We start from the raw sequence: 99448 nt of genomic DNA on the forward strand, positions 1-99448 counted from the left end.
CCAAGGGGGGCCACCATCCCCCAACGGGGCACCCCCGAAATCGACGCTACCGCCCCCACCCGACAGAAACCCGGCCCCGAACCCCTCCCACCCCGAACCTGTCCACAACACCCGTCGCCTGTGGACAACCCGCCCCGCCCGCCCCCGGCGGTCCCGGCTTTCGGGTAAAGATGGACACGTGGACGTGGATCTGGTCGTGCCGATGAAACACCCCCGCGACGGCAAGTCGCGGCTGCGTGGTGCCGTCGAGGCGCGCCGTCACCCCGGGCTGGTGCTGGCCCTCGCCGCCGACACGCTCGCCGCCGTCGTCTCGAGTGCGCAGGTCAGGCGCGTCCTGCTCGTCGCCGCCGAACCCGGTGCGGTCGCCGAGCTGGGCGAGCTCGGTGTCGAGATCGTCGCCGAACCCGCCGAACAGACCCTCAACGCCGCCTTCCGCCACGGCGAAGCCCTGCTCAAAGCCGACGATCCGGGCGCCGTCGTCGGCGCGCTCCAAGCCGATCTCCCCGCCCTGCGCGCCGGCGATCTCACCACCGCCCTCGCCGAAGCCGCCGGCCGCCGGGCCTTCGTCGCCGACCGCCAGGGCACCGGCACCACCCTGCTGCTGGCCGCGCCCGGCGAGCCCCTCGATCCCCGCTTCGGGCCGGGCTCGGCGCGGCACCACGCGGCGTCCGGGGCCGTCGCCCTCGCGCAGGCGCTGCCCACCCTGCGCAGCGACGTCGACACCCCGGATGATCTCGCCCACGTGCGCGCCCTCGGTGTCGGAAAACACACCGCCGCCCACCTCGGCGAACCGTGCGCCGTGCCGCGCTGAGCTGTTCATCCGACCTTCACCGAGGCCTGCGCATTTCCGCGTCACGTAGTGAAGAATGGGGGCCGTGAGCACAGACGACGGCGGCACGCCCGCACCCCGGAGGCGACGGAACCCGGCCAACGGATCTTCGGAGGCGGCGAAGAAGGCGACCACCGCCAAGAAGACCCCGTCGAAGTCCACCGCGCGCGACACCGCCGCCCGTGCCACCGCCGGCAAGGCCAGAACCCGCAAGACCACGGCCGCGGCGGCCACCCCGCCGACGACGCGGCGCCGCAGCTCCACGCAGGGCAACGCGCGCGCCGCCGAAGAGTTCCGGGCCGTTCCGTCGGCGCCCCCCGCGGTCACCACCGCGCCGACCGCCGTCGAGACGCTGCCCGACGACCGCTACTTCAACCGCGAGCTGTCGTGGCAGGACTTCAACGCCCGTGTGCTCGCGCTGGCCGAGGACGAGTCGCAGCCGCTGCTCGAGCGGGCGAAGTTCCTCGCCATCTTCGCGTCCAATCTGGACGAGTTCTACATGGTGCGCGTCGCCGGCCTCAAGCGCCGCGACGAGACCGGCCTGCTGGTGCGCAGCGCGGACGGGCTCACCCCGCGTGAGCAGCTCGGCTACATCGCCAAGCGCAACCAGGACCTCGTCGAGCGGCAGACCGGCGCCTTCGAGAAGCACCTGCGCCCGCAGCTGGCCGAGCAGGACATCCACATCGTCGGCTGGGCCGACCTCACCGGCTCCGACCAGCTCCGGCTGTCGAGCTACTTCTCGGAGCAGATCTTCCCGGTCCTGACGCCGCTGGCAGTCGACCCGGCGCACCCGTTCCCCTACATTTCGGGCCTTTCGCTCAACCTCGCGGTGACGGTCCGCGACCCGGAGGGCGGCACCGAGCGCTTCGCGCGGGTGAAGGTGCCGAGCAACGTGCCGCGCCTGATGCGCGTCGAGACCGAGCGCACCAGCCGGACGGCGACGTTCCTCCCGCTCGAAGAGCTCATCGCCGCGCACCTGGGCGAGCTGTTCACCGGCATGGACGTCACCGAGCACCACGTCTTCCGCGTCACCCGCAACGCCGACTTCGAGGTCGACGAGGACCGTGACGAAGACCTCCTGCAGGCGCTCGAGCGCGAGCTGGCGCAGCGCCGGTTCGGCCCGCCGGTGCGCCTCGAGGTCGCGCAGGACATGAGCGAGCACATGCTCGAGCTGCTGCTGCGCGAGCTGGACGTCGACCCGGCGGACGTGGTCGAGGTGCCCGGGCTGCTCGACCTGACCTGCCTGCACCAGCTGTCCGCTGTGGACCGCAAGGAGCTGAAGGACCGGCCGTTCGTGCCGGCGACGCACCCGGCGTTCGGCGAGCGCGAGACGCCGAAGAGCGTTTTCGCGACGCTGCGCGAGGGCGACGTGCTGGTGCACCACCCGTACGACTCGTTCTCGACGAGCGTGCAGCGCTTCATCGAGCAGGCGGCGGCCGACTCGAAGGTCCTCGCGATCAAGCAGACGCTGTACCGGACGTCCGGTGACTCCCCGATCGTCGACGCGCTGATCGACGCCGCGGAAGCGGGCAAGCAGGTCGTCGCGCTCGTGGAGATCAAGGCCCGCTTCGACGAGCAGGCGAACATCACCTGGGCGCGGACGCTGGAGCGCGCGGGCGTGCACGTCGTGTACGGCCTGGTCGGGCTGAAGACGCACTGCAAGGTGTCGATGATCGTGCGCCAGGAGGGCTCGACGATCCGGCGCTACTGCCACATCGGCACCGGGAACTACAACCCGAAGACAGCGCGGCTCTACGAGGACATCGGCCTGTTCACCGCCGACCCGAGCATCGGCGCGGACGTCACGGACCTGTTCAACGTACTGACCGGCTACTCGCGGCAGGACACCTACCGGACGATCCTGACGTCGCCGCACGGCATCCGGCGCGGCATCGTGCGCGCGATCGGCGAGGAGATCGAGCTCGCGCGGGCCGGGCAGCAGGCCGGCATCCGGATCAAGTGCAACTCGCTGGTCGACGAGCAGGTGATCGACGCGCTGTACCACGCCTCGCAGGCCGGGGTGCCGGTCGAGATCGTCGTGCGCGGGATCTGCACACTCAAGCCGGGCGTCGAAGGGTTGTCGGAGAACATCCACGTCCGGTCGATCCTCGGCCGGTTCCTGGAGCACTCGCGAATCTTCAACTTCCGCGCGGGCGGGACGCACTGGATCGGCAGCGCGGACATGATGCACCGCAACCTGGACCGGCGGATCGAGGCGCTGGTGCGCGTCAAGGACCCGAAGCTCACCGCGCAGCTCGACAACATCTTCGATTCGGCGCTGGACCCGGCGACGCGCTGCTGGGTGCTGACCGCGAGCGGCGAATGGTCGCCGTTCCCGGCCGAGGGCTCGCGCGTGCGCGACCACCAGCTGGAGCTGGCGAAGCTGCACGGGGCCGCCGGATGACCCAGGAGGTACGGGCGGCCGGCGCGGTGCTGTGGCGCGTCGCCGGGGGCGCGACGGAGGTCGCGCTGGTGCACCGCCCGCGGTACGACGACTGGTCGTTGCCGAAGGGCAAGCTCGACCCCGGCGAAACGACCGCCGAGGCCGCGGTCCGGGAAGTGCGGGAGGAGACCGGGTTCACCGCGGTCCTGGGCCGCTACCTGGCCCGGACGGCGTACCCGGTGCCGTCGCGCACCGGCACCGGCACGGTGCCGAAGACGGTCGACTACTTCGCGGCGGAGGCGGTGTCCGGCGAGTTTTCGGCGAACGACGAAGTCGACGAGCTGCGCTGGCTGGACCCGACGGCGGCGGAAAAGCTGCTGACCCGGCCGGAGGACGTCCGGGTGCTGCGGGCGTTCTGCGAGCTCCCGGTGGGCTTGACGACGCTGCTGCTGGTGCGCCACGCCAAGGCGGGCAAGCGCGACGAGTGGTCGGGCGACGACGACCTCCGGCCGCTGTCGGAGGCGGGCCGCCGCCAGGCGGCGGCGCTGCGCCGGGTGCTGCGGTTGTTCGGCCCGGACAGGGTGTTGTCGGCGCCGCGGCTGCGCTGCGTGCAGACGGTCCACGGCGTGGCGGAGGACATCGCGGCCGAGGTCCGGCACGAGCCGTTGTTCTCGGAGGAGGGCTACTGGCCGGACCCGGTCCTGGGCCTGGCGCGCCTCTTGGCGGTGGCCGGGGACGGCGGGACATCGGTGGTGTCCAGCCAGGGCGGCGTGATCCCGGACCTGGTGAGCGCGTTGGCGGACCGCGACGGGGTGGAGCTTTCGGCCGCGCGCGGCGGGGTGGTCCCGAGCAAGAAGGGGTCATTCTGGGTGTTGTCGTTCCGCCCGCCGACGGCCACGGAGGGCCCGCTGCTCCTGGCGGCGGACTACCACTCGAGCGCCCTCCCGGCCCCCTCCCCCAGCCACTCCTGAGCCGGCTGTCCACATCCGAACCGGCGGCTGGCGGCAGCTGAGCCGGATGGCTGCATCTGAACCGGCTGTCCGCGTCGGAATCGGCGTCCGCGTCCAAACCGGCTACCCACGTCTGAATTCGGCGTCCGCCCGCCACCCTCTCCGACAGGGGGTCGGCAAAGTCGCCGGCACGGCTCGGCGGGTCGGGGGCAGCAGTGTTGCAACCACCCTTGAATCCCGCCCACCCCGCGACCCACCCTCCCAAGGGGGACGTCCCCAGGTCCAGTCTATCGGCCCCTGCCGTCAAAATCGGCGGATCGGCCACCGCAGGCCGGAGCTGTCCACAGCGCCTCCCGGATGTGGACAGCCGGTTCGGATGAGGGCAGCCGGTGGTTCCCGTCCATGAACGCCGCTGTCGCCGCGAGACAGCGCCGTGACAGTCGATCTTGGTGTACTTGTTCCGGGTCCCGCTGGGCTGCGCCGGGCTAGGGGTACGGCGCATCCCCGGGCGAGGGGGCTTCTGCCGGCACCGTGGCCAGCAGGGCTTGGACCTCGGCGACACGGGGGTCGCCGAGGCGCTGGCTGACCGTCAGCGCCTCGGCCCAGTGGCCGCCCGCCTCGCGCGCGCGGCCCCTGCGGTGCTTCAGCCTGCCGAGGGTGATCTGGACGTCGATCGTGCCGTAGTCGGCGTTCAGCTCCTTCAGTTCGGTGAGCGCGTCGAGGCCGGCCCGCTCCGCTTCGTCGTACCTGCCCGCGCCCGCGAGGGCCTCGGCGACGTTCCCCAGCGCGAGCGCCGCGTGGTACCGGTCGCCGAGTTCGGCGAAGGCTTCGTGCGCCGCCTGGGCGGCTTCGGCCGCGTGGTCGTAGTCGCGGAGGCCGATGCGGCTGGCACTCACGTTGAGGAGCGCGTGCGGCACGAACGTGCGCTGGCCGTGGTCGCGCGCGAGGTGGACGGCTTGGAGCGCGTGGCGTTCGGCCTCGGCGTACTCGGCGCGGACGTAGTAGGCGCCGGCGAGGTTGGACAGGATCGCCACCGTCAGCGCGGTGCCGTCGCCGCTCTCGGACGCCGCCCGCGCTTCCTCCAGCGCCTCGAGCGCTTTGTCCGGCTGGAGGGTGCGCAGGTACGCCGAGCCGAGGTTGTTGGCGCTGTACTGGAGACCGGTGCTGTCGCCGGCGTCGCGGGTGGCGGCGACGGCCGTGCGCGCGGTGGTGATCCAGTCGTCGCGGTCGTGGCGCTCGGCGAAGAACCCGCGCAGCAGCCACGCGAGCTTCCAGGCGTGCGCGGTCCAGCCGTGGCCGGCGGCGATGCCGACGAGCGCCGTGAGGGCCTGACGTTCGGTGTTGTACCAGGCGATCGTCTGCTCGTGCTGTGCGAAGCGGACGGCAGGCAGCGGCGGCGGGTCGAGCGTGATGTCCTCGGTGAGCAGGTCGGGCCGGACCAGCTTGTTCGCTTCGGCGACGCTGGCGAGGTACCAGTCCACGAGCCGGCGCAGCGCCGCCGCCCGCTCGGCCTCCGTCGTTTCGGTTTCGACGAGCTCGCCCGCGTAGACGCGCAGCAGGTCGTGGAACTGGTAGCGGTCGGTGCCGGGCTGGTTGAGCAGGTGGGCCGCGGCGAGCTGGTCGGCGAGTTCACGCGCTTCGCGCAGCTCGGCACCGGCGAGCGCGGCGGCCGAGGACAGGCTGAAACCGTGGCCGGGATGCAGGCCGAGCAGCCGGAAGAAGCGCGCCGCGGCCGGGCGCAGTGCCTTGTACGACCAGGAGAACGCGGCGCGGAGATCGGTGCCGGCGTCCTGCGGGTCGCGGAGGGTGTCGAGCCGCAGCCGCTGGTCGCGGAGCTCTTCGACGATTCCGGCGAGCGAGACGCCCGAGAACCGGGAAGCGCGTTCCCCGGCCAGCGCCAGTGCCAGCGGCAGGCGGCCGCAGAGCTGGACGAGCTCGGCGACGGCGTCGGGTTCGGCGGCGAGGCGCTGCGACCCGACACTGCCGGCGAGCAGCGCGGTCGCGTCGCGGTCGTCGAACGAGCGCAGGGCGATGCGGCGCGCGCCGTCGCGGGCGACGAGGCCGCGCAGCTGGTTGCGGCTGGTCACCACGACGAGGTTGCCGGGCCCGGGCAGGAGCGGGCGGACCTGGTCGGCGTCGCGGGCGTTGTCGAGGAGCATGAGGGTGCGGCTGCCCGCCAGCCTGCTGCGCAGCAGCGCCGAACGTTCCTCCACAGTGGAAGGCAGCGTCTCGGCCGGGACGCCGAGGGCGCGCAGGAAGCCGGCCAGCGCGGCGCCGGGCGTGACCGGGGTGTCCGCGGAGTGGCCGCGCAGGTCGAGGAACAGCTGCCCGCCGGGGAAGCGGTCGCGGACGCGGTGGGACCAGTGCACGGCCAGCGACGTCTTCCCGACGCCGGCGGTGCCCTCGATGACGACGATGCCGGACGCGCCCCCGGGCGGCAGCCGGTCGAGTTCGGCGAGCTCGGAGCCGCGCCCGGTGAAGCCGGCGACGTCGAAGGGCAGCTGCCGCGGCACGGTGTGGACGGCCGGATCGGCATCGGCGGCGAGCAGTTCGGCGTGCAGGCGCCGGAGGTCTTCGCCCGGCTCGACGCCCAGTTCGTCGGCCAGCAACGCCCGCAGCCCGGCGTACCGGGCGAGCGCTTCGGCGCGGCGCCCGGACCGGGCGAGGGCGCGCACCAGCCGTTCCCACAACGACTCCCGCAGCGGGTGCTGCGCGACGAGGTCGGTGAGTTCGGCGACGAGCCGCGCGTCGGGGACGAGCCCGGCGTCGAGGTCGATCCGCTGCTCCACGGCGAAGAGGTACCGCTCGGTCAGCAGCGGCCCCCATTCGGCGGCCAGCGCGGGAGATCCGACGCCTTCGAGAGGAACACCGCCCCAGCCGTCGAGGGCGGCGGTGAGCAGTTCTCTCCGACGCGCGGGTTCCGTCGCGGCGGCGGCCTGGTCGAGGGTCCGGAGGAAGCGCAGCGCGTCCACCCGGGACGGGTCGACGACCAGCCGGTACCCGTCCGGTTCGGTGACGACGACGTCTTCGCCGCAGAGCCGGCGCAGGCGCATCACGTAGGTTTGCAGGCTGCCGCGGATGTGCGCGGGCGGAGTGTCGTCCCAGACCCCGCGGGCGAGGGCATCGATCGACACGAGACGGCCGGCGGCGAGCGCGAGCGTGGCGAGCAGCGCGCGCTGGCGGGAACTGGTCAGCACGACCGGCGAACCGTCGACGAGCACCTGGAACGGGCCGAGCAGCCGGATGTCGATGGTGGTCGCCCCCAGGTTCGCCTCGCGCACGCCCGGCCCCGCCGGACGCGGGCCCCGAGGAACGCAGCGTGGCATCACTCGGCCGGGCGCTCAAGCAACTTTGCGAAATTGGGCGGAACCGGTCCCGGCCGGGTGGTTGGGCTGGGCGGGTGACCCGAGGTGCCGGTTCGGTGCACCGATGCTGGCAGTGGGTGACTTCCCGTCCAAACGGTTCGGCAAGCGTCGGTCGGCGTACCGGGACGGTCGGCTCGCGTACCCGGAGGGTCGGATCGTTTGCGCGGCCGGTCGGTTCGCGAGTCCGTACCCGGATTACCGGCGTGGACAGTCGGTTCGCTTGCGCACCGACTCGATCCCCGCGCCCGACCGCCCAGGTACGGCACCCGACGCATGCGGTGAGCCAATCCGACGCTCCGGGCACGCAACCGACACTTCCAGCACGCAGCCCGACCTTCCCGGCACGCAAGCCGACCACCCAGGCACGCCAACCGCCCCTCCCGGCACGCAAACCGACCACCCAGGCACGCCAGCCGACCCTTCCAGCGCGCGAGCCGACCTTCCAGGCACGCCAACCGACGCTTGCCGCACGCAGCCCGGACCATCCAGGTACGCCGGCCGACACTTCCGGCACGCAAGCCGGACCGGGCCGGGCACTCGAGCCCTTCCTTCGGGCGAGCGGGGCTGCTTCCTCTGCAGGGCCCGGACATGCGGCAGGGCCCCGCGCACGTGGCGCGGGGCCCTGCCGAAAAGCTGCTCGTCGAGTTGGGGGTCGCCCCCTGGGGGTCCCCCGAATTTCACGTTACCGCAGGGGTCCGACAGTTTCGGGCGGGTCAGTCCTTCTTCGCCGCGGCCGAGGTCCGCCTCGCCGGGGCCTTGGCCGCGGTGGTCTTCGCCGCAGTGGTCTTCGCTGCGGTGGTCTTGGCCGCAGTGGTCTTGGCCGCCGTGGTCTTGCGAGCCGTGGTCGTCTTCGCAGCGGTGGTCTTCGCCGCCGTGGCCGTCTTCGCCGCAGCCGTCTTCGGCGCCGTAGTCGTCTTCGCCGCAGCCGGCTTCGCCGCCGTGGTCGTCTTCGCCGCCGTGGTCCTTGCCGCCGCCGGCTTTGCGGCCGTCGTCTTCGGGGCTGCCTTTGCCCGGGTGGTGGCCGGCTTCGGGGTCGTTGTCGTCCTCGTGGCCGCCGGCTTTGCCGCCGTTGTGCGGGTGCGCGTCGTCGTCGAACGCGTTGTCGCCGGCTTCGGCGCCGCGGCCGTGCGGGACGTGGTCGCCGTCGTGCGCCTCGCCGGCGTTGCCTTCGGCAGCTTCTTCGCTCCGGAAATGACGTCCTTGAACGTGGTCCCCGCCCGGAACGCCGGCACGTTGGTCTTCTTGACCCGCACCGCTTCGCCGGTGCGCGGGTTGCGGGCCGTGCGCGCCGCGCGAGCGCGCTTCTCGAACACACCGAAGCCGGTGATGTTGACCTTTTCGCCCTTGTTGACCGTCCGGATGATGATGTCGACCAGACCGTCGACCGCCTCGGAAGCGGCCTTCTTGTCGCCCAGGCGCTCGGTCAGCGCCTCGATCAGCTGGGCCTTGTTGGCCATGTCCAGTCCTCCAGGAAGGCTCCACGGCCGCATCGGCCGACTAGCGACACGGTATTACCAACGCAGCACAAATTCCAAACGGCATGCGGAACTTTCCCTTGCCCCGGGACGGGTTCCGCCTCGTGCGAAAGCCCGGTGAACGAGCTTGCCGAGGGCCGCTCGGTAATCGAAAACACCACCCCGGAATGGGGCGGAATCCCTTGTCACACAAGCGATCCGCCCCGCGAGCGGGCTAGCCGGCGGTCACCGGGGTGGTCGTCGGCTTCCAGGACGGGCGGCTCGCCTCGAAGCTGTCGATCTCACCGGCATGGCGCAACGTGAGCGCGATGTCGTCGAGACCTTCCAGCAGCCGCCAGCGGACGTAGTCGTCGATCTGGAAGGGCGCGGTGAAGTCCTTGGCCCGCACGGTCTTGGTCTCGAGGTCGACCGTGACCTCGGTGCCGGGCTCGTTCTCCAGCAGCTTCCAGAGCAGCTCGACGTCGTGCTGCTCGCACTGGGCGGCCACCAGGCCGCCCTTGCCGGAGTTGCCGCGGAAGATGTCGGCGAACCGGGCCGAGATGACGACCTTGAAGCCGTAGTCCATCAGCGCCCAGACGGCGTGCTCGCGGGAGGAACCGGTTCCGAAGTCCGGCCCCGCGACCAGCACGCTTCCGTTCTTGAACGGCCCCTGGTTGAGGATGAAGTTCTCGTCGCCGCGCCAGGCGGCGAACAGGCCGTCCTCGAAGCCCGTCCGGGTCACCCGCTTGAGGTAGACCGCCGGGATGATCTGGTCGGTGTCCACGTTGGACCGGCGCAGCGGGACGCCGACGCCGGTGTGCTGGGTGAACGGTTCCATCTCAGGTAGCTCCTCGGGTGGTCAGCGGGCGGCGGTCAGCAGGTCTTCGGGCGACGAGAGCGTGCCCCGGACGGCCGTGGCGGCGGCCACGAGCGGCGACACCAGGTGCGTCCGGCCGCCCTTGCCCTGCCGGCCCTCGAAGTTGCGGTTCGACGTCGACGCGCTGCGCTCCCCCGGCTTCAGCTGGTCCGGGTTCATGCCCAGGCACATCGAGCAGCCGGCCTGGCGCCACTCGGCGCCGGCCTCGGTGAAGACCTGGTCGAGCCCCTCGGCCTCGGCGGCCTTGCGGACCCGCATCGAGCCGGGAACCACCAGCATCCGGACCGAGTCCGCCACTTTCCGACCGCGCAGCACCTCGGCCGCGGCCCGCAGGTCCTCGATCCGGCCGTTGGTGCAGGAGCCGAGGAACACGGTGTCGACGGCGATCTCCCGCAGCGGCGTCCCGGGCTTCAAATCCATGTAGGACAGGGCTTTTTCAGCGGCGATGCGGTCGTTCTCGTCCGGGATCTGCTCCGGGTCGGGCACCTCGGCGCCCAGCGGGAGGCCCTGGCCGGGGTTGGTGCCCCAGGTCACGAACGGCGTCAGCTCGCTCGCGTCGAGGTGCACCTCGGCGTCGAACTCGGCGCCGTCGTCGGTGCGCAGCTGCCGCCAGTTCTCGACCGCCGCGTCCCAGTCCGCGCCCTGCGGCGCGTGCGGGCGGCCTTTCAGGTAGGCGAACGTCGTCTCGTCCGGGGCGATCATCCCGGCGCGGGCGCCGGCCTCGATCGACATGTTGCAGACGGTCATCCGGGCCTCCATCGAGAGGGCCTCGATGGCCGAACCGCGGTACTCCAGGATGTAGCCCTGGCCACCGCCGGTGCCGATCTTGGCGATCACCGCGAGGATGATGTCCTTCGCCGTGACGCCCGGGCGCAGCTCGCCCTCGACGGTGATCGCCATCGTCTTGAAAGGACGCAGCGGCAGCGTCTGGGTGGCCATGACGTGCTCGACCTCGGACGTGCCGATGCCGAACGCGATGGCGCCGAACGCGCCGTGCGTCGAGGTGTGGCTGTCGCCGCAGACCACGGTCATGCCGGGCTGGGTCAGGCCGAGCTGCGGGCCGATGACGTGCACGATGCCCTGCTCGGCGTCGCCCATGGGGTGCAGCCGGACACCGAACTCCTTGCAGTTGCGGCGAAGGGTGTCGACCTGGGTGCGCGAGACCGGATCGGCGATGGGGAGCTCGATGTCGACGGTCGGGACGTTGTGGTCCTCGGTCGCGATGGTCAGGTCGGGGCGGCGCAGCTGCCGCCCGGCCAGGCGGAGGCCGTCGAAGGCCTGCGGGCTGGTGACTTCGTGCAGCAGGTGGAGGTCGATGTAGAGCAGGTCCGGTTCGGCGCCTTCGCCTCGGCGCACGAGGTGGCTTTCCCACACCTTCTCCGCCAGCGTGCGGGCCTTGCCGGTCGGGCTGGTCATCTCCGGCTCCTTCCACGGTTCGTCGACGAACTCGGGCGCGCACCTGCGAGATCGGGGTGCGAGCCGCGAAGGAGGGCGCAGCTCGAGTTCAGGGTTTTCCCAGATACTGGACTTCCCAAAGTGCGGGACGCTAGTATCGGTTCGTGGGACAGCATAGCGGTATCGGAGTACTGGACAAAGCAGTGGCCGTCCTGCAGGCGGTCGCGGACGACCCCTGCGGCCTCGCGGAACTGTGCACGCGGACCGGCCTCCCCCGGGCCACCGCGCACCGGCTCGCGGTCGGGCTCGAGGTGCACCGGCTGCTGCGCCGCGGTCCGGACGGGCGCTGGCGCCCCGGTACGGCACTGGCCGAACTGGCGGGCGGTTCGACGGACCCGCTGCTCGACGCGGCGGGCGTGGTCCTGCCGAAGCTGCGCGACGTCACGGGCGAGAGCGTGCAACTGTACCGGCGCGACGGCGTGCAGCGCGTGTGCGTCGCGACGGCGGAGCCACCGAGCGGCCTGCGCGACACGGTGCCGGTGGGGTCGCGGCTGCCGATGACGGCGGGCTCGGGCGCGAAGGTGCTCGCGGCCTGGGCGGACCCGCACACGCAGCGCACGATCCTGGCGGACGCGGTCTTCGGCGAGCGGACGCTCCTGGAGGTCCGGCGGCGGGGCTGGGCGCAGAGCGTGGCGGAGCGCGAGCCGGGGGTGGCGAGCATTTCGGCCCCGGTGCGGGATTCGGCGGGCACGGTCGTGGCGGCGGTCTCGGTGTCGGGGCCGATCGAGCGGATCGGCCGCAAGCCGGGGGCCCGGTGGGCCGCGGACCTCCTCGCCGCGGCGGACGCCCTGCAGGAACGCCTCTGAGGTCTTGCCCGGCTTGCTGCCCGGGCCTGCTTGTCCACATCCGGAGCGGTCTGTGGACAACCGGGCCCGGGCAGCGGCTTTTCCGGCGATCCCGTCGGTAGCGGCCGATACGCTGGAACCGGGGGGCGCCCCCGGGCGGGCGGCACGGCAAAGCAAGGCCACCGCTGTGGGGTTGCGCCGCAAACCGAAGCCACCGCCACAGGGCGGGCCGCACAGCAAACCAAAGCCGCCACGGTGGGGCCGCGCCGCAACCGAAGCCGCCAGGGCAGGACGGGCGGCACGGCAAAGCAAGGCCACCGAGGTGGGGCCGCGCCGCAAACCGAAGCCACCGCCACAGGGCGAGCCGCACAGCAAACCAAGGCCTCCACGGCGGCAGGCATCGCGATGCCTCGACCCACCAGAGCCGAGGCCGCGAAAACGATTGCGCCGGCAGCACGCACCTGGCACCTTGACCCGATGTTGAATCAGGTGGCCGACGGTGTCTGGGTGCGGCAGAGCGACTGGGTCTGGAGCAACACCACCGTCGTGAAAACGGACGACGGCCTCGTCGTCGTCGATCCCGGCATCCACGGCTCCGAACTGACCGCCCTCGCCGATGACCTCGACCGCCTCGGCAGCCCGGTCGTCGCCGGGTTCTCCACCCACCCGCACTGGGACCACCTGCTCTGGCACCCGCGCTTGGGCGACGTCCCCCGCTACGCCACCGCCGCCAACGCCCGCATCGCCGGGGAAGCCCGGGAACGCGCCCAGGCCATGGCGAAGGAAACCGCGCCGGACATTCCCCTTGAACCGATCGCGCTCCTCACCCCGCTGCCCGACGACCAGGGCCCGATTCCCGGGGAACTCATCGAGCACGACGCCCACGCCGTGGGCCACGCCGCCCTCCTGCTCGCCGATCGGGGCGTCCTGATCGCCGGCGACCTGCTCTCCGACGTGCTGATCCCGCTCCTCGACCCCCGCCGTGACGAGCAACCCGACACGTATCAGGCCGTCCTCGACCGGCTCGAAGACGCCGCCCGGCAGGTCGACGTCCTGATACCCGGCCACGGTGCCGTCGCCCGCAAGCAGGAGATCGCCGCCCGGTTCGCCGTCGACCGGGCCTACCTCGACGCGGTGCGGCGGGGCGAGGAACCGGACGACCAGCGCTGGGGGAAGCGCACCTGAGCCGTTCGGGTGACCGTGGGCGAACTCGCGTATTCGGTGACGGCGGACACGTCTCCTCATAGTCGGCACCACAGAGGGGGATGACCACCATGCACACCGAACTGAATCGCCGGGCGATGGCGATGCTGCGGGCCGTCGGGGCCGGGCGGGCCGAAGTCACCTGCAGCTGTGAACCCGACCTGCGGGTCGACGGCCTGCCCTGCTGCGACCAGGCCACCGCCCACCAGCTGGCGCGGGCCGGCCTGATCCGGCCCGTGCGGGCCGTCGCCGTCGGGCAGTGGACGCGAGCCGAACTCACCGCCGAGGGACGCCGGGCCTTGGGCGGAACTCTCGCCGCCGCGTGACGCAACCATCCGGCCCCCTCGCGCGTGTACCCGGCAAACGCGAGGGGGAACGATGAAGATTGCCGCCGCCCTGCTGGGCGCTTGCCTGCTGCTGACCGCGTGCGGGACCACGCCGGCCGCGGCCCCGCCGCCACGGAGCCCGAGCCCGGTCGAAACCGTCACGTCCCGGCCGGAGGCCGATCCGGCCGCCGTGCGGTGGATGGACGGGTTCTGCTCGGCCGTCCACGGCTACCGGGAGCGCACCAACCGGGAAGCCGAGACCAACCAGCCGTCACCCAATTCGGTGGCCGAAGCGCAGAAGGCGCTCAGCGCGACGCTGGGCGGCATCGCGGCCCGCACCGGCGAAACGGCCGACAAGCTGACCGCGCTGCCACCGGCGCCGGTGCCGCTCGGGGACACGGTGCGCCAGGGCTTCGTCGCGAAGTTCGCGAAGGCCCGCGACCGCGCGGCCGAGGCGAAGGCGACGCTCGACCGCGCCAAGCCGGGCAACGAAGCGTCCCAGGGCCCGGCCGCCGATGCCGTGCAGCAGGCGCAGCAGGACGTCGACGGCACCTACGACCCGGTCGGCGCGGTGGCGGCGTCGCCCGAGCTGATGCTCGCCGCGGCCACCGCGCCCGGCTGCAAGGCCTGAGACCTCACCGCCGCACGAGCGCGGCCTGCAACGGCAGCGCCCGGGACGAGCCGCCGACCGACACGGTGAACGCGCCGCGCGCGGGCTGCCACGCGTGGCGCACCGTGTCCCAGACGGAGAACGCCCGCGCGTCCAGCCGGATCGTCACGCGCCGGGACGCCCCCGGCGCCAGCGAGACCCGCTCGAAGCCCTTGAGCTGGCGCGGCGGCTCGCCCGCGGCCGCCGGGAAGCCCAGGTACAGCTGGGCGACCTCGGCGCCCGCGCGGCTTCCGGTGTTCCGCACCGTGAACGTCGCCGTGGCGCCGGCGCCGTCGGTGCGCACCGACAAGCCGGAGTAGGCGAACGTCGTGTACGACAGGCCGTGGCCGAAGGGGAACAGCGGCGCGCGGCCCTGCGCGTCGAACCACCGGTAGCCGACCTGCAGGCCCTCGGAGTACGTCGCGACGCCATCGACGCCGGGGAACCGCGCCGGGGTGTTCGCCGGGGTGTCGGCCTCCGCGGCCGGGAAGGTGATCGGCAGCTTCGCCGACGGGTTGACGTCGCCGAAGAGCACGCCCGCCACCGCCGCACCGTCCTGCTGGCCGGGGTACCACGCCTGGAGGATCGCGGGCACGCGCGAGGCCCACGGCATGAGCACCGGGCCCCCGCTCTTCACCACGACGACCGTGTGCGGGTTGGCCTCGGCGACGGCGGCCACCAGGGCGTCCTGGGTGCCCTCCAGCGCCAGGCTCGGCCGGTCCTTGCCCTCGGTCTCGTTGTCGCCGACCATCACCACGCTGACCTCGGCGGTCCGGGCCAGCGCCGCCGCCCGCGCCACGTCACTGCCGTCGTCCAGGGTCACCACCGCACCCGGGACGCGCTGCTTCAGGCCCGGCAGCGGGTCCACTGTGGACGTCGGGATGACGGCCGAGCTGCCCCCGCCGCCGGTCTTGGCCTTGGTCGCGAACGGCCCGATCAGCGCGATCGACTTCACCGAAGCGTCGAGCGGGAGCTGCGCGTGTTCATTGCGAAGCAGCACCATGCCGCGTTCGGCGAACTCCTTCGCGGCGGCGTCGTGCTGCGCCGTCGGCAACGGCGAAAGAACCGGCGGGTGGTCGAACTGCCCGAAGGCGAACATCGTGCGGAACCGCGGCAGCAGCAGCTCGTCGACCCGCTTCTCGGTCACCTGCCCGGCCAGCACGGCCTGCTTCAGCTTCTCGCCGTACCAGGTGCCGTCGATCATTTCGAGGTTCATGCCGGCGTTCGCCGAGCCGACGGTGCTGTGCGCGGCGCCCCAGTCCGATTGGACGAACCCCCTGAACCCCCAGTCGTCCCGCAGCTTGCCCTGCAGCAGCGCCGGGTTCTCGCACATGAAGACGCCGTTGACCTTGGGGAAGGCGCACATCACCGAGCCCGCGCGGCCTTCGGTGACCGCCCGCTCGAAGTGCGGCAGGTAGATCTCGTTGAGCGTCCGCTCGTCGATGCGCTCGTCGACACCGTGGCGGTTGGTCTCCTGGTTGTTGGCCGCGTAGTGCTTGACCTCGGCGATGGTGCCGTTCTCCTGGATGCCGCGGATGTCGGCCGCGGCCAGCGCGCCGACGAGGAACGGGTCCTCCCCCATGCCTTCGAACGTCCGGCCGTTGCGCGGGACGCGGGCGATGTTGATGTCGGGCGCCTCGGAGACGTGGTGCGCGAGCGCGCGGGTTTCGCTGCCGATCAGCCGGCCGTACCGGCGCGCGAGGCCGGTGTCGAACGTCGACGCCAGCGCCATGGTGGCGGGCAGCGCGGTGGCCGGTTTCTGCGGTTTGTCGTCGGCCGGGCCCATGCCCGCCGGGCCGTTGGCGATGCGGAAGCCCGGCACGCCCAGCCGTGGGATGGGCGGCACGAAGCGCTGGTGCTCGGCGTCGGGCTGCAGGTGCAGCTGGGAGATCTTCTCGTCGAGGGTCATCGCCGCGACGAGCTCGGCGGCCCGGCTGTCGGGTGACCGGCGGGCGTCGCGCCAGGGTTGCGCTTCCGCGACCGCCGGTGCCGCCAGCGACATCCACACAACCACCGCAAGAACCAACCGGCCGGTGCGCATCGAGTCTCCCTCGCCGCTGACGGGACCAACGGCCGACAAGCTAACCCATACGTGACAAGGAAACATAGACTCGATTGCGTTCACGTACTTGAACGTAGGATTGGACTTGACCATTTCCCCGGCTCAAGCGTGGCGGCGCCGTCGGCGGACGGGCCGGGCCCTGGGCGAAGAAAGCCCTGATCGGCCTAACGCCGGAGGTGCCGCCGACCGGGACAGGCCGACCCTCCACAAAGGACGGCCGCCGGGTCAGCGCGCGGCGGCCAGCCGCAGCGCCCGGTACACGAACTGCTGGTCGCCGAGGCGGTGGCGCAGGTCGCGCTCCAGCCCGGCGATCGGGTAGAGGTTCTGCGGCGCCCGCGAGTCCTTGTAGGGGACGGACGCGAACCGGCCCAGCACCGACTGGGTGACGTTCGCCAGCTCGGCGACCTGCTCGCGGCCCAGGTGCGGCGCCGCCTCCACCCGCACCACGCCCGACCACGGCGGCCCGCCCACCGACGGCAGCCGCAGGTACCACGAGTGCCGGACCCACGTCGTGCCCATCAGGAACACCGGCGTGCGCTGGTGCGCGCCGAGCCGGCCGACCAGCGCGTTGAGCTCGCCGGGCAGGTACGTCGTCTGGTGGCTCTTGATGAACCCGACGGCCCGGTCGAGGTGCGCGCGGCCGCGCAGCGGACCGTCCACGACCAGCAGGTCGCCGCGCACGTGGCCGTCGATCGCCGTGCGCGCCCGGATCGCCGTCTCCAGCTCGGTTTCGGCCAGCTGCTCCTGCAGCGCCGACGACAGCACCACCGGCAGCGGCTTGTCCTCCTTCGCCGCCGCCCGGTGCGCGGTGTAGATCCCGGCCGGGGTGGCGATGTCGTCGGCCTGCGGGGCGACGGTGAACAGCCCCCGGCGGACGTCGGTGCCGACGACGTGCGCCTGCCCCTCGCAGCAGCAGACCACCCCCGCCGCGTAGGACGCGCAGATCCCGATGGACGCCGAGTTCGTGCCGGCCGGGTCGTCGATCCAGACGCGCGCGTCGATCCGCCGGACGCCGTCGACGAACAGCACGGCCTCCGGCGGCGACACCGGCGACGGGTCGATCGGCGCCCACTCGGCCTCCGGCACCTCGACGTCGAGCTCGACCTCGGCCTGCGAACGCCCGAGTTCCTCGGCCTCCATCGAGCTGCCGTAGCCCGGGTCCCAGGCGTCGATGCTGAAGTTCATCCCGGCCACCGTGTCGAATTGGTGAACGGTCATGCGCCCTCCCTGGCGATGTGCGAGCCGGTGCCGTCCCGGGTGACCAGGAACCGCACCGGGACGCGCTCGGCGAGCGCCGGCACGTGCGTGATCACCCCGACCATCCGGGAGCCGGACGCGGCGAGGTTCTCCAAAGTGGACGCCACGACGTCGAGGGTGGCTTCGTCCAGCGTCCCGAAGCCCTCGTCGAGGAAGATCGACTCGAGCTTCGTCGCCCCCTCGGCCGCCATGGCCCCCAGCTGCGAAGACAGCGCGAGGGCCAAGGCGAGCGACGCCTGGAACGTCTCGCCGCCGGACAGCGTCTTCACCGGGCGCCGGGCGTCGGCCTCGTTGTGGTCCACCACCAGGAAGTCGCCCTTGTCGTGGGTCAGCTCGAACTGGCCGCCGGACAGTTCCAGCAGCGACGCCGACGCCTCGGCGACCAGCGTGTCGAGCGCCCCAGCGATCAGCCAGCGCGGGAACTTGTCCGACCGCAGCAGATCCGCGAGCAGCCGCGCGACCTGGGCCTCGGACTCCGCCGCCGCGATGTCTTCGTGCAGCCCCGCCACGTGCGCCACCCGCCGCTTCAGATCGGCGTGGTCGGCTTCGGCACGGGCCCGCGCGGCCGCGACGGCGACCGGGACGCGCTCGCGCACCGGCCCCTCCGGCAGGGTGACGCCGAGCGCGGTGACGTCGTCGGCGACCGCGCGTTCGGCCGCCTGCAACGCTTCGGCGGCCGCGCCCTCGGCGGTGGCGGCGACGGCCAGCAGCTCGCGGTGGTCTTTCGCCTGGCCTGCCGCCCAATCCGTGAGCGCGGTCCAGGCGTCGAGGAGGCCTTCTCCGTCGATCGGCGGGGCGCCGAGGCCGACCAGCGGGTCGCGCGCGCGGGACAGCTTCTGCCGTTCGGCGTCGACCTGCTTCGCGATGTCCGCCTGGTTCTCGGCGGCTTGCTTCGCTGCCGCGCGGGCCGTCCTCAACCCGGCGTCCGCCGTCTTCGCCGCCTGCTCGAGTTCCGTGACACGGGCGAGCTGCTCGGCGACCACGCCGGCGGACGGTGCGCCGTCGAGTGACGCGGCCAGCTCTCCCTGCCGTCGCCGGGCGGTCGCCAGTTCGGTGCTCGCCGACTGCTCGGCCAGCCCGGTGTCGACCGCCCGGGTGCGCCGCTGCTCGGCGTCCCGCTCGGCGGTCCGGAAATCCTCCGCCGCGACGACGGCTTCCTTGCCCGCGGCTTCGGCGGCCGCTTCCAGGGCGGCCAGCTCGGCGCGGCGTTCCTCCAGCGCGGAAGCCGCCCAGGCGGTGAGGCGCTGCCACCCCGCCGGGACGTCGTCGCCGTCGAGGGCGGGCGCTCCCAGCTCCACCAGGGGATCCCGCGCCGCCCGCAGGGCCTCGCGCGCCGCCGTGAACGACTTCGCCACGACATCGGCGTCCTGCTGCGCCGCCGCGCGTTCAGCGCGGGCCGCGGCCAGTTCCGCGTCGGCGGCACGCGCGGCTTCGGCGACGCGGGCGCGGCCGTCGATCGTCGCGGAGAGCCACTCGCCGCGTTCGCGGACGGCGGCGACGAGATCGGCGTAGTCCTGCTCGGAGAAAGCGGCCTCGACCGGCCGCCGCAGCACCGCGGACTCGGGCGGACCGGCCACTTCCACCAGCACCGCGCGCAGTTCTTCCGCCTGCGCGGCCGCCGACGCGGCCGAGTCGGCGTCGCGGTCCACGGCCCGTTCGAGCTTGCGCACCACCGATTCGGCCGCCGCGCGGCCGCGTTCGGCGATTTCGACGCGTTCGCGGGCCTCGGCCAGGTGGGCGTGCCCGCCGGCGTCCGGCAGCGTCGCGACCTCCTGCTCGCACACCGGGCACGGGTGCCCGACGGCAAGCCCGGCCCGCAGCACCAGCGCCTGCCCCGTCTGCTCGGCTTCCGCCAGTGCGGTCTTCGCGGCGGCGAGTTCGGCGTCGGCCGCGGCGAGGGCCGCACGCGCCGTTTCGAGCTCGGCCCGGCGGGCGGCCTGCTCCGGCGCGGCCTTGCGCTGCGCGTCGCAGACCGTGTACAGCGTGCGGGCGTCGGACCGGGCGGCCGCGAGCGGAGCGACGTCCGGCTGTGCTTCCAGGGCCCGGCGTGCTTCGCCGTCGGCGGCCTCGGCGGCCTGCAGGCGCGCTTCGGCGGCCGCCGTGCGCTTCGCCACCCGCGCCGATTCCGCCGACAGGTCCCCGAGATCCGCCGGCGGCCGCAGACCGGCGAGGCGGTCTCGGTCCTGCCGGGCACGGGCCGCTTCGGCGGCGGCGTCCTCCGCCGCCCGGGCGGTCCGGTCCCGGTTCTCCCGGGCCACGTCGAGGACGGACACCGCTTCGCTCGCCGCCGTGGCGGCAGCTTCCTTGGCCTGCTTCGCCGCTTTCGCCGCTTCGTCGAGGCGCGGGAGGGCCTGCTCGATGTCGGCGAGTTCGGCGCGCGCGGCCCGGATCCGTTCCAGCTCGCCGCGCGCGGGCGCCGCGGCGAGGGCGGCACGGGCCGCTTCGTCCGCCGTTTCCGCCGTCTCCAACGCGCTCCGGGCGGCGGTGGCCGCGTCCGCCGCCTCGCGACGCCGGGTTTCGAGGTCTTCGACACCGTCCGGGCGTTCCACGGCGTCGAGGACTTCCAGCTCCGCGGTGAGCGTGGCGACGCGTTGGCGGGCTTCTTCGTGCGCGCGGGCGGCTTCGTTCAACGCCGGCAGGGCCGCGTTCACCCGCGCGTCCAGCTCGTCCAGCGCCGTCCTCCGCGCGGCCAGCCCGGCGACGGCCTCTTCGGTGGCGTCGGCGTAGCTGCCGAGCTGTTCGGTGAGGACGGCGGCACGCTGCTTCTGCTGCTCCGCCGTCACGCCGGCCCGGCGGCCGATCCGCTCGTAGACCTCCAGGCCCAGCAGCTTGATGAGGATCTTCTGCCGGTCGGCGGCCTTCGCGTGCAGGAACTCGGCGAAGTCGCCCTGGGGCAGCGCCACGCAGGTGCAGAAGTGCTTGAACGTCAACCCGAGCAGGCGTTCGACCGCCGGGGTGACCTCGGAGTCCGCGGCGACCGGGTCGGCGTCGTCCTCGGGACCGCCGAGCATCGTGGGGTCGACGAGCCGTTCCAGGCGGACGTTCTTGACGCTGACCGTGGGTTTCTTGCCGCCACTGCGCCGGACTTCCCGCACGACGTGGTAGCGCGCGCCGCCGGCGTCGAAGACCAGCCGCACGGTGGCGCGGTTCACCGTCGGGGCGAGCGCGGGCGCGACGAGACCTTCGTGGTCCCAGCGGGCGACCGAGCCGTACAGGGCGAAGGTGAGCGCGTCGATGACCGTGCTCTTGCCCGCGCCGGTCGGCCCGACGAGCGCGAAGTAATCGGTGTCTTCGAAGCTGATCTCGGTCTTCTCGCGGAAGGACGCGAAACCGGTCATCTCCAGCAGCACTGGCCGCACGTCACACCCCGCTCGTCTCTTCGTCGTGCAGCCGCGCGAAAAGCGCCTGCACGCGCTTGTCCTCGATCGTGCGTTCGACGCAGTAGCTCGCGAACAGCTCGCCCGGTGAACGGTCCGCGACCGCGCGGTCGCCGTTCGACGTCGTCACCGGCGCGGCGAACTCCGGGTCGATGCGGATTTCCAGGGCGTTCGGCAGGGCTTCCTGGATCTCCTCGCGCAGCCCGGCCCTGGTCGCTTCGCGGATGTACACGCGGAGGTAGTCCTCGCCGAATTCTTCGGCACGGCCGGTCAGTTCCGCGACCGTGCCGTGGACCGTGCGCAGCTTCCGCCCCGCTTTCAGCGGGATGTCGGTGATCTTCGCCGGCGTCGTGGGACTCACCTCCACCGAGAGCACGACGCTGGTGTTGTCCTGCTCGCCGAAGTCCACGGCGAACGGCGAACCGCTGTAGTGCACCGGGCACGCGGCGGGCAGCGACTGGCGCCGGTGCAGGTGGCCCAGCGCCACGTAGTGCGGGTCGGCGCCGAACGCCGTGGCGGGCACGTGGTACTCGAAGATGGACTGCGCCGCGCGTTCCCCGCCGCCCATCGTCCCGCCGGTCACCGTCAGGTGCGCCATGACGAGGTTCACCGCGCCGGGCGTGAACCCGGTCTTGAGGTGCTCCAGGATGTCGCGCACGCGCTGGTCGTACTCGCCGACGTTGTCCGCCGGCGTCCCCGCGAGCAACTCCGCGGCGCGGACCGCGTAGCGCTGGGAAAGAAAGGGCAGCACGGCGACGTTGACGCGCTCGCCCGTCGAACGCGCGTCGAACGAGACGACGCCACCGTCGTGCACCGGGCGCGGGTCGCCGGTGAGCTGGATGCCCGCGGCCAGCAGCAGCGGCCGGTACGCCTCGAACGTCGCGGCGTGGTCGTGGTTCCCGGCGATGGCGAGCACCTCGGCACCGGTTTCGCGCAGCGCCATCAGCGCCCGCACCACGAGTTCCTGCGCGGCCGCCGACGGCGCCGACGTCTCGTACAGGTCGCCCGCGACGAGGATCGCGTCGAACCGCTCGTCCCGCGCGATCCGGACGATCTCGCCGAGCACGGCCCGCTGCTCGTCGAGGCGGTTGCGCCCCTTGAGCGTCTTGCCGATGTGCCAGTCGGAGGTGTGCAGGAACTTCACACTTCGTCCTTCCGTTCGGGTGGTGGGCGGCGGGCTCAGAACGGCGGCGGGTCGTCGCCGAACGGGTCGCTGCCGCGCGAGGGGAGGCCGGCGAAGGGATCGGATTTCTTCGATGTGGCGGTGGCCGCCGGGATCTGCCCGGCCTCGGAAAGCCGCGTGGCCCAGGCCGGGAACGGGAAGCCGACGGCGATCGGCACCGGGATCTCCGGCTGGCTCACGAACATCGTGCCCGGCGTGGCGAGCGTGGCGCGGACCCGCTGGCTGGCCGGGAGGAAGCCGTACTCGGGCCGCGAAGCCTCGGCGGCGTCGAGGCGGCCGACGATGCGGACCGAGCTGTTGCTGACGATCCGGCGCTCGACCTCGCTGGCCGTCTGCTGCGCGCCGATCAGGATGACGCCGAGGGAACGGCCGCGCTCGGCGATGTCCAGCAGCACCTCCTTGATCGGGCTGCTGCCTTCCCGCGGCGCGTACTTGTTGAGCTCGTCCAGCATGGTGAACAGCAGCCCACCCGGGCCGGCCGCCTCCTTGCGCGCGGTCTCCGCGGCGAGCGTCACGCCGACGACGAACCGCTGCGCGCGCTCGACGAGGTTGTGGATGTCCACCACGGTCACCTGCTGGTTCTCCGTGGACAGCCGGCGCGCCGGGTGGTCGGCGAGGTCACCTCGGATGAGGCCGGACAGCGCGCGCTGGCTGGAACGCAGGCGGCGGATGAAGGCGTTGACCGTGCCTGCGCCGGTGACCGCACCCGCCCAGCTCGCCCGGGTTTCCTCGTCGGTGACGCGTTCGCAGATGACGTCGATGAGCTCGGCGTACGTGCGGCACAGGACGCCGTCGACGTTCGCGGCGCCGTCCTTGCCCGCCGGGGTGCTGTCGAGGCGCAGGCGGTTCGCGACCTGGTGGATGACCATCGTGTACTGGTTGCGCTCGTCTTCGGCGTCGGCGAAGACGTAGGGCAGCAGGTCCTTGGCGCAGAACTCCGCGATGGTCCACCAGAACGCGCCCACGCCCGAGGTCCGCCCGGTCACGTAAGGCTTCCCCGTGGTGTCCGACGGCGTCGGCGGCGCGTAGAAGCCGACGGACGCGAAGGGCTCGGCGGGCAGGCCCAGCTTGAGGTACTCGCCGGTGAGCTTCTCGTCGAGGTGGACGTTCGGGGTGTCGAGGAACAGCAGGTCCTCGCCCTTGACCGAGAAGACGAGGGCCTTGGCGTTGTGGGCGTTCGGCAGGGCGCCGCCACGGAAGATCGAGTGCAGCAGGAACAACGCGAACGACGTCTTCGTGGCCACGCCGGAGACCCCGCTGATGCTGACGTGCGCGCCGCGGGTGCCGTCGAGGAAGTCCATGTTGAGGTAGACGGGTTCGCCGTCGCGGCCCAGGCCCACCGCCACTTGGCGGGTCATGTTGTCGAAGTACAGCGCCTGCGCGCGATCCTCCCCCACGGCCCGGGAGACCTGGCTGCCGGGCTTGGGCGGCACGTAGCACTCGGGCTCGACGCGGGTGGTGGCGATCTCGGCGATCTCCTGCACCTGGGCGGGCAGGACCCCGTCGGAGATCAGGAAGACGTCGCTGCCGAAGCTGGCGCCTTCGTGCCGCGCGGTCACCTGCGTCACCACGCCGTAAGAGGTGACTTCGCCGAGGCCCGGGAGTTCCCGCCGGGTCACGACGACGTCGTCGAGCTGCAGGTAGGCGTCCGGATCGATGGCCACGCAGAACTGCAGCGGTGTCGAGTCCTCGGTGCCTGCCACCCGTCCGACCACGGTGGTGAGCGTCTCCTGGTCCACGGTTCTCCCTGTCCGGCCGGGGTCTTCCTCCCGCGGCAGACTAGCTCGCCGGTACGACAGTCCCGCGCCCAACACGGCGTTGCCGTCACGCCGTCGTCGCAGGCCAAGACTGCGCCGAACGAGTGAGCTCACCCTTCGGGGAGGACCTTTCGTCCCCGGCGCAGGGATTCGCCGGGGACGTACCGGTTGCGCCACAACGCCGTGCCAGGGAGGTCGCGGCGGGCGGGTGCGGCGTTACGGCCTCCGCTTCCGCCCGGCCCCGCGGCCGGGCGCCCGCCGGAGGGCCTCCGGAGCGGGCCGCGATCCCCGGCCGTGGCGCGGGATCGGGCCCGGGTGGGCTCGGCCACACGCCGCGACACCCCGCTCCGGCGTGTCGCGCGAAAAGTTCTCCGGAAGGGCCTCGGGTCCTATATGGACGACCACTGTGGACGGCACTCGCACCGGGTTTTGCCTGCTCAGGGGCATGCCGGGAGTCCGGCCCGCGCGCCGGGCGGCGTCCGGCGAGGGGCTCTCCGGCGGCGGAACCCGCCCCCGCACAAGGAAATATTTCGACCCCCGGTTGGATTTTGTGCGGTATTGGTAATACCGTGTGCAGTGTCGGCCGAGATGGGCCGTGACTAGTAGTTCCACTATGGAGGACTGGAATGACGAACAAGGCCCAGCTGATCGAGGCGCTGTCGGAGCGTCTGGGCGACAAGAAGGTGGCTTCGCAGGCCGTGGACGGTCTGGTGGACATCATCATCCGGACGGTCAACAAGGGCGAAAAGGTCAACATCACCGGCTTCGGGGTGTTCGAGAAGCGCGCCCGCGCCGCTCGCACCGCCCGCAACCCGCGCACCGGTGAGGCCGTCCGCGTCAAGAAGACCAACGTGCCCGCCTTCCGCGCCGGCACCACCTTCAAGGACGTCATCTCCGGCACCAAGAAGCTCCCGAAGGCGACCCCGGTCAAGCGCGCCACCGCCACCACGTCGACCCGCGCCACCGCCACCAAGACGGCGGCCGCGGCGGCTCCGGCCAAGGCCACCACCACCCGCACCACGCGCGCGGCGGCGGCCAAGCCGGCCACCACGCGTTCGACGACCACGCGGACCCGCGCCACCGCGGCGAAGCCGGCCGCCAAGGCCACCACCGCCACCAAGGCCGCCCCGAAGGCGGCCGCGGCGAAGACCACGGCGGCCAAGGCCACCACGGCGAAGGCGACCACCACGCGGGCGAAGACCGCCGCCGCCAAGCCGGCCGCGACCAAGACCGCCGCGGCGAAGAAGCCGGCCGCCGCCAAGGCCCCGGCCAAGCGCACCTCCGCCGCCAAGAAGAAGTAACACCCCCGGCGACGATCGGAAGGGCCCCGCACCTGCCTGGTGCGGGGCCCTTCCGGCGTTTCGGGCGGAAGCGGCGGGGAGCGTGCCGCCGGCCGCACACCGGCAGTCCGGGCGGGAGTCACAGGGACCGCCGCCCACGCCACCGGCCTTCCGGGCGAGAGCGGCAGAGACCGCCGCGCCACACCGGGGCCTTCCGGGCGAGGGCGGCGGAGATCCCCGCGGGCTCACGCACCGGCAATCCAGGCAGGAGCAGCAGCTACCACCGGCTGGCCACGCACCGGCAATCCGGGCAGGAGTCTCAGGAACCACCGCAGCCGCACCCACCAGCAGCCGGGCACGGTCGGCAGAGACCGCCGCGCCACACCGGAGCCTTCCGGCGAGAGCGGCAGAGACCGCCGCGAGCCACACCACCAGCGTTCCGGCCCGGACCGGCGAGCGCCCGCGGCGAACGGCGTGGCAAGCAAACCGGGCTGAGATCCCGCAGGGCTTGCCGGTCAGCCACCCCGGGCCCGGAAGGCCGCCGACCAGCCTGATCCACTCAGCGGCGGCTTGACCGCCGTCCACCGCACCCAGACCGTCGCCCCTCGGAACCACGGCACCCAGGCCGTCGCCCTCGGAACCACCCACCGCCGATTCCCCGCCGATTCCCCCGCCTCCACGGAACCGGTCCCGGTGACCTCTCACCCGATCCCCCGCCGTCCCCCGAAGAATTCACCTCCGCCACACGTTGGGGTGAACGCCCCTTTCACCCCCCGGCGGTTGCGTTCGGTGCTTCGCGGGTAGCCGACGAACACGGAACGCAATCCGACGGCAAGGAGTCGCGATGACGGAGAACGAAAACCGGCCCGAAGGGGACCTCGCCCACAGCCGGCAGCTCATCAAAGAGGCGAAAGAAGCCGCCGCGGAGGCGCACCTGGCCGATCCCGCCGAAGGGGCCGCCGACGAGGCGCTCGCCACGGATCCGCCGTACCACCACGGCGAGCAGGGCTCCACGCCGTCCGGAACGTAGATTCCCGGCGGCATTTCCGCCGGTATTGCCGCTTCCGCCACCGCTGCCGGGCGAAAGCCACGACCGGCCGGAACGGCGGCGGCCGGTCCTATCAGGACCACCCCGGGCCGCCGTCGTTCCGGCTAAACGAGACGGAAATTGCCGTAGGACTCCTCGGGTGGATACACTCCACCGAAGAACGCCGACCATTGTGCAACTTGTCACACGTCGTTCCCCCCGGACGCACATCCAGCTGAGGAGCATTCACGTGGCCCAGAAAGTCCTCGTCGAGATCCTGGACGACATCGACGGCACCACCGCCGCCCAGACCGTTCAGTTCGGCCTCGACGGCGTCACCTACGAAATCGACCTTTCGGACGAGAACGCCACCGCCCTGCGCGACGAACTGGCCCGCTACGTCGCGGCCGGCCGGCGCATCGGCGGCCGCAAGGTCCGCGTCGCCACCGGGCAGTCGACCACGACCAGCACGACCGACCGCGAGCGCAACCAGCAGATCCGCGCTTGGGCCAACGCGAACGGCTACGAGGTCTCCGAACGGGGCCGGCTGTCCTCCGAGGTGATCTCGGCCTACGAGCAGGCCCAGGTCGAAGAGGCCGAGGCGCCCGCCGCGCCGCCGCGCAAGCGTGCTCCGCGCAAGAAGGTCGCCGCCGCCAAGAAGTAACGCGGTGGCCGGGAGATCACTGGGGAGAGATCACCGCAGCGGCGGTGGCCGGGGCTGAACACCCCCGCCACCGCCGTCGGCTTTTGCGGCGGGCGGTGGGAGCCATCACACCGCCCGCGTTGTCATGAATTGTCAGCGCATTCCGCGATGTTTCCGCGAAACCTCACCCGCGCAGCGCCGGCCCGATCCAGCGCCGGACCAGGGCCCGCAGCTCGTCATCGGTGAGCGGCGGCGTCGAGGGGTACTGCAGGAACGACAGGAACAACCGCATCAGGACCTCGGCGAGGCCCTGGAGCTCGTCTTCGGTCGCGATCCCGGCGGCCGCCCAGTCCACCGGCAGGTTGCGGAGGATCCGCGCGCCGTAGGAAAACGCCAGCGGCGAGATGACGCCGTCGGTGAAGAAGTCCGCTTCGCCCGCCTGCAGGAGCAGGCCCATGTGGGGTTCCCCGGGCAACGTCCGCACCGCGAACACCACCGATTCCACCGCGGCTTCGGCCGCCGTGCCGAACGCGGCCAGGTGCCGCTCCATCCGCCCGGCGAACTCCTCGACCCCGGCCAGCGCCACCGCGCGCAGGATGTCCTTCAGGCCCGGGAAGTAACGGTAGACGGTCTGCCGGGTGACGCCCGCCTCGGCGGCGACGTCGGAGAGGCTCGTCTTGGCCAGCCCCGCCCGGTCGAGGCACGCCGTCGCCGCTTCGACGATCCGGCGGCGTGCCTCGTCTTCGGTGCCGGGCGGGTTGCCCTGCCATCCGTGGTGCCCCATACCGCCATCTTCCCCGAGCGGAGCGCTCAGCCCGGGACAGGGGCGCGGTCGCGCCGGTACAGCGCCACCAGCAGCAGGCCGGCCGCGGCGAAACAGGCGAGCGCGTACGGCCCGCTGCCGATCGGGGTGCCGTCCGCGGTGACGCCGTCCTTCGCGGTCAAATAGCCCGGCAGCGCCCCGAGCCAGCACACCGCCATCCCGCCCAGGTAGCAGGCGGGGCAGTACCGCGCGAAGGCCGACAGCGGCTCGCCCGGTTCCCCGGAACGCAAGTGCGCCACGACGATCCAGGCGCCGGCGAGCCACAGCAGGCCCAGTTCGACGCCGAGGATCCACGCGCGCGCGGTGATGTCGTCACCGGCGAAACCCGACGGGATGCCCGCGATCGCCATGGTCGGCGGGGTGAGGACGCCGGCCAGCAGGATGCGCCAGGTCAGCCCGCGCCGCGGCGGGCCGCCCGTCAGGCGCACCACCAGGTAGGTCATCGCGGCCATCGAAACGGAAGCGAACAGCAGCATGCTGTTCACCGGCACCGACGCCAGCGCCGGGTGGTTGACCACCGTGTTGCCCGGGTTCCACGCCCACCACTTCAGCTGCGGGCCGACGTGGTCGAAGACTTCGTAGAACACCTGCAGCACGAAGGCCACGGCCACCGAACCCCGCAGCGCCCCGCGCCGGAAGAGCCCGAGCGAGCGCACGACCTCGTAGGCGAGCTGGCTGATCACCGGGTAGAACGCCACGATGTAGAGCGGCAGCCGGTCCGCCATGAACTGCACGGTGAACCGGTTGTGGGCGAAGATGAAGCCGTACAGCCGGTCGAGCCCGAACCACTCCGGGAAGTACAGCGGCGGCTCGGTGACGAAGAGGTAGACCAGCGAAGCCCACCACAGCGCCAGGTTCACCGGATCGCCTTCGCGGCGGCGGCGGAGTGCGTGCACCAGCGCGAACACCGCGCCGCCGACGATCAGCACTTCCAGCAGCGGCATCGTCCAGTGGGCGAGCGCCCACGGCGGCCGGACCGAAACCACCGGCGAGACGTCGTGGCAGTCGAAGCCGAGACCGCGGGTGACGGCTTCGGCGTCCGGCCCGCACGCCGTGCTCATCGCGCGGTCGCCGTCGCCGCCGAGTAGTCCGTGGCCGGCGGTTCGGCCTGGGGGTCGAACCCGAACGGCACCCGGTGCCGGCCCAGTGCGGCGCGGACGCGGTAGCGCACCAGACCCGCGAGCACGCGCGGGTTGCGCAGCATCCGGCCCAGCGACTCGTCCAGGTTGAACACCTTGGCGAAGTGCTCGTCGACCACCGGGTCCTCGCGCGCGGCGCCGACGACGAGGCTGAACGCCGGGGCCGATGCGGCCTCGACGAGGCGGCGCCGCCACTCCGGCAGCCGCTCGGTGCCGACCGCGCACGCGTAGCCCTGGTCCCGGGCCATCGCCAGGCGCCACGGCACGCGCAGCAATCGGCGTTGCGCGGCGAAGAACCGGGCGGAGAACTTCGCGTCGAGCCGGTCCGCGCGGGACAGGTGCTCGCGCAGCAGCAGGGCCGAAGCCGACGCGGAACTGATGCCCTGGGCGTAGAAGGGGTTGAACGCGCAGATCGAGTCGCCGACGAAGACCAGCCGCCGCGCCCGCGTGCGGAGGCGGTCGTAGCGGCGCCACTTGTTGCCGGTCGACCGGGTGAGGTGGACCGGCGAGGCGGGCGCGCACCGGTCCATGGCGGCCGCGAACAACGGCGTCCGCACCCGGCGTGCCGTCTCGACGAACGCGTCGGTGGTGCTGGGCATCTCCAGGCCCCACGAGCCCATGCAGGCGATGACGCGGTTGCCCTCGATCGGGAAGAAGTTGACCAGGAACTCGTGCTCGGCCGGGTGCTCGCCCCTGTCCGGCGTCGGCATGATCACCAGGTGCTGCCACCACCAGGAAGCCGGGCGTTCGGCGGGCAGGTCGTACCAGCGCGAGGTGTAGGTGACCTTGGCGTCGAGCGTCTGCACTTCCGGTTCCGGCCAGCCGGCCGCGGCCAGCCAGCCGGCGACCGGGGACCCGCGGCCCATGGCGTCCACGACGAAGTCGGCGTCGACGTGCTCGTCGCCGCCGTCGGCGCTGAAGCCGACGCCGGTGATTTCCCCGTCGGCGGTGGTGAGGCCGCGCACGGAGACCCCTTCGCGGACCACGACGTTGGCCAGCTCGCGCACCTTGTCCCGCAGCACGCGTTCGATCAGGATCCGCGAGCCGTAGACCATCGTCATGGCGCTGCGCTTGCGGGCGGACCAGCCCGGCCCGTCGAGGTAGGCGGCGTCCATGGAGGGCATCAGCAACAGCCCGCCCGCCGCGATGAGGTCGTCTTCGAACCCCGGGAACAGCGCGCCGATCGCGCGCCGGCCCGAGTTGAGCAGGAAGTGCGGGTGCTTGCTCTGCGGGACGCCACGGCGGTGCTCGGCCCCGTCGGGCAGTTCGTCGCGTTCCAGCACCAGCACGCGGTCGAAGTGCGGGGCGAGGGCTCCGGCCGCGCACAAACCGGCGGCGCTGCCTCCGAGGACGACGGCGGTCTTGCCGAGCCGCATGCGGATCAACTCCCGTCATTCATACAAAGAGACACCGAATGTATGAATGACCGGCGGCAGGTGTCAAGCCCCGCCTGGCGTCCACAGTGGACAGGTTGGCCGCCCGCCCGCGCCGCCACCGGCCGCGGCGGGCCCGGGCCGGCGGCAAATCACGTGTAGCGAAGCCACCACGTCCTACGATTGAGTGGGTAGCCGGGGTTCGGGGTGGAGGAGCGCGGATGCAGGCACGGATTCGGGTGACCGCGGGGGACTCCCGCGACAGGCTCCGCCCGCTGCTGACCTGGCTGAGGGCCGAAAACGAGCTGCGCGGGCGGCTCGAGCTGACCGGTGCCGCCCCGGCGCCGGACGAGATGGGCGCGGTGGCGGACGTGCTCACCGTGGCGCTCGGCGGCGGGGGCGCGGCGGCGGTGCTCGCCCGGTCGCTGTCGGTCTGGCTCCGGCAGCAGCGCTCGGACACCACGATCGAGATCACCACGGACGGGGACGGCGCCCGCTCGGTGAAGGTCACGGCCCAGCGCGTGGAGGACGCCGAAGCCGTGATCAAGAGCGTTCTCGACGCCGAGCGGGAGAGGTAGCCGGTGCGCCTGCCCGATCCGGGGCGGTCTCGCGTCATCCTCGTCGGCACCGCTCGCTACCCCGACGACGACAACCTGCCGGACCTGCCCGGGGTGCTGGGCAACGTCAGCGGGCTCGCCGACCACCTCACCCGCGAGGGCCTGGGTGGGTTCTCGTCGCGGCACTGCACGGTGATCACCGACCCGGCCAACAGCCACCAGCTCGGTTCCCGGATGGCCGAGATCGCCGAGCAGGCCGAGGACACCCTCCTCGTCTACTACGCCGGGCACGGTCTGGTCGACGCCGACGGCGCGCTGTACCTCGGGCTGTCTTCGACCCGGGCCCAGCGCGTCGCCTATTCGGCGATGCCGCTCACCATGATCGACCGGATCTTCCGCGAAAGCCCGGCGATCCACAACATCCTGATCCTCGACTGCTGCTTCTCCGGCCGCGCCATCGAGGCGATGGCCGATCCCGGTTCCGTCGTGTCCGGGCAGATCGACATCCCCGGGCGCTACACGCTCACGTCGGCCGCGGCCAACGAAACCGCCAACGCCCCGACCGGCGCGACCCACACCGCGTTCACCGGCGAACTCCTGCGGCTCCTCGGCGACGGCCTGACCGACGGCCCCGAACTGCTCACCCTCGCGCAGATCTACCGCCACCTGCTCCGCGCCTTACACGCCCGCGGGCTGCCGAAGCCGCAACGCCGTGGCGGCGGCACCGTGGACGACCTCGCGCTCGCCCGCAACGCCGCCTGGACGGCGGGCCCGCACACCGTTCTCCCGCCCGCGGTGGCCCGCGCCCTGCGGGAACCCCTGCCGCAGGACCGGGCGGAAGCGATCGGCATGCTCGTCACGCTGGTCAAGGGCGACGAGCCGCGGCTGGCCCGCGCGGCGCTCGAGGCGCTGACCGAGCTCACCGACGACGACAGCCGATCCCTGGCGAGCAAGGCGGCCGAAGCGCTCCGGGAGCTCCGCGAGCAGCCGGCCGCCCCGGAACAGCCCGCCCGGCCGCCGGAACCGGAGCAGCCGAAGGCCGACGAGCCGCCGCGGCGGCAGCTGACGTCGGTCGGCATCGACTTCGGCACCACGAACTCCGCCCTCGCCACGCTCGAGAACCGCAGCCCGTTCCTGGTGCCCAACGCCGAAGGAACGCCGACGACGCCGTCGGTCGTCGCGTTCGCGAAGTCGGGCGAAGTCTTCGTCGGGCAGTCGGCGAAGAACCAGGCGGTGACGAACGCGGACCGGACGTTCCGCTCGATCAAGCGGCGCATCGGGACGGACTGGAAGTCGCCGCCGGTCGACGGGCGGCGGTACACGGCGCAGGAGATCGCCGCCCGCGTCCTGGCGAAGCTCAAACACGACGCCGAAGCCGGGCTGAACGCGCGGATCACCGACGTCGTGCTGACCGTGCCCGCCTACTTCACCGACCACCAGCGGCAAGCCACGAAGGAAGCCGCCGAGATCGCCGGGCTGAACGTCCTGCGGCTGCTCAGCGAACCGACCGCGGCGGCGCTGGCCTCCGGGCTGGGCACCACCGACGACGACGTCACGGTGCTCGTCTGCGACCTGGGCGGCGGCACGTTCGACGTCTCGCTGCTGGAGTGCGGCATGGGCATCTTCGAGGTCAGGGCGACCAGCGGCGACAACGAACTCGGCGGCGACGACTGGGACCAGCGGATCGTCGACCACATCGCGGCCCGGTTCCGGCGCGCGCGGGGCATCGACCTCCGGGCCGACCGGATGGCGCTGCAACGGCTCCGGGAGGCCGCGGAGCAGGCCAAGATCGCGTTGTCCAGCGTGCAGCGCACGACGATCGCCCTGCCCTACATCACGGTGAGCGCCGAGAAGGAGCCGTTGCACCTCGACGAGGCCCTCACCCGCGCCGAGCTCGAAAGCATCACCGCGGACCTGCTCGACCGCGTCCGCGGACCGGTCACCGACGTCCTCCGCGAGGCGGGCATCACCGCGGCGCAGATCGACCACGTCCTGTTCGCCGGCGGCGCCGCGCGGATGCCGGCGTTCCTCGCGCTCGTCCGCGAGCTGCTGGACGGGGCCACGCCGAAGCAGCGGTTCAGTTCCAACGAGATCGTCGCCGCCGGCGCCGCCCTGCAGGCGGGGGTGCTGCGCGGCGAGGTGCAGGACACGCTCCTGCTCGACGTGACCCCCGTTTCGCTCGGCATCGAGACCAAGGGCGGGGTGTTCACGAGGCTCATCCCGCGCAACACCGCCTTGCCGTGCAAGCGTTCGGAGATCTTCACCACGGCCGAGGACAACCAGCCGTCCATCCAGGTCAGCGTGTACCAGGGCGAGCGCGAGATCGCGAAGGAGAACCGGCACCTGGGCACGTTCGAGCTGACCGGCCTGCCCCCGGCACCCCGCGGCGTCCCCCAGTTCGAGGTGACGTTCGACCTCGACCCCAACGGCGTGATGCACGTGTCGGCCCGCGACCTCGGCACGGGCAGCGAACAGTCACTGGCCATTTCGGGCGGCGTGGGCCTGTCTCGCGACGAGATCGGCCGCATGGTCCGCGACGCCCGGCGCTGGACCGAGGAGGACCGCCGCCGCCGCGAGGAAGCGGAGCTGCGCAACCGGGCCGAGACATCGATCTACCAGCTCGAGGCCTTCATCGTCGAGCACGGCGGCAAGTTCCCGTTCGCGATGCAGGGCGAGGCCCGCCAGGCCATCGACGCGTTGCGCACCACCCTCACCGGCACGGACGCGGCCGCGATCAAGGCAGCGGCGGACAACCTCGACGAGGTGAGCAGCCGGATCGGCGTGGCGATCTACCAGCAGCGCCCGAGTTTGTAGGAATCGGGAAGCACCGCCATCCGATGGTATTCGGATCCTCGCAGTAACAAATCCCGCTCTGCGCGCGAGTCCGGAAGTAAGCGCAAGCAGGCGGGATGAAGCGGAATGAGTGACCTCGACGACAACAAACCACCGCGGTTCGTGAAACGACGCTCGGGATGGATCTTGGCAGGAGCGTGGTGCGGACTCGGAGCGCTCTCGCTGCTGAGTTTCTTGGTTACCACGCGCGAGCACACGTACCTGGGTTCCCCGACGTCCCAGGTCCCGTCGACCCAGTACGCGAGTACTTTGCCCGAGTCCACCGCGCCGGCGATGCCGCATTCCACCGCACCGAGACCCGCACCCGGGACCTCGAGCGCGCCGGTGTCGAGGTCCCTTGCCGATTTCATCGACGAATGTGAGCTCGGCGCTGCTCATTGGCGAGCCGCTCAGGTGGCTTATCCCCGGAAGCTCGCCTTGGAAAAGGGGGTGCCGCAGGTTTACCTCGCCGCGGTGGACGTCAGGGATTTTCCCGTACCGGTGGCACAGGTCGTTCCCGGCCCGGACCCGGCAGGCGCCGCGATCGAGGTGAAGTGTGCGTTGAGCGCGCGCCTGGTCGCGGACGGGTCGATGACGGTCGACCCGCCGACGTGGACGTTCCGCGAGTTCAACCCGGCCGGGTTCCTCAACTGGACCTGGTCGGTGAACGCGAGCACCGCCGGCGCCCGCCAACTGCGTCTGGAGCTTCAGCCGGCCGTGGTCAGAACCGCGGGCAGGTCCGTCGACGACTACCCGACGGAACAGGTGCTCACCTACTTGACCGATGTCGGCATAACCGATCCGTCGTCACCCTCCCCGTCAGCGCCTCCGTCGGTCTCAGCCGCCGCGGTATCGACGCCGCCACCCACCGTGCCGCCTGGCGGCCAGGGGACGGGCTCCGGGTTCTGGCAGGCGGCAGCGGACAACTGGAAGATCATCACCGGCGTGGCTAGCAGCATCGGCGCCGCGGTCCTCGGTTTGCTCGCCTGGCTGCGAAAGGTCGACAAGGAAGTACGCAGCCTGTGGAAGCCCGGCAAGAAGGCCGCCGCCAAGCCGAAGGCCCAGAAGACCGCCAAACGGAAGTCCGGGAAAACCTGACCTCGACGTGGTCTGCCGATCGATCGCGTCGACGTATGAGGTGACGATCACAGCCGGGCCTGCTGAGGGATCAGCTGCCGGAGACGGCAGCGAGCGTAACCCTCGGCCGCCCCTCCCGCGCACCAAAAAACCCGCCTGACCTGGGTCAGACGGGCTCGGTTACTGCTGGTACCCCCGATGGGATTCGAACCCACGCTACCGGCGTGAGAGGCCGGCGTCCTAGGCCGCTAGACGACGGGGGCTTAGGATCTTCCCTGGTTTCCCAGGGGCTTTTCTGTTTTTCTTGCTGGAGAGAACCTACCAGAAGCGATTTCCCGCTTTGCAGGGGGGTCACTCTCCGCAGCTGGGGTACCAGGACTCGAACCTAGACTAACTGGACCAGAACCAGTCGTGCTGCCAATTACACCATACCCCAGTGAGGTACTGCTCCGGCTGGCCGGTTCAGCACCGCACGAGGAGAAATACTAGAGCACGCCGTTCCGGACCGTGAACGCGGGGGTGCCACTGCCGCGCTGGGCCGGGACGCCGATCGTCGCGTACTCCGAAACCAGCAGCTCAGGCAGCTCGGCGAGGCGGGCCACCGTGTGGACGCCGTCCGGGGCGCGCTCGCCGATGCGGTCGCGGTCGAGCCAGACCGCGCCCAGGCCCGCGTCGCGGGCGCCGATCGCGTCGGTGTCCAGCTTGTCCCCCACGTGGACCGCCTGGGCCGGCGCGCAGCCCAGGCCGAGGCACACCGTGTGGAACATCACCGGGTCGGGCTTGGCCACCCCGAGCTCACCGGCGATGGCGACGTGGTCGAAGAACGGCGCCAGTCCCAGGTCCGCGATCTTCTTCCGCTGGTGGACCCCCGAGGCGTTCGTCACCGCCGCCAGCATCAGGCCGGCGGCGCGCAGCCACTCCAGGCAGTCGAGGACGTCGTCGAACAGCTGCCAGGAGTGGTCGAGCAGCTCTCTTCGGCGACGTTCGAACGAACTCACCTGCTCGGCGTCGGCGCAGATGCCGATTTCGGCGAGGAAGCAGTCGGTGCGCCGCTGGTGCATCGTCGCGTAGTCGAGCTCGCCCGCCACGACGAGGGCGACGTGCTCCTCGGTGATGACGTCCCAGAGCGGCCACAGGTCACCCCGGCCGGTGAGGATGTGGAGGCTCCGGCGGATCGCGGCCGTGCAGTCGATGAGGGTGTCGTCGATGTCCAGGCACACCAGCCGGAGCTCGGGCGGCGCCCAGGGCTCGGACGCCGCCGCGGCGGGCGGGGCGGTTCGCGAAGGGGTCCGGGGTGCCAGGGCGAAATCCACCCAGTGAGGCTAGGGCAACCGCTGCGTTCGCGACGCTGCCAAAGAGGTGATTGCCGCTCGCCTGTTCCGGCGCACCGGCTCTACTCCCAGTTGGCGAACCGTCCCCATTCGGTTATCCGGCCGCGCGCGCCGCCCGGGCCGTCCCCTCCGCCGCGGAAATCGATTCCTCAGCGAAACCCCTTGTCCTGCTTGGGAATTCACTCCGTCCACAAGGGCATCTCCGCATCCCGCCGCCGGAGCGGCGCGCGGCCGGAACACCGTCGACCGACTGTCGCGTTTGGACGGTTTTCGGCAACCGCCGCGCGGCGACGTGGCCGTCGCCCGATCAGCGTATCTCCGGTCACACCCCTTGACGCCGGTGCCACGCGGGTGCATCCTCAACTTATTCAACAAGCGATGAATAAGGGAGATGGTCGAGATGACCGAGCGCACGACCTGCGTCGTCATCGGTGGCGGGCCGGCCGGGATGGTCACGGGGCTGCTGCTGGCCCGGGCCGGCGTCGAAGTGACGGTGCTCGAGAAGCACGCCGATTTCCTCCGCGACTTCCGCGGGGACACGGTCCACCCGTCGACGCTGACGCTGCTCGACGAACTGGGTCTCGGCGAGAAGTTCCACGCGCTGCCGCACAGCGAGCTGCGCTCGGCCGGGTTCCCCCAGGAAGACGGCGAAATGATGAAGCTGGCGGACTTCACCCGGCTCAAGGTGGCCCACCCGTACATCGCGATGGTGCCGCAGTGGGACTTCCTCGACCTGCTCGCCGAAAGCGCGCGCAAGGAGCCGACGTTCGTCCAGCGCATGGAGACCGAGTGCACCGGCCTGGTCCGCGAGCACGGCCGGGTCGCCGGCATCACCTACCGCACGAGCGCCGGGGAGACCGGCGAAATCCGCGCCGACCTGGTGATCGCCGCCGACGGCCGCTGGTCGCTGGCCCGCCGTGAGGCCGGGCTGGTGCCGCGGGAGTACGACTGCCCGTTCGACGTCTGGTGGTTCCGGCTCTCGCGCGGCGAGGCCGAGGAAGGCGGCATGCTGCTGCCGAAGATGCGGGACCGCCGCTTCGCGGTGCCGCTCCCCCGGCCGGACTTCTACCAGGTCGCCTACCTCGCGCCGAAGGGCGACGACCTGCGCACGCAAGGCATCGAGGCGTTCCGGGAGAACGTGTCGCAGATCTGCCCGGAGTTCACCGACCGCGTGCACGAGCTGAAGACGATGGACGACGTCAAGTTCCTCGACGTGCGGCTCAACCTGCTGCGCCGGTGGCACGTCGACGGGCTGCTGTGCATCGGCGACGCGGCGCACGCGATGTCGCCGATCGGCGGCGTGGGCATCAACCTGGCGGTGCAGGACGCGGTCGCGGCGGCGACGCTGCTGGCCGAGCCGCTGCGCCGGGGCCGCCCGACGGAGGCCGAGCTGGCGAAGGTGCGCGCGCGGCGGCTCGCGCCGACGCTGATGGTGCAGGGGCTGCAGCGCCTGATGCACCGGACCGTGGTGCGCGGCGTGATGAACGGCAAGCGCAACGGCCCTCCGGAACCGATGATCAAGCTGTTCGCGCGGTTCCCGCGGCTGTCGTACTTCCCGGCCCGGCTCCTCGGCCTCGGGCTGCGGCCGGAGCACGCTCCGGCGTTCGCCCGGCGGCCGATGGAGCCGGTGGCGCGGGGTTAGACGTTTTCGACCGGGTTGGTCAGGGTGCCGATGCCTTCGATGGTGATCGAGACGCTCTGGCCGCCCTCGATCGGGCCGACGCCCTCGGGTGTGCCGGTGAGGATGATGTCGCCGGGCAGGAGCGTCATCACGCCGGAAATGAACTCGACCAGCTCGGGGATCTTGTGGACGAGGTCCGAAGTACGGCCGTCCTGCTTGAGCTCGCCGTCGACCTCGGCCTTCAGGGCGAGGTCTGAGGCGTCGATCGAGGTCTCGATCCACGGCCCGATCGGGCAGAAGGTGTCGAAGCCCTTGGCGCGGCCCCACTGGCCGTCGGACTTCTGGAGGTCGCGGGCGCTGACGTCGTTGGCGATCGTGTAGCCGAGGATGACGCTCGCGGCGCGGGCGGCCGGCACGTTCTTCACCGGCTGCCCGATGACGATGGCCAGCTCGCCCTCGAAGTCGACGCGGCCGATGCCGGACGGACGCCGGATGGCGGCGTGGGGGCCGATGACCGTGGTCGACGGCTTGAGGAACAGCATGGGGTCGCTGGGCACCTCGTTGCCGAACTCGGCCGCGTGCTTGGCGTAGTTGCGGCCGACGGCGATCACCTTCGACGGCAGGATCGGCGCGAGCAGCCGGACGTCGGCCAGCGGCCACCGCTTGCCGGTGAAGTTCGGCTGGCCGAAGGGGTGTTCGGCGATTTCGAGGACCTGGGCGTCGTCGCCGTCGCCTTCGATCGAGGCGAACGCGACACCACCGGGATGAGCAATACGGGCTAGGCGCACGCAGCAAGTCTACGTGCGCCCGGCCCGTGACTCATGCCACGGTCGTGCTCTTGTGCACCAGCGCGTCGCAGAGGGCCAGCCAGCTGGCCTCGACGATGTTGCCGTGCACGCCGACGGTGGTCCACTCGCGCTCGCCGTCGGTGCTCTCGACCAGGACGCGCGTCACCGCGTCGGTGCCGGGGTGGCCCTGGAGGATGCGCACCTTGTAGTCGGCCAGCTCCACACTGTCCAACCAGGACAGGTGCGGGCTCAGGGCCTTCCGCAGGGCGGCGTCGAGGGCGTGCACCGGTCCGATGCCCTCGGCGGTGGCGATGACGCGCTGGCCGCCGACGTGCACCTTGACCGTCGCCTCGGCCATCACCTCGCCGTCCGGGCGGTGGTCGAGGACCACGCGGTAGGACTCGAGCCGGAACGGCGCTTCGGCGGGGACGTCGGCTTCCTGACGCAGCAGGAGTTCCAGGGAGGCGTCGGCGGCCTCGAAGGACCAGCCTTCGGCTTCGAGGCGCTTGACCTTCGTGATGGCGCTCGTCAGCGCTTCGGGCCGGCCGGCAAGGTCGACCCCGAGCTCACGTCCCTTGAGCTCGAGGCTGGCCCTGCCGGCCATCTCGGTGACCAGTACCCGCATGTCGTTGCCGACGGAAGACGGATCGATGTGGTTGTACAGCAACGGATCCACCTTGATCGCGCTCGCGTGCAGCCCCGCCTTGTGGGCGAAGGCCGACGCCCCTACGTAAGCCTGGTGGGTGTAGGGGGCGAGGTTGGCGATTTCGGCAAGGGCATGGGAGACCCGGGTGAGCTCGGCGGCGCCTCCGGTCGGGAGGACGTCGAGGCCGAGCTTGGTCACCAGGTTTCCCGTCACGGCGAAGAGGTCGGCGTTGCCGGCCCGCTCCCCGTAACCGTTGGCGGTGCACTGGACGTGCGTCACGCCGGCCTGCACCGCGGCGACGGAGTTCGCCACGGCGCAGGAAGTGTCGTCCTGACAGTGGATCCCGAGCCGGAATCCGGTCTTCTCCTTGATTTCCCGCACGGTCTCGGCGAGCCCGAGCGGAAGCTGCCCGCCGTTGGTGTCGCAGAGCACGAGGACGTCGGCACCCGCGTGGGCGGCGGCGTCGAGGACCCTGAGCGAGGTCTCGGGGGAATGCGCGTAGCCGTCGAAGAAGTGTTCGGCGTCGAGGAAGACCCGGCGGCCTTCCCCGGTGAGGAATTCCACGGTGTCCCTGACCATGGCGCAGGCCTCGTCGACGTCGACGCGCAGGGCGCGTTCGATGTGCCGCAGGTCGGACTTGGCGACGAGCGTGACGACCGGCGCTTCGCTGTCGAGCAGAGCCCGCACCTGCGGATCGGCGTCGGCGGTGGTGCCGGCCTTGCGGGTCGCGCCGAACGCGACGAGGGCGGCGTGGCGGAGCTTCAGTTCGCCTTTCGCGGCGCGGGCGAAGAATTCGGTGTCCTTGGGGAGCGCCCCGGGCCAGCCGCCCTCGATGAACCCGACCCCCAGCTCGTCCAGCAACCGCGCGACGGCGAGCTTGTCCTGGACGGAGTAGGAGATGCCCTCCCGCTGAGCACCGTCGCGGAGGGTGGTGTCGTAGAGGTGGAAGGCGTCGCCGAGCGGGGTATCGGCGGGCTCCTTGCGGGTCACGGTCTTCTCCTAGCGTTTCAAGGCAACAAAAAAACCTCCCGCATGGGTGCGAGAGGTTGCGCGCCGGGGGCTCTTGTGGAGCTATCGTCCGGCGCGCTCGTCGATAATGATCGCGAAGCTGGTCACGGTCGCATCATGCCACAGCGGTTCGGAGGAAGTCCAGGAGCTGGGCCAACCTCCCACAATCCGGGAACACGCTGCGGCGACCCTCTCTTCGCGGTCTTTCCGGCCGGGCCGGGAAAGGTTCGCTGGAAGCGGGCCGAATCGCCCCCAAACCCCACCCGTCCCTGGCCAGGTCCGGCAAGTCGTAGGTCATCTGGGGATTCGGAGCCGAGGGCTCGGCGGCCGAAGGTGCAGCTGTCCTGGGTGGTGCCGGGTCTCCTCGGCCAGCGAGCAAGGTCGGCACCCCACCACCGCGTAACCAGAGCCGGGCACCCACCACCCCGAAGCCGGAATTGTGACTACGGCCGGCAGCACCGCGTCAAGGCGGGAAAGCGTGCCTTGACCCGGCACTACCGGCCGCGTTCTGGCTTCGGATCGGGGCGGCGGGGGTCTGGGCGGGGTGCGGGTCATACCGGCAGCCTGCCGAGCACGCCGGTGAGCCACCTGACTGAAAAGGGCCCGCCCACCCCACACGACAAGCCCCACCCATCCCTGGGGGCTGACCCCGGTCCAGTCTATCGCCGCCCACCGACGGAACCGGCCGAAAAGCCGCTCGGACGAGCAGTTCTCCACAGCCCGGCAGCGTTGTGGACAAGATCGCGGCAGCGGCCCGGAGGAGCCGCCCGTCGGGCACAAAAACCCAGCGCCACCAGCGCGCGAAGCTCTCCGAACCGAAGGCTCAGCCGAGCGACGGGCACGAGCCCCTTAGGCGCCAAGCACCCCCGAATCGAAAACTCCAACCGATCGCCGGACACAAACCCCGAAAACCACCCGGAACCCCAACCGAGGCAAGAAACTCCACCCCACCGAAGTCACGGCACCCGACAGGCACGAAAAAGCCCCGCACCACGAGGGCGCGGGGCATTCCCGAGAAACCTCAGCCGGCCGTCCGCACGTTCGACGAAACCAGCGCCGCCAGCCGGTCGCCGATCGCCTGCGTGGCCCCCGGCGAAGACTGGTCCCGCGTGGCCAGATCGAAGGCCACCGACGCCTCGATCCGCCGGGCCGCTTCCTTCTGCCCCAGGTGGTCCAGCAGCAGCGCCACCGAAAGCACCGCCGCCGTCGGGTCCGCCAGGCCCTGCCCCGCGATGTCCGGCGCCGAACCGTGCACGGGCTCGAACATGCTCGGGTTCCGCCGCGTGATGTCGAGGTTGCCGCTCGCCGCCAGGCCGATGCCGCCGGTGACCGCCGCCGCCAGGTCGGTGATGATGTCGCCGAACAGGTTGTCCGTCACGATCACGTCGAACCGGGACGGGTCCGTCACCAGGTGGATGGTCGCCGCGTCCACGTGGGAGTACGCGACCGTCACCTCCGGGTGCTCCAGCGAGACCTCTTCCACGATCCGCGACCACAGCGAGCCCGCGTACTCGAGCACGTTGGTCTTGTGCACCAGCGTCAGGTGCTTGCGCGGGCGGGCCTCGGCGCGGTTGAACGCGTCCGCGACCACGCGCCGGATGCCGAACGCCGTGTTGACGCTGACCTCGGTCGCGATCTCGTGCTCGGTGTCCTTGCGCAGCAGGCCACCGGTTCCCGCGTACGGGCCTTCGGTGCCTTCGCGCACGACGACCATGTCGACGTCGCCCGCGTCGGCCAGCGGGCCACGGACGCCCGGGTAGAGCCGCGCCGGACGCAGGTTGACGTGGTGGTCCATCTCGAACCGCAGGCGCAGCAGCAGGCCGCGCTCGAGGATGCCGCTCGGCACCGTCGGGTCGCCGACCGCGCCCAGCAGGATCGCGTCGTGCTGGCGGAGCTCGCCGAGGACCGACTCCGGGAGCAGCTCACCGGTCGAGTGCCATCGCGCCGCGCCGAGGTCGTAGTTCGTGATCTCCGCCGTCGGTACTACCTCGCCGAGCACCTTCAGCGCCTCGGAGACCACCTCGGGCCCGATCCCGTCTCCTGGGATCACCGCGAGCCGCATCCACACACCTCCGTCGACCGGACCACCGGCCGCACCGATGGCCCACCGCAACAAAACGCCAGCAGCCGGAAGGTTACCGGCCGTAGACAAACCGCCGTAGCCGCACCACCCTTATGCCGCATCCTCCCACGGGGTGAGACACCCAATCGGGTGAATGCAGGCGGGGCGCCCCCGGCGGAAATCCGCCGGAGGCGCCCCTGGTCCTGCACAAATCGATCTTGCCGCAGGTCAGCCGCGACCAGCCCCGATCGGCTGACGCTCGTTCCCCGGCCGGGCGCCCTGCGCGGTGTCCACCTTGACCACGTTCGCGCGGTTGCCCGCGGCGTTGTGGTGCTCGATGGCCAGCAGCCCGAGGGCGTTGTCGGCCGCGGCCGAGGCCGCGTTCCGGGTCACGACCAGCGCCGTGCCCGGCTTCGCGACGTAGCCCAGCGCGGCGTCGCCGCCGCCCTGCACCGCGTAGCCCGGCGCGAGCGCGTCGAACGAAAGCGGCGTGCCGACGTAGTCGATCAGCCCGTTCGTCGTGCCCGGCGCCACGTAGAACCCGCTGACGCCCACCGTGTAGGAGATGCGGTGGCTGTCGGCGTTCGCGTCGATGCCCAGCGCGGCCAGCGAGACCGGCAACGTGATCACGTTCGTGTCGAACACGTTGGTGTCGACGTCGCCGAGCTGGCCGTTGACCGCCTGGACGTCGACGGTCGGGAAGCCCGGGGTCAGCGCGACCGTGGTGGCCAGGAGCACGTCGGTCGACGTCGCCTTGGTCACGTAGGTCTCGAAGTCCGGCTGCCCGTCCCCGGTCGTGTCGATGTCGACGAACGGCGAGGTGTTGCTGCCGATGTTCGCCCAGTCACCCCAGGTGGACAGGCCGAACGCGAGGATCGCGTTCTCCGGCTCGCCCTGCGCCTTCGCCAGCGGAGCGGTGGAGGCCGCGCCGATGTAGCGGAGGTCGCCGCCCTTGGCCGTCTTGTTCAGCGTGCAGTCGGTGACCACGCCCGCGTCGCACTCGGGCAGCTGCGGGGACTCCGCCTGCAGCTCGAGCACGCTGATCAGCGAGCGGTACCGCTGCGCGCCGGCACCCTGGTCGACGCCCTTGCCGGTCAGGTTCAGCACGGCCTGGGTCGCGTCGGGGCCGAACTTCACCGACGGCGGCGTCGAAATCGCCGACACCGGTTTCGGCGCGGAGTAGACCGACACCCGCAGCGGCACCTTGGCGCCGCTCACCGGCGTGAAGGCGACGCGCCCGGAGGCGTCCGCGACGAACTGGCGCGCCAGGCCGGCCTGGGTGGCCGCCATGGTCGGGTCCATGACCTTGCGCAGCGCCTTGGGGTCGGTGATCTTCAGCGTCACCTTCACCTTGGCGGTGCCGCGCGGGGTCAGCTTCACCGACGGCTTGTCCACTGTGTACTCGACGCCCGGCAGCGCGTTGACCGCCTGGTAGGCGACGGAGTACTCGGCCGGGGTGACGCCCTTGTTGACGAGCTTGATCGTCTTCGACAGCGTCACCGGCCCCGAAGCCTCGACCGTGCCGAAGCTGACGCTGACCGCGCCCGGGTCGTCGACGACGTAGGCGAGCACCTGGTTGTCCAGCGCGGCCTTCGCGTCGATCCGGCCGCTGCCGACGCGCTGCGGCGCGTAGGTGTGGCCCGCGCCGTCGCCGACGTCGTGGCCAGCGGTGTCGATGACCGACGCCTTGACCTCCTCGACCGACCAGTCCGGGTGCGACTGGCGGATCAGCGCGGTGATGCCCGCGGTGTGCGGCGCGGCCATCGACGTGCCCGAGAGCACGGTCCGGCCGTTGCCGCTGCCGCGGAACGCCGAGGTGATCGTGTCACCGGGCGCGGCGACGTCCGGCTTGACGGCCGGGCCGCGGGTGCCGCGCGAGGTGAACGAGCTCGGGGTGTCCACGATCGTCTTGTCGAAGGTCTGGATCGAGGCGCGGCCGGCGCCGAACAGCCGGACCTGCAGCGTGCCCGCGGTCAGCGCCGCGCGCAGCGTCTTGGTGGCGGACCCGGTGAACTGGAACACCGGGATCGCCGCGTTGCCCGCGATGCCCGCGCTGAAGTGCTCCAAAGTGGACGAAAGGAGCGCGCCCTTCGCCCCGGCGGTCTGCGCGTTGTTGGCACGGGCGGCCGATCCGCAGGCGCGGGTCGAGTCGTTGTCGTCCCACTCCAGCCAGACGAACTTGCCGGCGGCCTTCGCCTTGTCCTCGGCGGAGTACGGCCCGCAGCCCGCCGCGTTCGCCGCCGACAGGGCGACGACCGGCGCGGTCAGGTCGAGGGTGTCGTAGCCGGTGTAGTTCTGGCTGTACTGGCCGGTCTTCTGGCCCGCGGCGGCCGCCGGGGCCTTGACCTCGGCGGCGTCGCGCAGGATGCCCGCGTCGCGCGTGCTGGCGACGGTGAGCGCCTCGGGGGTGTTGCCCGGGGAGCCGGCGATGTCGTTGATGTCGCCGCCGTTGCCCGCGGAGATCACCGGGAGGACGTTGTTCGCGGCGAGCTTGCGCACGAACAGCGAGTCCGGGTCGTCCGGCGCGCCGAAGTCGGAGCCGAGCGAGAGGTTGACGATGTCGAGGTGGTCGGTGAAGTCGCCGTCGCCGTCCGGGTCGAGTGCCCAGTCCAGCGCCTGCGAGGTGACGTTCGTCGAGCCCGTGCAGCCGAACACCTTGATCGCGTACAGCAGCGACTTCGGCGCCGTGCCCGGGCCGATCTGCATCGCGTCGACCTTCTTGGCGTCGAGCTTCTTGTAGTCGCCCTTGAAGGTCTTGCCGTCGGCGGTGACGCCGAAGCCGCCGATGGTGCCGGCGACGTGCGTGCCGTGCTCACCGCAGGCCAGCGGGTTCGGGTCCGGCTTCGGGGTGGTCTTGCCGGCCGTGGCGGCGTCGTAGTCGTCGCCGACGAGGTCGGTGCCGCCGACGACCTTGGCGCTCGGGAAGAGCGGGGTCGGCTTGGTGGAATCGACGCTCTTGTAGGCGGCCTGCGTGCCGGGGCCGCCGAAGTCGGCGTGGGTGTAGTCGATGCCGTCGTCGATGACGCCGACGCGGACGCCGTCGCCGAACTTGCCGGTCTGCTGCCAGGCGGCGAGGGTGTTGGTCAGCTGCTCGGCGCTGGCGTTGGTGCGGGTCTTCGGCACGACCGTGCGCACCGCGACGACGTCCGCCCGCTTCGCGACCTCGCGCAGCTTCGCGGCGTCGGCGGTGACGACCACGCCGGGGACGGCATTGGCGGTCTGGGTGACGACCTGCGGCTTGGCGTCGGCCGCGCGCAGCTGGCCGACGACGGAGTCGACGGCGGCGGCGGTGTCGGCCTTGGCGGCCTTGGCGGCCCGCTTGGCCTGTTCCTTGCCCTGCGGCTCCGTGGCGGTGAACGCGTCGACGGCCGGCTTCTTCGCCAGCTCGACGAACGCGGTGACCCGGCCCTGCGCGGCCCCCAGACGCGGCGACAGCTTCCCCTGCAGTTTCGCGTCGTCGATCTTGGCGGGTGCGACGCCGTCGGCGAGCGGCACATCGGCTGCGTTCGCGACCGGCGCCCCGAGCGCGGCCGCCAGAACGACGGCGAAGGCCGCCGTCGTGGCGCGCGCGGGGAGGCGGGATCTGCTCATGAGTCGGCCCCTTACTCGAGGTCTGGACCCGAACCTGCCTGCCGCTCCGGACACCCCCGACGGTGAAGCGCGGCAAAGCGCCGTGCCCTCGACGGCGCGTGGTTCGACCTCGCGCAGAGAACTTAATGCCCCAAAACACCTACTTAGGTAGGCAAAGGACTCCGTTATGTAGTTGTGATTGCGCACGAAGGCCCCCTGCCGGGTGACAGGGGGCCTTCGAAAGGGTTACGTCAGTTGAAGTCGACGGCGCGGATCGTGTGCGCCCCGACCGAAGCGCCGATCGGCTCCAGCAGGTGCGCGTCGATGTGGCGGTCGACGCGCAGCAGCATCACCGCGTCGGAACCGTCGGTGGTCTGGCTGATCTGCGCGGCCTCGATGTTGATGCCCGCCTCGCCCAGCAGCGTCCCGACCCGGCCCATCACGCCCGGGCGGTCCGGGTACTCGACCAGCAGCACGGTGCCTTCGGCCCGCAGGTCGAAGCCGCGGCCGTTGACCTCGACCAGCTTCTCGACCTCGTCGAGGCCGGTGACCGAACCGGACACGGTCAGCACCGAGCCGTCGGCGTGCACCGCGCGCACCGTCACCAGGCTGCGGAACTTGGGGCTCTCCGGCTCGGTCTCCAGCTCGACCTGCACGCCCAGCTTCTCCGCCAGCTGCGGCGCGTTGACGAACGTGACCTGGTCCTCGACCACGCCGGTGAACACCCCGCGCAGCGCCGCCAGCTGCAGCACGCCGGTGTCCTCGCTGGTCAGCTCGCCCTTGACCTGCACGGTCACCGTCGCCGGCGACGTCGGGTTGAGCGCCGTCAGCAGCTGGCCGAGCTTCTGCACCAGCGAGAGGTACGGGCGGACGTGCTCGCCGACCGCGCCGCCGCCGGTGACGTTCACCGCGTCCGGGACGAAGTCGCCGCGCAGGGCCAGCAGCACCGACTTCGCGACGTCGGTGCCCGCGCGGTCCTGCGCCTCGGCCGTGGAGGCGCCCAGGTGCGGCGTCACGACGACGTTCTCCAGCTCGAACAGCGGGCTCGACGTCGTCGGCTCGGACTCGAACACGTCGATGCCGGCGCCCCCGACGTGGCCGGAGCGCAGCGCGTCGGCCAGGTCCTGCTCGACGATCAGCCCGCCGCGGGCCGCGTTCACGATGATGACGCCCGGCTTGGTCTTCTTCAGCGCCTCGGCGTCGATGAGGCCCTTGGTCTCCGGCGTCTTCGGCAGGTGGATGGAGATGGCGTCGGCGCGGGTCAGCAGCTCGTCGAGGGTGACGAGCTCGATGCCCAGCTGCGCGGCGCGGGCGGCCGAGACGTAGGGGTCGTAGGCGATGAGCTTCGTGTCGAACGCGGCGAGGCGCTGGGCGAACAGCTGGCCGATCTTGCCGAGGCCGACCACACCGATCGTCTTGCCCTGGAGCTCGACGCCGGAGAACGAGCTGCGCTTCCACTCGCCGCCGCGGAGGCTCTGGTCGGCGGCCGGGACGCGGCGCGCGACCGAGAGCAGCAGGGCGACGGCGTGCTCGGCGGCGGAGACGATGTTCGACGTCGGCGCGTTGACCACCAGGACGCCGCGTTCGGTCGCGGCGGGCACCTCGACGTTGTCGAGGCCGACGCCGGCGCGGGCGACGACCTTGAGCTGCGTGGTGGCCGCGAACACCTCGGCGTTCACCTGGGTGGCGGAGCGGACCAGGAGCGCGTCGGCACTCTTCACCGCCTCGAGCAGCGCGGACCGGTCCGTGCCGTCGACGTGCCGGACCTCCACCTCGTCACCGAAGACACTCAGCACGGAGGGGGCGAGCTTCTCCGCGATGAGGACGACGGGCTTATTGGGCTTGCTCACGATGCGGCTCCCACTATCTGGTCACTTCCAGGACGCTCTGTGTCGACAAACGGTCAAAGCACGTCGTTGTGCCCCGGTCGAGCCGGAGTTTAACGCGCGGTGGCGCCCCTTGGCGTCCCCCGGCGTTAACTCGCCCGTAATCCCTCGAAAACAAGAGCCAGCAGCCGTTGCATGCCCCCTTCGCCGGGCAGGTGCCCGCCCGCCCAGGATGCGGCGTGCAGCAACAGAAGCAGCTCCTCCGCGGTGACGTCCGGACGCAGTTCGCCCGCACGCTTCGCCCGTTCCACCAGCTGGGAACCGAGCTCGCGCATTCCGTGGCACGATTCGTACAACCGGGATGTTTCGTCGTTCAGCGCGTCGGCGGTGAGCTCGACCAGGCCCCGGAAGGTCCCCGTGGCGTCGCCGAGCCCGGCCAGCCAGGTCTGCAGGGCGTTCAGCGGCTCGGGGTGGTCGAGCAGTTCGCGGGCCCGCTCGGCCTGTTCGTCGAACCGGGCGCGCAGGAGCGTCTCGAGCAGCGCGTCCCGCGTCGGGAAGTGCCGGTACAGCGTGCCGATGCCGACGCCGGCGCGGCGCGCGATGTCTTCCAGGGACGCCTCGACGCCGTGTTCGCCGAAGGCGCGCTGGGCCTCTTCGAGGAGGCGCTCGTAGTTGCGGCGGGCGTCCGCACGCATCGGTTTGACGTCGGTCATCGCACTCCCGACCATACCGGGTAGCCAATCGGAGGCTGCCTCCGTATATTAACCGGAGGCAGCCTCAGCTTACTGGAGGGAACTCGAGGATGACCCTGATCGAAGACACCCGGGCCCGGCTCGGCGCGATCGGCGCCTGGTTGCCGAGCGCGCCCCTGCAGCCACCCCCGGACGTCGAACGCACGGCGACGCGCCGGCTCGCCGACGCCGGCTACCGCTCGGTCTGGAGCGGCGAAGGCCCCGGCACGCGGGAGGTGTTCGCCCACTTCGGCGACCTCCTGGCCACGGTGCCGGACGTCGTGCTCGGCACCGGCATCGCGAACACCTGGCTGCGGCGCGGGACGACCGCGTACAAGGGCGGGGCGACGCTCGCTCGGCTTCATCCGGGCCGGTTCGTGCTCGGCGTCGGCGTCGGGCACGCGTTCCAGGCCACGAAGCTCGACGAGGAGTACCGCCCGATCGACCGGATGCGCGCCTATCTGTCCGAAATGGACGCCACGGCGGCCGAAAACCCCGCGCCGGTGGCGTTTCCCCGGGTGCTGGCCGCCGTCGGGCCGAAGATGCTGGAACTCGCCCGCGACCACGCCGACGGCGCGCACCCGTTCGCCCAGCCGGTCTCGCACACGCCGTACGCCCGCGAAATCCTCGGGCCGGACAAGCTGCTGATCCCCCAGCAGACCGTCCTGCTCGGCACGCGCGAAGACGCCCGCGAGAGCGTCCGGCGCCGGGTGGCGCAGTCGCGCGAGTACTCCGTCACCGTCTACCTCGCGGGCTGGAAACGGCTCGGCTACACCGATGCCGACATCGCCGGGCCGAGCGACCGGTTCGTCGACGACCTCGTGCTCTGGGGCGACGCCCCGACCATCGCGAAACGCCTCGGCGAGGTGCTCGACGCGGGCGCGGACCACGTGCTGCTGACGCCGTCCGCGCCCTCGTTCGAGTCCACTGTGGAAACCCTGCTCGCCCTGGCTCCGGAGGTGACCCGATGAGCGTCGGGATCTGGCGGTTCTTCGACGGCGCCCCGATCGGCGCGCTCCGCGAAACGGCCGCCGAGGTGGAGGAACTCGGCTTCGACGCGATCTGGTTCGGCGAGTACGCCGGCCGGGAGGCGTTCACCCAGGCGGCGCTGCTGCTCGCGGCGACCTCCCGGCTCACCGTCGCCACCGGGGTCGCGCGGTTCGACCAGCGCTCCCCGCTCGCCGCGGAAGGCGCCATCCGGGCGCTGGGCGAGGCGTACCCGGGCCGGTTCATCGCCGGGCTGGGCGGGCACCGGCCGGGCGCGCGGCCGCTGACGGCGTTGCGCGAGTACCTCGACGGGATGGACGCGGCCGAGCTGCCGGGCCTGCCCCAGCCATCGCCGCGGCCGCGGCGGGTGCTCGCGGCACTGGGCCCGAAACTGCTGGACCTGGCGGCCGAACGCGCCGACGGCGCGCACCCGTACTTCGTCCCGCCGGAGCACACCGCGATGGCGCGCGAGCGGCTCGGACCGGGCAAGTACCTCGCCGTCGAGCAGGCGGTGCTGCTCGACGCGGCCCCCGAGGCGGCCCGGGAGCACGTCGACGGGTACGTGCGGCTCGCGCGCCACCACCAGGAAAACCTGCGCCGGCTCGGCTTCACCGACGCCGACCTGGCCGACGGTGGCAGCGACCGCCTGGTCGACGCCATCGTGGTGACGGGCGAACAGGCGATCGCGGACCGGATCCGGGCCCACCTCGACGCGGGCGCCGACCACGTCTGCGTCCAGGTACTGGCCCGCACGGAGAAGTCCTACCGCAGGCTGGCCGACCTGCTGCCTTGACCGGGGTACGCTGGCGGGGCGCGGTGCGGGCCGCGTCCCGTCCGCGGAAAGGGCCGAGCCCACCCCCGCTTCACCGCACCACCAGCTCCGCACCTTCTTTCCTGCCCGGTGCCGGCGGACCACGGGCGACGAGGGAAGGAGGCACCATGGGCACGTTGCCCGCGAAACCCAGCCTGGACCAGCTGCGCAAGCGCGCGAAGGACCTCGCGCGCGCCGAAGGCGTCAAACTCGCCGAAGCGCAGTTCCGCATCGCGCGGGACCACGGCTTCCCGAGCTGGCCGAAGCTGCAGGCGTACGTCCGGCGCGTCACCGAGCACGGCGAATCCCTGCAGCACCCGTACCACCAGGACGTCGGGTACTACGCCGAGCGCGCGCTCGGCCTGCTCGCCTCGGCCGAGGACGAGACGCCCTGTGCGAAAGAACCGTTCGAGCGGTGGAACCAGCCGCTCACTCGGGACGGCGCTCGTGCGGTCGTCGCCCGCGAGCACGGTTTCGTTTCGTGGAAAGCACTTCGCGCCCACGTCAAGTCCCTTGTGGACAGCGGGGAGCCGTTCGCCCGCGCGTACCGGGCGATCGAAGCCCGGGACCCGGCCGCGCTCGGGGAACTGCTCGACGAGTTCCCCGGGCTCGTCGCCGCCCGCGGCACCAACGGCAACGACCTGCTCGGCATGGCCGGCGCGACGCACGACGAGCGGCTCAGCCGGCTCCTCCTCGAGCGCGGCGCCGACCCGGCCCGCGGCAACGTCCACGGCTGGACGCCCCTGCACCAGGCCGCCTACAGCAACCTGCCGCTCCTGCTCGACCTGCTCCTGCAGCACGGCGCGCCGGTCGACGTCCCGGCCCGCGGCGACGGCGGCACTCCCCTGGTCGTCGCCCTGTTCTGGGGGCACCGCGAAGCCGCGGAGAAGCTGGCCGGCCACAGCCGGGCACCGGGCAACCTGCGAGTCGCCGCCGGGCTCGGCGACGTCGGTCTCCTCGGCGAACTTCTCGAACCGGGCCACCCGGCGGCCGGTGCCCATCGCGGCTTTTACCGCCCCCACAGCGGTTTCCCGCGCTGGCAGCCGGCGGACGACCCCGCGGAAGCCGTCGACGAAGCCCTCGCCTGGGCGGCCCGCAACGACCGCACCGAAGCCCTGCGCACCCTGGTCGCGCGCGGCGCCGACGTGAACGCCGACGTCTACCGCGGCACGGCGCTGGCCTGGGCGGCCGCGTCGGGCAAGCTCGCCGCCGTCCAGACCCTGCTCGACCTCGGCGCCGACGTGAACTTCCGCGGCACGTTCGGCGGCCCGAACCACGGCGAAGGCGTCACCGCCCTGCACCTGGCCGCGCAGTCCGGCCACCTCGACGTCATCCGAGCCCTGGTCGAAACCGGCGCGGACCTCGGCGCCCGGGACGCGATCTTCGACAGCACCCCGGAGACGTGGGCGGAGGTGTGCGGGCAGCCGGTCGCGCGGGACCTGCTCCGGTAGACAACCGGAGTCTGTAGTCCGTATCTTCGGAGGCGGACTACAGACTCCGTTTTGCCCACTGGGAGGACCCCATGAATTCACCCCGCGACGTCTTCGCCGCGTTGTCCGACGGGATCAGCGAGGGACGCTTCAGCGAGCTCTCCGCGCTCTATGCCGAAGACACCGTCGTCGAACACCCCCAGGCGGTCCCGCGGCCGACGCGCCTGGTCGGCCGCGACGCGGTCCACGAGCGGTTCACCGGCGTCCTCGCCGGGGCGCTGCGGCTCAAGCGCAAGAACGTCGTCGTCCACGAGACGACGGACCCCGAGGTGATCGTCGCCGAATACGACTACGACGCCGAATCGGTGGAGACCGGGCGGACGATCGAGACGGCCAACATCCAGGTCCTGCGCGTCCGCGACGGCCTGATCGCCCACTCTCGCGACTACCACGACTACCTGCGGCTCGCGGTCGTCCGCGACGGCGTCGACCACCTGGTCAAGGCCTATGAGCAGGCGCCGCCGCGCGAGTTGTCGCCGATTCGACCACGGACTTCGAGCGACCCGGCGAGCCGCCGCGGGGTGTTCGAACAGCTCGTCTACGGCGTGTGCGACAAGCGCGGCCCGGAGCTGGCGGACCTCTACGCCGAACCGACGCACGTGACGCACCCGTTCCAGCCGGGCTCGGCCGTGGTGCGGACGCGCGAGGAACTGCGGACGCACTTCGGACAGGCCGCGGCCATGGGCGTCGACTTCGAGGTCGCCGACATCGTCACCTACGAAGGTACCGATCCGGAGGTGCTGATCGCCGAGTTCGCCTACCAGGGCGAGTACGCCGGGCGGCCGGTGCGGATCGCCAACATCTTCGCCATGCGGATCCGGGACGGCCTGGTCGTCGAATCCCGTGACTACGGCGACCACCTCGGCATCGCCGGCGACCTCGGCACGATCCCGGAGCTGGCGGCGAAGCTCTAGGCCTCGGCGAGGTCCTCGGGCAGGTCGAACTCGCCGTCGCGGACGCCCTTCACGAAGGCGTCCCACTCCCCCGGCGTGAAGACGAGGATGACGCCGTCCGGCTTCGCCGACTGCCGCATCGCCGTGTACGTGACGCCGTCGGTGTGCTCGATGAACGCGTATTCGACACAGTCGTCGAGGGTGACGCCTTCGGGCTCGGCCCGGATCCACTCGGCCTTCGTGAAGTCGAGGTGGTGCCGGATGTGCGCCTTGTCGTCGACCGGCTGCTCACTCATGTCTCCAGCGTAGCGAAACGACCACCGAACGCACCGAAGGGGACGCCCGGCACCGGGCGTCCCCTTCGGCGTATGGCCGGGAGAGATCAGGCGGTTTCGGTGATCGGCCGGTCCACCCACGACATCAGGCCGCGGAGCTTCTTGCCGGTCTCCTCGATCGGGTGCTGGTTGCCCTGCTCCTCGAGCTTGGTGAAGTTCGGCCGGCCGGCCTCGTCCTCGGCGACCCATTCGCGGGCGAACGTGCCGTCCTGGATCTCGCCGAGGATCTTCTTCATCTCCTCCTTGACCGCCGGCGAGATGACGCGCGGGCCGCGGGTCAGGTCGCCGTACTCGGCGGTGTCGGAGATCGAGTAGCGCTGGCGCGCGATGCCGCCCTCGTACATCAGGTCGACGATCAGCTTCAGCTCGTGCAGCACCTCGAAGTAGGCGATCTCCGGGGCGTAGCCGGCCTCGGTGAGCACCTCGAAACCGGTCTGCACCAGCGCGGACGCGCCACCGCAGAGCACGGCCTGCTCGCCGAAGAGGTCGGTCTCGGTCTCCTCGGTGAACGTCGTCTTGATGACACCGGCGCGGGCGCCACCGATGGCGGCCGCGTAGGAGAGCGCGAGCGCCTGCGCGTTGCCGGTGGCGTCCTGCTCCACGGCGATGAGCGCCGGGACGCCCTTGCCGTCGACGAACTGGCGGCGGACCAGGTGGCCCGGGCCCTTCGGGGCGACCATCGCGACGTCGACGTTCGACGGCGGCTTGATCAGGTCGTAGCGGATGTTGAAGCCGTGCCCGAAGAAGAGGGCGTCGCCGTCCTTGAGGTTCGGGGCGATGTCCTGCTCGTAGATGAAGCGCTGCTTGGTGTCCGGCGCCAGGATCATGATCAGGTCGGCCTCGGCCGACGCCTCGGCCGGGGTGAGCACGCGCAGGCCCTGCTCCTCGGCCTTCGCCCGCGACTTGGACCCCTCGGGCAGGCCGATGCGGACGTCGACGCCGGAGTCGCGCAGGCTCAGCGAGTGGGCGTGGCCCTGGCTGCCGTAGCCGATGACAGCGACCTTGCGCCCCTGGATGATCGAGAGGTCGGCGTCGTCGTCGTAGAAGATTTCCACTGCCATGGGGGTTACTGCTTCCTTTCCTGACTTACAAAGACTTCGTTACCGCGGTGAGGTCGCGGTGATCGAGCGGGCGCCGCGTCCCACCGCGACCATGCCGGACTGGACCAGCTCGCGGATGCCATAGGGCTCCAGCATCCGCAGCAGGGCGCTGATCTTGTCCGACGTCCCGGTCGCCTCGACGGTGAGCGCCTCCGGGGACACGTCCACCACCTTCGCACGGAAGAGCTGGACGGTTTCGAGGACCTGGCTGCGCACGGTGTTGTCGGCGCGCACCTTCACCAGCAGCAGTTCGCGCTGCACGGCGGTCGACTGCTCCAGCTCGACGATCTTGATCACGTTGACCAGCTTGTTGAGCTGCTTCGTCACCTGTTCGAGCGGTAGCTCTTCCACGGCGACCACGATCGTCATGCGGGACACCTCGGGGTTTTCCGTGGGCCCGACGGCGAGGGACTCGATGTTGAACCCGCGGCGGGAGAACAGCCCCGACACGCGCGCGAGCACACCGGGCTTGTTCTCGACCAGGACACTCAGCGTGTGGACGCTCATCGTCAGCGCTCACCCTCTCCGGCGGCTTCCGCGGCGGCCTCGGTCGTTTCGACCGAAACCTCGTCGTCGTCGAACAGCGGCCGGATGCCCCGGACCGCCATGATCTCGTCGTTGCCGGTGCCCGCGGCGACCATCGGCCACACCTGGGCATCCTTCCCCACGACGAAGTCGATCACGACGGGGCGGTCGTTGATTTCCATCGCGCGGCGGATGGTGGCGTCGACGTCTTCCTTCGTCTCGCACCGCAGGCCGGCGCAGCCCAGCGCCTCGGCCAGCAGCACGAAGTCCGGGATGCGGTGCTTGTGCGTGCCCAGGTCGGTGTTGGAGTACCGCTCCGAGTAGAAGAGGTTCTGCCACTGCCGGACCATGCCCAGGTTGCCGTTGTTGATGACGGCGACCTTGATCGGCGCGCCCTCGATGGCGCAGGTGGCCAGCTCCTGGTTGGTCATCTGGAAGCAGCCGTCGCCGTCGATCGCCCACACCGGGGTGTCCGGGACGCCGAACTGCGCGCCCATCGCGGCGGGCACCGCGAAGCCCATGGTGCCGAGGCCGCCGGAGTTGATCCAGGTGCGCGGGTTCTCGTACTTGACGAACTGCGCGGCCCACATCTGGTGCTGGCCGACGCCGGCGGCGTAGACGGCGTCCGGGCCGACGAGCTCGCCGATGCGCTCGATGACGTACTGCGGCGACAGCGAACCGTCGTCGGGCCACTCGTAGCCGGCCGGGTAGGTCTTGCGCCAGTCGTCGGCCTGGGTCCACCAGTCGGTCAGGTCCGGCCGGCCGCTGTGGTCGAACTCCGTCGTGACGGCGGTGATCAGCTCGTCGATGATCTCCTTGCAGTCGCCCACGATCGGGACGTCGGCCTTGCGGTTCTTGGAGATCTCGGCCGGGTCGATGTCGGCGTGCACGATCGCGGCGTCCGGCGCGAAGGAGGACAGCTGGCCGGTGACCCGGTCGTCGAACCGGGCGCCGAGCGCGATCAGCAGGTCGGCGCGCTGCATGGCGGCGACGGCGGCGACCGAGCCGTGCATGCCCGGCATGCCGAGGTGCTGCGGGTGCGAGTCGGGGAACGCGCCGCGCGCCATCAGCGTGGTGACGACGGGGATGTTCGTCAGCTCGGCGAGCTGCTTCAGCTGCGCGTGCGCCTCCGCCTTGATCACGCCGCCGCCGACGTAGAGCACCGGGCGCCGCGACTTCGCGATCAGCTTCGCGGCTTCGCGGACCTGCTTGCCGTGCGGGCGCAGCGTGGGGCGGTAGCCCGGCAGCCGCAGCTCGGTGGGCCAGGAGAACGAGGTCATCTCCTGCAGCACGTCCTTGGGGATGTCCACCAGGACGGGGCCGGGTCGGCCCGTCGCGGCCAGGTGGAACGCCTCGGCGATGGTCCGCGGGATGTCCGCGGGATCCGTGACGAGGAAGTTGTGCTTGGTGATCGGCATGGTGATGCCGCAGATGTCGGCTTCCTGGAACGCGTCGGTGCCGATCAGCGCGCGGGACTGCTGGCCGGTGATGGCCACGACCGGGACCGAGTCCATGTTCGCGTCGGCGAGCGGGGTGACCAGGTTCGTCGCGCCCGGGCCGGAGGTGGCCATGCAGACGCCGACCTTGCCGGTGGCCTGCGCGTACCCGGTGGCCGCGTGGCCGGCGCCCTGTTCGTGGCGGACCAGGATGTGGCGGACCTTCGTCGAGTCGAGCAGCGGGTCGTAGGCGGGCAGGATGGTGCCGCCCGGAATCCCGAAGACCACCTCGGCGCCGACGGCCTCGAGCGAGCGCACGAGGGACTGGGCGCCGGTGACGCGCACCGGCGTTCCCGCCGGTGGGGCCGGCTTCGGACGTGCTCCGGGCGTTCCGGGCGTCGGCCCGGGCTTCGCGTCGCTGCGCGACGTCGCACTGGTCATCGGATCTGCCTCGTGGGTCTCGGTGTCACTCGTTCGGGTCTTTTTTGAGCTCTATTGGTGCGGTGGGGCGGGGAATCGCTTCCCTAGGGCAACAAAAAACCCTCGCCGACCGTAAGGTCGCACGAGGGTTCGCGCGTCGACGCAGCGGAAAGTCTTCCCTAAGCGTCGACGCGCTTGGGAAGTACGAGGCCGGTCAGCGGTGTCACGGCGACGACGCTAGACCGAACGCCCCGCGGGTGTCAACTCTGCGGGATGGCCTGTCCGCATCGTGGACGTGGGTCACACCGGCGAGACCCGGGTCGGGGCCGGTCAGCGGCGCGGTGCACCATTTCGGGGTGGCCGAAAAACAGCAGGACGAGGGCCGGAAGGCCGTCTTCCGCGTCCCCCGCACGTCCTTCATGGCGATCGCCCTCCTGACGATCTGCGTGACGCCGATCGCGCTCGGGGAGATCCCGTACCTGCAGTGGCTCTACGTCTTCCCGATCGCGCTGGCGGTGTTCGTGGTCCGCCACCGGACGATCGCGACGCGCTCGGGGCTGGAAGTCCGCACGGTGTTCGGCCACCGGGACATCCCGTGGTCGGCGTTGAAGGGGCTCGCGATCACGAAGAAGTCGCGCGTGCAGGCGGTGCTGCGGGACGACACGAAGGTGCCGCTGCCGACCGTCCGGACCCGGCACCTGCCGGTGCTGTCGCTGGTCAGCGAGGGCCTGGTCGCGGACCCGAGCGGGCAGCTGGAGGCCGAGGACATCAAGCCCGGGACGTCACCGAGCGAGTAACCCCGCGGCGGCCCCGGTCTGCCCGGCGGCGTAAATTGGTCCTACCAGTTTCGCTGGCCACCCTTTGACCTGGGAGTTCCCGTGCCGCCTCTCCGTTCCCGGACCACCACCCACGGCCGCAACGCGGCGGGCGCGCGCTCGCTCTGGCGCGCCACGGGCATGACCGACAGCGACTTCGGCAAGCCGATCGTCGCGATCGCCAACTCCTACACCCAGTTCGTGCCCGGCCACGTGCACCTGAAGGACCTCGGCGAGATCGTCGCGGACGCGGTCAAGGAAGCCGGCGGCGTCGCGCGCGAGTTCCACACGATCGCCGTCGACGACGGCATCGCCATGGGCCACTCCGGCATGCTCTACTCGCTGCCCTCGCGCGAGATCATCGCCGACTCGGTGGAGTACATGGTCAACGCGCACCAGGCCGACGCGCTGGTGTGCATCTCCAACTGCGACAAGATCACCCCGGGCATGCTCAACGCGGCGATGCGGCTGAACATCCCCGTGGTCTTCGTCTCGGGCGGCCCGATGGAGGCCGGCAAGGCAGTCGTCGTCGGCGGCGTCGCGCAGGCCCCGACCGACCTGATCACCGCGATCGCGGCGTCGGCGAGCAGCGAGGTCGACGAGGACGGGCTGGCGATCGTCGAGCGTTCGGCCTGCCCGACCTGTGGCTCGTGCTCCGGCATGTTCACCGCGAACTCGATGAACTGCCTCACCGAAGCCCTCGGTTTGTCGCTTCCCGGCAACGGCTCGACGCTGGCGACCCACGCGGCCCGCCGCGCGCTGTTCGAGGAGGCCGGCCGCACGGTGGTCGAGCTCTGCCGCCGTTGGTACGAAAACGACGACGCCTCGGTCCTGCCGCGCTCGATCGCGTCGAAGGCGGCGTTCGAGAACGCGATGGCCCTCGACATGGCCATGGGCGGCTCGACGAACACGGTGCTGCACATCCTCGCGGCCGCCCAGGAGGGCGAGGTCGACTTCACGATCGCCGACATCGACGCGATCGGCCGCCGCGTGCCGTGCCTGTCGAAGGTGGCGCCGAACTCGGACTACCACATGGAGGACGTCCACCGCGCGGGCGGCATCCCGGCAATCCTCGGCGAGCTGTACCGCGGCGGCCTGCTGAACACCGACGTGTGGTCGGTGCACTCCCCCGATCTCGACTCGTGGCTTTCCACCTGGGACATCCGCGCCGCTTCTCCCTCCGAAACGGCTTTGGAGCTCTTCCACGCGGCGCCGGGCGGAGTGCGCACGACGGAGGCGTTCTCGACCTCGAACCGCTGGTCTTCCCTGGACACCGACGCTTCCGGGGGCTGCATCCGCGACGTCGAGCACGCGTACACGAAGGACGGCGGCCTGGCGATCCTCCGCGGAAACCTGGCGGAGAACGGCGCGGTGATCAAGGCCGCGGGCATCGACGAGGACCTGTGGCACTTCGAGGGCCCGGCGCGGGTCCTGGAGAGCCAGGAGGAGGCGGTGTCGGCGATCCTGAAGAAGGAGATCCAGCCGGGCGAGGTCCTGGTGATCCGCTACGAGGGCCCGGCGGGCGGCCCGGGCATGCAGGAGATGCTGCACCCGACGGCGTTCCTGAAGGGCTCGGGCCTGGGCAAGAAGTGCGCCCTGATCACGGACGGCCGCTTCTCGGGCGGCTCGTCGGGCATTTCGGTGGGCCACATTTCCCCGGAGGCGGCGGCGGGCGGCCTGATCGGCCTGGTGGAGAACGGCGACCGCATCCTGCTGGACATCCACGAGCGCCGCCTGGAGCTGCTGGTCTCCCCGGACGTCCTGGCCGAGCGGCGCGCGAAGATGGAGGCGTCGGAGCGGCCCTGGCAGCCGAAGGACCGCCAGCGCCCGGTGACGGCGGCGTTGCGCGCCTACGCCCGGATGGCGACCTCGGCGGACACGGGCGCGGTCCGCGACGTGAACAAGTAGACAGCTCGAAGTTCGAGAAGGCCGTCCCGGCTCGCCGGGGCGGCTTTTTCCATGCCACAACAGCCCTGGCCGCTTGGGGGACCCCCGATTTCAACGTTACTCGCGGCCACCGACAATTCCGGACCCGCGCACCGCAGTTGTCCACAGCCCCGGCCCGAGCCGCCGAGTTGTCCCCAGCCCTACCGTGTCAAGACAATGACCACGACCGCCGCGGCCGCCGCCAGCAGCAACGAAACCAGCCCCAGCGGCAGCGGCCGCTTCCGCCAAGGCGTGTTCCGCTCCAGCGAAATCGGCCCGGCCCCGGTGAACAGCAGGCTCAACGCCGCCGCCCCCAGCAGCAGCTCGAACTCGAACCCCTGGCCCTGTCCCTCGAAGAACCCGCCGTGGAACTTCGCGTACACGGCATTGGCCGCCACCCCGAGCAGCCCGGCCGCGGCCAGCGGCGTGAACAGCCCGACGATCACCAGCACCCCGCCACCCACCTCGGTGATGCCCGTGATCCACGACAGCAGCGTCGTCTGCTTGTGGTAGCCGTAGGTCTCCAGCACCCGCGCGAACCCGCCGATGCCCGGGCCGCCGAAGAGGCCGAACAGGTGCTGCAGCCCGTGCGCGCCCATGGTCGCCCCGAGCGCCACCCGCAGGATCAGCAGGCCGAGGCCCAGCCCGCCCTGGCGCGGGGTGTCGTCCGACCGATCGTCCTCGACGCCCGACAGGAGGCTGGTGGGCTGCTGCGAAAAGTCGTCTCCACTGCTCACCCGCGCAGGTTAGGGGAATCCCGCGGGCCTGGCGAGCTCAGTATTCGCCGTGCACGAGGTTGTCCGGCAGCTCGCCGCCGGCGTACCGGCCGATCTCGGCCGCGGCGACGGCGTAGGAACGGCCCCGCACCCCGCGCACGGCCCCGCCGACGTGCGGTGTCAGCAGCAGCCCTGGCACCGTCCACAGCGGGTGCCCGGCGGGCGGCGGCTCGGGGTCGGTGACGTCGAGGGCGGCCCGCAGCCGGCCCGTGGTCAGTTCGGCGACCAAGGCATCCGTGTCCACGACGGCGCCGCGCGCAACGTTGACCAGCACCGCGCCGTCGCGCATCCGGGCCAGGAACTCCGCGTCGGCCATCCCGCGCGTCCGGGACGTCAGCGGCACCATCAGCACCACGACGTCGTGCAGTTCCAGGAGCCCGGGCAGCTCGCGCACGCCGTGCACGCCCTCGCGCGCGGTCATCCCGACCATCGTGCAGCGCGCGTCGAACGGCTCGAGCCGTCGCCGCAGGTGCTGCCCGAGGTCGCCGGCGCCGACGACGAGCACGCGTTTGCCCTGCAGCGTGTCCGCCGTCTGCCGGTCCCACCGGCCTTCGCGCTGCGCCACGGCGAAGACGTCCAGCTTCCGGTACATCGACAGCAGCGCGGCGACGACCCACTCGGCCGTGCTCCCGCCGTGCGCGCCGCGGCAGGTGGAGAGCAGGACGCCGTCGGGCACCTTGCCGACCCAGTCCTCGGCACCGGCGGACAGCAGCTGAATCAGCTTCAGGTTGGGCAGCGTGCGCCACAGCTCCTCCCCTGGCGGGTGCTTGCCGGGGATGAGCACCTGGGCCTTCGCGGCCTCGGGCGGCACCGGCTCGCCCCACTGGTAGCGCACGGGCAGGACCCGCGGAACCTCGGCGAGCACGGTCATGCCCTCGTCGTCGGGCACCAGCACGGTCAGCGTCATGATCTCCAACGTAATCGAGGAGTACTCACCCATGGTTCACGCACCGGCCCCTAGGCTGGGGGATCATGCGCACCCGCTACCGCCCGGCCCTGCTGGCGATCTTGGCCTGCGGCGTCCTGCTGCCCGCCGGGTGTGCGCGGTTCGACGACACCGCGGCGGGCCAGACGTTCAGCCCCGCCCCCGTGCCGAGCCCCGAGTCTCCCCCCGAGGTCCAGGGCCCCGGCGCGGACTCCGGGAGCGACCCCAAGCAGGCCCGGCCCGGCCAGTCGGCCGCGCCGGTGCCGCCGCCGCAGGGCTGCACGGACTTCGACTCGTCGGTGATCGCGACGTGCCTGGACACCGTCGCCGCGGTGGCCGGCCTGCCGGGTGACGGCTCCACGCCGAGCGCGCTGGCCGGCGAGCGCAAGAGCGGCCGCGTCCTGCTGGCGACGGCCGGCAAGGACGCGACGGACTTCGCGAAGCTCGACGTCCAGGCGGTCGGCGACGGCGGCCTGACCGGGCTCGCGCTCTCGCCCTCGTACGTCGAGGACCAGCTGGTGTTCGCCTACGTCACGACCGCGACCGACAACCGCGTCGTGCGGTTCGCCAAGGGCCAGACGCCGAAGCCGGTGCTCACCGGCATCCCGAAGGGCGCGTCCGGCAACCGCGGCACGATCGGCACCGACAACCGGGGCGCCCTGCTCGTGGCGACCGGCGACGCGGGCGATCCGGGGGCCGCGGCCAACCCGAGCTCCCTCGCCGGGAAGCTGCTGCGGATCGACACCTCCGGCAAGGCCGCGGCGGGCAACCCGAACGGCGCCCTCGTGGTGGCGGCCGGCCTGCACGCCCCGGGCGGGGTGTGCGCGTCGGCCGACGGCGGTCGCGTCTGGGTCACCGACCGCCTCGCCGACAAGGACGCCCTCTACCGGATCCAGGCCGGCCAGCCGCTGACGGCGCCGGCCTGGACGTGGCCGGACAAACCGGGCGTCGCGGGCTGCGCCGACTTCGTCGACGCGAACGGCTCCCTCTCGGTCGGCACGTCACTGGCCGGCAACCTGCAGAACCTGCCGGTGAGCCCGGACGGCGCGATCAGCGGCAAGCCGACGGTCAGCCTCGACGGGGTCGCCGGCAAGCCGCCGGTGACGTACGGGCGGCTGGCCGGCATGAGCATGATCAACCCGCAGCTGGCGGTGGCGGGCACGGTCAACAAGGACGGCGGCGCCCCGGTCTCCAGCGACGACCGCGTCGTGCTGATCACCCCGGCCACCTCCGGCGGCGGCAACGGCAAGGACTGACCTGCGGGTTTCCGCCGATCGCCGATTATCGACCACGGCGTGGACCAGGTCGTCCCAGCAGCGCCGTCCGGCCGGTTTCCGACCGCGCGGCTGCCGCGGCGGCCATCCGGAACCCGCCGCGGCCTGGCCCGGTCAGCTCAGCGGCTTCAGCTCCACCCGCCGTCCCTCGGCCGACGACGTCAGCCCGGCTTCCGCCACTTGCAGTCCCCGGGCGGCGGAGAAGAAGTCGTAGCGGTGTTGCCGCCCGGCGACCACGTCCCGCACGAACTCCTCCCACTGCGCCTTGAAGCCGTTGTCGAACTCGGCGTTGTCCGGCACTTCCTGCCACTGGTCGCGGAACGGCTCGGTGGCCGGCAGGTCCGGGTTCCAGACCGGCTTGGGCGTCGCCGAGCGGTGCTGGACGCGGCAACGCCGCAGCCCGGCGACCGCGCTGCCCTCGGTGCCGTCGACCTGGAACTCGACCAGCTCGTCCCGGAAGACCCGGGTCGACCACGACGAGTTGATCTGTGCGATGACCCCCGACTCCAGTTCGAAGATGCCGTACGCGGCGTCGTCCGCCGTTGCCGCATACGCCTCGCCCTGCTCGTCCCAGCGGCGCGGGATGTGCGTCACCGCCTTCGCCGTCACCGCCGAAACGCGGCCGAAGAGGTTCTCGAGCACGTAGTTCCAGTGGCAGAACATGTCGAGCACGATCCCGCCGCCGTCCTCGGCGCGGTAGTTCCAGCTCGGGCGCTGCGCCTCCTGCCAGTCGCCTTCGAACACCCAGTAGCCGAACTCGCCGCGCACCGACAGGATCCGCCCGAAGAACCCGCCGTCGACCAGCCGGCGCAGCTTCAGCAGCCCGGGCAGGAACAGCTTGTCGTGCACGACGCCGTGGCAGATCCCGGCGTCGCGCGCGAGCCCGGCCAGCTCCAGCGCCGATGTCAGTTTTTCGGCAAGGGGCTTCTCGGCGTACACGTGCTTGCCCGCGGCGATCGCCGCCCGCACCGACGGTTCGCGCGCCGACGTCAGCTGCGCGTCGAAGTAGACGTCGACGTCCTGCAGCGCGGAGCCGGCGTCGGTGGTCCACGCGGTCAGGCCGTGCCGGTCGGCGAGGTCCTTGAGCTTCGCGGCGTTGCGTCCGGCGAGGATCGGCTCGAGCTGGACGCGGCTGCCGTCCGGCAGGGCGACGCCACCCTGTTCGCGGATCGCCAGGACCGACCGGAGCAGGTGCTGCCGGTACCCCATCCGGCCCGTCACCCCGTTGAGCAGCACTCCGATGCTGGACTGGTTCATCACTGCAAGCCTTCCTGGTCGAGCGGGATGTCGTATTCGGTCCGGCGTCCGCACATGCCGTAGCCGTCCGGGTTCGACGGCGTCGCGACCCGCACGCCGGACCGGTCGAGGTGGCTCCCGTCGCCGTCGGCGAGCGCCTCGAGGTGCGCCCCGGTCAGTTCGGCGGCCCGCAGCGCCCCGGCCTGCCAGCGCGGTACCCACTCTCCGACCTTCGGCGCGACGAGCGCGACGGCCGCCCGGTGAAAACCGCGCAGCGGTTCGGGGTCGCTGTCCCGCAGGGCCTCCCGCAGCGGCAGGTACCCCTGAACAGCCAGGTCACGGCGCTGCCGAGCGGCGTGGTCGGTTTTCGGTAAGGCCGCCGCCTCGGCATAGGCGGCCGCGTCGGCGAGCACGTCCGGAGGGAAGGTGAAGACGGCGTCCCCGGCCTCCGGCAGCCCGCTGTTCTGCATGAGGACCGTGACGCGCAAGCCGTCGTCCTGCACCATCCGATGCACGGTGCCGGGCGCGAACCACGCGATCACGCCGGGCTCCAGCGGCGTCTCCGCGTAGCCGTCGACGCTCAGGGTCTGGACGGCACCCCGGCCCCCGGTGACGACGTAGGCCTCGGTGCAGGCGAGGTGGACGTGCGGACTGCCGCCGCAGACACCGTCCTCGGCCGCCCAGTCGTAGGCACGCAGGTGCGAGACGCCGATGCCACCCGGTAGCGGAAAATCGGTCATGCCCAGCCGTGCCCGTCGAGGTAGCGGGTCACCTGGTCGCGGTCCCAAGCCCCATCGGCGACGACGATCCGGTACCGGTAGGCGAAGCTTTCGCCCGGCGGCAGCTCGAATTCGTCGAAAAACGCCCACGAGAAGGCGACCATGGGCTGGTCCCCGGCCCGGACGAACCAGTGCGACTCGTGGATCGCCTTGTCGTTCTCGGGCGCGTGCGCGAAGACCAGTGTCGAATGCGCGTCGACAGCGTCGTGCTCGCCGACGAACGCGAGCCACGGCGCCTGCGTGCCCATCATCGCCTCGCCCTCGAGGTCGCCGGGCCCGAGGACCCGGCCACCGCCGAAGTCCCGGGGCCCCCGCCAGTGCAGGCCGGTGTACCCGGCCAGCTCACGGCCGGCGGTGGTCGGGCTGCCGAACACGAGCGCGGCGTCACGGATGTTCGTCAGCTCGATCCCCCAGTCGAGCGCCCAGGACCCGTGGTCCGGCTCGACCGAGTGGACGACGATGTCGCGCCGCTCCCGCGCCCACTCGTCCCCGCCGTTGGCGACCCAGGTGAGGTCCTCGGTGAAGCTCAGCCGATCGCGTTCGACGGTGAAGCCGGCGAATCCGTCGTGCCGCATGGAGCCGATGCGGTCCGGCAGCTCGTGGTACCAGTCACCGGGGACGTAGGTGTGGCCGCCCCAGAAGTTCTGCCCGGACAGGTGGCTCGACGTCATCTGCAGGCCCTTGTGCCACCGGTGGTCGGCCGGCCGGTAGCCGGTGACGTGCCGGCCGCCGAGGGTCCGCAGCGGGTGGGCGTAGGGCTTGCGCGACTCGAAGGCCACCGGGTCGGGCTTGTACACGTAGGACATCAGCTGGACGCCGCCCGCCTCGACGGACACGTGCTCGCCGTGCCGGTGGGTCACCGTGATCGTCGCACTCATCCGCGGCCTCCGGCCTGGTCGCCCGCCATCGAGCGGTAGAAGGGATCACCCGGCCCGATCTCCCCGCGGCACACCCCGAGCCCGGTGGAGGCGGACTTGTAGAGCGCGGCGATGAACTCCAGCACCTGCCGCCCGTCATCCCCGCTGCACGGCGGCCGCCGCCCGGCCCGGTAGGCGGCGAGGATGGGCGCGAAGGCGGCGGCGTGCGAGCTGTCGACGTCGGCGGCCGGGGTGTGCCACCGTTCGACGGCGGCCTCGTCGACGTGCGGCGCCGGCGTGTAGCGCCAGTCTTTGACGCCGTACCCGTAGAGGTGGCTGAGCTCGGCGGTGCCGCGCTCGCAGTCGATCCGGATCCGGCTCACCTCGTCGGGCGAGAGGACGCTGTTGACGACGGTCGCCAGTGCCCCCGACTCGAACCGGACCAAGGCGGTGGAGACGTCTTCGGTCTCGACGTCGTGCACCAGCCGAGCGGTCATCGCGCGCACCTCCGCCCAGTCGCCGAGCAGGTGGAGCAGCAGATCCATCTGGTGGATGCCGTGGCCCATGGCCGGCCCGCCGCCCTCGGTCTCCCACCGCCCCCGCCACGGCACCGCGTAGTAGGCGTCGTCGCGGTACCAGGTGGTCTGGCAGTGCGCGACGAGCGGACGGCCCAGCTCCCCGCCCGTGAGCAGCTCCCGGAAGTGCGCGGCGGCCGATCCGGACCGCTGCTGGTAGACAAACGCCGCGTACGGACCACCGTCCCGCTCGGCGACGGTCATCTCGTCGTACTCGGCGAGCGACCGGCACGGCGGCTTCTCGCACCAGACCCAGGCGCCGCTCGCGAGCGCCTTCTTGGTCTGCTCGACGTGCAGGCTCGGCGGCGTACAGATCGAGACGAGGTCCGGTTCCTGCTCGGCGAGCAGGGTGCCCAGGTCGTGGTAGGGCTTGGCGTGCGCGGTCCCGGCGCAGAAGGCGGCGACCCGCGCCTGGTCGACGTCGACGGCGGCCACGATGTCGACGTCCTCGCGGTGAGCTTCGAAGGCTGCCCGGTGGCTTTCCGCGATGGCCCCGGTACCGACGACGGCCACCCGTAAGCGCTTTCCCTGAGCCAACCCGGGTCTCCCTCCACGGTTCCGGCGCCCCAGCAGCGCCGATCCGCGCCGCCTGTCCACCCACGGGACGGCGATCTCCGCGGCCTTGGCTGCGCCTTCTCCGACCGTTCCAGAAAGCGCTTTCTCATGCAACGGGCGGCCGTGATGTCAACGTTGTCAACGACCGCGATCCACCGGTCGGACGACTCGCACAGCCGGTCGGAAACTCTCCAGCGGCAAGGCTCTTACCGACCTGACCTTCGCGGGCGCCGCGAAGGTCAGCCGCTCTTGCTGCGGGTCTTGCGCGGCTGCCTGCTCTCGGCCCGCATCGCCCGCATGTCCAGGAAAGCGGCAACACCGGACACGAGCGCCGCGAGCAACCCGAGGAACCGGCCCAGGCCAGGCCCGATGGCGACCCCGGCGGCCTCGAAGATGCCGCGCTGGTCGGCGTCGAACTCCCAGTCCAGGGTGAACCAGCCCAGCACCATCAGCAGCAGCGACGCCGCGGCGACCACCAGCCACAGCTGCGGCAGGCCGCTGATGCGCAGGGTCCGGATCCGCCCGAAAACGACCACGACCAGCCCTGCCAGCAGCAACGGCAGCGGCGGGCACCAGGCGAAGAAGCTCGAGTGCCACGCGTCGCGGACGACGTCACCGTGGGGCAGCTGCGCGAGGATGTCCTCGATGTCCGGTCTGGTGGCGGTCAGGGTGGTCCACGGGAGGAACGTCGAGCCCAGCGCGAGCAGCCCGGCCGCCAAGCCGAGCCACTCGCGCCAGGTGACGCCTTTGACGAACCCCGGCAACGTCAGGAACCGACGCGCTCGATGATCAGTTCACGAACCCGCTTGGCGTCGGCTTGTCCCTTGGTCGCCTTCATGACCGCGCCGACGATGGCACCCGCCGCGGCGACCTTCCCGCCGCGGATCTTCTCCGCGACATCCGGCTGCGCCGACAGGGCCTCGTCGATCGCGGCGAGCAGCGCCGAGTCGTCCGAGACGACCTTCAGCCCTCGCTTCTCGACGACCTCCCGCGGCTCGCCCTCGCCGGCGAGCACGCCCTGGACGACTTCCTTCGCCAGCTTGTTCGTCAGTTCGCCGGACGTGACCAGCCCGATCACCTCGGCCACCTGGGCCGGAGTGATCGCCAGCTCGGCCAGCTCGACCTCGCGGGCGTTGGCCTCCTGGGCGAGGGTGTTCACCCACCACCCACGGGCTTCGTCCGGCGACGCACCGGCCTCGACGGTGGCCGCGACGAGGTCGACGGCGCCGACGTTCAGCAGGTCACGCAGGGCTTCGTCGGAAAGCGACCATTCCTGCTGGATCCGCTTCCGCCGCTCCGAAGGCATTTCCGGCAGCGTCCCGCGCAGCTCCTCGACCCATTCGCGCGAGGGCGCGATCGGGACCAGGTCGGGCTCCGGGAAGTACCGGTAGTCCTCGGCGGTCTCCTTCGTCCGGCCCGACGACGTGGTGCCGTCGGCCTCCTGGAAGTGCCGCGTCTCCTGCTTGATCGAACCGCCCTCGGCGAGGATCGCCGCCTGCCGCGTCATCTCGTAGCGGACGGCGCGCTCGACGCTGCGCAGCGAGTTGACGTTCTTCGTCTCGGTGCGAGTCCCGAACTCGGTCGCGTCCTTCGCCATCAGCGAGACGTTCGCGTCGCACCGCAGCGAGCCCTGGTCCATCCGGACGTCGGACACGTCGAGCGCGCGGAGCAGGTCACGCAGCGCGCTCACGTACGCCCGCGCGACCTCGGGGGCCCGCTCGCCGGTGCCGGTGATCGGCTTTGTCACGATTTCGATCAACGGCACGCCGGCCCGGTTGTAGTCGAGCAGCGAGTGCTCGGCGCCGTGGATCCGCCCGGTGGCGCCACCGACGTGCAGCGACTTGCCGGTGTCCTCCTCCATGTGCGCGCGCTCGATCTCCACGCGCACGACCTCGCCGTCGTCGAGCGTGACGTCGAGGTAGCCGTTGAAGGCGATCGGCTCGTCGTACTGCGACGTCTGGAAGTTCTTCGGCATGTCCGGGTAGAAGTAGTTCTTCCGCGCGAACCGGCACCACTCGGCGATCTCGCAGTTCAGCGCGAGACCGATCCGGATGGCCCCCTCGACGGCCTTGGCGTTGACCGCAGGCAGCGCCCCGGGCAGCCCCAGGCAGGTCGGGCAGACCTTGGTGTTCGGCTCGCCGCCGAACTCGTTCGGGCAGCCGCAGAACATCTTCGTGTTCGTGTTCAGCTCGACGTGCACCTCGAGCCCGAGCACCGGGTCGAACCGCTCGACGACGTCGGCGTAGTCCATCAACTCGGCCACGGCAGTCACTTCGTTCCTCCCAGCTCCGGGACCTTGTGGATGAGAGCCCCACCGGCGGCGGCGTCGCGGGCGGCCTCGTAGGCGGCGCCGACCCGGTACAGCCGGTCGTCGGCGAGCGCCGGGGCCATGATCTGCAGCCCGACCGGCAGGCCGTCCTCGTCGGAGAGCCCGCTCGGCACGCTCATGGCGGCATTGCCGGCGAGGTTCGACGGGATGGTGCACAGGTCGGCGAGGTACATCGCCATCGGGTCGTCGACGCGCTCACCGATCTTGAACGCCGTGGTCGGCGTCGTGGGCGAAACGAGGACATCGACCTGCTGGAAGGCGGCGTCGAAGTCACGCGTGATCAGCGTGCGCACCTTCTGCGCCGAGCCGTAGTAGGCGTCGTAGTAGCCGGACGACAACGCGTAGGTGCCCAGCATGATCCGCCGTTTGACCTCGGCGCCGAACCCCTTCTCCCGGGTCAGCGACATGACCTCTTCGGCACTGTGCGAGCCGTCGTCGGCGACGCGCAGGCCGTAGCGCATGGCGTCGAACCGCGCGAGGTTCGACGAGCACTCGCTCGGCGCGATCAGGTAGTACGCGGGCAGCGCGTAGGCGAAGTTCGGACAAGACACCTCGACGACGTCGGCGCCGAGCGCCCGCAGCTGCTCGACCGCGGCCTGGAACGACCGCAGCACGCCGGCCTGGTAACCGTCGCCGCCGAACTCCTTCACGACGCCGACCTTGACGCCCTTCAGGTCACCGGTCGCGCCCTGGCGCGCAGCGGCGACGACCGGCGGCACCGGCGCGTCGATCGACGTCGAGTCCCGCGGGTCGTACCCGGCGATGACCTCGTGCAGCAGGGCGGCGTCGAGCACCGTCCGCGCGCAGGGCCCGGCCTGGTCGAGCGAGGACGAAAAAGCGACAAGGCCGTACCGCGACACCCCGCCGTAAGTCGGCTTGACCCCGACGGTCCCGGTCACGGCTCCCGGCTGCCGGATCGACCCACCGGTGTCGGTGCCGATGGCGATGGCGGCCTCGAACGCCGCGATCGACGCCGAAGAGCCACCGCCCGACCCGCCCGGGATGCGGGCGTGGTCCCACGGGTTGTGCGTCGGGCCGTAGGCCGAGTTCTCGGTCGACGACCCCATGGCGAACTCGTCCATGTTCGTCTTGCCGAGGATGACGACACCGGCCTCGCGCAGCTTGCGCGTCACGGTCGCGTCGTACGGCGGCAGCCAGCCTTCGAGCGTTTTCGAACCACAGGTCGTCGGCACGCCCTCGGTGGTCAGCACGTCCTTGAGCGCGAGCGGCACGCCCGCCAGCGGGGACGCGGGCGCCTTGCCGTCCGCGAGCCCTTCGTCGACCGCCTTGGCCGCGGCCAGCGCACCCTCCGTGTCGACGTGCAGGAACGCGTGGATGTGGTCGTCGACCTCGGCGATCCGGTCCAGGTGGGCCTGCGTGACCTCGACCGCGGACACCTCGCGCGAGTGGATCTTGTCCGCCAGCTCCGCGGCGGTCAGCTTGATGAGCTCGGTCACTGCTCTTCCCCCAGAATCCGCGGCACCCGGAACCGGCCCTCTTCGGCGGCCGGCGCACCGGCCAGCGCCTGCTGCTGCGTGAGCCCGGGGACGACCACGTCCTGTCGGAAGACGTTCGTCAGCGGCACGGCGTGCGACGTGGGCGGCACGTCGTCGGCGGCGACCTCGCTCACCTTGGCCACCGAGTCCAGGATCTGGTCGAGCTGGCCGGCGAAGACGTCGATTTCGTCGTCGGTCACGGCCAGCCTGGCCAGCTTCGCGAGGTGCGCGACCTCGTCTCGGGAAATGTTGGGCACGCGGGTGACTCCCGGGTTGTGCTGTGCGGGTTGTCTCGGAAGCTGCAAGTCTATGGTGGCGGCGTGGGCGGACTCGACTGGGTTACGCCCGGCGCAGGCCGGCTGCCGTCCGGCGACGCTTACATCCCGCCCGGCGGACAGAAGGTCCCGCGAGCCGGATGGGTCTGTCACAATCGGCGACCGGCATCGAGCGTCCCACGGCAAGGCTGGGACGCCAGAGGTGAGAGGGGCGCGTGGTGTCGTTCCTGATCCGGGTCCTCCTTCCGGACAGCCCGGGGACCCTCGGCGCGGTCGCCACGGCGCTCGGCACGGTAGGCGCCGACATCCTCAGCGTGGACGTCGTCGAACGCGGCAACGGGACCGCCGTCGACGACCTGGTGGTCGAGCTCCCTTCGGGTCGGCTGCCCGACGCGCTGATCACAGCGGCGGAGAGCGTCGAGGGCGTCGAAGTGGACGCGGTCCGTCCCTATGCGGGCGTCCTGGACACGCACCGCGAGCTCGAGCTCGTCGAAGAGATCGCCGCTCAGCCGAAGTCCGGCCTCGACATTCTCGCCGAGGGCGTTCCCCGCATCGTGCGCGCCGGCTGGGCGATGATCGTCGAACATTCGGAAACCGGCGCGGTCCGGCTGGCCTCGTCGAGCGCGGCCCCGGAGACGCCGATCACCGACCTGCCGTGGCTGCCGCTCGAACGCGCGACGGTCCTCGACAGCGAAGACGCCTGGATCCCGGAGACGTGGAAGGAGCTCGGCACCGAGCTCGCCGCGACCCCGCTCGGAAAGCCGGGCAAGGCACTGCTCGTCGCCCGCCCAGGCGGTCCGAACTTCCGCGCCGCCGAGGTCGCCCGGCTCACCCACCTCGCCGGCATCGTCGCGGTCGTCCTCGACGGCTAGCGAGAAGCCCGTCACGTTGCCGAAAAGGGACGAGCCCGCGCGGGCTCGTCCCTTTTCGGCAATGCCCTGGTCAGACCTCGATCTGATAAGCGACGAGCGTGACGTGTGGGAACGGCCGCCAATCCCGCTCGGCCAGACGCGTGAACCCGAGACGCTCGTAGAGCCGGTGCGCGCTGTGCATCCGGTCGAGACTGCTCAGCACCACCTTCCGGAGTCCCAGCGCGCGTGCGCGGTCGAACACCGCCCTGATCAAGGCTTCGCCGACACCCCGGCCGCGCGCCGACGGCGCCACCGCCAGCATCCGGAACTCCAGCTCGCCCGGGCGCGAGATCTCGGCGTACTCGGACCCCGGGTGCACGACCGTCACGGTGCCGACCACCTCCCCGGAGCCGTCCACGGCCACGAGGACCTCGGCAGCCTCGACCCGCCGCGCGACGTCGCGGAGCGTCGCGTCGTAGCCGACGCCGTCGGCCAGGTGCCCATCGGCCTGGTACGCCTGCACCGTGACCTCGCCTGCCGCGGCGTACTCCTCGGCCCGCGGCGGGCGGATCTCGACATCACCCATCCGTCTCCCCAGTCTCTCCTTCGGCGGTCTCGTCGCCGGCCGGCAGCGCCACCTCCCGCGCCGCGTCGGGGCCCTGCTCCAGCAGGACGCGGAAGCCGCCTTCGTCGAGCACCGGCACCTTGAGCTGGACCGCCTTGTCGTATTTCGAACCAGGCGAATCCCCGACGACGACGAACGCGGTCTTCTTCGAGACCGATCCGGCGGCCTTGCCACCGCGGGCCATGATGACCTCCTTGGCCTCGTCGCGCGAGAAGCCGTCGAGCGAGCCCGTCACCACGATCGACAGCCCCTCGAGGTTCCGCGGGATCGAGTCGTCGCGCTCCTCCTCCATCCGCACCCCGGCGCGTCGCCACTTTTCGACGATCTCCCGGTGCCAGCCGACCTCGAACCACTCCTGAGTCGCGCGGGCGATGGTCGGGCCGACGCCGTCGACGTCCGCGAGCTCTTCCTCGGTCGCCTGCTCGATGCGCTCGATCGAGCCGAACTCGCGCGCCAGCGCCTGCGCCGCGGTCGGCCCGACGTGCCGGATCGACAAAGCGACCAGCACCTTCCACAACGGCCGGTCCTTCGCCACCTCCAGGTTGGCGAGCAGCTTCCGCGCGTTCGCCGACAGCTCGCCGGCCTTGGTGCGGAAAAGTTCGACCTCGGCAAGGCTGTCCTCGTCGAGGTCGAAGACGTCGCCCTCGTCGGCGATCACCCGCGCGTCGAGCAGCGCGGCCGCCGCCTCGTACCCGAGGACCTCGATGTCGAAGGCACCGCGGCCGGCCAGGCTGAACAAGCGTTCCCGCAGCTGCGCCGGGCAGAAACGGCTGTTCGGGCAGCGGATGTCCTTGTCACCTTCCTTCTGGTAGGCGAGTTCGGTACCGCAAGCCGGGCAGTGGGTGGGCATGACGAACTCGCGCTCGTCACCGGTCCGCGCGTCCACCACCGGCCCGAGCACCTCGGGGATGACCTCACCGGCCTTCCGGATGACGATCCGGTCGCCGATCAGCACACCCTTGCGCTTGACTTCCTCCTGGTTGTGCAGGGTGGCCCGCGCGACGGTCGACCCGGCGACCTTGACCGGCTCGGTGACGGCGAACGGCGTCACCCGCCCGGTGCGCCCGACGTTGACCTGGATGTCCAGCAGCGTCGTGATGGCTTCTTCGGGCGGGTACTTGTACGCGATCGCCCACCGCGGCGCGCGCGACGTCGTGCCGAGCCGCCGTTGCATCGCCACCCTGTCGACCTTGATGACCACGCCGTCGATCTCGTGTTCGGCGTCGTGCCGGTGTTCACCCCAGTAGGTGATGTGCGCGGTGAGCTGGTCGGCCGACGTCAGGACCTTGCTGTGCGGTGACACCGGAAGCCCCCACGCCGCCAGCGCGTCGTACGCCTCCGACTGGCGCTGGGGCTCGAAGCCGTCGCGCTTGCCGAGCCCGTGGCAGATCAGCCGGAGCCGCCGCTCGCGCGTGATCTTGGGATCCTTCTGGCGCAGCGAGCCGGCCGCGGTGTTGCGCGGGTTCGCGTACGGCGGCTTTCCGGCTTCGACCATCTTCGCGTTCAGCTCGAGAAAGTCCTCGACGCGGAAGTAGACCTCGCCGCGCACCTCGACCAGGGCGGGCACCGGGAACTGGTCGGCGCCGGTCAGCGTCTCCGGGACCTGGTCGAGCGTGCGGACGTTGAGCGTGACGTCCTCGCCGGTCCGTCCGTCGCCGCGGGTGAGCGCCCGGGTGAGGCGGCCGTTTTCGTACAGGAGGTTGATCGCCAGGCCGTCGATCTTCAGCTCGGCCAGGAACTCGGTCTGCCCGACCTCCTTCTCGACGCGCTCCACCCAGGCCAGGAACTCCTCTTGGTCGAACACGTTGTCCAGGCTGAGCATGCGCTCGAGGTGGTCGTATGCGGTGAACTCGGTCGAGAACGTGCCCCCGACCCGCTGGGTCGGCGAATCGGGCGTGACCAGCCCGGGGTACTCGTCCTCGAGCTGCTGCAGTTCGCCCAGCAACTCGTCGAACTGCCCGTCGGAAATGATCGGGGAGTCCAGGACGTAGTAGCGGAACTGGTGGTTGCGCAGTTCCTCGGCGAGGGCGCCGTGCCGCTCACGCACGCCGACCGGGACGTCGGTCACGTCCTCGGCGTTCTGGTCCTGGGGAAGGTCGGTGCTGCTCACGGGTGGTAACCCTAGTCGGCGGTACCGACATTTTCGTCGTGGTTGCCGCCCAGTCCGCGGACCAGTTCACGGAACTCCAGAAGGGTGATGGCACCGGCCGGCTCGGTCTCCGCGGTCTCGACGCGCCGTAACCGTTCCGCGGCGAGCCGTTCACCCAATGTCGCGTCGAGCGGCAGGAAGGTCATGGTCCGCCGGGCGGCGTCATCGAGGTCGCCGAAGCGCGGGTGGAAGACGGCGACGTCGACGACGTGCTCGTCGTCGTCCACCTGGGCGACGACCCGGACATCGGCGAGCGCGATCCGGTGCTCGCCGAGGTTGACCGTGACCTCGGTCGGATCGGGCACCGGCGGGACCGAGTCGTGGTACTCCCAGATCGCGTCGTCCGGCGGCGCGGCGGCCCGCCAGGCGTCGGTGAACGGCCGCACCTCGGGGTCTTCCTGGCCGGTCACGACCAGCGCGTAGATCGCTTGGCGACCACGCTCCAGCGAGAAGTGCAGCCGCGGGTGCAGCGCTTCCACCAGCTCACAGAGCTCGTGCTCGACCCGGTGTGGCTCGCCCTCCCCCAGCGCCGCGCTGACCATCGGCAGCAGCTCGAACCAGCCGTGCCAGAACGCCTCAGCGGCGACTGCCGGATCATCCGGCACGGGCTGCTCGGGCCACGCGGTGCGCGGGTCGGGCGGATCGGCGGCGGCGCTCTTGCGGCGGAACAAACGCATGGTTTCGGGTGGTCCTCGTTCGGTCGGCTACCTCGGCAACGCTACTTGCCTGCCGAGGCGGACGTCGGCGAGTTGCGGAATTCCGTCACCAGCCTTCCGGCGGCTCCACGAAGGCTTTCCCGAGGTCCCGGGTGAGTGACAGGGCCCGGCGCATCCACTCCGGCGTCGCACCGGCGAGGCCGCAGGCGGGCGTCGGCACCGCTCGGTCGGCGAGGACGCTGCGGTTGAAACCGAGCCGGTCGGCCAGCCTGAACGCCGGCTCGCCGACGTCCTTCAGGCTCGGCGAGGCCCCGGACACCGTTGTCGGCACCGCTCCCAGGAAAAGCGTGGCCCCGCCATCCCACACTTCGCCGATCTCGTCGAGGAAGGCGGCGGAGGCACCGTCGAGTGCGGCGAGGTCGAAGGCCACAGCGTCCGCGCCTGCCTCTCGCAGCAGGCCGAGGGGTGGTTTCGCGGCGCAGCAGTGCAGGATCACCGGGCGGTCGGTGATCCGCCGCGCGCCGTCGATCACGGTGGTGAGCAGCTGACGGGCCTCGGGCGCCGGCACCGCGGGGACGCTCCCGTAGCCGGACGGGGTCGACAGGCCGCCGGCCAAGACGGCGGGCAACGACGGTTCATCGAACTGGACCACCACCGGCGCGCCGGTCCTGGCCCGCACTTCCGCGACGTGTTCGGCCAGGCCGTCCAACAGGGACGACGTGAAGTCCCGCAAGGCCCCGCGATCGGTGAGCACTCGATGGCCCCGGGGCAGTTCGATTCCCGCGCCCAGCGTCCACGGCCCGGCCAGCTGAACCTTGAAGACCGGCGGGGTCACCCCGGCCTTTTCGCGTGCCTCCTGCACGGCGTCGAGATCCCAGCGAAGCAGGTCGACGGCCCGGCGATGCTCGTGCCCTGGCCGGGACGCCACGCGGTAGCCACTAGGCACGACGTCGACGGCCAGGTCGACGAGCAGCGCTGCGGTCCGGCCGAGCATGTCCGCGCCGACACCACGGGCCGGCAACTCGGGCAGGTGCGGGAAGTCGGGCAGCTCGCCGAACACGACCGCGGCCGCTTCGGCAGGATCGTTGCCCGGCATCGAGCCGATCGCCGTCGCGGCCCCGCTGGGCCAGATTCGCTCACTCACGACCACCGATTCTGGTCGATCTCCCAGTGCGGGCACCGGCCGGGGCCGCCGGGATGCGGACATTCACCGCATATCCCTTGACGAACACCACGCGCGTGCCCGCGACGATAGGCTGACCGGCCATGACGAGTTCGCCACCGCAGCCGGGCTGGTACCCGGACGCGCGGGACCCCCGTCTGCACCGGTGGTGGGACGGCCAGGCCTGGACTGCTCACACCCGGCCGGCTCAACAATCCCCGCCACCGAGCGATTCCGAACCGATCGAGCTGGACATCGAACGCGCCCACGACCCGGCCCGGATCCAGCACCAGGTCAATCGCGCGACACGCGGCCGAGGCGCCGCGCGCGCCGGGGGCGGGACCCTGTTCACCGAGCCGGTCCTGGTGGTCAACCAGCGCGCCAAGCTGATCGAGATGGCCAACGAGTTCGGCGTCTTCGACCAGCACGGCAACCAGCTCGGTGGGGTCGTCGAGGTGGGTCAGAGCACGCTGAAGAAGGCGATCCGGCTCCTGACCAACTACGACCAGTTCCTGACCCACAAGTTCGAGGTCCGCGACGCCAACCACAGCACCGTGCTGAAGGTGCGCCGGCCGGCGAAGGTGTTCAAGTCCCGGTTCCTGGTCACCAGGGCCGACGAGACGCCGATCGGCGAGATCGTCCAGGAGAACGTCTTCGGCAAGATCCGGTTCGGCTTCATCGTCGACGGCCGGTCGGTCGGCGGGATCTTCGCCGAGAACTGGCGCGCCTGGAACTTTTCGATCCGCGACCACGCCGGTACCGAGGTCGCCCGAGTGACCAAGACCTGGGGCGGGTTCCTCAAAGCCGCCTTCACGACGGCGGACAACTACGTCGTGGAAATCCCCCAGCCGCTGCCGGATCCCCTGGCCAGCATGGTGGTCGCCGCGGCCTTGACGATCGACACCGCCCTGAAGCAGGACACCGACTGAGCGAGTGACCGGCGTCTCATCTCCTCCCGGTGGACAGCGGGCCCGGCACGGCTCAGGGTGAAGAAAGGGCCGGGACGCCGCAGTCTCGCCGGGACGGAGGTCATCGTGGAACCGTTGCCGGAAAGCAGCGACAGGAACTGGACCGAGCCGGGAATCTACGAAGTCTCGTCCGGTGTGTACCGCATCCCGTTGCCGCTGCCCAACGACGCTCTGCGCGCCGTCAACGTCTATGCGGTCACCGACGGCGAGAAGCTGGTTCTGGTCGACTCCGGGTGGGCGCTGACCGTGGCCCGGCAGCAGCTCGCCGACGCCCTGGGCGGGATCGGCGCCGGACTCGCCGACGTCAGCGAGTTCCTCGTCACCCACGTGCATCGGGACCACTACTCGCAGGCGGTGGTCCTCCGTCGTGACTTCGGTTCGAAGATCGCCCTCGGCCAGGACGAAGAACCATCGCTCAAGGCATCCGGCAATCCCGACCGCCTGCCGATGGAAGCCCAGGTCGACCTCTTGTACCAGGCCGGGGCCGTCGAGGTCGTGGAAGCGCTCGCCCGGCAGTTCGGCACGAGCCGGCGACACACGGAAGCCGACCTCTGGGAGGCGCCCGACGAATGGCTGACCCCAGGGCCGCGGCCGATCCTGCCCGGGCGCGAGTTCGACGTCGTCGCCACTCCGGGACACACATCCGGGCACGTCGTCTTCGTCGACGACACGGCCGGCCTGCTGTTCTCCGGTGACCACGTGCTGCCGCACATCACGCCCTCCATCGGGTTCCAACCGGTGCCCGCCGAGTTGCCGCTCAACGACTTCATCGGTTCGCTGCGCCTGGTGCGCGCCATGCCGGATCGCCGGATGCTTCCGGCCCACGGGCCGGTGTCGGAGAGCGTGCACACCCGCGTCGACGAACTGCTGGAGCACCATCGTCAGCGGCTCGAGACGGTGGCCTCGCAAATCGTGGCCGGCGCGACTTGTGCGTATGAAGCCGCGCATCGGATCGGCTGGACCCGCCGCAACCGCAAACTGTCCGAAATGGACTCCTTCAATCAGATGCTCGCCGTCCTGGAAACTGCAGCGCACCTCGACCTCCTGGTCTCCCAAGGGAAGCTGAGCGCCCAGGTGGTCGACGGGGTTCGTCGTTACGCGGTGACCTGACCGACGCGCGCGGTCGGCACAGCAGGTAGTCACCTCGTCGCAATTGGGTCCACCGACCGGCCTCCTGCATACTGGGTGAAATGGAAGTCATCCGACGCGCCCGGGCAACGGACATCGAGGCGCTCGTGCGCCTGTTCGGCGCACCGGGCGAGCCGTTGGCAGCCGCGCTCCGTGAACTCCTGAACACCCCGCACGTCACGCTGGTCGTGGCCGAGGACGACAATGGTGTCGCCGGCACCGCACAGCTGACCGTGCTCCGAGGCCTTGCCTGGGACGGCGCACCCCGCGGCCTGCTCGAGGGCATTCGCGCCGCTCGGCGCGGCGTGACCAGCGCACTCCTGACCTGGGGCATCGACGAAGCCCGCCGGCGCGGGTGCACCCGGATCCACCTCGATTCGGGCCTCAACCGCGGCGACCTGCGGGATTTCTACGCACGCTTCGGTTTCGAGTACAGCTACCAAGGATTCACCCGCGTCCTGTGATACTGACGTCGTGGCCGACTACAGCATCCGCAGGGCACGGCGAGAAGACGTCGCCGCGATAGTGCACATGCTGGCGGATGACCAGCTCGGCGCCACCAGGGACGATCCAGGCGACCTCGAGCCGTACCTGCGCGCCTTCGACGAGATCGACGCGGATCCGAATCAGCTCCTGGTGGTTGTCGCGTCAGGCGACAAGCCGGTCGGCACGTTGCAGCTGACGATCATTCCGGGCCTCGCCAGACGCGGCGCGCTTCGCGGACAGATCGAGGCCGTGCGCATCCACGCAGGCCATCGAGGCGCCGGGCTGGGCGCCGATCTGGTTCGCTGGGCGATCGACGAGTCGCGGCGGCGCGGGTGCTCCCTTGTGCAACTCACTTCGGACACCTCCCGGACGGAAGCACACCGGTTCTACGAGCGGCTCGGATTCGCACCCAGCCACACGGGATTCAAGCTCAAGCTCTGAGAAGCGCCCCCTGTGGAGCATGGCGATGACTGTCTACTTTGGACATCTACCCTCCCATGATCGCGAACGTCCACGTCGCGCAGGATCCCTAAACAATTGCGATTAGTCAAGAGGAAGGGCACGAACGGTCCATTCGTGCGCTTTCGATGACTTTCCTCGCGAGGCGTCGTACCGTCGAACTCATGACCTCTTCACAGCCAGTCCACAAACTCGTCCCGACAACCGGCCAGAGCGCCGACGGCGCACTTCCGTTCGTGCTGCAATCGGTCCGCGCCGACCCGAACACGTTGCAGCGCATGAAAGACGACCAGGTCGTCGACCTGATCCGAGATACCGACGCGGAGATTTCGAAGCTGCAAGCACTGCAGCTGAGAGCGATCGCGGACCTGAGCGTGCGACGGAGACAGGCGCCCAGCGCGTCATCGGAAGTCGCATTGGCCCTGTCCATCACGGAACACCGCGCCAGCGCCATCGTTTCCGCGGCCAACGCGCTGATTGCGCGCCTTCCCCGCATGCTCAACCTCATGGATGACGGCCGGCTCGACCTCTATCGCGCCATGAAAGTCACCGATGCGACAGCATGGCTGTCGCGAGATCACGTTCATGTCGTCGACGCGACGCTCGAGGATCGGGTTCCAGGCCGGAACGCCACCCAGGTCCGCCGGGCCGCGGCCTACGCCGCCGCGCAGGCCGACCCCGAAGGCGCGGCGCTCCGCACCGAGCGAAAGCTCGTCGAGCGACGCCTCACCTTGCACCACCAAGACGCCGGCGTGACCAATCTGTCGGTCAACAACGCACCGACCGAAAAGGCGACCGCCGCCTACGCCAGAGTGGACCAGGCCGCCCGTGCACTGAAGACACCGGACGAACCGCGCACGCTGGATCAGCTCCGCGCTGACGTGGCCATCGATCTGCTGCTCAGCGGCACGGGAGGCCCGAGCGAGCGCGCTGAGGTCTTCCTGCACATCGACCTGGCCACCTACGTCGGGCTCAATCAGACGCCGGCAGCGTTGTCCGGCCGCGGGCCCATCGCGGCGGCACTGGCTCGCCACATCATCGGCCGTGCCGATACGACGCTGCGCCGGGTCCTCACCGACCCGCGAAACGGTCGTGCCGTCGAACTGTCTCCGACTCGCTACTCGCTCGAGCAGGACGAGTTCATCCGGGTTCGCGACCAGGAGTGCCGCCAGCCCGGATGCACCCGTCCCGCACAGAGCTGCGGGACCAAAGCAACTCGCCTGCAGGGCGAGACCGAAGGCGTCGCGGACCAGGCAGTCACCTTCTGCTCGCGGCACAGCAAGCTGAAGGGACAGCCCGGCTGGGACTACGAAGTGACGCCCGCCGGCACCCTCAACGTCACAACACCGGCAGGACAGGTCCAATCGACAACGCCACCGTCGGTGCACCCCGGCCGCCGACAGACGAACCGGCTCCGGAAGAAGCCCCGGAAGTGACCGTTGATCAGCGGGTACCTGCGATCTTCGCGCTGCCGAGGACGACGTCGCCACCTTCAGGATCAGGGCGGTAGAGAACGACGACCTGCCCCGGAGCAACTCCGCGCAGCGGCTCCCGCAAGTGCACCGTCATGGTGTCGTTGTCGACCTCGGCGACCGCATCCACGATCCCTCCGTGGGCCCTGACCTGGACCACGCATTCGGTGGGTTCGGTCAGCGGCCGGCCGCTGGGCCAGATCGCCCGGTCAGCCTCGATCACCTTGACACCGAGCCCGGACACGGACCCGACCTTGACGGAGCCTGACACCGGTTCGAGTGACAGGACGTACCGAGGACGGCCATCCGGCGCCGGAGCATCGATGCCCAGGCCCTTGCGCTGGCCGACCGTGAACCCGTGCACCCCGGTGTGCCGGCCGAGGACCGCACCCGTTTCCGCGTCCACGAGCTCGCCGGGGCGCTGGCCCAGGCGGTTCTCCAGGAACTTCTTGGTGTCACCGTCCGGGATGAAGCAGATGTCGTGGCTGTCCGGCTTGTTGGCAACGGACAGACCTCGTCGCTCCGCCTCGGCCCGCACATCGGTCTTCCAAGACCCGCCCAGGGGGAACATCGCGTGGCTGAGCTGTTCCGGTGTCAGCGAGGCAAGCACGTAGGACTGGTCCTTGCCGCTGTCGGCACTACGACGCAACTCGGGCACGCCGTCCACCACGGAGAGGCGCGCGTAGTGGCCTGTCGCGACCGCATCGAATCCGAGCGCCATCGCCTTTTCGAGGAGCGCCTCGAACTTGATCTTCTCGTTGCAGGTGACACACGGATTCGGGGTGCGACCGGCAGCGTATTCGCCGACGAAGGTCTCAACGACCTCTTCGGTGAAGCGCTCGGCGAAGTCCCAGATATAGAACGGGATTCCGAGGATGTCAGCAGCCCGGCGGGCGTCGTGCGAGTCCTCGATCGTGCAACACCCGCGCGAGCCGGTCCGCAGAGTCCCCGGTTTGGCCGACAGGGCCAGGTGCACACCCACGACGTCGTGCCCGGCGTCGACCGCTCGCGCCGCGGCGACTGCCGAGTCCACTCCTCCGCTCATCGCGGCCAAAACCCGCATTGCCTTACACCTCTTGCTTCTGGATCTGCTTGCGCATTCCGGCGAGGCCGGCCTGCCGGGCGCGCATGACAACGCCACCGATCTCCGTCGCCACGGCCTCGACGTCCGCGGCGGTGGATGTGTGCCCAAGGGAGAAACGAAGGGAACCGCGAGCAGCTGCCGGGTCGGCCCCCATGGCCAGCAGCACGTGGCTCGGCTGGGCGACGCCTGCCGTGCACGCAGACCCCGTCGAGCATTCGATGCCCTTGGCGTCGAGCAGCATCAACAGGCTGTCGCCGGCGCATCCGGGGAAGGTGAAGTGAGCATGGCCGGGCAGCCTCTCGCCACGTCCACCGTTCAGAACGGCATCGGGTACCTCGCGTTGGACAGCCTCGACAAGCCCGTCCCGAAGTTCTTCGACACGCTTCGCGTAGTCGGCTCGAGTCGCGACGCTGGTTCGAACTGCAGCTGCGAAACCCACGATCGCCGGAACGTCCAGCGTGCCGGAGCGGACGTTGCGCTCCTGGCCGCCGCCGTGCAGCAGGGGCGCACAAGGCACGTCACGCCCCAGCAGAAGTGCGCCCACGCCGAACGGGCCGCCGAGCTTGTGTCCGGTCAGGGTGAGCGCGGCGGCGCCGCTGGCGGCGAAGTCGACCGGAGCGGCCCCGACGGCCTGGACCGCGTCGGTGTGGAACGGGATGCCGAACTCGGCGCACACCGCCGCCAGCTCGGCGATCGGGTTGATCGTGCCGACCTCGTTGTTCGCCCACATCACGGTGGCCAACGCCACCGTCTCGGGGTCCGCGGTGATGGCTGCCCGGAGGACGTCGGGCGACACCCGTCCCTGACTGTCGACGTCGAGCAACGTCACCTCGGCGCCGCACTGAGCTTCGAGCCATTCGACGGTGTCCAGCACGGCATGGTGCTCCGCGGCTCCGCACAGGATGCGCCGACGCTGCTCCTGCTCACCCCGACGGGCCCAGTAGATGCCCTTGATCGCGAGGTTGTCGCTCTCGGTGCCCCCGCCGGTGAAGATCACCTCGGAGGGACGCGCGCCCAACGCCTCGGCGATGGTCTCGCGGGCTTCCTCGACCATCCGGCGGGCCCGGCGGCCCGAAGAGTGCAGCGCGGAGGCGTTGCCCACGGTGGACAGCGCCTCGGTCATCGCCGCTATGGCTTCGGGCAACATCGGAGTGGTCGCCGCGTGGTCGAGATAGGTCATCGCTTTTCCAGGGTAGTCCGCTCCAGCGCGTGACGAAGCCCACCCTGGCTCTCGAAGTGGGCTGTCACACCTTTGACGGCCACCGCCCGGTCAACCGGACACCGACCATCGCGAGCGCCACCAAGGCCACTGTGAGCAGGGCCATCGCCGGCGACGGGTCGAGAACCGACCCGACCGTGCCCAGCAGGACACCACCCAGGCCGATCAACAGCGCGGATCCGACCCAGTCCGCGAGTTGCATCGCCGAAGTGTTGAATCCTCGTTCACCCTCGGGTGAGTAGCGGAGCAGGAGGACGGAGATCGCGGGCATCGCGATCCCCATACCCGCGCCGCCGACAGCGCAGGCCACGAACGCGAACCAGCCGGGGAACCACGGCTGGGAGACCAGACCGAAACAGATCAAGCCGGCCGCGACCAGCCCGAATCCGGTGCGCAGAGATGCTTCCCTCGACCAGCCGAGGTATCGGCCTTGTGCGGCCGACGCCGCGGACCAGCCCAGCGCCGTGATCGTCAGCGGCAGGCCGGCGAGAGCAGGGCTGTAACCGTGGACCGCGCTCATCGTCAGCGGGAGATATGCCTCCATCCCCGCGTACGCACCGGCGATCAGGGCACGGGAAGCGACAACCGTCGGCAGGCCGGGGCGTGACGTCAACGTGCCCTCCGGAAGCAGCTTTCGGAGGGCGTAACCCAGCGCGACCAGCCCCACCACGCCGTAGCCGAGGGCGACGAGCGATTGGTGCTGAGCCGCCCACGTCAACGCTGCGACGCCGAGGGCGGCGATGATCGCCTGCGGCACGCTCGCCCGTCGGCCGGCGGTGGCGCGTTCGTGCGCAGGCAGGCGCCGGACGACGACCACCAGCATGAGCACGCCGACGGCCACGAACGGGACCAAGCCGAGGAAGACCCAACGCCAGCCGACACTGACCGTCACGACCCCGGCCACTGAAGGCCCGATGACCGCTGGCAGGACCCAAGCGGCGGCGTTCGCGGCGTAGATGACGGGGCGTTCGTGATCGGTGAACGTCAGCGCGATCAAGAGCGAGACCGAGACGAGGAGCAGCCCCGAACCGAAGCCCTGCAATGCGCGGCCGAGAAGCAACATCGGCATCCCGCTCGCCGTCCCCGCGACCACGAGGCCGGCCGCGAACAACAAAGGGCCGGCGAGCAGCGCCGGCGCGGGGCCGCGGCGGTCGCCGACCCTCCCCGAAAGCACCGTCGCGACGACGCTGGAAATCAGGAAGATCGTGAACGGCCACGAATAAAGCGACAACCCGTCGAGATCGGCGACAAGCGTAGGCATCGCCGTCGCGACGCCCATGCTTTCGAACGCGACCAACGTGACCACGAGCAGCAGCGCGATCGTGGTCAGCCGGTGTTCCGCGGTCCAGAGCACACTTCGGCGACGGGGTGCCGAGTCGATCGTCGAGGCCATGATCAGCAGCGTGCAACCTCCAGCCCGCTGGAGGTCAAGGCGGTTCAGGCGGAGCGGTGTGCCACCGGTTCGAGCGGCAGGTCGCGGACGAGCGCGGCTGCCTCGCCCCGGGAACTCACGTCCAGCTTGTCCAGGATGTTGCGGACGTGGAATTTCACCGTGTGCTCGCTGAGCTGCAGTTGTCCGGCGATCTGCCGGTTTCGCAGCCCCTGGGAGATGCCGGACAGGACCTCCAGCTCGCGTGGGTTGAGCCGGCCGAGGGGACGCAGTTCCGGCGGCTCGGCCACGCCGAGCGGGAGGACTGCCGTGACCGTCGTACCCCAGTCCGGCACGGCGTCGACCTCCCAGTGGCCACCGAGAGCGGTGAGGCGCTCGGTCAGGCGTCGGGGCGGGATCGCGTCGGCGACTTCGGGGCAGTCGTCGCGGACCGTGATCCGCAGGACCGGTCCGTCCACGCGCCAGGATGCCCTCAAGCGCGTGGTCGCCGGACGGTCCAACGCCGCGAGCACCAGGCCGCGGGTCAGCGTCCGCGCCGTGTGGGCGATGTCCTGTGGAAGGGACGCGTTACCGACCGGGTCGACGAGGTCGACGTCGACTTCCGTGTGCCGGATCAGGTCGGTCAGTTGGGTCTTGAGGACGGCGAATGCCGAGTCGGCCTGCTCGGCGGACAGGACCTGGTCGCGGTCGACGACGCCTTTGAGCTCCACCAGCGCGCCGGTGGCGAGGTCGACCGCGGTGCGGCGGGCGGCGGCGTCGGAGAGCCGGCCGGAGCGCAGGACCGACAGGAGGGTGACGAGGGTCGCCGCGTGCGCCTGGCCGAGGTCGGTGATCACCTGGGCGCGGGCGGAGGCCGCGGCGAGGCTGCCGGCCAGGACGTCCGGCCCAGGGTCTGTCGCCCGCTGGCCCGCGTCGGTGCTGACGATGTGCCACAGCCGGGCCGCCAGCTCCAGCTCCGCGGGCGGCGGCTCTGCGGCCTCCGGCACCACGGCGATCACCGCGCCCTGGCCGACGGCCGGTGTCGAAGCCAGCAGGACCAGGCGACGCTCGACGCCCCCGAGCACGCCGTCGGTCACCAGCGCCTTGCCCGGCTCGCTGCGGTCGACCAGCCGCTGCAGCTCGACGCTCGTCACGGCCTGCGTGATCGCTTCGTCGCCGATGGCCTTCAGAGGGCTGCGGGGGCAATCGCCCGTCTGCATCGCGGCCGCGCGGTGCGGGATCAGCCTGCCCAGCTCGGCGGCGAACCGGCTGAGCAGTTGGGGCCGCGGCGCCGACAGGAGCCGCTCGACGACGTCCAGTACGTGTCGCGGATCCGACCAGGAAGCGTCCATGGCCTCCAAGGTAGGCGCGTCCGCGGTCCGGCGACCTGCTCGTCCGGCTAGTGAACACTGCTCGTCCGGGCGGTTCGGCGGCTCCGGTGGGCGAGTTGACTTCCGGGGGAGGACATTCGAACCGAAGGTCACGAATCAAGGAGCGACGAAGACCATGCGAGCGATCATCTTCTCCGCATACGGCGGACCGGAAGTCCTGCAGCTGTCCGACGTCCCGGTGCCGGAGCCGGGTCCCGGGCAGGTGCGGCTGGCCGTGCGGGTCGCCGGGGTCAACCCGATCGACTGGAAGATCCGCAACGGCGCCATGCAGCAGAACTTCCCGGTCACGTTCCCGCACATCCCGGGTGCCGAGGTCGCCGGGGTAGTCGACGCCGTCGGGGAGGGCGCGGACTTCGCCGTGGGTGACGAGGTCTTCGGCTGGTCGGAGACCGGCGCCTACGCCGAGTACGCGCTCGCGAAGGCGATCGCGCCGAAGCCCGCGAGTCTTTCGTGGGCGGACGCCGCCGCGTTGCCGGTCGCCGGCGAGACAGCGCTTCGCGTCCTCGGGCAGCTCGGGGTCCGCGAGGGTGAGACGCTCCTGCTCCACGGCGCCAGCGGGACGGTCGGGCGGTTTGCCGCTCAGGTCGCCGTTGCCCAGGGCGTGACCGTCATCGGAACCGGAGGAAGCCGGAGCCTCGACGACCTCAAATCGCTGGGCGTCGTTCCCGTGCTCTACGGCGAAGGCTGGGTGGAGCGGGTCCGCGAGGCGACGGGCGGGCAGGTGGACGCCGTTTTCGACGCCGCCGGGCACGGGGTGCTGCCGGGGTCCGTCGAACTGCGGGGCACCAAGGACCGCATCGTCACCATCGCCGATGCCGCCGCCTTTGAGCTGGGGATCCCGTTCTCCAGCGGGGGCGAGCAGAGCCGCGAGGTCCTCACCGGGATCGCCGGCTGGGTGACCGATCGCGGGGTCGGCATCGCGCAGGGCAAGAGCTATCCGCTGGCCGAGGCGGCCGCGGCGCAGGTCGAAAGCGAGGACGGGCACCCTGGCGGAAAATTGACCATCACCGTCGGCTGACCGAATGCGAGCCCAATCCGGGCCTGTCGCCGGATCGCGGCGACAGGGCCCGGATCACTTCGCGGGAGGCGAAGCCAGTGGGGCCGCCTGGCGGCGCGAGGCCCGGCGCCGCTGCTGGGCCGGGATCTGCACCGTGCCCAGCGCGGAATGGACCGCCGCCTCGGCGAGGTCGGCCAGCTCGCGACGAGTCTCCGCGCGGCCGGGGGCGATCTCCGGACAGACGTGGATCTCGAGCACCAGACCGCGCAGGGCCGCCACGCGGCGCAGGGACGCGATCAGCGACTCCGGCCCGATGAACGCCGGGCGGCTGGTCTCGCGGCCGTCGGCGAGGCGGTAGCGCAACGCGATCGGGCGCACCGGGACACCGCCGTCGATGGCCGCCTGGAACGTCGCCGTCGTGAAGCGGCCCGAGGCCAGACCGCACCACGTCGTGCCCTCCGGCGTCACGCTCACCAGCGAGCCCGTCCTCAGCGCCTCGGCCAGCGACGCCATCGTGGCCGGCAACGTCGTCAGCCGCTCGCGGTCGAGGAAGATGCTGCCGCCGCGGCGGACCAGGCCGCCGAGCACCGGCCAGCCGGCAATCTCCGTTTTGGCCAGCGCGCGCATCGGCCGCAGCGCGTTGATCGCGACGATGTCCAACCACGAGATGTGGTTGTTGACCACCAGCGCGCCACGGCCAGCAGGCGCCGTCAGGAAGTCGGCGCCGCCCCGGATGTCCAGCCGGACGCCGAACGCCCGAAGCATGCCGCGGAAGATCAGCCGGAGCAGGCGCTCGCGGCCCGGGGCGACCAGCAGCAGGGGCGCGGATACCAGGGCCGCGAGGACCACCGAGATCGCCGCCGCGAAGCGCAGGACCCGGCGCGGGACACCGACCACCGGGTCGTCGGTGGTGAGGCAGCCGTCGCCGCACGGCGAAGCCGGCATCCAGGCGTGGCTCATCCCTGCACCCCGAGGAAGAACTTGAGGTACCGCTCATCGACGTTGTGCAGGTCCAGCAGGACGAAGAAGTCCGCGACGCCGAAGTCGGCGTCGAGCGCGGGGGGCCCGCAGACCTTGGCGCCGAGCCGGACGTAGCCCTTGATCAGCGGCGGCAGCGTGGACCGCGCCGGACGCTCGATACCCGAGGCGTCCCAGGGGAGCAACGGCGTGACGCGCGTGGCCTCGTCGGAGTAGTGCTTGGCGCGCAGGACGTCCCACACCCCGGCGGCGAAGGAACCGCCCTCCACCAGCGGGACGGACGCGCAGCCGGCGAGGTAGCGGTGACCGGAGAGCAGCATGTAGCGGGCGATTCCGGCCCAGACCAGGCTGACGACGGCGCCGCTGCGGTGGTCCGGGTGCACGCACGACCGGCCGGTTTCGACCAGCGACGGGCGCAGGCCTTCGAGCGCCGTCAGGTCGAATTCGCTGTCGGCGTAGAGCTTCCCGGCCCGGGCGGCGCGCTCCGGCGGCAGCATGCGGTAGCAGCCGACGATCTCGCCCGTGTTGTCGTCGCGGACCACGAGGTGGTCGCAGAACTCGTCGAACTCGTCGACGTCGAGACCGGGCCGCGGGGAGTGGAGGCGCGCACCCATTTCCTCGGCGAAAACCCGGTGCCGCAGTTTCTGCGCCGCGACCACTTCGTCGTTCGCGTGCGCGACGAGAAGCGAGTACCGGGGAGCGTCGGCGGGGAGCTCGGCACCCGCCTGATCAGTGCTGACGAGGAGCTGTGACGTCGTCATGGTCAAGGTGTACCTGCGCGTTGGAAGCCGCGGAGAGTGCCATCCGATGACCGATTAGTGCATGTTCGGTGAATGGCGGGTTCTCTGTCCCGAAAACGGACGAAGGGCCTTCCGGGGAACTCCCGGAAGGCCCTTCGGTACAAGGCTCAGCCCTTGCGCTTCTCGACCGCCTCGGTCAGCTGCGGCGCGACGTTGAACAGGTCGCCGACGATGCCGAAATCGGCGATCTCGAAGATCGGCGCCTCCGGGTCCTTGTTGACGGCGATGATCGTCTTCGACGTCTGCATGCCGGCGCGGTGCTGGATCGCGCCGGAGATGCCGAGCGCGATGTACAGCTGCGGCGAAACGGTCTTGCCGGTCTGGCCCACCTGGAACTGCGCCGGGTAGTAGCCGGAGTCGACAGCGGCACGCGACGCACCGACCGCCGCACCGAGCGAATCGGCCAGCTTCTCGACGACGTCGAACTTCTCCGCCGAGCCGACCCCGCGGCCACCGGAGACCACGATCGACGCCTCGGTCAGCTCCGGCCGGTCACCACCGGTCACCGGCTCCGCGCCCGTGATGCGAGTGGCCTTGGCCGCGTCGACCGCGGGGAGCTCGACGGTCTCCTCGGCCGCCGCGCCCTCGGCGGGCTCCGCCTCGACCGCGCCCGGGCGGATCGAGACGACCGGCGCACCCTTGGCGGACTTGGACTTGACCGAGAACGCGCCACCGAAGATGGACTGGTCGATGACGCCGTCGCCGTTGACGCCCACGGCGTCGTAGATCAGGCCGGAGCCCAGGCGCACGGCCAGGCGGGCGGCGACCTCCTTGCCCTCACCGCTGGCGGTGACGAGCACGGCGGCCGGGGACGCCTGCTGCGCGAGCGCGGCGAGCACGTCCACCTTGGGCGTGACCAGGTAGTTCGCGGCGTCGTCGCCTTCCGCGACATACACCTTGGCGGCGCCGTGCGACGCCAGCGCCTGCTTCGCCTTCGCGGCGGTCCCGGTCGGGCCGACCACGACGGCCGACGGCTCACCGAGCGCACGGGCGGCGGTCAGCAGCTCGAGCGTGACCTTCTTGACCTCACCGTCGACGTGGTCGACGAGGACGAGTACTTCAGCCATGGTTCTACTTCCTCCTCGAAGAGCCGTTGTCAGATGAGCTTCTGGCCGACCAGGTACTCGGCGACCTTGGTGCCGCCGTCACCTTCGTCCTCGACCTTCTCGCCGGCGGTGCGCGGCGGCTTCGGCGCGGACTCGGTCACCTGGGACCACGCGTTGGCGAGGCCGACCTCGCCCGCGTCGACGCCCAGGTCGGCGATGGTGAACGTCTCGACCGGCTTCTTCTTCGCGGCCATGATGCCCTTGAACGACGGGTAGCGCGGCTCGTTGATCTTCTCGCCGACGCTCACGATCGCGGGCAGGCTCGCTTCGAGGTGGGTCAGGCCGTCCTCGGTCTCGCGGATGGCCTTGATCGTCGAGCCGTCGACGGTCAGCTCGCGCACGTAGGTGACCTGCGGCAGGCCCAGCAGCTCGGCGAGGATCGCCGGGATGGCGCCGCCGCGGCCGTCGGAGGACTCGTTGCCGGCGATGACCAGGTCGAAGCCCTCGACCTTGCCGATCGCGGCGGCGAGGACCTTGGCGGTGGCGATCGCGTCGGAGCCGTGCAGCGCCTCGTCGGAGACGTGGATGGCCTTGTCGGCGCCCATGGACAGCGCCTTGCGGATGGCGTCGGTCGCGCGGTCGGGTCCCACCGAGATCACGGTGACCTCGCCCTCGCCGGCTTCCTTGATCTTCAGCGCTTCTTCGACGGCCTTCTCGTTGATCTCGTCGAGCACGGCGTCGGCGGATTCGCGGTCAAGGGTGTGGTCGGACCCGTTGAGCTTCCGCTCCGAGTAGGTGTCCGGTACCTGCTTGACCAGGACGACGATGTTGGTCATGGGTCTGCTTCGACCTCCCGGTTCGTGGCCCGCGGTCGACCACGGGACAGTGCTCTACTGGCCGGTAGATTAGGGCCAATCGGCGCGCGGGACCCGTCGAGGTGACGCCATTCACCTGGATGCGCAATCTAGTGGGACCATCGTCCCGGTAGTTGACCGGTTACCCCGCCCGAACTGCCGTTCGTCCGATCGGACCAACCACGGCCTACTGGCAGTGGGTGTCAGGCATTAACCTCCTCCACCATGCCCGCGCGCATCGCCGTCATCACCGACTCGAGCTCCTGCCTGCCCGACGTCGTCGCTTCTCGCTGGGCCATCGGCGTCGTCCAGATCCAGCTGAGCCTGGGCAGCCACTACGACGACGAAAACCGCTTCGACCGCGGCGAAGTGATCGACGCCATGAGAGCCGGGCAGGTGATCGCCACGGCGCCCCCGGACCCGGGGGCGTTCTTCTGGGCCTACCAGGAGGCGGCCACGTCCGGCGCGACCGCCATCGTCAGCATCCACATCTCCGGCCGGATGTCCGACACCGTCCGCGCGGCCCGGGAGGCCGCCCAGCAGGTCCGCATCCCGGTACACGTCCTGGACAGCCGGACCACCGGCATGAGCCTCGGCTTCGCCGCCGTGTCGGCCGCGCGGGCCGCCGCGGCCGGTGCGGAGGCCCACCGGGTCATCGAAGCCGCTGAACGCCGGTGCACGACGAGCACCGAGTTCATCTACGTCGACACCCTCGAGTACCTCCGCCGCGGCGGCCGGATCGGCGCCGCCCAGGCCATGCTCGGCAGCGCGTTTTCGATCAAGCCGCTGCTCACGGTCAAGGACGGCGAGGTCGCGCCGCTCGCCCGGGTCCCCGGCACGCGACGCGCCTTGGCCAAGATGGTGGACTTGGCGGTGAAGAAGTCCGGCGGCTTCCGCGCCGACATCGCCGTGACCCGGTTCGGCGCCAGCGACCACGAGCTGGAGATCGGCAGGCAGATCGAACGCCGGGTGCCGGCGATGGTCGAAAGCATGGTCGTCGAAGCGAGCACGGTCATCGGCGCGCACCTCGGCCCCGGCGCACTCGGCATCACGGTGTCGCCGGTGGGCTGACCCGCCGCGCCGGTAGCAACAAGACCACGAGCGGCAACAACACCCCGAGGCCGGTCGTCCCGACGATGAGCACCTGGTCGATCCGCTCGAAGTGCCCGACGTGGCCGAGGTGGTAGCCGAAGTGCGGGACGCCGAAGAGCAGTGCTGAGACGGCCGCGAGCCGCGCGACGGCTGTGGTGCCGATCACGGCGGCGCCGATCAGCAGCGCCGCGAGCCCCAGGTTGAGCCCGCCGAAGTCGCGCAGGAGGTGCTCGTTGAACGGCCCGTCCATCGCCACCCAGCCGGCCCGAAAGCCGGGAAAGTCCTGGTAGAAGCCGGTCGGCGACACCAGTGGCCAAAATCCGACCACGGCCTCGATCAAGCCGAAGACGACGAGCAGTACGCGGGTGATGGTCCGTTGCATGACCACGGAACGAGACGGCGGTGCCGGACGTGACACCCGCTAGGGTCGCGGAGGTGACCACCCCAGCCACCCGGGCCGAGGCGCTGCACCTGACCGGCGAGCGGACCGTCCCCGGCATCGCCGAGGAGAATTACTGGTTCAGGCGCCACGAAGCCGCGTACGCCGCCCTGCTCCCCCACTGCGCGGACGCGACGGTCCTCGAAGCCGGCTGCGGCGAGGGTTACGGCGCCGGCCTCCTCGCGACCGCGGCCCGCCGGGTGCTCGCGCTGGACTACGACGTCCCGACCACCGAGCACGTCGCCCGCCGCTATCCCGAGGTCGCCGTCGCGCGGGCCAACCTGGCCTTCCTCCCGGTCCGGGACGCCGCCGTCGACGTCGTGGCCAACTTCCAGGTCATCGAGCACCTGTGGGACCAGGCCGGGTTCCTCGCCGAGTGCCGCCGGGTGTTGTCGCCGAACGGCAAACTGCTGGTCACGACCCCCAACCGGCTGACCTTCACGCCGGACAGCGACACCCCGCTGAACCCGTTCCACACCCGCGAGCTGGCGGCGTCCGAACTGGCCGGGCTGCTCACCGAGGCCGGCTTCACCGTCGAATCGCTGCACGGGCTGCACCACGGCGAGGCCGTGCGCGCGCTCGACGAGCGGTACGGCGGCTCGATCATCGACGCCCAGCTCGACGTCGTCATGGGCAAGCTGCCGGGCCAGGCCGTCTGGCCGGCGGAACTGCTCGCCGACGTCGCCGCGATCGAAGCCACCGGGTTCGACATCCACGGTGACGACCTCGACGCCAGCCTCGACCTGATCACCGTGGCGGTGCGCCGATGAGCGAGGGCACCTTCTGCCTCGTCGTGCACAGCCACCTGCCCTGGCTGCCGCACCACGGAACCTGGCCGGTCGGCGAGGAGTGGCTCTACCAGGCGTGGGCGCACTCCTACCTGCCGATGGTCGAGCTCCTGGAGCGCTTCGCCGACGAGGGCCGCCGAGACGTGCTGACCCTGGGCGTGACGCCGGTGCTCGCCGCGCAGCTCGACGACCCGTACAGCATCCGCGCGTTCCACGACTGGCTCGGCCACTGGCAGCTGCGCGCCCAGCACGCGGCGACGCTGTGGCGCGGCGACCCCCTGCTGCGCGAACTCGCCGCGGCCGAGCACCGGACCGCCGTCCGCGCGGCCGAAGAGCTCGGGACGCGGTGGCGGCACGGGTTCTCCCCGGTCCTGCGGTCCCTGGTCGACAATGCGACCATCGAGCTCCTCGGCGGGCCGCTCGCCCACCCGTTCCAGCCGCTGCTGGACCCGCGGGTGCGGGAGTTCGCGCTGAACGCCGGGCTCGCCGACACGGCCCTGCGGCTCGGGACGCGACCCGAGGGAATCTGGGCGCCCGAGTGCGGCTACGCGCCTGGTATGGAAAACGACTACGCGGCCGCCGGCGTGCGACGGTTCCTGGTCGACGGCCCGTCGCTGCGCGGCGAGACCTGGGCCGCGCGGCCGGTCGGCGGCTCCGACGTCCTCGCGTTCGGCCGGGACCTCGAGGTCACCTACCGGGTCTGGTCGCCGAAGGCCGGCTACCCCGGCCATGCCGCCTACCGCGACTTCCACACCTGGCAGCACGAGGTCGGCCTCAAGGCGGCCCGGGTCACCGGCAAGACGGTCGAGCCGCAGGACAAGGCGCCGTACGACCCGGCGCTCGCCGCGGACGTGCTGGGGACGCACGTCAAGGACTTCGTCGAGACCGTCGTGACGCGGCTGCGGTCGCTGAAGCGGCAACACGGGCGCGAGGCGCTCGTGGTCGCCGCGTACGACACGGAGCTGTTCGGGCACTGGTGGCACGAAGGACCGGCCTGGCTGGAGGGCGTGCTGCGCGCGCTGCCCGACGCCGGCGTGCGGGTGACGACGCTGAAGGGCGCGATGGAGGCCGGCCACGTCGGCGCGCCGATCGACCTGCCGGCGTCGTCGTGGGGGTCGGGCAAGGATTGGCGCGTCTGGGACGGCGAGCAGGTCAAGGACATGGTCGCCGCCAACAGCGCGCTGCAGGAGCGGCTGCTCGACCTGGTCCGGGGGCTGGACCGGACGGCGCGTGACACGGTCGCCGACCAGGCCGTCGCCGAGGCGATGCTGGCGCTGGAAAGCGACTGGGCGTTCATGGTCACCAAGGACTCGGCCGCGGACTACGCGCGTCGTCGCGCGGTGGTCCACACCAAGCGCTTCGACGCGCTGGCCGGGCTGCTGCGCCGCGGCGAACGCGCGCGGGCCGAGGAGCTCGCCGCGGCCTACCGCGCCGACGACGGACCGTTCGGGCACCTCGACGCCCGGGCGCTGAAGCACGACTGAAAGGGACCTTCATGGGGATCCACGAAATTCCGCTCAAGACCCTCGACGGGCGGGACAGCTCGCTGGGCGAGTTCGCCGGCAAGGCGCTGCTCGTGGTCAACGTCGCGTCGAAGTGCGGCCTGACCCCGCAGTACTCCGGGCTCGAGCGGCTGCAGGAACGCTTCGGCGGGCAGGGCTTCTCCGTCGTCGGGTTCCCGTGCAACCAGTTCGCCGGCCAGGAACCCGGCAGTGCGGACGAGATCCAGACGTTCTGCTCGACCACCTACGGCGTCACGTTCCCGCTGTTCGAGAAGATCGACGTCAACGGCGAAGGCCGGCACCCGCTCTACGCCGAGCTGACCGGGACCCCCGACGCCGAAGGCGCGGCGGGCGACGTCCAGTGGAACTTCGAGAAGTTCCTCGTCGGCGCCGACGGCGAGGTGCTGGCGCGGTTCCGGCCGCGCACCGAGCCCGAGGACGAGGCGGTCGTCAAGGCCATCGAGGCCGCGCTGCCGGCTTGATACCACGGCGGGGGACACCGATCCCCCGCCGTCACCGGAATTCACCGGATCGACTGAAAACGGCGGCCGTTCAGGTATCACGCAAACGCAACCGAAAATGATTGTCGTGAGCCGGACGGTCGAACTCCGGGTGATCAGCCTGCCGATTTCCCCGCCTCGCCTTCGATAATTCTTCCGACGCCATTTCGGCGTTGTCACGGGCGAGAAGGGATCACCGATGAGCACAACCAGACACCGGGCCGCGCTGGCCGCGGTCCCCGTCGCACTCGGGCTGCTCCTGGCCGGCCCCGCCGTGGGCACCGCGTCCGCCGCACCGCGGTCCGACGCGGACGTCCAGGCCCGGCACTGCCTGCTGCTGTGCGCCGGCCACCACCATCACCACGGGCACATCCACATCCTGGGCCTCTGGCTGCACCTGTAGATCCCCCCGACGCCGGGGCGGCCGCCGCCCCGGCACCCTTACGCCTTTCTCGACACAAGGCGGGGATGCTTGGCGAAGATGCATTTCCCCGGCGAGGTGACCGACTGTTGCCGAAATCAGGCCGAGCCCGCCTCGATCACCTTTCGCACGCACTTCGCGACTGTCGCCAGGTCCACTTTGACCACACGACGGTCGTAGGTGAGCAGCCCGTTGACCTCGTTTTCGACATCCGTCGTCTGGGTGTAGACGGCGCCGGACAGGCCGCGCTCCGCAACTATTCGCTCGAGAGCGGCGCTCACCTCGGCGTAGCGCTCGGTGAGCCGCTCCCGCGTCGGCGTCATCTCGTACGCGTTCGGTGGCCCCGGCCAGCAGTGGTCGTCCAGAACCAGACCGAGGCCGCCGTACTCACCGTCGACGATCGCGCGCCCGTCGCGCACCGACGGCGCTCCAGGACCGACGTACGTGTGGTCGTCGTAGACGTCGCCCGCACCGCTGTCCGGGCGGGAGAAACAGCAGTTGATGCCGCTGTTCGCGATCACCAGCCGCGTCGGGTCGAGGGCTTTGACCGATTCCGCGACACGCGCGGTGTCGAACTCGCCCCAGCCCTCGTTGAACGGGACCCAGCCGACGATCGACGGGACCGGCTGCAGCTGCGTCACCATTTCGGCCAGCTCCGCCTCGAACCGCTCGCGCGCCCGGGGGACCGGGTCCGGCGCGGTCCCGGGCGGGCCGTCGAACGACACGGTCAGCGACGGCATGTCCTGCCAGACGACCAAGCCCAGCGTGTCGGCCCAGAAGTACCAGCGGGCCGGCTCGACCTTCACGTGCTTGCGGACGAAGTTGAAGCCCAGCTCCTTCGTCTTCTCGAGGTCGAACCTCAGGGCCTCGTCGGTGGGCGCGGTCGAGATGCCGTCCGGCCAGTAGCCCTGGTCGAGCGGTCCGTGCAGAAAAGCGACCCGGCCGTTGAGCGCGATCCGCGGACGTCCCTGCGCGTCCGGGACCAGGCCGATCGTCCGCAGGCCGGCGTAGCTGCCGACCTCGTCCGAAATCGAACCACGCTCGTCGAGCAGCTGGACACGCAGCGAATAGAGGTGCGGGTCATCGGGGGTCCAGAGGCGCGGCGAAGGGACGTCCACCCGCACCGCCGCCCCGGCCGCACCCGAAGCCCGCGCCACCTCGGTGCCGTTCGCCGAAATGACGACAACGACCTCCGCGCCGCCGTTGACCTGCGGGAACACCGTCACGCCCGCCAAGTCCGGGGTCAGGTCCAGCCGCTCGATCCGCGCCTCGGGGACCGGCTCCAGCCACACCGTTTGCCAGATTCCGGACGACGGCGTGTAGCAGATCCCGCCGGGCGCGTTGCGCTGCTTGCCGACCGGGAAGGGCTCGATGTCGGTGCGGTCCTCGGCGCGGACAGTCAGCTCCTGTGGCCCCGAGGCGCGCAGGACGTCGGTGATGTCCGCGCTGAAGGCCGTGTACCCGCCCTCGTGGGTCGCGACGAGCTGGTTGTTGACCCAGACCTTCGCCGTCTGGTCGACAGCGCCGAAGTGCAGGAGGACGCGTGAACCGCGCCAGTCGGAGGGGACGTCGAAGAGGCGCCGGTACCAGAGGACTTCGTCGCGTCGTCGAATTCCGGACAACGCCGATTCCGGCGGGAACGGGACCAGGATGCGCTCGGCGTAGCCGGACGGCCGTGGTTCGTCCGGCGACGACGGCCAGCCCGCGTACTCCCAGACGCCGTTGAGGTTGAGCCAGCGAGGCCGCGTCAGCTGGGGCCGCGGGTACTCGGGCAGGGCGTTGTCGGGAGCGACGTCGGCGCTCCACGGGGTCGGCAGGGGCGGGTCGAGCCGGCGCCAGCCGGAGTCCTCGGGAGAAGTCATCCCGGTCGATGGTGGCAGAGATCCCGGTGGCCGCCAGTGATCGAGATCACATGTGAACACTTCGCCAGCACGGGCGCGTCGGGGCTTCCGACTCGCGAGTAACCTCTGCGCATGCGAGTGCTGATGCTGTCCTGGGAGTACCCGCCCGTGGCCATCGGGGGCCTGGCCCGGCACGTCCACGCGCTCGCCACCCACCTCGCCCGCCAGGGCCATGAGGTCGTGGTGCTGTGCCGGCACGCCGCGGGCACCGACGCCGGGACGCACCCGCGCACCGACCGCGTCGTCGAGGGCGTGCGGATCATCCGGGTCGCCGAGGACCCGATGCACGTGACCTTCGAACGGGACCTCGTCGCCTGGACGCTGGCCATGGGCCACGCCATGATCCGCGCCGCGCAGGACCTGCTGCGCACCTGGCAGCCCGACGTCGTCCACGCGCACGACTGGCTGGTCGCCCACCCGGCCATCGCGATCGCCGAGGCCGCGCGGGTACCGCTGGTCGGCACGATCCACGCAACCGAGGCCGGGCGGCACTCCGGCTGGCTGTCGCACCCGCTGAACCAGCAAGTTCACTCGGTCGAGTGGTGGTTGGCGAACCGCGCCGACGCGCTGATCACCTGCTCCCAGGCCATGCGCCGCGAGGTCGCGCACCTCTTCGAGGTCGAGGCCGAGGACGTCACGGTGATCCACAACGGCATCGAGGAGCGCGGCTGGCAGGTGCCCGCCGACGAGATCGCGCGCGCCCGCGAGGTCTACAGCCCCGCCGGTGCGCCGCTGTTGCTCTATTTCGGACGACTCGAGTGGGAGAAGGGCGTGCAGGACCTGCTGGCCGCGCTCCCCCGCATCCGGCGCCGCCACCCGGGCACCCGCGTGGTCGTTGCCGGAAAAGGACGACACTTCGACGAGCTGGTCGAGCAGGCGCGGAAGCTGCGGGTGCGGCGCGCGGTCGACTTCGTCGGACACCTCTCCGACCGCGACCTCCGCGCGGCGCTGGCCGCGGCCGACGCCGTCGTGCTGCCGAGCCGGTACGAGCCGTTCGGCATCGTCGCCCTGGAGGCCGCGGCCGCGAAGGCGCCGCTGGTCGCGTCGACAGCCGGCGGACTTGGCGAGGTCGTCGTGCACGGCGAGACCGGGCTGGCGTTCAGCCCCGGCGATGTCGCGGAATTGGCCAATGCGGTGACGACCGTGCTCTCCGACGCCGAAGCCGCGGCCGAGCGAGCGCGGGCCGCGCAGTCCCGGCTGGCCGCGGACTTCGACTGGGGCCGGATCGCCGAAGCGACCGCCGAGGTCTACCGGCGGGCGAAGCCGGGCGAACCGGTCGAGCTGCCCCGGCCCAAGATCGCCACCGGCAACGCCTTCGAACCGGTCCCGGCCGAGATCCCGGAAGTCTAGGTAGCCGCGCCCTCAGAACCGGCACGGCCGGACGCAGTCCGGAGCGGCCGAGACGGCCGTGGCCGAAATCGCGTCCACGGCGAACGCGAGCGAAAACACGACGAAGACGGCGGCGACGGCAGCTCTCAACCTGCTGGTCATGGGGACTCCTCGGGGGACGGTGGCGCGATCGGCGCCTCGCAGCGAGCATCCGCGCCGCCTCCCGGGGAAACAATAAGCGGAACAGCAGGGGCCGGTACGTAATCGCCTTCCGTGATCGGTTCGTCCGGTTCACCGGGTTCCGGTCAGCACCCGGACCCGGACGTGTTCCCGCAGCGGCCCGTGCGGGGCGACCGCCGCCCGGATGCGCTCGGTGAACGCCGGCCGCGCGTCCGGGCCGGGCAGCTGCTCCGGGCTCATGGCCGAAAAAACGCCACCGGCCAATTCGTCGACGCTCAGCGTCGCGGAGTACTCGACGACGGCCGAGCTCACGGCGTACCCGGCGGCGGCGAGCGCCTTCGCGTACCGCTCCTGGCTCGCGTCGTCGGTGCCGCAGGTCCGGTGCGGCGGGGTGCCAAGGTAGTCGGAGAGAACCTTTCGCAGCGCGGCCGACCACGCCGTGTCCTGCAGCCACAGCGGCCGGCCGTTGGTCACCACCGCGACACCGCCGCCGGGCCGCAACAGCGGGCGGATCGCCGCGAACAGGAGCTCGTGGTCCATCCAGTGCAACGCCTGCGCCACCGTCACCGCGGCCAGGCGCCCCGGACCGAGGGCGGCCGTCAGCACGCCGACGTCGGAGTCGGCGCCGAGCAGCCAGCCGACGTTCGGCTCGGCCGTCGCCCGGCGGGCCTCCGCGAGCATTGCCGGCTCCGGATCCATGCCCAGCACCGCCCCGACGCGGGGCGCCAGGGCCCGGGTGAGCTGCCCGGTGCCGCAGCCGAGGTCGAGGACCACGTCCTCGCGGGTCAGCGTGAACGCCGCAGCCAGCTCTTCCGCCACCTCGGGCGGGTAGCCGCGACGGAACCGCTGGTAGTACTCGCTCACTTCGCCGCCGAACGCCGATGTCGTCATGGCCCGAGCCTTCCCGCCACGACCGGCGAGCAGCCGCCGTTCCGCTCAAGGCGGACCCGAGCGTCACAGTCGGGTATCGACCGGCAACCCGCTGGCCTGCGCAAACGCCTTGAAAGCACGAACCGAACTCCGTGAGGTCACCATGAAGATCCTCTCCCTCACCGCGGCCGGCCTGCTCGCACTCACACCGGCGGCGGCCGCGCAGACCACCACACCGCCTCCGCTGCCCACCTGGCTGAACTTGTCCGCCTCCAGCGGGCACCCTGGCGAAAGGGTCTCTCTCACCGTCGCGTGCGAAGGTGAAGTCAGCCCGGTCACGACCAAGGCACTGCGCATCACCACGCCGTTGGACCGCAACGCCGAGGGACACCAGCCGTGGGCGTTTTTCGGCGAAAGCGTCGTCGCCGCCGTCGCGCCCGGCACCTACCCGGTTTCCGTCCGCTGCGCGGGCAAACCCCTGACCGCGCGTTTCACCGTCTTGGCGGCGAAGCCCCGGCCCGGCCAGGTGAAGGTCGTCCCCCACGGCGCACCCCGGACCGGGGACGGCTCGGCCGCCTAGATGAGTGATTCCGTGAAGTTGGTGTTAGTGGTCGTAGGCGATGAGTGAGCGTTTGCTGGTCAGGCCGGTGGTCCAGTTGTGCCAGATGGCG

At 71.2% G+C, this 99448-nt stretch carries 83 protein-coding genes, 2 tRNA genes and 2 pseudogenes; 36 read left to right on the plus strand and 51 right to left on the minus strand.

Annotated features, from left to right (window positions below; genetic code table 11):
* Positions 1-178 precede the first annotated feature (178 nt).
* From cofC to ACWED2_RS31695, 3 genes are read left to right on the plus strand one after another with little or no spacing between them, the layout of a single operon-like run.
* Positions 179-811: a 2-phospho-L-lactate guanylyltransferase gene (gene cofC, locus ACWED2_RS31685; protein ID WP_449694171.1), complete on the plus strand. Its 633-nt coding sequence runs from the start codon at positions 179-181 to the stop codon at positions 809-811.
* 55 nt (positions 812-866) lie between these two features.
* Positions 867-3233 (plus strand): RNA degradosome polyphosphate kinase, encoded by a 2367-nt coding sequence (locus tag ACWED2_RS31690; RefSeq protein WP_449694172.1) that lies wholly within the window; start codon positions 867-869, stop codon positions 3231-3233.
* Positions 3230-4183, plus strand: a complete 954-nt coding sequence (locus ACWED2_RS31695; RefSeq protein ID WP_449694173.1) for an NUDIX hydrolase — start codon at positions 3230-3232, stop codon at positions 4181-4183. Before ACWED2_RS31690 ends, ACWED2_RS31695 begins: the two co-directional genes overlap by 4 nt.
* A 464-nt stretch (positions 4184-4647) precedes the next feature.
* On the opposite strand, the gene ACWED2_RS31700 is transcribed toward ACWED2_RS31695, so the two are convergent.
* The 4 genes from ACWED2_RS31700 to leuC all read right to left on the minus strand — a co-directional run bounded on the left by ACWED2_RS31700 (position 4648) and on the right by leuC (position 11274).
* Positions 4648-7443, minus strand: coding sequence for a BTAD domain-containing putative transcriptional regulator (locus ACWED2_RS31700; RefSeq protein ID WP_449694174.1), 2796 nt, complete (start codon positions 7441-7443; stop codon positions 4648-4650).
* Positions 7444-8240: 797 nt separating this feature from the next.
* Entirely contained in the window at positions 8241-8984 is a 744-nt protein-coding gene (locus tag ACWED2_RS31705) for an HU family DNA-binding protein (protein WP_449694175.1), read from the minus strand.
* Positions 8985-9216: 232 nt separating this feature from the next.
* Positions 9217-9819 carry a 3-isopropylmalate dehydratase small subunit gene (leuD, locus tag ACWED2_RS31710; protein WP_449694176.1) on the minus strand — a complete coding sequence of 201 codons (603 nt, stop codon included), beginning with the start codon at positions 9817-9819 and terminating at the stop codon, positions 9217-9219.
* A gap of 21 nt (positions 9820-9840) precedes the next feature.
* The gene (leuC, locus tag ACWED2_RS31715) at positions 9841-11274 is read right to left on the minus strand and encodes a 3-isopropylmalate dehydratase large subunit (RefSeq protein ID WP_449694177.1); all 1434 of its coding nucleotides are present in this window, start codon (positions 11272-11274) and stop codon (positions 9841-9843) included.
* A gap of 143 nt (positions 11275-11417) precedes the next feature.
* Here leuC and ACWED2_RS31720 point away from each other — a divergent pair, with 143 nt between their 5' ends.
* From ACWED2_RS31720 to ACWED2_RS31735, 4 genes are all read left to right on the plus strand, one after another.
* Positions 11418-12119 carry an IclR family transcriptional regulator gene (locus ACWED2_RS31720; protein ID WP_051183801.1) on the plus strand — a complete coding sequence of 234 codons (702 nt, stop codon included), beginning with the start codon at positions 11418-11420 and terminating at the stop codon, positions 12117-12119.
* Positions 12120-12575: 456 nt separating this feature from the next.
* Positions 12576-13283 carry an MBL fold metallo-hydrolase gene (locus ACWED2_RS31725; RefSeq protein ID WP_449694178.1) on the plus strand — a complete coding sequence of 236 codons (708 nt, stop codon included), beginning with the start codon at positions 12576-12578 and terminating at the stop codon, positions 13281-13283.
* An 89-nt stretch (positions 13284-13372) separates the two neighbouring features.
* Positions 13373-13627 carry a hypothetical protein gene (locus ACWED2_RS31730; RefSeq protein ID WP_449694179.1) on the plus strand — a complete coding sequence of 85 codons (255 nt, stop codon included), beginning with the start codon at positions 13373-13375 and terminating at the stop codon, positions 13625-13627.
* Positions 13628-13679: 52 nt separating this feature from the next.
* Entirely contained in the window at positions 13680-14258 is a 579-nt protein-coding gene (locus ACWED2_RS31735; protein ID WP_449694180.1) for a hypothetical protein, read from the plus strand.
* Positions 14259-14262: 4 nt separating this feature from the next.
* Here the strand turns inward: ACWED2_RS31735 and ACWED2_RS31740 are convergent, their stop codons facing one another.
* From ACWED2_RS31740 to ACWED2_RS31760, 5 genes are all read right to left on the minus strand, one after another.
* Positions 14263-16278, minus strand: a complete 2016-nt coding sequence (locus ACWED2_RS31740) for a glycoside hydrolase family 3 C-terminal domain-containing protein (RefSeq protein WP_449694181.1) — start codon at positions 16276-16278, stop codon at positions 14263-14265.
* Between the two features lie 285 nt (positions 16279-16563).
* Positions 16564-17556, minus strand: coding sequence for a hypothetical protein (locus ACWED2_RS31745; protein WP_449694182.1), 993 nt, complete (start codon positions 17554-17556; stop codon positions 16564-16566).
* Positions 17553-20954: an AAA family ATPase gene (locus ACWED2_RS31750; protein WP_449694183.1), complete on the minus strand. Its 3402-nt coding sequence runs from the start codon at positions 20952-20954 to the stop codon at positions 17553-17555. Before ACWED2_RS31750 ends, ACWED2_RS31745 begins: the two co-directional genes overlap by 4 nt.
* A 1-nt stretch (position 20955) precedes the next feature.
* Positions 20956-22116 (minus strand): exonuclease SbcCD subunit D, encoded by a 1161-nt coding sequence (locus tag ACWED2_RS31755; RefSeq protein ID WP_449694184.1) that lies wholly within the window; start codon positions 22114-22116, stop codon positions 20956-20958.
* Between the two features lie 35 nt (positions 22117-22151).
* Positions 22152-23894, minus strand: a complete 1743-nt coding sequence (locus ACWED2_RS31760) for an ATP-binding protein (protein WP_449694185.1) — start codon at positions 23892-23894, stop codon at positions 22152-22154.
* A 644-nt stretch (positions 23895-24538) separates the two neighbouring features.
* Between ACWED2_RS31760 and ACWED2_RS31765 the strand changes: the two genes are divergently transcribed.
* The 3 genes from ACWED2_RS31765 (at position 24539) to ACWED2_RS31775 (ending at position 26883) form a co-directional block, all read left to right on the plus strand.
* The gene (locus tag ACWED2_RS31765) at positions 24539-25213 is read left to right on the plus strand and encodes an HU family DNA-binding protein (RefSeq protein ID WP_449694186.1); all 675 of its coding nucleotides are present in this window, start codon (positions 24539-24541) and stop codon (positions 25211-25213) included.
* 823 nt (positions 25214-26036) lie between these two features.
* Positions 26037-26222: a hypothetical protein gene (locus ACWED2_RS31770; protein WP_449694187.1), complete on the plus strand. Its 186-nt coding sequence runs from the start codon at positions 26037-26039 to the stop codon at positions 26220-26222.
* A 247-nt stretch (positions 26223-26469) separates the two neighbouring features.
* A complete protein-coding gene (locus ACWED2_RS31775; protein ID WP_449694188.1) occupies positions 26470-26883 on the plus strand; it encodes a histone-like nucleoid-structuring protein Lsr2 in 414 nt (137 codons plus the stop codon).
* A 163-nt stretch (positions 26884-27046) separates the two neighbouring features.
* Here the strand turns inward: ACWED2_RS31775 and ACWED2_RS31780 are convergent, their stop codons facing one another.
* From ACWED2_RS31780 to ACWED2_RS31790, 3 genes are read right to left on the minus strand one after another with little or no spacing between them, the layout of a single operon-like run.
* On the minus strand, positions 27047-27646 hold the full coding sequence (locus ACWED2_RS31780; RefSeq protein ID WP_449694189.1) for a TetR/AcrR family transcriptional regulator: 600 nt from the start codon (positions 27644-27646) through the stop codon (positions 27047-27049).
* Between the two features lie 26 nt (positions 27647-27672).
* Positions 27673-28746, minus strand: coding sequence for a hypothetical protein (locus tag ACWED2_RS31785; RefSeq protein WP_449694190.1), 1074 nt, complete (start codon positions 28744-28746; stop codon positions 27673-27675).
* The gene (locus tag ACWED2_RS31790) at positions 28743-30200 is read right to left on the minus strand and encodes an FAD-dependent monooxygenase (RefSeq protein ID WP_449694191.1); all 1458 of its coding nucleotides are present in this window, start codon (positions 30198-30200) and stop codon (positions 28743-28745) included. The genes ACWED2_RS31785 and ACWED2_RS31790 overlap by 4 nt, the downstream gene beginning before the upstream one ends.
* Before the next feature lie 218 nt (positions 30201-30418).
* On the opposite strand from ACWED2_RS31790, the gene ACWED2_RS31795 reads away from it, so the two are divergent.
* The 4 genes and pseudogenes from ACWED2_RS31795 (at position 30419) to ACWED2_RS31810 (ending at position 34684) form a co-directional block, all read left to right on the plus strand.
* The gene (locus tag ACWED2_RS31795) at positions 30419-30775 is read left to right on the plus strand and encodes an effector-associated constant component EACC1 (RefSeq protein ID WP_449694192.1); all 357 of its coding nucleotides are present in this window, start codon (positions 30419-30421) and stop codon (positions 30773-30775) included.
* A 3-nt stretch (positions 30776-30778) separates the two neighbouring features.
* Positions 30779-31432, plus strand: a pseudogene (locus ACWED2_RS31800) (caspase family protein); the annotation flags it as partial.
* Positions 31433-31816: 384 nt separating this feature from the next.
* A pseudogene (gene dnaK / locus ACWED2_RS31805) lies at positions 31817-33547 on the plus strand (molecular chaperone DnaK); the annotation flags it as partial.
* A 126-nt stretch (positions 33548-33673) separates the two neighbouring features.
* On the plus strand, positions 33674-34684 hold the full coding sequence (locus ACWED2_RS31810) for a hypothetical protein (RefSeq protein WP_449694193.1): 1011 nt from the start codon (positions 33674-33676) through the stop codon (positions 34682-34684).
* 166 nt (positions 34685-34850) lie between these two features.
* On the opposite strand, the gene ACWED2_RS31815 is transcribed toward ACWED2_RS31810, so the two are convergent.
* The 3 genes from ACWED2_RS31815 to ACWED2_RS31825 all read right to left on the minus strand — a co-directional run bounded on the left by ACWED2_RS31815 (position 34851) and on the right by ACWED2_RS31825 (position 35883).
* Positions 34851-34926, minus strand: a tRNA-Glu gene (locus tag ACWED2_RS31815).
* Between the two features lie 101 nt (positions 34927-35027).
* Positions 35028-35099, minus strand: a tRNA-Gln gene (locus ACWED2_RS31820).
* Between the two features lie 49 nt (positions 35100-35148).
* Positions 35149-35883: an HAD family hydrolase gene (locus ACWED2_RS31825; protein ID WP_449694249.1), complete on the minus strand. Its 735-nt coding sequence runs from the start codon at positions 35881-35883 to the stop codon at positions 35149-35151.
* A 502-nt stretch (positions 35884-36385) separates the two neighbouring features.
* On the opposite strand from ACWED2_RS31825, the gene ACWED2_RS31830 reads away from it, so the two are divergent.
* Complete coding sequence (locus ACWED2_RS31830) at positions 36386-37636, plus strand: FAD-dependent oxidoreductase (RefSeq protein ID WP_449694194.1); 1251 nt, start codon at positions 36386-36388, stop codon at positions 37634-37636.
* Here ACWED2_RS31830 and ACWED2_RS31835 read toward each other — a convergent pair.
* The 6 genes from ACWED2_RS31835 to ACWED2_RS31860 all read right to left on the minus strand — a co-directional run bounded on the left by ACWED2_RS31835 (position 37633) and on the right by ACWED2_RS31860 (position 48228).
* The gene (locus tag ACWED2_RS31835; RefSeq protein ID WP_449694195.1) at positions 37633-38403 is read right to left on the minus strand and encodes a fumarylacetoacetate hydrolase family protein; all 771 of its coding nucleotides are present in this window, start codon (positions 38401-38403) and stop codon (positions 37633-37635) included. The two genes, ACWED2_RS31830 and ACWED2_RS31835, sit on opposite strands and share 4 nt — an antisense overlap.
* 31 nt (positions 38404-38434) lie before the next feature.
* Positions 38435-40039 carry a citramalate synthase gene (gene cimA / locus ACWED2_RS31840; protein ID WP_449694196.1) on the minus strand — a complete coding sequence of 535 codons (1605 nt, stop codon included), beginning with the start codon at positions 40037-40039 and terminating at the stop codon, positions 38435-38437.
* 1039 nt (positions 40040-41078) lie between these two features.
* Positions 41079-42119 carry a 3-isopropylmalate dehydrogenase gene (locus tag ACWED2_RS31845; RefSeq protein WP_003080722.1) on the minus strand — a complete coding sequence of 347 codons (1041 nt, stop codon included), beginning with the start codon at positions 42117-42119 and terminating at the stop codon, positions 41079-41081.
* A gap of 228 nt (positions 42120-42347) precedes the next feature.
* Positions 42348-45710: a S8 family serine peptidase gene (locus tag ACWED2_RS31850; RefSeq protein ID WP_449694197.1), complete on the minus strand. Its 3363-nt coding sequence runs from the start codon at positions 45708-45710 to the stop codon at positions 42348-42350.
* Between the two features lie 230 nt (positions 45711-45940).
* A complete protein-coding gene (gene serA, locus ACWED2_RS31855) occupies positions 45941-47539 on the minus strand; it encodes a phosphoglycerate dehydrogenase (protein ID WP_449694198.1) in 1599 nt (532 codons plus the stop codon).
* Positions 47540-47664: 125 nt separating this feature from the next.
* Positions 47665-48228 carry a TetR/AcrR family transcriptional regulator gene (locus tag ACWED2_RS31860; protein WP_449694199.1) on the minus strand — a complete coding sequence of 188 codons (564 nt, stop codon included), beginning with the start codon at positions 48226-48228 and terminating at the stop codon, positions 47665-47667.
* Positions 48229-48317: 89 nt separating this feature from the next.
* On the opposite strand from ACWED2_RS31860, the gene ACWED2_RS31865 reads away from it, so the two are divergent.
* The 4 genes from ACWED2_RS31865 (at position 48318) to ACWED2_RS31880 (ending at position 52448) form a co-directional block, all read left to right on the plus strand.
* The gene (locus ACWED2_RS31865) at positions 48318-49217 is read left to right on the plus strand and encodes a TIGR03620 family F420-dependent LLM class oxidoreductase (protein WP_449694200.1); all 900 of its coding nucleotides are present in this window, start codon (positions 48318-48320) and stop codon (positions 49215-49217) included.
* Complete coding sequence (locus ACWED2_RS31870) at positions 49214-50026, plus strand: TIGR03620 family F420-dependent LLM class oxidoreductase (protein WP_449694201.1); 813 nt, start codon at positions 49214-49216, stop codon at positions 50024-50026. Before ACWED2_RS31865 ends, ACWED2_RS31870 begins: the two co-directional genes overlap by 4 nt.
* A gap of 146 nt (positions 50027-50172) precedes the next feature.
* Positions 50173-51495: an ankyrin repeat domain-containing protein gene (locus ACWED2_RS31875; protein ID WP_449694202.1), complete on the plus strand. Its 1323-nt coding sequence runs from the start codon at positions 50173-50175 to the stop codon at positions 51493-51495.
* A gap of 71 nt (positions 51496-51566) precedes the next feature.
* The gene (locus tag ACWED2_RS31880) at positions 51567-52448 is read left to right on the plus strand and encodes a nuclear transport factor 2 family protein (protein ID WP_449694203.1); all 882 of its coding nucleotides are present in this window, start codon (positions 51567-51569) and stop codon (positions 52446-52448) included.
* Here ACWED2_RS31880 and ACWED2_RS31885 read toward each other — a convergent pair.
* From ACWED2_RS31885 to ACWED2_RS31900, 4 genes are all read right to left on the minus strand, one after another.
* Complete coding sequence (locus tag ACWED2_RS31885) at positions 52445-52723, minus strand: DUF397 domain-containing protein (protein ID WP_257925890.1); 279 nt, start codon at positions 52721-52723, stop codon at positions 52445-52447. The two genes, ACWED2_RS31880 and ACWED2_RS31885, sit on opposite strands and share 4 nt — an antisense overlap.
* An 86-nt stretch (positions 52724-52809) precedes the next feature.
* Entirely contained in the window at positions 52810-53823 is a 1014-nt protein-coding gene (ilvC, locus tag ACWED2_RS31890) for a ketol-acid reductoisomerase (protein ID WP_176172396.1), read from the minus strand.
* A 39-nt stretch (positions 53824-53862) separates the two neighbouring features.
* The gene (gene ilvN / locus ACWED2_RS31895; protein ID WP_348947761.1) at positions 53863-54369 is read right to left on the minus strand and encodes an acetolactate synthase small subunit; all 507 of its coding nucleotides are present in this window, start codon (positions 54367-54369) and stop codon (positions 53863-53865) included.
* Between the two features lie 2 nt (positions 54370-54371).
* Positions 54372-56264 carry an acetolactate synthase large subunit gene (locus tag ACWED2_RS31900; RefSeq protein ID WP_449694204.1) on the minus strand — a complete coding sequence of 631 codons (1893 nt, stop codon included), beginning with the start codon at positions 56262-56264 and terminating at the stop codon, positions 54372-54374.
* Positions 56265-56599: 335 nt separating this feature from the next.
* Between ACWED2_RS31900 and ACWED2_RS31905 the strand changes: the two genes are divergently transcribed.
* Positions 56600-57040: a PH domain-containing protein gene (locus tag ACWED2_RS31905; RefSeq protein WP_449694205.1), complete on the plus strand. Its 441-nt coding sequence runs from the start codon at positions 56600-56602 to the stop codon at positions 57038-57040.
* A gap of 81 nt (positions 57041-57121) precedes the next feature.
* Positions 57122-58966 carry a dihydroxy-acid dehydratase gene (gene ilvD, locus ACWED2_RS31910; RefSeq protein WP_449694206.1) on the plus strand — a complete coding sequence of 615 codons (1845 nt, stop codon included), beginning with the start codon at positions 57122-57124 and terminating at the stop codon, positions 58964-58966.
* Positions 58967-59145: 179 nt separating this feature from the next.
* Here ilvD and ACWED2_RS31915 read toward each other — a convergent pair whose 3' ends face one another.
* On the minus strand, positions 59146-59721 hold the full coding sequence (locus ACWED2_RS31915; protein ID WP_449694207.1) for a DoxX family membrane protein: 576 nt from the start codon (positions 59719-59721) through the stop codon (positions 59146-59148).
* Between the two features lie 37 nt (positions 59722-59758).
* Complete coding sequence (locus ACWED2_RS31920) at positions 59759-60667, minus strand: 2-hydroxyacid dehydrogenase (protein WP_449694208.1); 909 nt, start codon at positions 60665-60667, stop codon at positions 59759-59761.
* A gap of 65 nt (positions 60668-60732) precedes the next feature.
* On the opposite strand from ACWED2_RS31920, the gene ACWED2_RS31925 reads away from it, so the two are divergent.
* Positions 60733-61941 carry a PQQ-dependent sugar dehydrogenase gene (locus tag ACWED2_RS31925; protein WP_449694209.1) on the plus strand — a complete coding sequence of 403 codons (1209 nt, stop codon included), beginning with the start codon at positions 60733-60735 and terminating at the stop codon, positions 61939-61941.
* A gap of 132 nt (positions 61942-62073) precedes the next feature.
* On the opposite strand, the gene ACWED2_RS31930 is transcribed toward ACWED2_RS31925, so the two are convergent.
* From ACWED2_RS31930 to gatC, 8 genes are all read right to left on the minus strand, one after another.
* The gene (locus tag ACWED2_RS31930; protein ID WP_449694210.1) at positions 62074-63216 is read right to left on the minus strand and encodes a Gfo/Idh/MocA family protein; all 1143 of its coding nucleotides are present in this window, start codon (positions 63214-63216) and stop codon (positions 62074-62076) included.
* A complete protein-coding gene (locus ACWED2_RS31935) occupies positions 63216-63935 on the minus strand; it encodes a cupin domain-containing protein (protein ID WP_449694211.1) in 720 nt (239 codons plus the stop codon). Before ACWED2_RS31935 ends, ACWED2_RS31930 begins: the two co-directional genes overlap by 1 nt.
* Entirely contained in the window at positions 63932-64852 is a 921-nt protein-coding gene (locus ACWED2_RS31940) for a DUF6807 domain-containing protein (protein WP_449694212.1), read from the minus strand. The genes ACWED2_RS31935 and ACWED2_RS31940 overlap by 4 nt, the downstream gene beginning before the upstream one ends.
* Positions 64849-65919, minus strand: coding sequence for a Gfo/Idh/MocA family protein (locus ACWED2_RS31945; RefSeq protein WP_449694213.1), 1071 nt, complete (start codon positions 65917-65919; stop codon positions 64849-64851). Before ACWED2_RS31945 ends, ACWED2_RS31940 begins: the two co-directional genes overlap by 4 nt.
* A 281-nt stretch (positions 65920-66200) precedes the next feature.
* On the minus strand, positions 66201-66731 hold the full coding sequence (locus ACWED2_RS31950; RefSeq protein ID WP_449694250.1) for a hypothetical protein: 531 nt from the start codon (positions 66729-66731) through the stop codon (positions 66201-66203).
* Positions 66728-68233, minus strand: a complete 1506-nt coding sequence (gene gatB, locus ACWED2_RS31955) for an Asp-tRNA(Asn)/Glu-tRNA(Gln) amidotransferase subunit GatB (RefSeq protein ID WP_449694214.1) — start codon at positions 68231-68233, stop codon at positions 66728-66730. The genes ACWED2_RS31950 and gatB overlap by 4 nt, the downstream gene beginning before the upstream one ends.
* Entirely contained in the window at positions 68230-69747 is a 1518-nt protein-coding gene (gene gatA / locus ACWED2_RS31960) for an Asp-tRNA(Asn)/Glu-tRNA(Gln) amidotransferase subunit GatA (RefSeq protein ID WP_449694215.1), read from the minus strand. Before gatA ends, gatB begins: the two co-directional genes overlap by 4 nt.
* Positions 69744-70043, minus strand: a complete 300-nt coding sequence (gene gatC, locus ACWED2_RS31965) for an Asp-tRNA(Asn)/Glu-tRNA(Gln) amidotransferase subunit GatC (protein WP_449694216.1) — start codon at positions 70041-70043, stop codon at positions 69744-69746. The genes gatA and gatC overlap by 4 nt, the downstream gene beginning before the upstream one ends.
* A 236-nt stretch (positions 70044-70279) precedes the next feature.
* On the opposite strand from gatC, the gene ACWED2_RS31970 reads away from it, so the two are divergent.
* Positions 70280-70933 (plus strand): amino acid-binding protein, encoded by a 654-nt coding sequence (locus ACWED2_RS31970; RefSeq protein ID WP_449694217.1) that lies wholly within the window; start codon positions 70280-70282, stop codon positions 70931-70933.
* 70 nt (positions 70934-71003) lie between these two features.
* Here ACWED2_RS31970 and ACWED2_RS31975 read toward each other — a convergent pair whose 3' ends face one another.
* From ACWED2_RS31975 to ACWED2_RS31990, 4 genes are all read right to left on the minus strand, one after another.
* Positions 71004-71498: a GNAT family N-acetyltransferase gene (locus tag ACWED2_RS31975; protein WP_449694218.1), complete on the minus strand. Its 495-nt coding sequence runs from the start codon at positions 71496-71498 to the stop codon at positions 71004-71006.
* Entirely contained in the window at positions 71491-73647 is a 2157-nt protein-coding gene (ligA, locus tag ACWED2_RS31980) for an NAD-dependent DNA ligase LigA (protein ID WP_449694219.1), read from the minus strand. The genes ACWED2_RS31975 and ligA overlap by 8 nt, the downstream gene beginning before the upstream one ends.
* Before the next feature lie 11 nt (positions 73648-73658).
* Complete coding sequence (locus ACWED2_RS31985) at positions 73659-74363, minus strand: hypothetical protein (RefSeq protein ID WP_449694220.1); 705 nt, start codon at positions 74361-74363, stop codon at positions 73659-73661.
* A gap of 85 nt (positions 74364-74448) precedes the next feature.
* On the minus strand, positions 74449-75486 hold the full coding sequence (locus ACWED2_RS31990; protein ID WP_449694221.1) for a methionine synthase: 1038 nt from the start codon (positions 75484-75486) through the stop codon (positions 74449-74451).
* 122 nt (positions 75487-75608) lie between these two features.
* On the opposite strand from ACWED2_RS31990, the gene ACWED2_RS31995 reads away from it, so the two are divergent.
* The 5 genes from ACWED2_RS31995 to ACWED2_RS32015 all read left to right on the plus strand — a co-directional run bounded on the left by ACWED2_RS31995 (position 75609) and on the right by ACWED2_RS32015 (position 79981).
* Positions 75609-76433: a phospholipid scramblase-related protein gene (locus ACWED2_RS31995; RefSeq protein WP_449694222.1), complete on the plus strand. Its 825-nt coding sequence runs from the start codon at positions 75609-75611 to the stop codon at positions 76431-76433.
* Between the two features lie 105 nt (positions 76434-76538).
* Complete coding sequence (locus tag ACWED2_RS32000) at positions 76539-77582, plus strand: MBL fold metallo-hydrolase (protein WP_449694223.1); 1044 nt, start codon at positions 76539-76541, stop codon at positions 77580-77582.
* Positions 77583-77662: 80 nt separating this feature from the next.
* Complete coding sequence (locus ACWED2_RS32005; protein WP_449694224.1) at positions 77663-78064, plus strand: GNAT family N-acetyltransferase; 402 nt, start codon at positions 77663-77665, stop codon at positions 78062-78064.
* A gap of 10 nt (positions 78065-78074) precedes the next feature.
* The gene (locus ACWED2_RS32010) at positions 78075-78527 is read left to right on the plus strand and encodes an N-acetyltransferase family protein (protein ID WP_449694225.1); all 453 of its coding nucleotides are present in this window, start codon (positions 78075-78077) and stop codon (positions 78525-78527) included.
* Positions 78528-78709: 182 nt separating this feature from the next.
* The gene (locus ACWED2_RS32015; RefSeq protein ID WP_449694226.1) at positions 78710-79981 is read left to right on the plus strand and encodes a DUF222 domain-containing protein; all 1272 of its coding nucleotides are present in this window, start codon (positions 78710-78712) and stop codon (positions 79979-79981) included.
* Between the two features lie 7 nt (positions 79982-79988).
* On the opposite strand, the gene mnmA is transcribed toward ACWED2_RS32015, so the two are convergent.
* The 4 genes from mnmA to ACWED2_RS32035 form a co-directional block, all read right to left on the minus strand.
* Entirely contained in the window at positions 79989-81080 is a 1092-nt protein-coding gene (gene mnmA, locus ACWED2_RS32020) for a tRNA 2-thiouridine(34) synthase MnmA (RefSeq protein ID WP_449694227.1), read from the minus strand.
* A 4-nt stretch (positions 81081-81084) separates the two neighbouring features.
* Positions 81085-82281 carry a cysteine desulfurase family protein gene (locus ACWED2_RS32025; RefSeq protein ID WP_449694228.1) on the minus strand — a complete coding sequence of 399 codons (1197 nt, stop codon included), beginning with the start codon at positions 82279-82281 and terminating at the stop codon, positions 81085-81087.
* Between the two features lie 64 nt (positions 82282-82345).
* On the minus strand, positions 82346-83713 hold the full coding sequence (locus ACWED2_RS32030; RefSeq protein WP_449694229.1) for an MFS transporter: 1368 nt from the start codon (positions 83711-83713) through the stop codon (positions 82346-82348).
* 44 nt (positions 83714-83757) lie between these two features.
* Positions 83758-85041 (minus strand): helix-turn-helix transcriptional regulator, encoded by a 1284-nt coding sequence (locus ACWED2_RS32035; protein WP_449694230.1) that lies wholly within the window; start codon positions 85039-85041, stop codon positions 83758-83760.
* Positions 85042-85195: 154 nt separating this feature from the next.
* On the opposite strand from ACWED2_RS32035, the gene ACWED2_RS32040 reads away from it, so the two are divergent.
* Complete coding sequence (locus tag ACWED2_RS32040) at positions 85196-86098, plus strand: NADP-dependent oxidoreductase (RefSeq protein ID WP_449694231.1); 903 nt, start codon at positions 85196-85198, stop codon at positions 86096-86098.
* Positions 86099-86152: 54 nt separating this feature from the next.
* Here the strand turns inward: ACWED2_RS32040 and ACWED2_RS32045 are convergent, their stop codons facing one another.
* The 4 genes from ACWED2_RS32045 to ACWED2_RS32060 all read right to left on the minus strand — a co-directional run bounded on the left by ACWED2_RS32045 (position 86153) and on the right by ACWED2_RS32060 (position 89737).
* Positions 86153-87037, minus strand: coding sequence for a lysophospholipid acyltransferase family protein (locus ACWED2_RS32045; protein WP_449694232.1), 885 nt, complete (start codon positions 87035-87037; stop codon positions 86153-86155).
* On the minus strand, positions 87034-87816 hold the full coding sequence (locus ACWED2_RS32050) for a GNAT family N-acetyltransferase (protein WP_449694233.1): 783 nt from the start codon (positions 87814-87816) through the stop codon (positions 87034-87036). Before ACWED2_RS32050 ends, ACWED2_RS32045 begins: the two co-directional genes overlap by 4 nt.
* Before the next feature lie 146 nt (positions 87817-87962).
* Positions 87963-88922, minus strand: a complete 960-nt coding sequence (locus tag ACWED2_RS32055) for an electron transfer flavoprotein subunit alpha/FixB family protein (RefSeq protein WP_449694234.1) — start codon at positions 88920-88922, stop codon at positions 87963-87965.
* A gap of 29 nt (positions 88923-88951) precedes the next feature.
* Positions 88952-89737 (minus strand): electron transfer flavoprotein subunit beta/FixA family protein, encoded by a 786-nt coding sequence (locus ACWED2_RS32060; protein ID WP_449694235.1) that lies wholly within the window; start codon positions 89735-89737, stop codon positions 88952-88954.
* Between the two features lie 243 nt (positions 89738-89980).
* Here ACWED2_RS32060 and ACWED2_RS32065 point away from each other — a divergent pair, with 243 nt between their 5' ends.
* Entirely contained in the window at positions 89981-90826 is an 846-nt protein-coding gene (locus ACWED2_RS32065; protein WP_449694236.1) for a DegV family protein, read from the plus strand.
* On the opposite strand, the gene ACWED2_RS32070 is transcribed toward ACWED2_RS32065, so the two are convergent.
* The gene (locus ACWED2_RS32070) at positions 90804-91229 is read right to left on the minus strand and encodes a hypothetical protein (RefSeq protein ID WP_449694237.1); all 426 of its coding nucleotides are present in this window, start codon (positions 91227-91229) and stop codon (positions 90804-90806) included. The genes ACWED2_RS32065 and ACWED2_RS32070 overlap by 23 nt on opposite strands.
* Positions 91230-91282: 53 nt before the next feature.
* Here ACWED2_RS32070 and ACWED2_RS32075 point away from each other — a divergent pair, with 53 nt between their 5' ends.
* The 4 genes from ACWED2_RS32075 (at position 91283) to ACWED2_RS32090 (ending at position 94479) form a co-directional block, all read left to right on the plus strand.
* Positions 91283-92056: a class I SAM-dependent methyltransferase gene (locus ACWED2_RS32075; protein WP_449694238.1), complete on the plus strand. Its 774-nt coding sequence runs from the start codon at positions 91283-91285 to the stop codon at positions 92054-92056.
* On the plus strand, positions 92053-93558 hold the full coding sequence (locus tag ACWED2_RS32080; RefSeq protein WP_449694239.1) for a 1,4-alpha-glucan branching protein domain-containing protein: 1506 nt from the start codon (positions 92053-92055) through the stop codon (positions 93556-93558). The genes ACWED2_RS32075 and ACWED2_RS32080 overlap by 4 nt, the downstream gene beginning before the upstream one ends.
* Positions 93559-93569: 11 nt before the next feature.
* Positions 93570-94058 carry a glutathione peroxidase gene (locus ACWED2_RS32085; RefSeq protein WP_449694240.1) on the plus strand — a complete coding sequence of 163 codons (489 nt, stop codon included), beginning with the start codon at positions 93570-93572 and terminating at the stop codon, positions 94056-94058.
* 217 nt (positions 94059-94275) lie between these two features.
* A complete protein-coding gene (locus tag ACWED2_RS32090; protein ID WP_449694241.1) occupies positions 94276-94479 on the plus strand; it encodes a hypothetical protein in 204 nt (67 codons plus the stop codon).
* A 116-nt stretch (positions 94480-94595) separates the two neighbouring features.
* On the opposite strand, the gene ACWED2_RS32095 is transcribed toward ACWED2_RS32090, so the two are convergent.
* Positions 94596-96359: a glycoside hydrolase family 2 protein gene (locus ACWED2_RS32095; protein WP_449694242.1), complete on the minus strand. Its 1764-nt coding sequence runs from the start codon at positions 96357-96359 to the stop codon at positions 94596-94598.
* Between the two features lie 111 nt (positions 96360-96470).
* Between ACWED2_RS32095 and ACWED2_RS32100 the strand changes: the two genes are divergently transcribed.
* Positions 96471-97748 carry a glycosyltransferase family 4 protein gene (locus tag ACWED2_RS32100; RefSeq protein ID WP_449694243.1) on the plus strand — a complete coding sequence of 426 codons (1278 nt, stop codon included), beginning with the start codon at positions 96471-96473 and terminating at the stop codon, positions 97746-97748.
* A gap of 12 nt (positions 97749-97760) precedes the next feature.
* On the opposite strand, the gene ACWED2_RS32105 is transcribed toward ACWED2_RS32100, so the two are convergent.
* On the minus strand, positions 97761-97889 hold the full coding sequence (locus ACWED2_RS32105) for a hypothetical protein (protein WP_449694244.1): 129 nt from the start codon (positions 97887-97889) through the stop codon (positions 97761-97763).
* A 129-nt stretch (positions 97890-98018) separates the two neighbouring features.
* The gene (locus tag ACWED2_RS32110) at positions 98019-98798 is read right to left on the minus strand and encodes a class I SAM-dependent methyltransferase (RefSeq protein WP_449694245.1); all 780 of its coding nucleotides are present in this window, start codon (positions 98796-98798) and stop codon (positions 98019-98021) included.
* 142 nt (positions 98799-98940) lie between these two features.
* Between ACWED2_RS32110 and ACWED2_RS32115 the strand changes: the two genes are divergently transcribed.
* Positions 98941-99357, plus strand: a complete 417-nt coding sequence (locus ACWED2_RS32115; RefSeq protein WP_449694246.1) for a hypothetical protein — start codon at positions 98941-98943, stop codon at positions 99355-99357.
* Positions 99358-99448 lie beyond the last annotated feature (91 nt).

The organism is Amycolatopsis sp. NPDC005003 (assembly GCF_053600695.1).

Excerpts from the sequence above, each read along its gene's own strand:
- ACWED2_RS31785 (WP_449694190.1), bottom strand. The coding sequence starts at position 28,746 with ATGAGCACGGCGTGCGGGCCGGACGCCGAAGCCGTCACCCGCGGTCTC.
- ACWED2_RS31880 (WP_449694203.1), top strand. The coding sequence starts at position 51,567 with ATGAATTCACCCCGCGACGTCTTCGCCGCGTTGTCCGACGGGATCAGC.
- ACWED2_RS32070 (WP_449694237.1), bottom strand. The coding sequence starts at position 91,229 with ATGCAACGGACCATCACCCGCGTACTGCTCGTCGTCTTCGGCTTGATC.
- ACWED2_RS32045 (WP_449694232.1), bottom strand. The coding sequence starts at position 87,037 with ATGAGCCACGCCTGGATGCCGGCTTCGCCGTGCGGCGACGGCTGCCTC.
- ACWED2_RS31830 (WP_449694194.1), top strand. The coding sequence starts at position 36,386 with ATGGTCGAGATGACCGAGCGCACGACCTGCGTCGTCATCGGTGGCGGG.
- ACWED2_RS31940 (WP_449694212.1), bottom strand. The coding sequence starts at position 64,852 with ATGAGTGCGACGATCACGGTGACCCACCGGCACGGCGAGCACGTGTCC.
- ACWED2_RS32035 (WP_449694230.1), bottom strand. The coding sequence starts at position 85,041 with ATGGACGCTTCCTGGTCGGATCCGCGACACGTACTGGACGTCGTCGAG.
- ACWED2_RS31780 (WP_449694189.1), bottom strand. The coding sequence starts at position 27,646 with ATGGGGCACCACGGATGGCAGGGCAACCCGCCCGGCACCGAAGACGAG.
- ACWED2_RS32060 (WP_449694235.1), bottom strand. The coding sequence starts at position 89,737 with ATGACCAACATCGTCGTCCTGGTCAAGCAGGTACCGGACACCTACTCG.
- ACWED2_RS31850 (WP_449694197.1), bottom strand. The coding sequence starts at position 45,710 with ATGAGCAGATCCCGCCTCCCCGCGCGCGCCACGACGGCGGCCTTCGCC.
- ACWED2_RS32110 (WP_449694245.1), bottom strand. The coding sequence starts at position 98,798 with ATGACGACATCGGCGTTCGGCGGCGAAGTGAGCGAGTACTACCAGCGG.
- ilvC (WP_176172396.1), bottom strand. The coding sequence starts at position 53,823 with ATGGCAGTGGAAATCTTCTACGACGACGACGCCGACCTCTCGATCATC.
- ACWED2_RS31865 (WP_449694200.1), top strand. The coding sequence starts at position 48,318 with ATGACCCTGATCGAAGACACCCGGGCCCGGCTCGGCGCGATCGGCGCC.
- ACWED2_RS32015 (WP_449694226.1), top strand. The coding sequence starts at position 78,710 with ATGACCTCTTCACAGCCAGTCCACAAACTCGTCCCGACAACCGGCCAG.
- ACWED2_RS32095 (WP_449694242.1), bottom strand. The coding sequence starts at position 96,359 with ATGACTTCTCCCGAGGACTCCGGCTGGCGCCGGCTCGACCCGCCCCTG.
- ACWED2_RS31690 (WP_449694172.1), top strand. The coding sequence starts at position 867 with ATGGGGGCCGTGAGCACAGACGACGGCGGCACGCCCGCACCCCGGAGG.
- ACWED2_RS31920 (WP_449694208.1), bottom strand. The coding sequence starts at position 60,667 with ATGACGCTGACCGTGCTGGTGCCCGACGACGAGGGCATGACCGTGCTC.
- ACWED2_RS32100 (WP_449694243.1), top strand. The coding sequence starts at position 96,471 with ATGCGAGTGCTGATGCTGTCCTGGGAGTACCCGCCCGTGGCCATCGGG.
- ACWED2_RS32065 (WP_449694236.1), top strand. The coding sequence starts at position 89,981 with ATGCCCGCGCGCATCGCCGTCATCACCGACTCGAGCTCCTGCCTGCCC.
- ACWED2_RS32115 (WP_449694246.1), top strand. The coding sequence starts at position 98,941 with ATGAAGATCCTCTCCCTCACCGCGGCCGGCCTGCTCGCACTCACACCG.
- ACWED2_RS32085 (WP_449694240.1), top strand. The coding sequence starts at position 93,570 with ATGGGGATCCACGAAATTCCGCTCAAGACCCTCGACGGGCGGGACAGC.
- ACWED2_RS31900 (WP_449694204.1), bottom strand. The coding sequence starts at position 56,264 with ATGACCAGTGCGACGTCGCGCAGCGACGCGAAGCCCGGGCCGACGCCC.
- mnmA (WP_449694227.1), bottom strand. The coding sequence starts at position 81,080 with ATGCGGGTTTTGGCCGCGATGAGCGGAGGAGTGGACTCGGCAGTCGCC.
- ACWED2_RS32030 (WP_449694229.1), bottom strand. The coding sequence starts at position 83,713 with ATGGCCTCGACGATCGACTCGGCACCCCGTCGCCGAAGTGTGCTCTGG.
- ACWED2_RS31745 (WP_449694182.1), bottom strand. The coding sequence starts at position 17,556 with ATGACCGTTCACCAATTCGACACGGTGGCCGGGATGAACTTCAGCATC.
- leuD (WP_449694176.1), bottom strand. The coding sequence starts at position 9,819 with ATGGAACCGTTCACCCAGCACACCGGCGTCGGCGTCCCGCTGCGCCGG.
- ACWED2_RS31925 (WP_449694209.1), top strand. The coding sequence starts at position 60,733 with ATGCGCACCCGCTACCGCCCGGCCCTGCTGGCGATCTTGGCCTGCGGC.
- ACWED2_RS31705 (WP_449694175.1), bottom strand. The coding sequence starts at position 8,984 with ATGGCCAACAAGGCCCAGCTGATCGAGGCGCTGACCGAGCGCCTGGGC.
- ACWED2_RS31735 (WP_449694180.1), top strand. The coding sequence starts at position 13,680 with ATGAAGATTGCCGCCGCCCTGCTGGGCGCTTGCCTGCTGCTGACCGCG.
- ACWED2_RS31860 (WP_449694199.1), bottom strand. The coding sequence starts at position 48,228 with ATGACCGACGTCAAACCGATGCGTGCGGACGCCCGCCGCAACTACGAG.
- ACWED2_RS31985 (WP_449694220.1), bottom strand. The coding sequence starts at position 74,363 with ATGCGTTTGTTCCGCCGCAAGAGCGCCGCCGCCGATCCGCCCGACCCG.
- ACWED2_RS32055 (WP_449694234.1), bottom strand. The coding sequence starts at position 88,922 with ATGGCTGAAGTACTCGTCCTCGTCGACCACGTCGACGGTGAGGTCAAG.
- ACWED2_RS31795 (WP_449694192.1), top strand. The coding sequence starts at position 30,419 with ATGCAGGCACGGATTCGGGTGACCGCGGGGGACTCCCGCGACAGGCTC.
- ACWED2_RS31870 (WP_449694201.1), top strand. The coding sequence starts at position 49,214 with ATGAGCGTCGGGATCTGGCGGTTCTTCGACGGCGCCCCGATCGGCGCG.
- ACWED2_RS31740 (WP_449694181.1), bottom strand. The coding sequence starts at position 16,278 with ATGTCGCTGGCGGCACCGGCGGTCGCGGAAGCGCAACCCTGGCGCGAC.
- ACWED2_RS31790 (WP_449694191.1), bottom strand. The coding sequence starts at position 30,200 with ATGCGGCTCGGCAAGACCGCCGTCGTCCTCGGAGGCAGCGCCGCCGGT.
- ACWED2_RS31935 (WP_449694211.1), bottom strand. The coding sequence starts at position 63,935 with ATGACCGATTTTCCGCTACCGGGTGGCATCGGCGTCTCGCACCTGCGT.
- ACWED2_RS31725 (WP_449694178.1), top strand. The coding sequence starts at position 12,576 with ATGTTGAATCAGGTGGCCGACGGTGTCTGGGTGCGGCAGAGCGACTGG.
- ACWED2_RS31730 (WP_449694179.1), top strand. The coding sequence starts at position 13,373 with ATGCACACCGAACTGAATCGCCGGGCGATGGCGATGCTGCGGGCCGTC.
- ACWED2_RS31810 (WP_449694193.1), top strand. The coding sequence starts at position 33,674 with ATGAGTGACCTCGACGACAACAAACCACCGCGGTTCGTGAAACGACGC.
- ACWED2_RS31975 (WP_449694218.1), bottom strand. The coding sequence starts at position 71,498 with ATGGGTGATGTCGAGATCCGCCCGCCGCGGGCCGAGGAGTACGCCGCG.
- ACWED2_RS32090 (WP_449694241.1), top strand. The coding sequence starts at position 94,276 with ATGAGCACAACCAGACACCGGGCCGCGCTGGCCGCGGTCCCCGTCGCA.
- ACWED2_RS32105 (WP_449694244.1), bottom strand. The coding sequence starts at position 97,889 with ATGACCAGCAGGTTGAGAGCTGCCGTCGCCGCCGTCTTCGTCGTGTTT.
- ACWED2_RS32080 (WP_449694239.1), top strand. The coding sequence starts at position 92,053 with ATGAGCGAGGGCACCTTCTGCCTCGTCGTGCACAGCCACCTGCCCTGG.
- ACWED2_RS32025 (WP_449694228.1), bottom strand. The coding sequence starts at position 82,281 with ATGACCTATCTCGACCACGCGGCGACCACTCCGATGTTGCCCGAAGCC.
- ACWED2_RS32050 (WP_449694233.1), bottom strand. The coding sequence starts at position 87,816 with ATGACGACGTCACAGCTCCTCGTCAGCACTGATCAGGCGGGTGCCGAG.
- ACWED2_RS31995 (WP_449694222.1), top strand. The coding sequence starts at position 75,609 with ATGACGAGTTCGCCACCGCAGCCGGGCTGGTACCCGGACGCGCGGGAC.
- ACWED2_RS31875 (WP_449694202.1), top strand. The coding sequence starts at position 50,173 with ATGGGCACGTTGCCCGCGAAACCCAGCCTGGACCAGCTGCGCAAGCGC.
- leuC (WP_449694177.1), bottom strand. The coding sequence starts at position 11,274 with ATGACCAGCCCGACCGGCAAGGCCCGCACGCTGGCGGAGAAGGTGTGG.
- ACWED2_RS31765 (WP_449694186.1), top strand. The coding sequence starts at position 24,539 with ATGACGAACAAGGCCCAGCTGATCGAGGCGCTGTCGGAGCGTCTGGGC.
- ACWED2_RS32005 (WP_449694224.1), top strand. The coding sequence starts at position 77,663 with ATGGAAGTCATCCGACGCGCCCGGGCAACGGACATCGAGGCGCTCGTG.
- ACWED2_RS31770 (WP_449694187.1), top strand. The coding sequence starts at position 26,037 with ATGACGGAGAACGAAAACCGGCCCGAAGGGGACCTCGCCCACAGCCGG.
- ACWED2_RS31930 (WP_449694210.1), bottom strand. The coding sequence starts at position 63,216 with ATGAACCAGTCCAGCATCGGAGTGCTGCTCAACGGGGTGACGGGCCGG.
- ACWED2_RS31885 (WP_257925890.1), bottom strand. The coding sequence starts at position 52,723 with ATGAGTGAGCAGCCGGTCGACGACAAGGCGCACATCCGGCACCACCTC.
- ACWED2_RS32040 (WP_449694231.1), top strand. The coding sequence starts at position 85,196 with ATGCGAGCGATCATCTTCTCCGCATACGGCGGACCGGAAGTCCTGCAG.
- ilvN (WP_348947761.1), bottom strand. The coding sequence starts at position 54,369 with ATGAGCGTCCACACGCTGAGTGTCCTGGTCGAGAACAAGCCCGGTGTG.
- ACWED2_RS31695 (WP_449694173.1), top strand. The coding sequence starts at position 3,230 with ATGACCCAGGAGGTACGGGCGGCCGGCGCGGTGCTGTGGCGCGTCGCC.
- ACWED2_RS31845 (WP_003080722.1), bottom strand. The coding sequence starts at position 42,119 with ATGCGGCTCGCGGTGATCCCAGGAGACGGGATCGGGCCCGAGGTGGTC.